The sequence below is a fragment of the Pseudoalteromonas sp. CST2 genome (genome assembly GCF_028599385.1).
Taxonomy (GTDB): Bacteria; Pseudomonadota; Gammaproteobacteria; order Enterobacterales; family Alteromonadaceae; genus Pseudoalteromonas; species Pseudoalteromonas atlantica.
In genome coordinates this window covers 1-115,343 of sequence record NZ_JAQREO010000005.1, presented here as the reverse complement: position 1 = coordinate 115,343, position 115,343 = coordinate 1, and the positions used below count along the sequence as shown (strand labels likewise).

Below are 115,343 nucleotides of genomic sequence, written 5' to 3'. Positions count from 1 at the left end.
GCCATTAGCTAAGGCAGTTGCAAGTTGGCGGCCAGCTGACCCCGCGCCATATATTATAACCCCTTCTTTACGGCGCATTGTTATTTGCCCAACAACTGCACGAACGGTAAGCCTAGCTCCGCCTACAAATAAAATACAAAAACTTGCGTATATAAAGGGCACTGTACGTGGTACAGGGGCACTTAAAAAGAAAGATAAAACGGTTAAGTAAACGGTAGAAAGTACAACCCCTGCTATAATGGCCCACATAGCTTGGGTGTTCATATAACGAAGTACTGCCCTGTATAAGCCAAGCTTTACAAAGCTAAGTAAGCTTAACGGTAGTACTGTTGCCAGCAGTATCCATGTGTGTGTATTTTTTAAAACTGCGGTGCTGTCAAGCCTAAGTAAAAAGGCAAGCCAAAAAGCAACGATAATAAAAATGCTATCTACAACAAGTGATACAACTCTTTTTTGGGGGCGAGGCAAGTTAACTAAGAATTTTAAAAACACAATACATTTCCCTGAAGCTAGCAGCGGTACTGCTATTATATTGGTTACAATTTTACTACAAGATGAACAACTATTGCACTTAATAGTTAAAGACTATATGCAAAAGATTATATAGTCTTTATGTATTTGGTTACTTTTTGTAAATTTGTGTATGTAATTTAGCTATTTTACTCTATCGCCACTGCCACTTCCTGTGACGGTTTGTAGTATATAAGTAAAGTAGTTTTTTAAATTAAGTGTGGTAATCATTCTTGCATCGGTTTCAGCTAGCAGCTGTGGAGTAGACATATCTATTTCGTTTACTTGCGCTAAGCCAGTAATCCCAGGGCGTACAGTGTATATATTTTTCGCTTCGCGTGCTTGGGTAAGCTCTTCTTGATTAAATAACCCGGGGCGTGGGCCAACTAAGCTCATTTCACCTTTTAGTACGTTCCAAAGTTGTGGCAACTCATCTAATTTTGTTTTCCGTAAAAAGCCACCAAATGGCGTAATAGATGCTGTACTTGCTAAGTGGCTAGCTACGGAGGCTGTATCTACTGTCATTGTTCTAAATTTAACTAAAGTAAACGGTTTTTTATTACGACCAACGCGCTCTTGCATAAATAAAGGTGAGCCGGTATCAAATAGGCCAATGATATATAAAATAATTAAGAATGGCATAGTAAGTATTAAACCTACTAGTGAAAATAAAATGTCGAGTGTACGAATCATTAATTAACCTATTTAATTTTTTGCAGATAATTTAAAGCTATCTTCAACTGAATATGGAGGTGTCCATTTTAAGGTATCTTTTGTATGCGTAATATCTACTTGCAAAGAGCCTATTAAACGGTCAACTACGTGTTTTTTGCCTAATATAGAGCCCGCAATTGAAAATAACGTTGTTGGTACTGGAAGTGCTACGTTTGACTTGCCCTGTACCTTAGCCATTAATTGTACCATTTCGGCAGTGGAAAGGTCATGATCATCACTTACTAAAAATACTTTATTAGCCGCATTTGGGTGCTCAACACATACTTTAATTAGATCAACTAAATTATATACAGATACTAAGCTTCTCTTATTTTTATTTATTGATCTAAAAGGTAGAGGAAAACCTTTGTTTACTAACCTCATTAAAGATGCAAAGTTAGCCTTTACGCCTTCGCCATATACTAACGGTGGCCTTATTATTACTATTTCCATACCTGTTTGTTGACCTAAAGCTTGCAGTTGTTGCTCGGCCTCCGCTTTAGAAACTCCATATGGGTCTTCTGGGGAGCATTCTTGTTCGTTAAAAGGCTTACGACCAGTTGTACTTTCGCCATTTACTTTAATAGTACTTATAAATATAAAGCGTTTAACACCAGCTTGGGCAGCTTGAGTCGCTAAGTTTAAAGTCCCTTTTGTATTTACAGCTCTAAACTCATCAATTGGGTTTTCAGAGTTATCGTTCATTATGTGGACGCGAGCGGCGCAGTGGATAAGCACTTTAGCTCCACTTAAATCTAATTTTTGAACTGCGTTACTAAGGTCAAAATACTGATGTTTGTAGTTGCCAGATATCGGTTTTCTCCCGAGCAATAAGTGCTGCTTTTCGCTATTTATTTTTTTTAGTAGCTCTGTACCGACAAAGCCACTATAACCAGTAACAGCGATCATAGTTTATTATCCACCAATGCTTTATATATTTTGATGTGATTATCCACGACAGCTTTAACATCAAACTCTTTTTCTGCAAATGCTCGGGCTTTAACGCCCATTTCTTTACGTTGCTCTGGGTTATTGATTAGTTGAATAAAAGCATCCGCAAGTGATTGTCCATCCATAGGAGGAACAGCTAGCCCTGTTACATTATTAATTATGGCATCACTACATCCAGGGTTTGTAGTTGTTACAATGGCCCTACCGCACGCTGCTGCTTCAATAAGTACTTTAGGGACGCCTTCACCATAAAAAGAAGGTAAACTTACAATGTTTACATCTGAGAAAATTGCAGGAATGTCATTACGATGTCCTAAGTAATCAATTACTCCGTCATTAACCCACTTGTCAATTTCAGCTTGTTTTATTGTATTTGGATTTTCTAAGTCGGGTGTTCCAATAAGCAAAAACTGTGTATTTGGGAGCTGTGCCTTAACTATTTTGGCAGCTTCAATATATTGATATACACCTTTTTCACGTAGTAAACGACATGCCATTGCTACTTTAATGTGTGGGCGGTTTATTTCAGGGATGTGATTATAAACAGATAAGTCGGCTCCAGAGCCTTTAATAAGTATTTTATCGTTAGCTGCAAGTTTAGCTACATCTGTTAGTATTTTTTCATCTGATCTATTTTGAAAGATAACCGTTTTATTTTTATGAGCTAGCGCAACTTTATACACCATTGATGCTATAAATTTAGTTAGCTTTGCCCTAAACGTACTAGCAGTAAATACATAGCCTAAGCCAGATATAGCAGCTACAAACGGTATTTTTTGTTTAATAGTTTTTAATACTAACCCTGTATATAAAACAGGCTTTATTGTTACAGCATGAATAACCGATGGCTGCTCTTGCTTAATTAAGTTACGAATGGCTTTGAGTGTTTTAAACTCATTACCTACGCTGCCACCACTTCTACTAAATGGTAGTTCTGCAACATTAAAACCCATATTTATAAGCTCTTGCTTATGCTCTGTAAAATGACAAGCTATGGTAACATCATACCCTTGCTTGAGAGCTTCTTGTGCAATTGGTAAACGGTGTGAAACAAAAAACCAATCAACATTAATTATAAAAAGTAATTTCAAATTTCGGACCCTTAGGAAACTGTATTTTTAGTATTTATATAAAAATTACAGCCTTTTAAATTAGGTTAAAATAATAAGTCTAAACTTTAGGAGAGTTATATAGGCGTTCGTAAGACTCAACATTTTTTATTAGCGAATAATTATTAATAATGTGCGACCGTGACAAGGAACCTATTTTCGCAGATTCATCTGAGCTTAAATTCATAGAACTATTCATGGCATTACTTAATGATACAGGATCCTTAGGTTTTACAAGTACCCCATAAGGTGATACAACTTGAGCAACTCCCCCACAATCTGTAGCAACAACGAGTCTTTCACATGCCATAGCTTCAGCCACAACTAAACCAAAGCCTTCCCAAGCGGAAGATAGTACGAATAGATCAGCAGCTGACATGAGGGTAGGTATATCATTGCGTATACCTAATAACTGCACATGATCTGCGAGGTTAAGTTCTTCTATCATATTTATCAAGTAGCTTTTTAAAGGCCCATCTCCAACTATAAATAATTTAAAATCCGTTCGTTGTTTTTTAAGTAATTTAATAGCATTTAATAGGTTTGGATAGTCTTTGGCTTCTGTGAGCCTACCGACAGCTAATAATATTTTTTTGTGATTTATATTAAGCTCATTCCTAATTTTGGAACGGCTTTCATCATTGAAACAAAACTTTTCAGTGTTAATTCCGTTTGGAATTGAAAGCATTCGACCTTTTTTAACTCCACCTCTTCGAATTGACTCGTTTACGGCATCTTCACTTACATTTGTTGATATGTTAGCTAATTTATCGGTTATTCGATAAGCAAACATTCGAACTTTTCCACCTTCATTATTGCTATGCGAAGTACTTATTATTTTTTTTACTTTAAGTGAAAGCCTTAGACATCTAGTTAAAATATTTGCGTGTACCATATGACTATGAATAACATCAGGTTTGAAACGCTTAACAATAGACCTTAATCTAAAATAAGAACTGACAAAGCTTTTAGCGCCCATCATATTTAACGGGATAACTTCTATGTTACTACTTTTCGGCAAAACTAGAGCTGAACCAGTTAAATAAACTATCTTGACCTCATAACCTTTTTTAAATAATTCATCGGCCATATTAACAACAACGTGCTCAGCACCGCCCATGCCTAAACCGGTTATAACCAGTAATATTTTCATACACACCTAATTTTTCTCAATATACTGTTATAAAAAAACACTAAAATAGCTAACACCTAACTTAGTTAAACTTTCACTATTTATTGCATTCCCCCATAAATAAACATTTATTAATAAAAATATAAATGATGAAAAATAGTCTTTAGCGTTCGTGCTTAAAACTATATAAACATAATAAAAAAGCAGGAAAACACTAATTAGACGACCAGATATTGGGATTGTAAAATAAAAAATTAAATATACCAAAACCCCTAACAATCCAATTTTTCCATAAGGTGTTCTACAAACGTTATTTAGCCCTCTAAGATAAAGAAAAAAAAGTAAAAAGCTAAAAAGAACAAACCCTCCCCCACCATTAGTATTATTAACTAAGTGAGAGGCCCCAGCTTGTCGAACACCCAGTGAGCTCGCTACAGCCAACATAAAAAAAGATAAAGCAAATAAAGTTAAGCTAAGAAATAACAGCCTTAATTTTACGTTTTTGATAAACGTTGTTAATACATGCTCGTAAAATAAAACAAAAAACACAATCGCAAAACTTATATGGAAAAAAAGTAGAAGGAAGCATAAAGGAAAGAAAGGCTTTTTCCCCCAGTATAGATGTACAATCCAAAGTAGTAGAACTGTTGCGACACCCTGCCTCAGTACAACAAGTTGCAGGTGAAATGTAAATGAGACAAAAAATAGTAGCGAAAAACCTAAAACTACTAGTAAGTAGTTACGTGCATTTTTCAATATAAAATAAGCAATCGAAAATGATATAAAAAAAACACTAACTCTGGGTACCGTTTCCGGGGAAAAAAATAAACTTAAAACTTTATTATATAATAAAAAAAGGGGCTCATTAAATAGAAGTGTAATAGCATTATATTGCTTAAAAATAATTGCAAAGTTACTTGCATAAACAACATAGTTCTCCCTATCTCTAAAAAGCTCATTTGGTAAAGAAGCTAAAAGCAAGCCATAAATTAACGCAGCTAAAAAATAAAAAGCTGTTTTAGGCATAACTACAGGCGGGTTATATTTATTTATACTTGTGCTCATCATTTTAAAGCTCTTCTAATAGCTTTTTCCAATGTTCTATAATTGTATCTGGCTGGTATTTTTGAGCTTTTTCTTTACTCATTATTGAAATACTTTCACGCTTTTGTTTATCATTCATTAACTCTAATAATGCTAAAGCAAGTGAATGCGTGTCGTAGGGTTTTACGAGTATTCCACCGGTATTCTCTAGCACTTCCTCTGGCCCAGTATCACAGTCAAAGCTAACTACTGGTAAACCGAAAGAAAGAGTTTCAAGAAGCACCATTGGGAAGCCTTCAAACCTAGAACTCAAACAATAAATACCGGCATCGTCATAGTATTTTTGAATATTATTTGTTTTACCAACAAGCTCTACACTAGTGGATATATTGTTAGCTGAAATAAAAGTAGCAAGCTGCTTTTTATCGTCTCCATCACCTACAATTTGCAATTTCCAATCAGGCGCTAGCTTGATTACCTCAACCCAAGCCGACAGCAGAAGATCGAATCCTTTTTGAGGGGCTAAGCGCCCTACACTTAAAACTGTTTTTGATTCACTTTTATATTCAGACTCTTGCACAACAAAGGGACATGGGTTTGCTATAGCTGTAACTTGAGATTTATGCTTTGTATTAGCTAGCCAATACCTTTTGTCTCTTTCTGTCAAGGTGACAATACTATCGCTATAGCGAGCAGCAAGCTGACGCGCAACTCTTCGACTCGCCCTACCTAAATCACTTTTAAAATTAAAATGCTCCCAACATACGTGCTTTACAGGTAAACCTAATACTGAAGGCAATGTAAACAGGGTAAGCATAGATTCAATAGCAATTACGACGTCTATATCATTATCTTTTAAAATTTTTCTTAGTCGATAAATGATTAATGGTGCACGGAGAAATGATCGCCCTGTAGATTTAAAGAGTGATAATGTTTTAATATTATCGCTTAGAGGAAAAAAGGGGTTTTCTCCCCCCATAAGGCTGGCAAAAAAAACGTCATAGCCTGACTCTGAAAGCTGATTAGCTATAATAGAACCAACTCTTTCTGTTCCACCCGTGTTATTTAAATTACTACATAAAAAAAGTACTTTCATGAAACTCTCTGAAAAATTGAAATTGGCTATTTTTTGCTAGAATATTACTATTAAAACCTGATCTTAGGACTAAACTCTAGTTCTTTAAAATTCTCAGTTCCAAAATTTACTACCTCTTCAGAAATAGTAGAAAACTCTTCAATACCACTTGAGTTTATAGATAAAACTTTATTGAACTTATTATTAGCCGATTTTCTAACTAAAAGTTCATATGGGAAATCTTTGGGGATAAACTCTGATCCCTGAAAGTATTTTTTGTAGTCTATTTTACTTTTGGGGTGGGGTTTTATATAAAGCTCACTTTCTAGCACTCCCTCAGACTTCAATATTTCCTTATACATATTAATTTCGTACTCAATACTTGAAACTAACTTATCCTCAAAAAATGGTTGCAGCATAAGTATACTTTTTCCTTTGAGCTTAGTTGGAGAGAATCCATATATCTCACAAATTTCTGAGTAATCGTCAGTAGATAACTCATTAATTTTTTTTCCTACATTTATACATTCACATGACAGCTTTTTATTATTATGGTATGAATCAGGAATAATAAACGTATAACGTTTAGCATCAAAATTATAATCTACATTTAAAAAAACTCTAAAAAAGAGGTTATTTCTAAATTTAAGGTTATTAATTTTTCTATTTAAGTTACCTTCAACCATTCTTTTAGTCATTAAACCATCGTCGAGTTGAAACAACTTTGCCTTGCATTCTTTTAACTTTAATTCAAAAACATTCCCATATATTTCGTCATAACTTTTAAGCGAATTTAAAAAGTGTAATCGGCTATAGATAGAACTAAATGGTGACTTTAATGAAATTATAGGGAAGTCATCACTTATAGATACTTTATTTACTTTACCTTTAAAGCGTGAAATAAAATCATTCGAGATCCGGCCTTTCACTATCACATAATCATGCTTCTTCCAAGAAGGCTCATAAAGCATATATATAAGTAAGCTTCTATACGTATTTTCAATTATCAATTTATTCATTTATTTGTCCGAGTTAAAAGCCATGGCATTTTTACTTTTTTATTTGCAAGTAACCAAGTCATTAAGAACCTAATTAGCATAGAAGCACAGAAAGAATAAGCTGCTCCTTTTAACCCAAACATTGGTACTAACACATATAGTAATAAGACGTTTAGCGCACCTGTGAAAATAGTTACAAGTGATAATAGCTTTGTTTCTTTTGAATAAAATATATAGTTAGTTACCATTAAATACATTCCACTGAATACTTGACCAAGTAACAACCACCCTATAATAGTTGCTGCCTTGCTAAAGTTATCACCTGCAACAAATGTAACTCCCCACGGGCCTATAATAAATCCTAATACGGCAACTACACTTAGCAATACAAAATATTTATAGGTGTTTTTTACGATACTAAACTTTATCGCTGTGTCATTCTTCGTTAAATTTTCGAACAACCAAGGTACATATGCTTTATTAATGGCATCAAATATTATAGATAGGGCACTGCTCAGCTGAACAGCAAGTAAATAAACACCAGCCGCACCTAACCCCAAGCTATCGTTAATAACATATCGGTCAGCACTAGATAATAAAAAAGCTCCAAATATATGTGGTACTAAAGGAGCACCGAAATTAAGCGCTTCATAGATACTTTTTTTATTAGGGAGAGAAAATGTGATTAACTCATGCGTTATCAGAAGATAAAATGAAATAATGGCTGTGATAATACCCGTTATAAACAAAGCATCAATTCTACCTTGCGCCCCCATTGAAAGCGTCACAACAAATATTAAAGAGCCACATAAATTAAACAAACTATTACTAACTTGTAATACACCATACTTTTTAGCTTCCCCTCTTATTTGCCATTGGCTCAATCTAAATTGAAGAATAAAAGAGCTAAAAGATATTGTTATAGCTAGATATAGCCAATGACTAGGTATTGATAATAATAAAGCAATCTCTTTATTGAATAGCAAAGTAAGTAGAACAATCACTACTGCAGTAAAGAGAAGTATCCATAGACAGTTTGTATTATAAATAGCTAATTCTGATTTACTTATATTTTTATCATAAAACTTACGCCCCGCAGCCCCAACGGTGTTCAAACCAACAAAACCTGCAAGCCCGCCAATTAATAGTTGAAACATAGCTATTTGACCATATTCTTCAACCGATAAATAACGAGTTAATATAGGTAAAAGTAAAAAGGGTATTACTGCATTTAGTATGTTAGCTAAAAAATATACTGACGTACTTTTAAAAAAGTTGCTCATTAAGATCACTATCTAACATTGACTGGCTTAAAGCAGTACCAGCGGCAATACTTGAGTTAGCTTTTTTGCCAATAATATCCTTTAAACGTTTCGGCGCCAAACCATAGCCAGGTCTAATACTTTTTACATTATCATGAGTAAACAGCTCGCCTTCTGCAACATCCTTCACCACGTAAAGTGAGCGTCTGAATATAGCATTCCCTTTTTCACTCTCTTTGCGCTCGTAATTTACTTTCCCCAGCGCTTGCCATGCAATTTTAGAGTCTCGGCACAGTTGTAATAACTCTGGCTTTTCTAATGAAAAGCTATCATCCGGTCCACCACCATTTCTATCAAGTGTTACATGCTTTTCAATTAAGCAAGCGCCTAATGCTACTGAAGTAATCGCTGTCGTATTGTCTATAGTATGGTCAGATAAACCCGTCAGTACATCGAAGCGTTTTGCCATGTCGCTCACAGTGGCTAGATTGTAATCCTCTGAAGGCGCAGGGTAGCCGCTTACACAATGCAGTACGACTAACTCTTTACAGCCGGCATTCTTGGCAGTTTCAACAGCTTCACGAATTTCTTCTTCGTTCGCCATGCCCGTTGAAATGATCATTGGTTTGCCTGTCTTTGCCACATATTCAATTAACGGTAAATCAATCGCTTCAAACGATGCTATTTTGTAAGCTGGCGCATCGAGCTCTTCAAGTAAATCAACGGCAGTAAAATCGAAAGGCGAACTAAAAATTGTTATACCTAGCTCTTTCGCTTTTTCAAATAAAGGTTTATGCCACTCCCACGGCATATGCGCTTCTTCATAGAGGTCATACAGTGTGCTTCCATTCCATAAACCACCTTTAATTAAAAACTCAGGGTTATCACTTTTCATGGTAATGGTATCAGGGCGATATGTTTGCAATTTTAACGCATCAGCACCGCACTCCTTTGCCATTTCCATGATTTTAAATGCGTTTTCAATGTCGCCATTATGATTTGCAGACATTTCAGCAATAATATAAGGCGCGTAATTTGGGCCTATTTTTCGGTTATTAATTGTAATAAATTTATTCATAAATCCTCACTCCACGGGTTGTCGAGTAAATTGTTCTTCATTAACTCGTGTGTAGCCTGCACGGCTAAACAACGTTTGCGATGCGATATTCTCTTTTAAAACTACAGCGTTTATAAATTCTTTTGGGTGCAATATATCTACCTGCATTAAGGCGTACCTGGCAATCCCTTTCCCAAAGTGTTCTGGCGTTATAAAAATGGAAATGGTATACGTCTCTTCGCCTGACTGATCTAATCGCACTACACCAACAGGAGTCTTTTTTTCACACTTACTAGCAGCTAGCTCTATGATGTAAAAGTAGTCATTTTCACTTGCTAACTTTTTTGTCATCCAAGTCGTATGCTCTGCTAAACTCGGCACATTTTTATTAAGTGCATAGCGCCTTGTTTCTGGCTCGCATTGCCAATTATAGACTTGCTCAATATCTTTCGATGTAGCAAACCTTAAACTTAAAGTATTATTAAATAACTTATTTATCTGCTTCATAATACGATCAAGCCCCCTTCCATCACATAATTTGAGGTTAATTGCTCGCATTTCTGAATAGTTTTTAATTAGCTGTTCATATGCGTTCATTAAATTTTTATTAATAGTATTTAACTCAACACTAATCGCAGCGCCAACAGCTTCTAAATTTTTACAAATTGTCTGCTGGTTATCAGCAAGTGCAATAACAATACTCGGTAATCCAACACAAGCTCGCTCCCATGATGTTGAGCCAGGTGCGCCTATGGCAATATCATGCTTACACATCAGATCGGCCATATCATCTACAAAATCCACATGAGTCACCCATGCGCTATTCTCTTCAGCAAACTCTTTAATTCTGTTGTAATGTGGAGCCCTTGGACTAAGTAAAACAGTTGTTTCTGGTGGGCTAATGCTTTGCCTTAAAACAGCGAGTACGTGCTCTGTTGCGTTGGGAGCATCAATGCCCCCCATTGATAAAAGTACACGAGGTTTATCTACTAATTTGGTATCAAGCATGAGCTGGGATTTATGATGCTTAGAAAAGAGTGGATTTACTATTGCGTACTCTGTTCCAGTTAAAGCCTTAGTCCTTGGATTTAAAACACTATACTCGCTAGGCTCTCTGAGCAATGTTTGATCTATAATTAGCTCAGCGTTGTGCGCTCTCACCAAATCGTCAATTGCAATAACTTTACAGTTATGTGACTTTTTCACGATCTCATGCCACTTTGCACCAATAGCATAGTGATCTGTAATAACTAAGTCAGGATTATAGAAAGCAGTAGCGCACTCTTTTGCATCTTCGGATTCGCTAACTTGTAACCAGGCCGCATAATCGGCAGTCGTGCTTGGCTCGACCCAATCTGTAGGTTGTTGCAATTCATGAAGTGCGAAGCCACGCTGCTTTATCAATGAAACTAAATCACCATTTTGCGGACGAGTTGCAAATGTTACTTCATGACCATCTAGCTTTAGTCTATCAGCTAGTACTAAACAGCGCATAATATGTCCACTTCCTATATAAGAAGAAGCATCAGCTCTAATAACAATCTTTAGCATTCAACTACTCGGTATAACGCTTCGGCTAAATCCCAGTCTTCAGGTGTGTCAATGTCTTGGACACGTTTTCGAGGCAGTAAAATAGCTTTAGAGTTACTTCCAAATATGGCCTTTTTTTCAATGAATGCTTCAGCTGTGCCCCAGTAAAACTGTCCAGCATCGTGATATGCTTCTTCTAGGTCTTGCGAGCGAGTATTAAAATGCTCAGGCTGAAACATTTCTACACATTGCTCATCATTAAGTCTTAGGGCTCTTTGAATTGGAAAAGGAAAGCTTGTTGCACTAAAAGCGTAATCTATATTCGCAGATGTAAGCTCACGAAACCCTTTTTTAATAAATTCAGGAAGTAAAAATGGTGCTGTTGCATAAATACAACATACGTTTTTAACGGCCCAGCCTTGTGATTCCGTAAATTCAACAGCATGCTTAATTACATCAAGCGTGGTCGCATAGTCATCTGAAATATTGTCAGGGCGTATAAAAGGCACTTCAGCCCCATGCTTTATTGCAATCTTAGCTATTTCAGCGTCATCAGTAGAGACAATTATTTTATCAAAGCACTGACTATTTACTGCAGCCTCTATTGAATAAGCAATCATAGGCTTACCATGAAACGCTTTAATGTTTTTTCGAGGTATACGCTTGCTACCGCCACGAGCTGGGATTATTGCTATATTCATGATTAGGCATCTAGTATTAATGTTAGCTTACTGATTACTTCGTCCTGTTGCTCATGGGTCATACCGTGGAACATTGGTAATGAAATAGCATTACTATAATAGTTTTCTGCGTTAGGAAAATCACCTTGCTTAAAACCCATTTTTTGATAATAAGGCTGCAGGTGCACTGGGATATAATGCAGATTTACACCAATACCACTCTCTCTTAGCGCGTCAAATACTTCTTTATGCGTTTTGCTAATTTCATTTAAGTTTAAACGAATAACGTATAAATGTAGGCCTGAATATGTATTAGGTAATTGATAAGGCAGAGTTATGGGTAGCTCAGCTAACTTTTCATAATATCGTGCCGCTAATTGGTGGCGTGCAGATACAAATTCACTTAAACGGCTCATTTGCGAAACACCAAGTGAAGCTTGCAGCTCAGTCATCCGGTAATTAAAGCCTAAATCAATTTGCTCGTAATACCAACCACCATGTGAAGCATTTTCCATCAGAGCTTCATCACGCGTTATACCATGGCTACGATAAAGCGCCATTTTATCAGCAAGCGCTTTACTATTTGTTAAAGCAGCTCCGCCTTCTGCCGTGGTAACAATCTTTACCGGATGGAAACTGAACACGGTGATGTCACTGTATTCACATGCGCCAATAGGTTGTTCTAAATAGCGTCCACCAATTGCATGTGACGCATCTTCAATTACTTTAAAACCATACTCTATAGATAGCGCATGAATAGCTTTCATATCACATGGCTGGCCACATAAATGTACAGCAACTAAAACTTTAGGTAATTTACCTTCTTTTTTAGCGTGTACTAATTTTTGTTCTAATGCTTTTGGGCAAAGGTTGTAAGTAGCAGGATCTATATCAACAAAGTCTACCGAGGCACCACAATATAAACCGCAATTAGCTGAAGCCACAAATGTAATAGGAGTCGTCCATAAAATATCACCTTTACCCAACTCAAGCGCCAAGCAAGCAATATGCAAGGCTGACGTTGCGCTATTAACGGCAAGTGCGTAATCCGCACCTGTCGCTTTCATAAGTGCATTTTCAAACGCTGGAACTTGTGGCCCCTGCGTCAAAAAGCTTGACTCTAAGACGCTTACAACAGAATCAATATCTGCTTGAGTTATATCTTGCTTTCCATACGGTATCATTCTGTTAGCCTTGCACTTCAAATGATGGATCTACATGGTCAATAATAAGTTTACGCAAACCCTCTACTGTTTCCCATTCTGTATTTGTGCCAGAGTTATATTTAAAACCAAACGGTACTTTTTCAGCTTTGTGGTGTGCAATGTACTCATCTTCAGTGTATGTGTATGAAACCGATGGTAAAATAGCGTAGTAAGGACCTAAATCAATCGTATTGAGTGAATCTGTATCTGTAATCATTTCTTCGTGCAGTTTTTCACCCGGGCGAATACCCACATCTCGTGTTTCACACTCAGGAGCCACCGCTTCTGCAATGTCTAAAATTTTATATGATGGAATTTTAGGAATAAAGATCTCGCCACCTAAATGATTCCCTAATGCAAACATAACTAAATCGACACCTGCTTGAAGTGAAATATTAAAGCGCGTCATTTCATTATGCGTTATTGGTAAAACTCCCTCTTTGCGTTTTTCTAAAAAGAAAGGAATAACAGAGCCACGAGAGCCCATTACATTGCCGTAGCGAACAACACTAAATTTAATATCTTTTGAGCCACGAATATTGTTAGCGGCAGCAAATAACTTATCAGAGGCAAGTTTTGTTGCACCGTATAAATTAATTGGTGCGCACGCTTTATCTGTTGATAAGGCAACAACATCTTTAACACCACATGCTAACGCTGCATGAATTACATTTTCAGCACCGTCAATATTAGTGCGAATACATTCTGTTGGGTTGTATTCAGCGGTATCTACTTGCTTTATTGCCGCAGCATGGATAATTACATCAACCCCTTCACACGCCTGTGTTAAACGTTCTTTATCGCGAACATCACCAATAAAAAAACGCAGCTGTGGGTAGTCATAGGTAGGGTATTTTTGCTTTATAATCGATTGCTTTAATTCATCACGTGAATAGATGATTATTTTTTTTACGTCAGGGTAGCGAGCTAAAATAGTTTCTATAAATTTTTTACCAAACGACCCTGTGCCACCTGTAATTAACACTGTTTTTTTGTTTAACATAATAAGTTCCTTAAAATATTTCTATATACTTCTGTATCTATAACAAAAGCTATTTTATTCAATCATTTTCAAATCTATTTTGGTCATTTAATAGTTACTGAATAGCAAAAACTAAAGCTCATTATTTTTCTTTAAAAAGTGTCTTGTTAATACAATTGCTGTACCAAATGCAACTCCAAAGAGAAATCCTAATATACAAATTAATGCGCGGCTTGGCTTAAACTTTTTTTCTGGCACTAAAGCTGGATCAATCGTTTTAAATACGTATTCATCTCGTACATTTGCAAACATTATTGTTTTTGTTTGCTCTTCTATTAATTTATATAAAACAGTTCGAATATCTGCAATTTTAGTCTGCTCTAATTGTTCAGTTAAAAATTCAGTACTTTTACTAGCCTCTTCAACATCTCTAGACTTCATTACACTATTAATATCTTGAATTAACCAATTAACCCACTGCTGCGCTATTACTGGGGAAACATGCTCAATAGAAATAGTGATCATTCCACTTTCTTTGTTCATATTTGCTGTAATTAGTTGGCTAAACTCTTCATAAGCTTCCTGCATTGATGGCTCTGGTTTAAAGGGAGCTTTTACTTCTCTAACCCATTTTTTATCTGTTTTGTTATATATTTCTTCATTGTATTCAATACTATTATCTAATGGATTCCATGACTTAACAGCCATTAAGTTAGGTAAAATATTGTGTTTTTTAATGAACTCAAATGTGAATTGGCGCGACTTTAAAACCTCGAGAGCCAATTGAGTTTTGCTAGCTGTAGCACTACCGCCCAAATTAACTCCAGCTAAACTAGCTAAACCACCAAACTGACCTGCTAATGCTCCTAAGCCACCACTTTGTTCTTGCTCCGCTGCAGCAAGTAATGCTTCTGATTTATAAACATTAGGTTGCTCTAAAGCATAAAATACTGAGGCGATTGTCAATAAAGCTGTAGTTAAAACTATTAGCCATTTTCCCTTCCATAGTATTTGAAATAGCTCCGTCAAATTAACTTCATCATCAGAAACAACATAAGTAGAATTACTCTCATCTAGACGTTTTATATTTTTTAAATCGTTAACCATGTGAATCTCATAATTTAAGATATTTAATTCCGGGTTATCCGGGTTAGTAATGCCTAACTTTATTAAATACCACTTATCGCAGCAACCGCTACACCTAATTGATAAATAATCTGCGTTGCAGTACTCCATAATGTTAGCTTATCCATATGGCTTGCATCCATTGGTATTACTATTGTATCGCCAGGTTCTAACTGCTCTGAGTTATTAGCAGCAAACCAGCCGCCTGTGTTTGGTATTTTTACTGAGCCATTTGCTTTAATTATGTAAATACTGTCTTCATCAGCGCGATCTTTAAGGCCACCACTTAAATCAATATATTCATCAACACTTATACCTGCTTTGTATAAATGAGAGGTAGAGTAATTAACTTCACCTATTACGCTAATCGAGTCACGTTTGCTGGGTACATATAAAACATCACCGTCTTGCAGAACTAGGTTTTGTTTGTTTTCAACAATAAGTGGTAAGTCGATAACTAAACGCCCTACCGCTTCAACACTCGCTAAGTCATTTAATAACTTATTCATTTCATCATAAGAAAGTGAATTACTACTTACTGAGTTTTGAAAGCTCTTTGATGCAATATCACGACGTAACTCGGTTGATAAGCGGGCTAGCTGTTCTTGCTCTTGCTCTTTGATTGAGGCACGGGTGAATACAGCTGCTTTTTGTTCAGCAAACTCAGAGAAGCCGCCTGCACGTTTTAACAGCTCTGTTAGTGTTTCTCCGCGGCGTATTGTGTATGTACCAGGGAACCTTAGTTCACCTTTAAGCTCTACTTTTACGTTTTCTTGCCAATTTGGGATAGCGAATACGTTAATGCTGTCTTTACTTTGCAATGTAATGTTGCTTTGTAAATCACCACGCATTGCACTTTCAAGATCTAAACGTAAGTGTTCTATTTTAGACGCGTCGCTTGCAACAATACGCGTAATTTCGGCTTGTTTTACGTAGGCAGATTCTAGCAAGCCACCTGCAGCGGTTACTAAATCACGAACATCACCACCTACCATTAACGGGTAAACACCAGGAAATGTAACGTTACCGCTAATTTCTACTAGCTGCATAGCCTGCTCAACAGAAGCTTGTTGCTTAAATTTGGCAATAATAGGCGCTAAAAGGTTATGGCGGCTAAATAGAGCGTAGTCTTCAGGCTTGAGCTCAAGCTCGGCTTCTTCTTTTGCTTTACGTTTTGAAATTTCGGCGATAGTAAGGGCTTTATTTTCTTCAAAAATAAAATCCTCTTCTTCTTGGTTTATACCGATGTATTTTTCAAACTCTTTTTGCTGATATGTGTGCCATTGCTCAGCCTTTAGCTGCTGCTCTTGCTGCTCTTGGCTTAGTGCCATATTAGCAAGTGCTGATTTTTCAGCTTCTTTCTCCTCAAAACGACTAAATACTATGATCTTGTCATTAGCTTTTAATGCTAAATTGTTTTCAGGGTTTTTAATAATGGCTTGTGCTACATCAAACTGGTGCGCTTCTATATCACCATTTATGTTAATTTCGCGAATAACTAAGCCGTAGCTTAAATCTGCTTGTGGCAACAAATCGCCACGTACTGATTTTAAAACATCAGAAATACGCTTACCTTGATACCATTGATAATTCCCTGGGCGCGCTACAGCACCAATTAAGCTAATAGAGTTTTGGTATTGTGAGCTTACAGAATTAAAGCGTACACGGTCGCCATCTTGCGGGATGTAGTTAATTTGTGGCTTAGTAAAGTCTACTGATAGCACTTCTTTGCGATCAAAATTGAAACGCTCTACCACTGCATTTTTAGCATAAGCACCCGGCTTTAAGCCCCCTGCCATAGTGAGTAACTGCTTAGCCGTTTCGCCTTTTTTAAGTTCAAATATTGCAGGGCGTTTAACTAAGCCGTCTACAGTAACTTGGGCACCTACTGGTGGTACAAAAACAACATCGCCAGGCTTTAGTACTATATCGTTGCTGCTATCGCCATTGATTAGTAAATCGTAAAGGTCGAAATTAGCTACTGTTTTACCTGCGCGTTTTACTTGTATGTTACGCAGTGAAGCAATTTCAGACACACCACCACTTACAAACAAAGCATGTGATACGGTTGTTAAAGACGATACGCTGTAACTGCCTGGTTTGTAGGCCTCACCTAATACAAGTATGCGCATACTACGCAGTTGGCCCAGTGATACAAAGGCTTTCACGCCTATCACTTCTTGCTCAACTTTTACTTTTATTAGCTCTTTAATTTCGGCAAATGTTAAGCCTGCTACTTCTACAGGGCTTAAATCGGGAATGCTAATACGCCCTTCACGGTCAACAGTTACATCAAAACTATCGCTTTCTTTACCGTAAAAGTTAATTTTTAGTTGATCCCCTGGACCTACTATATAAGTGTCAGGTACGGCTGCATTTTCACTAGGCATAAATGTGGTGGGTTCACCGGCAAAAAGCTCGTAGCCGTAAGGCTTTAATTCTTCTGTTTTTGGCTTAAAACGCTCTTCGTCAGTTAAGTCTTCTTGTTCTTTTTCTGGGCGTTCGCCGATAGTTGACTGCTGCTCATTTGAGTTTTCGCCATTTGATTGATTAGCGCCAGTGATCGTAGAAATATCTACACCGTATTGTTTCGCTAGGGCTTCTTGCTGGGCTTTTGGCAACTTTTTAAATTGCTCAATTTGTGAGGCCGTTGGCGTAAAAGCCATGGCACTAAAACTACAAAGTAGAATAAAAGCACTAAAAAATTGTGTAAAAACTTTCACGAGTAGGTATATCCCTAGGTCTACAACCAAAATTGGTGGCTATAATACATTAAATCTAAACAAATAAAAAAGGGACTTTCGTCCCTTTTGTCACTTAAATGTCATTAAATACGGTTTTTGGTTAAAAACTGTAAACTAACGTTAATGACGTCTCTGTATCTGTGCTTTCTTCGTCATCAGCAACATCTGAGTTGTTGGTAACATTAAAAGCGACTTTCATTTGCAGCGAGCCATTTATTTTTGCTAGCAATGCAGTTTCTGAACGCGTTTTGGTGTTTGAATCACCGTACTCAACTGATACAAGTTGAGTAAAACGTGCACTGTCTGAAATCTGCCAGTTGTAATCAAGTTTACCTAAAGCAATTACTTCACTGTCGCTTTCGCCTGCAAGTAGGTTACCGTCATCATCAACTTGCGTGCTGTCGTCTGAGTATTCAAAAAATTTGTAACCCGGACCAAACTCTGCATTTAACCACATATCTGGTTGGTCAATTAAACGTAAGCCGTAACCAGCAGAAATTACAGATTCAGTTCTATACGCGCCAAAGTAGTCTGAAACGTGTGAACCATAAATGAATAAATGAGAATTCTTTTCATTTAATTTGTAATTACCTTGCGCAGATGCAGAGTACTTTTCGTTCGTACGCTGTTTGTCTTTATCGCCGTTGTCATCCTCTACTTCATCTTCTTTATAGATGCCGTCGATTTTGTACTCGTTATTCCAGTTTTCTAGGTGATGTAATACCTTTAAACCGCCTTTTAACGTTGTAGTTTCAGTGTTACCACTAGTGACAATAGCACCTAGCTCGCTTGTTACTTCCCACGTTTTTTTCTCTGCGTCTTCAGCGAATGCGTTAGTTGCAGCAGATGCTGCAACTAACAGTGTTAAAAGCTTTAATTTCATTAAAAATAACCTATTTAATCCTAAAAATTATACTAATTCGCTTAATTAAGTAATCTATTTTGAGGCTGGAAAAACGTGTTGATAGCCAGGCAAAAAATTCGCTATTCAGTTGTTCTAAATGAGAATTTTTTAACGCAGATAGCGACACGTTTAACCCCGCAAAATGATTAAGTATTATTGCGGATTTGTATTAGTCTTGCTTGTGTAAATGTACATCCATTTGTGGAAATGGGATTGTAATGTCTGCATCATCTAATGCAATTTTAATGTTCTCTAATAATGCCCAGTACGTTGGCCAGTAATCACCAGAGTTTACCCAAGGACGCACAATAAAGTTTACGCTTGAGTCTGCAAGTTCAGAAACTGCAACAGTGTATGCTGGATCTTTAAGTAAACGAGTCTCTGCGTCAAGTACTGACTGTAATACTTCTTTTGTTTTACGTAAATCAGCATCGTAACCTACACCAATTACTAAATCGATACGGCGAGTAGACTCACGCGAGAAGTTAGTAATAGCACCAGACATAATTTGTGAATTTGGTACGATAATTACTTTATTATCTGGAGTGCGAAGCTCTGTAGAGAATATTTCAATTTTTTTAACTGTGCCCATTTTACCGCCTGCTTCAACAAACTCACCAGATTTAAATGGACGAAGTAATATAATAAGTACGCCAGATGCAAAGTTAGACAGCGAACCTTGCAGCGCTAAACCAACAGCTAGGCCAGCCGCACCTAAAATAGCAATAAACGAGGTTGTTTCTATACCGATTTGCGAAAGTGCCATTAAAATAGTGGCAGCAAATACGATGGCATAAACTATACTCGATACAAATGAGCCAACAGCTTTATCAACTTTCTTTTTATCGAATGTTTTTTCTGTTAAACCTGCACAAAACTTGGCAATACGGCTACCAAGTAAAAAGATAACAAGCGCAATAACTGCTTGAATACCGTAGTGTAAAATTAGGCCTGAGTTTTCGTTTAGCCAAGTAAGTATTGAATCCATAGTAACTCCAAATAGTTTTTATTAAGCAATTTCTCGCAAGTGAGTATACATTAATTTACATTTTATTCTCATTAAATAGTAAATTATCACTACAAAATAGTTTTTATTGTCAGCGCTATTACGCTACACACTCTTTATGAACCTTTACTGATAGTAGGCAATTTTATGAAATATTTATTTTTTTTGATTTTTTTTAATTTTAGGCTTCACAACATTTATAATATTATGTATTATGCGCGCCACACCAAACGAGGTGTGTAGTGGCGGTTGTAGCTCAGTTGGTAGAGCCCCGGATTGTGATTCCGGTTGTCGCGGGTTCAAGCCCCGTCAATCGCCCCATTCTTTTCCTTTTGTTCCTGTTTTATCCCCCGTTCGTTTTTCAATTTAAATTTACTCATCTATCCTACTTTACCTAATACCTTACTTGATCAGATACTAAATTAGTTTGCTGTTTACAATCGCACAATAATGCACCAATATACTTTACATATAAACAGAAAGTGCTACCTTATTAACGTCTAATAGCATTTAGTATTAGCAAACCACCACTTCTTCTTGGGATATTCTAACGAGCATGATCAAACACGCTATTTTTATTTTATTACTTGGTTACCTTTCTTTTGCTAGTTTGAATGCAAAAGCTCAAAATAATATTTCCTATGTAAAGCTACTTGGTGAACTGCAATATTTAATTTCGCAAAAGCAATTTGATGAAGCATACAAAAGCAGTCAAAAACACTATATATATTTGGGCGAACCTGATTTTGACTACTTGCTTGGGGTTTCAGCACTAAATTCTGGTCTTTCTGCTCCGGCGGTATTTGCTTTTGAGCGAGTAATAGAAGCAAAACCACAGTGGTATGAAGCACGTTTATATTTGGTAAAATCTTATATTGCTGCCAATAATTTACCTGCAGCTAACGCTCAAGCGACTTTATTAATTAATACTGATACTTCACCAGAGGGTGTAAAAAAATCGGCTCGTTCTTTATTAGCAACATCACAGCACAAGCAGCGCTTAACAGAGCGTACATATGATCAGATCATTGAGCTTGCATATGGTGTAGATGGTAACGTTAATGCAGGCACCTCTGAGGATACAATTTTAATCCCTAATTTGGGTGAGTTTTTACTATCACCAGAAAGTAAAAGCACTGACGATAATTATATAAAGCTAAATTATAAAGGGCGGTACTTTCACCCCATTGATCAGCGAAGCTCTTTTGCTTTAGGTGTAAATACCGATTGGTACAAATTTAATGAGCTATCTGAATATGACCGTATTAATACCAATATATCAGGTCGATACCAACAAAAGTTAAATGATAACACCCTGTGGTATTTGCAAGCTGGTATTACGCCTTTACTGTTAGATGGCGAGCTATACAGAACCGAGACATCATTAACAAGTGGAGCTAGTTACCAATTTAATAAACAATTAAGTGTATTTGGAGCGCTATCAATTGGCCTTTTGAATAATACATTTGATGAGAAACTAGATAACTCCTTTTACACTCTTAATATAGGTGCAAGTTACCTGTCTCAAAAATGGTACCAAAGCGTTAGCGCAAACTTTAAAAATGAAAGCGCTAACATTGACGAAGGTGAGTTTAATGCAAGAAGTATTAGCGGAATTTATTACCAAATAAATGCATTATTTAGCCAACAATGGCAAGTCTCTGCACAAACGGGGTATCAATGGATTGAATATCAGGATGAGCACCCGCTATTTCTTCAAGAGCGAAGCGATAACCTATTGATACTTTCTAGCTCGTTACGCTATTTAGTTAATAAAAGTTTAGCGTTGCAATTAGCATTGAACTACCAAGACAAAACCAGTGATATTTCTTTGTTCGAATACGATCGCTTTGATACCAATATAAGCGCAAGTTACTCATTCTAATTAAGGTACTTATGAAACATTTAATTCCGGTATTAACCACCTTACTTTGTGTGAGTTTTTATTCTCAAGCGAGCACAACTGTTGCAGGAAAAACTATTTTAGCCCGAGGCGCTGTACTTGCTACAGATGCCGAATCCGCCCAACAACGAACACTTAAGCGACGCGACACGGTATATGGCGTTGATAAAATAACGACTGGCGAAAAAAGCAAAGCGCAATTTTCAATGTCTGATGGCGGCTTAATAGCATTAAAAGAAAACTCTGAGCTAAATATTGCTAACTATGAGTTTAATACAACGACACAGCAAGGCTCTGCCTCTATTGAGCTAATAAAAGGCGGGCTGCGCTCTATTTCGGGTGTTATTAAAAAAAATGGGGGCGCGTACAGTGTTAAAACACCGGTTGGATCAATTGGTATTCGCGGTACCCATTTTGAACTACAGCTTATAGATGGTGATATGTATGTAGCTGTTTGGGATGGCGCAATAGATTTAACACTAGAAGATCAAAGCGTTGTATCCCTTGGTAGTAATGAGCCTTTTTCTTTTGCGCAGGTTACTTCATTAGGGCGCGTGATTAAAACAACTCAGGCACCTGCTGTTTTTACCCAAACCATAGCGACTATTAGTGATGACACAAGTGCTGAGCAACCAACAGAGCAGCAATCAATAGTACAAAACAATACTTCAGAGAAAACGACAGATGCCGATATATCAATAACTGATGTTTATGCTCAGCAGCAATTTCAGGCGGTAAATGATGCAACCTTAATAGACCAAATCGCGCAGCGCCAAGGTGTTTTTAATTACCAAGCAACCAGCTTTGATGTGTCGTCGAGCCTAGGAGAAGTCAGTGATTTTTCTATGTCTATGTCGGTAGATTTTGATAACGGCACAGTTCCCGATGGAGAAATTAGCTTTAATGATGCTGGCGGCAACTGGTACGCAGCTTACAGCGGCTTAATTGATTTAACCAAACTAGATTTAGCCGTTACATTTGCTTCTCATAACAACAATAAAGCAACTGGCCAAATTGATGCTGTGTTTTTAAATGACATAGATACCATCACGGGTGATTTTAGCCTTAGTGAAATTAATAACCCTGCTGTAAATGCCAGTGGCGACTTTAGATTAGAACCTTAAGTAACCTGCACTGTGGGTAATAATTTTCTTAACTAGTATTCAGGTTAAGTAATTTGAATATAAAGCTTTTTATTGGAGTATGTAGAATGACAGCAAAGAACCTCTTTTTGCTCGGTTCAATGGTTTTTTTGCTTAGTGCGTGTGGAGGCTCCGATGAGACAGCTCAAGAAGACTTAGAACAGCTACCTGTAGAACAAGTTACACCCACCCCTTCTGCTACACCGATAAACCTTACAGGTATAACGGGTGAGTCTGTTGTTACTAAAACACAGGTGTCGGGTGCTGTGGCCTCTAGCAGAGGGGTTGTAGGCACAACAGTTGCAAACTCTCAAGCTACAATAACTCTTTCGCAAACTAATGAAGTTATACAAGGCAATATCACTTTTTTACTTAGCGTATCAGATCCCGATGGCATTAGCGCAGTAAATTTAGTACTGCCGAGTGTAAATAAAAGCCTAGCACTTTGCACACAAGCATGTGGAACAGATTTTGAGCAGTCGGTTATAGGGTTGAGCCCTTACTTTTATGGCGTTGATCCTGGTGATCTGCGTTTAGAGATATGGATCACCGATAGCCTTAACAACCAGGTACTTGCAGACGCAGTGACGGCTAATTGGCAACCCTACCAAATAGAAGGCACAACTGCACAGCGAGACGGTCAAACGATTAATTTAGCGTGGCAAGAAAACGAAAACTTAAACCGCTACAATATTTACTTAGCAACCGAAGCTGGCATTACCACCAGCAATATAAATACGCTAGAAAATGGCCAGCAGTTTTTAAGCGTATCAGGCTCTAGTTTTAGTGTAGACAACCTATTAGCTGATAAAAGCTATCAAGTTTTAATAACTGGTGTAGATGGCAGTGGTGAAAGTGGCTTTGCTGAGTTAATTAACGTAGCACCGCAAGGAGGAGAGCTAAACTTTGCGCCAAAAGCGGTTAACGATCAATTTTTAGTTAATGAAGATCAAGCCTTACAAGGCAACGTTTTAACTAACGACACTGATGAGTACCAAGGGGAGCTATATATAAACACAACCCCTTTAGTTACCCCTCAGCATGGCAGTATTTCACTCAGCGAAAGCGGTGATTTTACTTATACGCCACGAGCTAACTTTAACGGCATTGATGCATTTAGTTACCAAGTAATTAATGAACTTGGGATGACAGATACCGGTATTGTAGAAATAACGATTAATGCTGTAAACGATGCCCCCATAGCCCTTAATAACACGTACAATATAAGTGCTGACGGAACGTTATTAGTTGGCGCGCCCGGCTTATTAAATAACGACAGCGATATAGACCAAGATCTGCTCACTCTAGATACAACGCCTGTTAGCCTACCAAGTAAAGGTACTCTCACACTTGTTGCTGATGGCAGCTTTGAATATGTAGGTAGTGCAAATATGCAAGGCACTGATAGTTTTCAGTACCGTATTTTTGATGCTCAAGGTGCTGAGGCTATTGCAAGTGTTACAATTAATGCACTGGATCAAAATAGCCCGCCTACTGCTGCAAACGATAGCTATAGTGTAGATGAAGATACCACACTTGTAGTTGATGCAAGCCAGGGTTTACTTGCTAACGACACAGACCCTAATAATGATACTTTCATCATTGATGATACTTATATTGTTTCACCTGCCCATGGGCAATTGCAATTAGCTACCGATGGTAGTTTTTCATATATTCCTGATGCTAACTACTACGGTATCGATGAATTTCAATACCAAGTGATCGACACTTTCGGTGCCACTGCCACTGCAACGGCAACACTCACAATAAATAGCATGCCTGATACCCCTAATGCTCAAAATGATGAATACCAATTTCAATATAATCAAACACTGGTTATTTCAGCTGAAAATGGCTTACTTAAAAACGATGTAAACATAGAGCCAGGTAATCTCACCGTTAACACCACTCCCGTAGTTAACGTACAAAGCGGTACTTTGGCACTTAACGTTGATGGGTCATTTTCCTATCAACCCGATTCAGATGCATTAGATGTTGATAGTTTTACTTATTCAGTTTCAAATGAACAAGGGCTAACATCCACAGCACAAGTTATATTAAGTAAAACAGGGTCTAACTCCCCTGCTGAAGCTAATGATGATGAATATACGTTATTAGAAGACAGCCCTGCTACTTTGTTAAACGTATTAGAAAACGATACCGATGCCAACGGCGATACACTTACCCTTACTAATGTTACAAATACAATCGGCAGTGCACGCATTGTAAACAATAGAATTGAGTATACACCTGAGCCCAATTACTTTGGTGAAGTAACTCTAAACTATACGATTTCTGATGGCATTGCAGATGGCACGCCAGCTCAAAGTAGCGCAATAGCCACCCTCATTATTATACCTGTTAACGATGCCCCCATTGCGGTGGCTGATAGCGCCGCAATGCAAGAAGATGGATCGCCAATTTTAGTTGATGTGCTTGCCAACGACACTGATATAGACAGTGATAATTTAACTATAACAAGTGTTGGCACCGAATTTGGCTCAGCCAGCATTGTTGATAATAAAATTCAGTATAGCTCTGCACCTAACACTCATGGCGTGGCAATTGTATCGTACAGTGTATCCGATAATAACGGCGCAGAAGCAACGGCTAATTTACAAGTAACCATTTCGCCAGTTAATGATGCACCCATAGCAAATGCCGATAGCATTACCATTACAGAAGACGCTACTGCTACCTTAATAAATGTATTAAGTAACGACACAGACATAGATGGTGATACCTTAACTCTTAGCTCTGCTAGCAGTGATATTGGCAGTGTCTCAATTGTAAATTCTCAAATTCAATACACTCCCGCAGAAAACGATAATGGCACTGCAACAGTCAGCTATACAATAACCGATGGTACGCAAAGTGCTTCGGGGATACTTACAGTAACAATCACCTCTGTTAATGATACGCCGGTAGCAAACCCTGATACCGCAACTATTTTAGAAGATGCTGCGCCAACGAGTATTAACGTAATAGCTAACGACACAGATGTAGACAACGACCCCCTTGCTATTAGCACAGCAAGTGCAAGCACCGGCTCAGTATCGGTGTCTGGCAGTAACCTAGTTTACACACCTGAGGCAAACTTTAACGGCCAAGCCGTTGTAAATTACACACTTACTGACGGCACGACTACCGCCGCAGGTGTGCTTACGGTAGCGGTAACAGCAGTTAACGATGCACCTGTTGCTAATCCCGACTCAGCGACTATTCTAGAAGATGCTGCAGCAACAAATATTAACGTACTTGGCAACGATACCGATGAAGAAAACGATGCTCTTTCTATTAGTGCGCTAACGACCACATCTGGTGCAGTTACAAGTAAAGGTAATGATGTAATCTTCACGTCTGAGGCCAACTTTAATGGCCAAGTAACGGTAAATTATACCCTAAGTGATGGTACTGATACGGCTATGGGCGTACTAACAATAACAGTAACGCCCGTTAACGATGCCCCAATTGCAAACCCTGATTCTGCCACCATTTTAGAAGATGCCGTAACAACAAACATTAATGTATTAAGTAACGACACAGACCCTGAAAATGACTCGCTCACGATAAGCGATGCAAGTACCAATACTGGTAGCGTTTCGGTAGCCGGTAGCAACCTTGCTTATACTCCAGAAGCCGATTTTAATGGCCAAGCAGTTATAAATTACACCCTAAGTGATGGCTCCGATACAGCCTCTGGGGTACTTAATATTACGGTTACACCTGTGAACGATGCGCCAGTTGCCAACCCTGATATAGCCGCAATAAATGAAGACAGCTCGACTACTGTAAATGTAGTGGCTAATGATACTGACACTGAGGGCGACTCACTCACTATTACCACGGTTTCTGCTGACTCAGGAAGCGCAACCATTGTGGCTAATCAAATACAATATACACCGCAAGCTGATTATAACGGCACTGCAGTTGTTACCTATACAGTTAGTGATGGCGAGGCGGCTACATCAGCAACACTTAATATAACAATTAATTCAGTAAACGATGCGCCGGTAGCAAACCCAGATACTGCCACTATTTTAGAAGATGCCGCAGCAACAAATATTAATGTGTTGGGCAACGACACTGATGTAGAAAACGATACACTTTCTATTAGTGCTGTAACTGCCACATCGGGCACAGTGACAAGCTCTGCAAGTGATGTAATTTATACTCCAGATGCAAACTTTAATGGTCAAGCCACTATAAATTACACCCTAACTGATGGCACTGATACAGCCAATGGCGTGTTAACTATTACGGTTACCCCAGTGAACGATGCGCCAATTGCAAACCCTGATACAGCTACTATTTTAGAAGATGCCGCAGCAACAAATATTAATGTGTTGGGCAACGACACTGATGTAGAAAACGATACACTTTCTATTAGTGCTGTAACTGCCACATCGGGCACAGTAACAAGCTCTGCAGGTGATGTAATTTATACTCCAGAGGCAAACTTTAGCGGTCAAGCTACTATAAATTACACCCTAAGTGATGGCACTGATACAGCCAATGGCGTGTTAACTATTATGGTTACCCCAGTGAACGATGCGCCAGTTGCCAACCCAGATACTGCCACTATTTTAGAAGATGCCGCAGCAACTAGTATAAATGTATTGAGCAACGATACGGATGAAGAAAACGATACACTTTCTATTAGTGCTGTAACTGCCACATCGGGCACGGTGACAAGCTCTGCAGGTGATGTAATTTATACCCCAGATGCAAACTTTAGCGGTCAAGCTACTATAAATTACACCCTAACTGATGGCACTGATACAGCCAATGGCGTGTTAACTATTACGGTAACCCCAGTGAACGATGCACCTGTTGCAAACCCTGATACTGCCACTATTTTAGAAGATGCCGCAGCAACAAATATAAATGTGCTGAGCAACGATACAGATATAGAAAACGATACTCTTTCTATTACTTCGGTAAATGCTGATGTTGGCGCCATTTCTAGCTCTGGTGCTAACGTTGTTTACACGCCAGAAGCTAACTTTAATGGCCAAGTAATCGTAAATTATATCCTAAGCGATGGTACAGACACTGCTGCGGGAACATTAACCATTAATGTAACCCCTGTAAATGATGCGCCTGTAGCGCAACCTGATACAGCAACTATCAATGAAGATGCTCCCGAAACAACCATTGACGTTATAAGCAACGACACCGATGCAGATGCAACCGATACCTTAGCTATAACAGCCGTTACAGCAGATATTGGTACAGCGAGCGTTGAAAATAATGAAATTAAATATACCCCCGCCTTAAACAACGAAAGTACAGCAACACTCACCTACACGTTAAGTGATGGTACTGATGAGGTGCAAGGTAATTTAACTATTACAATTGTAGCAATTAACGATGCTCCAACGGCAGTAAACCAAACTTTTGCTATTGGTGAAAATGCCACTGATGGAGAAACAATTGGTACTATAACAGCGTCTGATATTGAAAATGACACCCTTACATTTAGCCTAAGCGGTGGCGAAACCTCATTATTTAATATTGATAGCAATAGCGGGTTGTTAACCGTAAATGGCAACAGTGCCTTTAATTTTGAAACAGCTACACAGCACACAGTTAATATTGATATTACCGATAATGGCTCTCCAAATGAAACCACTACAATAACCATTAATGTGAATATTACGGATGAAGAAGACCCATTAATTCCTGTAGAAGATGATACATTTGGACGAGCGATTAGCGAACAGTTAGATCTTTCGAGCGTTTTTTCAAACGGTGAATTTAACGATAGCATTGAGCTAAACACTAACCTTTATTTTGTAGGTTACAATAACAACACAGATACAGATATCGTTGTTGTTTCTTATACCAATACGGGCGATTTAAACACTGCATTTAATAGCAGCGGCTTTAAAACGATAGATTTTGGTGAAGATGAAACAGGCACGGCTATTATCTCTGGTAATGGCGAGTTATTTATAGGTTATTCAAGCTTTAATGGCTCAGAAACTGAAGCATGTTTATTAAAAATGAGTGCTGCAGGCGTTATAAGTACTAACTCTGGCGACGCTAACAGCGGTACTAAATGTACAACACTGGCTAGTGAATCTGTAATAAACGACCTTGAGTTCACCGACAATAAAATACAAGGCGTTGGCTACTCGGTAAATGGTTCAGACAAAGACAGTTTATTCCTTAAATTTGATGTATCGACCCTCGCTTATGAATCAGGCAGCCCAGGTATAGTAGATGTAAGTGGCCAAAACCTGGATGATGAATCGCACGCTATTAAAAACTTTGGTAACTCTAATTTACTTGTAGTGGGAAGCAGCATAGGTGAAGAAGGTGATTTAGATGCAACCATCAGATACCTTATTCCTGATGGCAACAATAACGGAAGTTTTAACTCTGGCGATGCGCTTATATTAGATTTATCGGACGAAGAAGGTGACGATGAGCTACTTGCTGTTGGCGGAGTAGACGCAGCTAACTTTAATGCCTTTGTAAGTGGGTATATTACTCGCTCTTCAGGTGAGAAAGAGGCTGTAATGATCTCAATTGATAACAATGGCAATATTGATGAGAATATAGGGGATGAAGGAATCGCCGTATACAATATTGATGGAGATTCTGGTTCTGCTAATGGCGGCGCACAAATAACGGGTGTGCAATACGCCCCTATGAGTAATCAAATAATCCTCTCAGGTACTACTGGTGTGGAAGCCTCTGATGATACTCAAAACGAGCAACTATTTTCGGCGCGAGTATCTATATCTGATGGCGCGCTTGACACTAGCTACGGCAATGCAGGCATAAACATCGTCTCTAACGTTATCAGTCATCAATCTGCTAATGCATCAACTATTGATGAAAATGACACTCTGTGGCTATCAGGCAGATTTAACGATTCATCTAATGAGCCTTTTGTAACGTCAATAACGAGTGATGCAAATTTAAACACCGACTTTGCAATAAATGGCTATACAAGTATAAATGACTTAAGTGTTAGCTCAGACGACTTATCGATGAATGTATTGCAGCTACAAAACGGCGTGCAAGCCAATAAGTTTTTAAGTGCCTCTATTGCACAACTTAATACTAATAATAAGCTAGTGCTCACTCGCTATAGCAGTGCAGGCATTATTGATACCAGCTTTAGCCTTGATGGTAGTAAAGCCTTAAATATCAATGTTGCGTTTAAAACCATTACTTTAAAAGAGCTTAGCGATGGCAGCATCATTATTGCGGGTACACTCATAAACGGTTTAAACGAAGAAGGCTTTATAGCAAAAGTAGACCAGGACGGTTACCTAGATGAAAGCTTTGCCAGCGAAGGTATTTATACCACTGTAGATATATTAAATATCAATATTAACTTTGCAGATGTTGCAGTAGATAGCAGCGGCTATATTGTTGCTGTAGGCTCTTCGACTAATGCTTTAAGCGTAACAAGATCGTTTGCAACGATGTTAAAAAGCGATGGTAATTTAGAAAATAGCTTTGCTACAAGCGGTGCTTACTACGGCAGCGTAGATGAGTTTTTTGAAACACTCTATATAGATGCAAATAAAGATATATATATTGCAGGCAAGCAAGTATCTGGCAGTGACTCGCAATTAATAATGTTGAAAATAGACGATGATGCTAACGCGCTATTTAGCTATACAGATAGCCGCTCTTCGACAGATATTAGTAATAGAGCAGCAAAAATACTCGCCGATAGCGCGGCAAATCTCTATTTAGTTGCTAATGAAGGCACTACGCCAAACCAAGCGGTGATCATCAAGTTACAACCAGATGGTAGCGAAGATACAAGCTTTGCCACTAGTGGTGTGGGGCAATATCAATTAGCATTAAGTTCTGATACTAAAGTTACCGATGCGGCGATTGATACTACAGGTAATATAATTTTATCAGGCATGAGTGATTCTAAAGGGGTGATTGCCCGCATATCAGCTAATGGTACTATCGACACCTTATTTGGAGAAAATACGCTTGGTTATTATCAGGCTAATCAATGCGATGGCACACATCAGTTTACATCAATGCTTTTACAAACAGATACCCAAGTGGTACTTAGCAGTACATGCTTTGATAATGCCTCTAATAATGTCAGTTTATCTAAGTTTAACTTTTACCCTGATGGAGTTAAGCCCTAAATTATGAAAGTTAAATTTTATGGCGTAAGAGGCTCAATGCCATCTCCGGGTGAACATACGCACCAATTTGGTGGTAACACCTCATGTGTGTATGTTGAGCAAACGAATGGCAAAAGCCTGATACTCGACTCAGGAACGGGCATTGCACAGTTAGGTGAAAAGCTCATAGAGCACACGACCCCCATTGCAATTTTATTAACGCATAATCATTGGGATCATATTCAAGGCTTTCCTTTTTTTAAGCCTATTTACCAAGCCGATCGTGATATAACCATTGTTGTAGGTGATGTTGAAGACGAGCAAACTAAAAATGCGATTTTAATGCAAATGTCTGGCTCTTTTTTTCCGGTTAGCTACCAACACTTACCTGCAAACATTACATTAAACACTCAGCTTGCTTCTCAAAAAAACTTTACTCTAAATAGTTTTAACGTATTTACCGCGCCGTTAAATCACCCAGGCGGCGGCACAGCGTATTGTGTGCATGCTGAAGGCAAAAAAATTGCTTATATAACAGATAACGAATTGGCCCCACCCGGTGTTGTTAAAACCACAGTTACCCAGTGGGCTGAGTTTATTAAAGGTGCAGACTTATTAATTCATGATGCACAGTTTACTACCGAAGAGCTCACGCTTAAGCACGGTTGGGGGCATAGTACATTTAAGCAAGTAGCTGAATTAGCAATGCAATCGTGTATTAAAAATTTAGCGATTATAAGCCACGACCCAGCACGAACCGATGACGAGCTACTCGCAATAGAAACACATTTACAAGCAAATTATGGCGAGCATATTAATATTGAATGTGCCAGAGAAGGCCGAACGTTTGAGTTTACGCCAAGTAAGGATTAATAGTTATTTCTCGCGTTTATATTCCTAAAATTTACCGCCACCTATTTGTAGGCTTAGCCATTACGCTGCTTATAGCTGCTGTAGAATTATTCTCAAGTGGCGCATTAGCCAAGCTGCTCAATAGGGTCGAAGGTATTATTTACGACTCTAGGCTATTGCTAACTTTACCCGATACTCCCCGTCAGCTCGACGAAACCGTTGTTATTATCGACATAGATGAGAAAACGATGCAAGAGCAAGGGCGTTTCCCGTGGAGCCGGGCAAAAATGGCAGACCTGGTAAATAAACTCACAAAGGCCGGTGTTGTAGTTATTGCATTTGATATATTTTTTTCTGAACCGGAAACAAACCCTGTTAACCAAATTCAATCTAGAGCCCCTGATTTATTAAGTGCATACAAAGTAGCGTTAAATGATATTAAACATCAGGTAGATGCTGATACCACCTTTGCTAAAGCACTCAATAGTAACGATACCGTATTGGGTTTTTTATTAAACAACGATACCTACAAACAGCGTAACCCGTTGCCAGAAACAAGCATACTATGGCCAAAGAGCGAGCAAAGTAACTCCCAAGTAACCCAGTTTTTAGGCGCTACTGTTAATATACCTATGCTGCAAAATAGTGCTACGGGCAACGGATTTATCAATGCTCACAGCGAAAACGACGGATTTATCCGTAAAGCGGCACTGGTTAATAGAGTCGGTGATAAGCTCTACCCTTCTTTGGCACTTGAGGCAGCACGTTTATATACCTTAGCGAACAGTATTGAAACACGCGCGAGTGCCCAAGGCGACCTGACCTTCTTTGAAGGGGTTAAATTTCATGAGCATTGGATTCAAACAGATGAGTACGGCCAAATTTTTATCCCGTATAAAGGCCGTGCTAAAAGTTTTCAATATTACTCTGCCACAGATGTATTAACCAAAAAAGTTACCGAGCAGCAATTAGAAGGCAGCGTAGCATTTATTGGTACATCCGCAATTGGTTTAGCTGATTTGAGAGCAACACCAGTGGGTTTACAATACCCTGGGGTAGAAGTGCATGCCAATATTTTTGAAGGGCTACTCCATCCAGAAATTTTACCTTCTCAACCCACATGGGCTTTAGGGGCAACATTATTAATAATTACCTTTGTGGGCTGTTGCTTATCGTTTTTAAGCTTTCGTAAAAGCGCCCGCTTTATTGTCACACTTTCAGTGAGTGTGGCTGGGCTGGTTATATTGCTTAATTTTTATTTATGGTTAGTACAAAAAATTAGTCTGCCGCTATTTATGCCTCTGTTACTTATTTCCCTATTAGCAGCCTACTTTGTTTTTATTGGCTCTATAGCAGAAATGAAGCACAGCCGAAAAATTAAATCGATGTTTAATCAGTATGTACCGCCTGATCATATTGAGCAGTTAATTCGCCAACGTAAACAGCTTACTCAGCAAAGTATAAAACGAAATATGACCGTATTATTTGCTGATATAAGAAGTTTTACTGCGCTGTCGGAAGGAATGAGCGCAAATCAATTAAGTGATTATTTAAATCAGTACTTATCGGCGACTACAAAAGTTATTTTTGATCACAGCGGCACTATAGACAAATACGTAGGCGATATGATTATGGCCTTTTGGAATGCCCCACTTGAAGATAGCGACCACGCAAAACACGGTGTTGAAGCAGCAATGGCCATGGTAGCAGGCCTTACAAGCCTTAATAAAGCATTTGCTGAGCAACAGCTTCCTCCCATTAGCATTGGTGTGGGTATAAGCACTGGCGAAATGAATGTTGGCGATATGGGCTCGGTGTACAGAAAAGCCTATACAGTACTTGGAGATGCAGTTAATTTAGGCTCAAGAGTAGAAAGCTTGACCAAATTTTACGGGGTAGCTATTCTGGTTACAGAAGAGACAATGCTTGCTTGTCCACATATTGCATTTCGCTTAATTGATAAAGTACAGGTAGTGGGTAAAGTAAATGCAACTGAGCTATATGAACCTGTCAACTTTATAGCTGATATAAGCGAAAGCCAGCTATTTGAAATTAAAAAGTCGTTCACTGCTATGCAGCATTACAATAATAAAAATTGGCAACTGGCTCTATCGTTATTTGAAGAGCTAAGTGAAACTGCCTTATTGAGTGATCACGTTTACCACATTTTTATTAACCGAATTAAAAATACCGATTTGCAAACTTTAGCACAGGATTGGAATGGCGCCTTTATTCACAAAACAAAGTAGTAATAATATGTCTGAGTACATTAAAGATAGAACAAATCTACATCACTTTATTGATATTAGTATTAGGCTAACAACAGAAAAGGATGCGAGTAAACTTCTTGAAGAAATTCTACAAGTTGTTCTGTCTATTTCTAACTCTGACGCAGGGACTATTTACTCTATTACAGATGACAAGCAGCTAAAGTTTGAAACGGTTATTAATAAATCTTTAGACCTCTATTTAGGGGGAGCTTCAGGGAAGCCCGTTGACTTTCCTAATATAGATTTGTTTATAGATGGAAAAGAGAACGAAACAGCTATTGTCGCTCATGCGGTTAACTCTGGTGAGATTATTAACATACCGGATGTATACGCGGCCCTGCCCTTTGATATGAGCGCTGCGCGCAATATGGATGCGCGTACGGGGTATCGTACTCAGTCTATGTTAACGATTCCGCTAAAAGATCATACTGATGATATTATTGGTGTGATCCAACTGATCAACGTAAAAGATCAACACGACAATATAATCACTTATAGTGACGAACTTGTCACATTGATACGATCATTTGCATCGTTAGGCGCTATATCACTGACAAACTCTACCCTTATTAAGGGAATGGAAGAGCTATTTTCTAAATTTGTAGAAACCATTGCTATGGCCATCGACGAAAAGTCCCCTCATACCGGCGGACACTGTAAGCGAGTTCCTGCGCTTACTTTAATGCTTGCTGATGCTGTGCATAAAATTGACCGTGGTCCCTTGGCTAACTTTTTAATGAGTGATGCAGACCGCCATGAGCTAGATATAGCAGGCTGGCTTCATGATTGCGGCAAAATAGCGACCCCCGATCACATCATGGAAAAGTCGACCAAGTTAGAAACTATTTTTGATCGTATTGAACACATTGAAGCTAAATTTGAAGTTATTAAACGTGATTTAGAAATAAGCTATCAAAAACAAATTATCTCTGCAATGAAGCTCAATAGGCCAATTGAGGTTTTACAATTTGAGCGCTTACTCGATACCGAATTAAAACAACTTTCTTTAGATCGCGCGTTTTTGCAAAGAGTTAATGTGGGTGGCGAGTTTTTATCAGATGAAGATGTTGCGAATATTGACCGCATAGCATCTCACTATCATTTAACTATAAACGGCAAAGATACCCCGTTACTAAACGCAGATGAAGTAGAGAATTTACAAATACGTAGGGGCACACTAACGCTCGGCGAGCGCGACGTTATGAAGCGCCATATGGATGTGACTAAAAATATTTTAGACACACTGCCATTCCCTAAACATTTAAGTAATGTGTCTGAATATGCATTGGGCCACCACGAAAAACTAGATGGTACAGGCTACCCGCAAGGATTAACTAAAGAGCAAATGTCGATTCCGGCAAGGCTAATGGCCATTGCAGACATTTTTGAAGCCTTATCAGCAGTAGATAGGCCTTATAAAAAAGCAAAGCCTGTGAGTGAGTGTTTAGCTATTTTAGGAAAAATGGTAGAGAACAACCATTTAGACGCCGATATATTCGCGGTATTTGTAGAGAGTGAAGTGTATAAGCACTACATAAATGAGTACGCAATTGCAGAGCAATTAGACTTTGTTGATTTAACCACCCTACAGGGCTATTCACCTATAAAATAAGCCGGCTTCACTTAGTCAAGCTATAAAAAATGCCACCTTGCGGTGGCATTTACACACGGGTTATTTCTACAAGTAGAAATTCTTTTTATTTTTGATTACTTTTAAACAAAAATTATGCCGTAAATGTAGCACTAAGGCCTATATCTAGCAATAAAAAGGTAACCTGTAGTTATAGATCACTTAATTAAGCAAATTGGTATTAGTAACCTAAACCGTGCTGGGTAACCAATTTTTCATGGTTTCTGGTGTCATCGTTTTTAAACTTTGATACACACGTACTTTTCTTCAAGGTATTCATCAAGCCCTTGATGGCCGCCTTCTCGGCCTAAGCCTGATTGCTTAACTCCACCAAACGGTGCCACAGGGTTAGATATAACCCCTTCGTTAACACCAACCATGCCAAACTCAAGCCCTTCGCTAATACGATAAATCTGCTTGATATTTTGACTGTAAAAATAAGCCGCTAAGCCATATGGAACATCGTTAGCAAGGGCAAGTACTTCGCTTTCTTCATCAAAAGGAATAACCGTTAATACCGGGCCAAATACTTCTTCGTGGTATATATCCATTTCGGTCGTTACGTTAGTAACAATAAGCGGGTTTTGAAAGCTGCCGCCTAAGTCATTGTTATCCCCTATTAGGTCTGCGCCTTTATCAAGTGCATCTTGCACAAGCTGCTGCACTTTTTCTTTCGCTTTTGGGTAAATAAGAGGGCCAATGTCTACGTCCTCTTCAAACCCGTTGGCTACTTTTAATGCGGCTACTTTAGGCGTAATTTTACTAAGCACTTCATCTAAAATACTGCGCTGAATAAAAATGCGGTTTGCGGCTACACATGCTTGGCCACTGTTTCTAAACTTAGCCGCCATGAGGCCGTCGATTGCTTCGTCTATATCGGCGTTATCAAAAATAATAAAGGGGGCGTTTCCGCCAAGTTCCATGGAGGTACGTTTAATCGTACCCGCACACTGAGAAAGTAACTGCTTGCCTACGCCTGTTGAACCTGTAAAAGTAAATTTGCGTATCACTTCTGAGTCTGTAAGTATTTGTCCGACTGTTTTTGCGTCTTGCGAAATCAGTACGTTAAAAGCCCCTTTTACAAACCCAGCTTGATCGGCAAGGTATGCCAATGCCAAAGCACATAAAGGTGTATATTCAGAAGGTTTTAGCACAAAGCTACAGCCTGCAGCGTATGCTGGTGCCACTTTACGTGTCACCATAGCAACCGGAAAGTTCCAAGGAGTAATGCCAGCCACAACGCCTACAGGTTGTTTAAAGCTCGTTAATCTATGTGTATCGTCGGTTGGGGGGATCACATCGCCGTAACTGCGTTTAGCTTCTTCTGCAAACCATCTTATAAACCCAGCGCCATAGTCTATTTCACCTAACGACTCTTTAAGCGGTTTACCTTGCTCTTTGGTCATTAGCTCAGCAAGCGTTTGCTTGTGTTTTATTACCAGCTCATACCAACGCATTAGCGTATTACTTCGCTCAGTGGCATTGGTTGATTTTAACTTAACAAACGCACCTTGCGCTGCCTTTATTGCGCTATTAACGCCCTGCTCGTCTATATCACTTACTTCAACAATACTTTTTTCGGTCGCGGGGTCGTCAACGCTAAAACGTTTATTGGTTTTATAAAATTCACCATTAATAAACGAGTCACAAAAAATTAGATTACTCAAAATAGACCTCCGAAATAGTTTTATGGGTTAGGTAAAACGCATAGCAGCGGGTTTAGCCAAAAGCGATAATTCCTTGACTGTAATTCGACCTGTAAAACGTGATCATTTTAGATCTAGGCCTATTTTAAAAACGCGACATAAAGTCGCTGCTACGTGCTTATACAATCTCTTAAACAAAAAAGCCGCTGTAAAAAACAGCGGCTTTTAAAAAATTCTCGTTAATTAAAAACTAGTGCTCTTCATTAACGATATTGAGATTGTACTTAGGTATTTCAACTACTAAGTCTTCATCTCTAATAACTGCTTGGCATCCTAAGCGAGATTCTGACTCTAAGCCCCATGCTTTATCCAGCATGTCGTCTTCTAGCTCATCGCTTTCATCTAGTGAGTCAAAGCCTTCGCGGATCACTAAATGGCATGTAGTACATGCACACGATTTTTCACATGCGTGTGGAATGCTAATGCCGTTTTTAAGGGCCACATCAAGGACTGTTTCGCCCGCAGGCGCTTCAAGTGCTGCACCGTCAGGACATAATTCCGGATGGGGAAGAAAAATAATTTGTGGCATTCTAACCTCTTTAAACGTTGTCTACTGACTGCCCTGTAAGGGCCTTTTTAATTGATGCATCCATTCTGCGCGAGGCAAAATCGCTGCTAGCGTTATCTACTTTTTCAATTGCGGCTTTAATTTCACCTGGCTGCTGCGCGGTTTCGCGCACTTTAGCAAGCTCGCTTATTTCAGCTTTTAAATTAGCAAGTTGAATATCGTCGAGCAAGTCACCGTCGCTAGCAAGTGACGCCTCTAGTGCTTCTATAACACGTAGCGCCTCTACTTGTTGCTCTTTAAGCATACGTGCTTGCATGTCATCTTTAGCGTTGCTCATTGACTCTTTGAGCATGTTAGCTACTTGGTCATCAGATAAGCCAAACGATGGTTTAACTTGGATTTCAGCTTGCACACCCGTTGATTTTTCCATTGCTGATACACTTAACAAGCCATCGGCATCCACTTTAAAGGTAACTCGAATATGTGCAGCGCCTGCTGCCATAGCCGGTATGCCTTTTAAGCTAAATTTAGCCAGCGAGCGGCAATCATCAACCAGTTCGCGCTCACCTTGTAGCACATGTAAAGACATTGCCGTTTGGCCGTCTTTAAAGGTAGTAAATTCTTGTGCACGAGCAACAGGAATAGTGGTATTACGAGGAATTATTTTTTCAACTAACCCACCCATCGTTTCAAGGCCAAGTGACAGTGGCAATACATCAAGTAATAGCATGTCAGAATCGGGCTTGTTACCTACTAATACATCAGCTTGTAATGCAGCACCTAGTGCAACAACACGATCCGGGTCGATTGAAGTTAGCGGCTCTTTTTCAAAAAAGCCTTCAACTTGGCTGCGAACCAGTGGCATGCGAGTTGAACCACCTACCATTACAACTTGCAGCACTTCTTCGTTTTCGATGCCAGCATCTTTAACTGCACGACGACACGAACGAAGTGTTTTTTTAACAAGTGGCATAGCCAGCTCGTCAAAGGTTTCGCGTGTCACTTCTACGGTGTGTTTTTGCTCGTCAAATTCAAGCACTACATTTACTTTTGCATACTGGCTTAGCGCTTCTTTACAGGCTTTTGCTTTATTAATAAATAAGCGAAGCACAGAAGGCGATAATGCCGAAATACCGGTTTGCTGCTTAAAGTAATCAACTAATAGCGAATCGAAATCATCGCCACCTAAGCTTGAATCACCGCCAGTTGCCATTACTTCAAACACACCTTGGTGTAAGCGAAGTATAGAAATATCAAAAGTGCCGCCGCCTAAATCGTAAACAGCAATGATACCTTCTTGGCCCGAGTCTAACCCGTAAGCGACTGCCGCAGCGGTTGGCTCGTTTAATAAACGTAATACGTTAATGCCAGCAAGTTCGGCAGCATCTTTAGTGCTTTGGCGCTGTGCGTCATCAAAGTACGCAGGCACAGTAATTACTGCTCCTAAAATGTCTTGATTACCAAAGCTTTGCTCTGCACGCGCTTTTAGAGCCGCTAAAATATGGCTAGAGGCTTTAACAGGGCTGATTTTTCCGGCATCGGTTTGAATGGCAAGCGAGCCGTTATCTTCACAAAACTGGTACGGTAATTGGCCGTAGCTTTGCTCTATTTCAGCTTGGGTTTTACCTAAAAAACGCTTAACTGAAATAAGGGTATTGGCTGGGTCTTGTGTTGCAGCTTGTGCAGCATCGGCGCCTACCGTGATGCCCCCAGCTTGGTAACGCACAACCGATGGCAACATGGCTGCACCAAGGTCATCTGTTAATGTGCGGGCTTCGCCACTTTGTACCGTTGCAACCAATGAATTAGTGGTACCTAGGTCAATACCTATTGCTAATTTGTGTTCATGTGGTGCCGCGCTCTGCCCCGGCTCAGCAATTTGCAATAATGCCATAATGCTCTTTAAACTCGTGTTGCTCGCTTTACAGCAAGTAATTAATCGTCAAATAAACTGTCTTCAATGCGCTCAAGTTCGTCTTCTAATTTATATACAAACTTTAATTTGCGAATGTTGTCAGCAGCTTGTTGATATTGCGCCTCGTCGTTACTTGCAAGTTGCTCGGCAAGTTCATTACTGTATTGGATTTTTAATTGCTTTATTTGTGATTCAAAATTGGCGATAGCGGCCTCAGGGTTACTTGCTGAAGCGAGCTCTTCAAGCTCCTCACGCAGTTCCATTTGCTGCATTAAGAACATTGGATCTTGCAGTGTTTGTTGCTCAGCTCGAATATCGACACCTAGTTCGCTGAGCATATATTCTGCTCGTTTTACTGGGTGTTTTAGCGTTTGTAGCGCATCGTTAATTTCAGCGGTACTTTGTACGGCCATTAACTTATCACGGCTGCTCGCATTAGCGTGGCGATCGGGATGCACTGCGCGCTGCAGCTCTAGGTAATGCTTATTTATTGTTGCCAAGTCAATGTTGTAATCAACTGGTATTGCAAATAACTCAAAGTAACGCATAGCTTCAACCAATAAAATTTAGAAATACAAATTTCACAAATAACAAAGCCCTACAATTACTGGCAGGGCTTAAAAATACTACAAAGGTAGCTGAGCTTAAACAGTAAAGCTTTCGCCACAACCACACTCGTCGGCTTGGTTAGGGTTATTAAATTTAAACCCTTCATTTAAGCCTTCTTTGGTGTAGTCAAGCTCAGTGCCGTCGATGTAAACCAAGCTTTTAGCGTCAACAATTAAGGTAACGCCTTTAGCTTTAAAGGTTTCATCGTCTTCGTTAAGCTCATCAACAAACTCGAGTACATAAGCAAGACCTGAACAGCCCGTCGTTTTAATGCCAACGCGCAGGCCTAAACCTTTACCGCGGTTTGCTAAAAATGATTGTACGCGGTTTGCTGCCGCATCTGTCAATGTCACTGCCATGAATTTCTCTTACTTCGCTTGTTTGCTTTTGTAATCAGCAATTGCTGCTTGAATTGCATCTTCAGCTAAAATTGAACAGTGAATTTTCACTGGTGGTAATTCAAGCTCTGCACTGATATCAGTGTTTTTAATAGTTGATGCTTCGTCTAGTGTTTTGCCTTTCACCCACTCTGTTACAAGCGATGATGAAGCAATTGCACTGCCACAACCGTATGTTTTAAATTTTGCATCTTCAATAACGCCTTCAGACGATACTTTAATTTGCAATTTCATTACGTCACCACATGCTGGTGCGCCAACCATACCCGTTGCCACTGACGGATCATTTTTGTCTAAAACACCAACGTTACGTGGGTTTTCTACGTGGTCGATTACTTTATCACTATAAGCCATAATTCTATCCTCATTACCTGCTACGGTAGGTGCTCACTCGTATTAGTGGTGAGCCCATTCAACTGAATCTAAATCAACACCTTCTTGATGCATTTCCCATAAAGGAGACATCTCGCGTAGGCGACCGATAGAGTTTTTCATTAATTCAACGGTGTAATCAATTTCTTCTTCGGTAGTAAAACGGCCAATACTAAAACGAATTGAGCTGTGTGCTAGTTCGTCATTACGGCCAAGTGCGCGTAGTACATATGAAGGCTCTAAGCTTGCTGATGTACACGCAGACCCTGATGATACCGCTATGTCTTTTACTGCCATAAGTAACGACTCACCTTCAACAAAGTTAAAGCTGATGTTTACAATACCTGGTACTGATTGGTCTTGTGCGCCGTTAAAGTATACTTCGTCCATATCAGCCATAATGCCGTCAATTAGGCGTTTACGTAATGCGCTGATGTGTGCGTGATCTTTTTCAAAATCTTGCTTAGCAATTCTAAATGCTGCACCCATACCTACTAGCTGATGAGTTGCAAGTGTACCTGAACGCATACCACGTTCATGGCCGCCACCGTGCATTTGCGCTTCTAGGCGAGCGCGTGGTTTACGACGAACGTAAAGTGCGCCAACACCTTTAGGGCCATATACTTTGTGGCCTGAGAACGACATAAAATCAACTTTAAGCTGTTGTACGTCGATTAATACTTTACCTGCGCTTTGTGCTGCGTCTACGTGGAACATAATTTTACGTTCGCGACACATTTCGCCAATAGTATTGATATCTTGAATTACACCTAGCTCGTTATTAACGTGCATAATGCTGACAAGAATGGTGTCGTCACGCATAGTTTCTTCAAGCTTTTTAAGATCTAACAGGCCGTTTTCTTCAACGTCCATGTAGGTTACTTCAAAGCCTTGGCGCTCAAGTTCACGACACGTATCGATTACTGCTTTGTGCTCAGTTTTAGCGGTAATAACGTGCTTACCTTTCTTTTTGTAAAACTGCGCTGCACCTTTAATTGCAAGGTTATTTGATTCTGTTGCGCCCGATGTGAAAACAATTTCACGCGGGTCAGCATTAATTAAATCGGCAATGTCTGTACGCGCTTGGTCAACTACTTCTTCAGCTTGCCAACCAAAACGGTGCGAACGTGACGCAGGATTACCAAAATTACCGTCCATTGTCAGGCATTGCATCATTTCTTTTGCAACACGCTCGTCAACAGGCGTGGTCGCTGCGTAATCTAAATAAATCGGTAACTTCATTTCTCTCTCCGCTGCAGGTCAACTTTTATAGTTGACAGCTTACTTGAATGTTTTCCAACTGCTTAATTGCATTATTGATGCTGTTATCTTGGCGAGATGCGATTTCTTTCACATCTGATTTTTCCACCAATTCAGCTAAGGTAATATTATTTAAAAACTCTTCGATACGTGCGCTTAAATCAGACCATAGGTTGTGAGTTAAACAACGCATACCGCTTTGACACCCGGTATCGGCACCTTGGCAACGTGTTGCATCTACCGATTCGTCTACGGCGCTAATTACATCGCCAACAGAGATAACCGCGGCTTCTCGGCCTAGCAAATAACCGCCACCAGGACCACGAACCGAGCTCACTAAGCCATTTTTACGTAAACGGGCAAATAATTGCTCAAGGTAAGACAAAGAAATTTCTTGTCTTTGTGAAATATCAGCAAGGGCAACAGGACCTACACTCGCATGTAGTGCAACATCCAGCATAGCTGTTACGGCATATCTGCCTTTTGATGTTAACTTCATAACGCCCCCCGCACAAAAGAGTGCAAATTTTAATTACCAGAGTAAAATAGTCAAGTATTATCACTTGATAAAAATTTGATTAAAGAACACTGTTCTATTAACAAATTTTTAATACCTGACCTTTTTGGTCAAGTATTAGGTGTATTGTAATTACTTGAGTGTTTTAGTCAAGTATTAGCTCGTTATTTACCCGCAGGTTTTTATAACCAATCGCTATACCTTACTTAGGAATAGATTTATTAATTGAGGTAAGAATACCGCGCAATATGTTTAGCTCTGCCTCTTCTGGGCGTGCACGGTTAAACAAACGGCGTAGCTTGGTCATTACTAAACCTGGATGCTGCTTAATAATAAAACCGGTGTTATCGAGCGTCTCTTCTAAATGCTCGTAAAATAACTCTGTTTGTTTTGAGCTTGGGTAAGCAGTCTCATCGTCTGCTTGCTCAGCCTTTGGCTGCTGATTTAAAAACGCCATACGCGTTTCGTAGCTTAGCGTTTGTACCGCCATAGCTAAATTAAGCGAGCTGTACTGTGGATTTGCAGGAATACATACATGGTAATTACACAGCTGTAGTTCTTCGTTAGTTAAACCGCTGTTTTCACGGCCAAATACAAGCGCTACAGGGCCGTTTACAGCCTCAGCAACTAGCTTTTCACCGCACTCACGTGGCTCAACCATAGGCCAAGACAGCGTGCGCGAACGAGCACTCGTACCAATAGTTAATGCACAATCGGCAATGGCATCAGCCACGGTATCAACAATAACCGCATTACCTAAAACATCAGTTGCACCGGCTGCTAAGGCGCTTGCATGGCTGTCTACTTCACAAGCAGGGTCCACTAAATACAGTTTTGATAAACCCATGGTTTTCATAGCGCGAGCCGCCGAACCAATGTTGCCAGAGTGTGAGGTATTAACTAAAACGATGCGAATATCATCTAAGATCATTGCTGTGCTACTTTACTATGCCAAAAAATTGTGCGAATTCTAACATAAAAGCGCGCTAAGATCCTAGATCCTTAAAACCGATCAACACGCTAAATACCGTTAAACCATGGCCGCTTTTACATACACATCAAAACGGTTCTTTTTTGTTTTAATTTGCATGCTGGGGGTTTGATTGTTTAAAAATGGAGCGTAATCGGGGCGTTTAACTACCACACGCTTACTGGCAAGTGGGTAGGCGAATTCAAGTAAGTCATCGGCGTCGGTATCTGCGCCTACTAATGCCTGAAATACACGCATTTCTTTTTTAACTAACGCTGATTTTTCTCGGTGTGGAAACATAGGATCTAAATACACTACATCGGGCATGCTCTCGCACTGCTCTAACAACGTGTGGCTTGAGCCAAACACTAAACTCATATTTTGCTGCATCCAAGAACCAATCTCTGCATCTTCGTAAGCGCGTTTTAAGCCATCAAACAATAAAGCCGCTACCACAGGGTGGCGCTCATGCAGTATAACCTTACAGCCAAGTGACGCTAGCACAAAGCCATCTCGGCCAAGCCCGGCAGTAGCATCAAGTACAACAGGGGTTGCGCCTTTATTTAACCCTACCGCTTTTGCGATTGATTGGCCTTTGCCGCCGCCAAACTTACGCCTGTGAGCAACTGCACCTGTTACAAAGTCTACGTTTATTGCGCCAAGTTTAGGCTCATCGCTTTTTAAAAGGCTAAGGCCTTTATCGTCGTAATGCAGAGTAAAACCGCTGCAACTTTGCGCCCATTGGGCTAAGTTAAAACGCGTTTCTAGCTCATTTAAATATGGGCGACACTCTTTAAAAGCACACTGAATAACCACTACACACTCCGACGAAAAATTTCAGCTGCAGTATAACAAGCGTTAAAGCACTAAAATAGCTCTATATCGCTTTGATGCGCAAGACTATGTGAGCTGGCCTCCTCTACTTTAGAGCGTAAGTTGCACAATAATTCGTTGCGGCTCTCGGTCACTTGTTTAAGCTGGTACTTTATAAACGCTAAATCACTGTTTGCGGTTACTAGCAGTTGCATAGTTTCGTCTAATTGCGACATGTATAAAGTTAAATCGGCAGGATTGGCGTGTGCTTGTGTTTGCTTAATTGCACAGTTAAGTTCATGAAGTTGCTCTATAAACTGCCTTGTGTAGTCGTTTTGTACAACATTTTGGCTGGTAAGCTGCTTTACTATATCTTGCAAAGCAGTGCTAATTTGGGTGGCTTGTTCAAAGCTATTTTCGTTTCTTTCCATAGCAACGACCTTTTCGTTTGTCACTTCGAGTATGTGCGGGAATAAGTCTTTATAACGGCCGTATAAAGCATGATTATCAGCCGGCATATTTTTAATTAATAAAGATATTTTGGGGTAGTTAATAATGGTGCTGCTACCAATATCAACAAACCGCTTGGCATTACGGTGCTGCTCTAAAAGCTCCTGCTCGAGCGGGCATACGCCACTTTCTAAACTATAAAAATAGCTCCCCCCTTGATACCAAAATACAATAACAACGTCTAAATTAAACGGGCTAAAAAAGGTAAGTAAGTGCTCGCTTAACGAGTGAAAGTTATGAGAGTGATAGCTTTGCCCCACAAACCTAACAATACGCCCCATATCCCCCGACTCCGCCAAAGCCATTGCGGCGGTATCTTGCGCTTTAGCTACATCAAATTTTAGCTTTTCACACTGCTGCCGGTACTCATAAAGCACTTTAATGCGTGCCATTAGCTCTTCGGTGTTGAAGGGTTTTATTATGTAGTCAGACGCGCCTACGCTGTAGCCTTTTACTCTATCGTTAAGCTCCACCTTAGAGGACAAAAACATAACGGGTATATCGTGTGTTGACTCATCTTCTTTTAGTGCTTGGCAAACTTGGTAGCCGGATTTACCGGGCATTTCTATATCAAGTAAAATTATGTCGGGCGTGTGCTTTTTGGCTAGCTTAAGTCCTTGTTCGCCATCTTTAGCGTGAATAAGCTTACAAAAGCCCGCTAAAGCCTCTTCAATAATTCGATGAACATACAAATCGTCATCAATCGTTAGTACCAACTTTGCCATGCCCTAGTCCATTTTGCTGCGTATACACAAAGCATAGTACGGGAGGTTAAAATTACTAAAAACAATTGGCCAATATATTAAAAAACATAAAAAAAGCGCCATATAGGCGCTTTATAAGGTTAAGTAGTTGTTTATGCAGCTATACCACTGTGACGCAGTAGCGCATCAACATTTGGCTCGCGACCTCGGAACTTTTTAAATAACTCCATAGGTTCTTCACTGCCGCCTTTTTCTAAAATATTTTCTAAGAAGGCTTTACCTGTTTCGGCGTTAAAAATACCGTCTTCTTCAAATTTAGAAAATGCATCGGCAGAGAGTACCTCAGCCCATTTGTACGAGTAGTAACCGGCGCTGTAGCCACCTGCAAAAATATGACTAAAGCCATGTTGAAAACGATTAAACTCAGGCGGGTTAACCACCGACGTGCGGCTACGTACGTCGTTTAAAATCGCTTGAATTTGGCACTCTTGGTTTGCCTGGTAGTCGTGGTGGATTCTAAAATCGAACAACGAAAATTCAATCTGACGCAGCATTTGCATGCCAGAATTATAGTTTTTGGCAGCCAGTAGCTTATCAAGTAGCTCTTTTGGTAATGGCTCACCACTTTCAAAATGGCCTGAAATAAAGCTCAGCGCTTCTTCATCGTAACACCAGTTTTCTAAAAATTGGCTTGGTAGTTCTACGGCATCCCATGCAACGCCGTTAATACCAGCAACAGGAGCAGCATCAACTTGGGTAAGCATGTGGTGAATACCATGGCCAAATTCGTGGAAAAGCGTGGTTACTTCGTCATGTGTAAATAGCGCCGGTTTGTCGCCTACCGCTTTATTAAAGTTACACACTAAGTATGCCACGGGTGTTTGCAATTCGCCGCTGGCGCGTACTTTACGCCCCATACAGTCATCCATCCACGCACCGCCACGTTTGCGCTCGCGTGCATATAGATCAAGATAAAAACGACCGCGCAATGTGTTACTGCTATCAAAAATTTCAAAAAAGCGAACATCGCTGTGGTAGCTATCAAAGTCGCTTACTTCTTTTACCTTAATACCAAAAAGGCGGCTAACGGTTTCAAATAAACCGCTAAGTACTTTATCTGCAGGGAAGTAAGGGCGCAGTACTTCATCTGAAATTGCGTATTTTTCTTGCTTGAGCTTTTCGCTGTAGTAACCAAAATCCCATGCTTGAAGCTCAGTAATACCATGGTGTTGCTCAGCATAGGCTTTTAGTTCTGCCACTTCTTGCTCTGCTTGAGGCTTAGACTTAGCGGCTAAGTCTTCTAAAAATGAGAACACTTGCGCTGGCGACTCAGCCATTTTAGTTGCTAATGATTTTTCAGCGTAGTTATTAAACCCTAACAGCTGCGATAGCTCATGGCGTAGTGCAAGCTCTTCTTTCATAATGGCTGAGTTATCAAACTCACCCGCATTAGGGCCTTGATCTGAAGCGCGCGTACAAAATGCCGTGTAGGTTTCTTTGCGCAGTTCGCGGTCATCTGCATAGGTCATTACCGGTAAGTAAGACGGAAAATCAAGCGTAAATACCCAGCCGTCTAAACCTTTGCTTTTAGCTGTTTCGCTAGCAAGCGCTAATGCCGACTCTGGCAAGCCTGCCAATTGGCTTTCATCGGTAATGTGTTTATGCCATGCAAGCGTTGCATCCATTACGTTGTTGCCAAATTTAGAGGCTAGTTCAGATAAACGTGTGCTAATTTCTCCGTAGCGCTTTTGATCTTCTGCTGATAATGCAATGCCTGAAAGTTTAAAATCACGTAGGGCGTTGGTGATGGTTTTTTGTTGCGCAGTGCTGAGTGTTTTAAATTCATCGCTGTTATAAAGCGCATTATACGCTTCGTACAAGCCTTGATGCTGCCCGACAAATGTTGAGTACTCAGATATAAGTGGTAAACATTGCTCGTAGGCTTCACGCAGCTCGTCGTTATTCATGACTGAGTTAAGGTGCGATACCGGTGAAAACATACGCGAGAGTTTATCGTCGGCTTCTTCAAGGGGTAATACTAAATCGTTCCATGTAAACGAGCCTTTTTCTAACACGTCATCTATGGCTTTACGACATTGCTCTATACCGTGCTTTAGTGCCGGTACTACGTACTCTGGCTTTATTTTTGAAAACGGGGGTAAGCCTTCTAGGCCAATGAGTGGATTTGTTTGTGCTTCGCTCATGAATTTTCTCAATTTAATTGACTATGAATTTGAAGTTGGGGCAAAACGGTGAAATACAAGCCTCCATTAGTGGGTCTAATATAGCTTAGGATGAAACTGATCGGCATAATAAACAATTTCGTTTGTTGTATTTATCAGCTTTTTAGCGCGCCGCGCTGGGTGACTTGCACTTAGCATATGCTATCATCGGCACATTATAGTTAAATATATTTTTTGAGGATAAAACATGGCTCAGCATTTTGATTACATTGCGATTGGTGGTGGTAGTGGCGGTATTGCCTCTGCTAACCGTGCGGCAATGCGTGGCGCTAAAGTAGCGCTTATCGAAGCAAAACACATGGGCGGCACCTGTGTTAATGTAGGCTGTGTGCCTAAAAAAGTAATGTGGCATGGCGCACAAGTTGCTGAAGCAATTAACTTATATGCACCTGATTACGGCTTTAACGTAGAAGTAAAAGACTTTAACTGGAGCAAACTCGTTGAGAGCCGCGAAGCGTACATTGGTCGCATTCATAAAGGATACGACAACGGTTTAGCGAACAATGGCGTAACCGTAATTAATGGTTTTGCTAAATTTGTTGATAGCAAAACCGTAGAAGTAAACGGCGAGCATTACACGGCCGATCATATTTTGATTGCAGTAGGTGGACGTCCGCATACTCCTAATATTCCAGGTGCTGAGTACGGTATAGACTCAAATGGCTTTTTTGAATTAACAGAGCAGCCAAAGCGAGTAGCGGTAATTGGCGCAGGTTACATTGCTGTAGAACTTGCCGGTGTACTGCATGGTTTAGGCACAGAAACTCATTTATTTGTACGCAGACACGCGCCGCTTCGTAATTTTGATACGCTACTGGTTGAAACCCTAGTAGAGATCATGAAAAAAGAAGGCCCAACACTGCATACCGAATGCTCGCCTAAAGAAATTGTTAAAGAAAGCGATGGTAGCTTAACCATTCATTTTGAAAATGGTTACAGCCAAAACGTTGACCAAGTAATTTGGGCTATTGGCCGCGAGCCAAGCACCGACGTAATTAACATTGCAGCAGCAGGGGTTGAACTAAATAGCTCTGGTTATGTAAAAGTAGATGAATATCAAAATACAAACGTACCTGGTATTTATGCTGTGGGCGATATTATTGAGCACGGTATAGAACTTACGCCTGTCGCTGTTAAAGCCGGCCGTACCCTATCAGAGCGTTTATTTAATAAAGACCTACCTGATGATTTAAAAATGGATTACAGCCTTGTACCTACCGTGGTATTTAGCCACCCACCTATTGGTACTATTGGTGAAACCGAGCAAGAAGCCATTGCTCGCCACGGCGAAGAAAACGTAAAAGTGTACAAGTCGGGCTTTGCCGCTATGTACACAGCCGTTACACAACACCGCCAACCGTGTGCAATGAAGCTTGTATGCGTAGGCCCTGAAGAAAAAGTAGTTGGCTTACACGGCATTGGTTTTGCCGTTGATGAAATGATTCAAGGCTTTGCGGTTGCTATGAAAATGGGCGCAACTAAAGCTGATTTTGATGCCGTTGTTGCTCTGCACCCTACAGGCTCAGAAGAGTTTGTTACCATGACAGGCTAGTGTAGAAAACATACTAATACACTTTCATAATCTGGAATAATCTAAAAGCCAACTATACTTACTTTAAAGTTAGTTGGTTTTTTTGTTTCAGAAAGGAGGAAAGTGTGGCTAAGCTTATTCACTCAGCCCTGATAAAAATAAAAGATTCAGAGACTGAGTTTGAAGATTTAGAATCTCTACCGACTCTGTATACTTCTGACGCGAGGTTCGTTCACTCTGTTAATGCTTGGTTCTATGATTTAATAGCCTGCAAAAGACTGAAAGATCTTAACTCTTATTCTAGAGCACTTCTTTGTTACTGGTCATATTTAGAAATTAACTCTCTGAATTGGGATGAATTCCCACCAATAAAAAGGCTCAAGCCCACTTATAAGTTTAAATATCACTTATTGTCAGAAGTAAGCTGTAGAAAAATTTCTCCTTCAACCGCTAACCTTTATTTAAAGCATGTTGTGCAATTCTATATATGGGCTATTGAAGAATCAGAGATCGATATAAATGACGAAAAAACAGCTCCTTTTGCAATTGAGTTTATTAGCATTAAAAGAACAGATAAATTAGCTCATTTAAAACCTAAGTTCATAGTTCAAACAACTGATCTGAAAATACGAGTCCCCAAAAAGTCCGAGAGTGGTCTAACTCCTTTAACGAGTGAATCGCTATTAGCATTTTCTATTAAGCTCAAGACTGAACCAGTTGAATTTAAACTAATGTGTGCCCTTGCTCTTTTAAGCGGGCTTAGAAAGTCTGAGGCCTGCTCATTCACGCAAGAAGCCTTAAACAGCGCAATTCCAACTAGCAACTCCCATACTAGATACACTTTAACTTTGGGGCCATCGACAGGTGTAAATACCAAATATAACAAGCAAAGAGAAATTGAAGTTTCTGCAACTCTAATCTCCAAACTGCGAGATTATTCAATTAGCGAGAGAAGGCTTAAAAAGGTCAATAAATTAAAAGTTCGTGGTGAATATGAGCCACTTTTTATTAGCCAATACGGAAATCAAACTAACGTAGGAACATTGAGTGCACGTTGGTCTGACTTCAGAAAAATTATCAATTTCACATATAACAGCTTTCACTATTCGTTCCACGATTTGAGGAGTACTTACGCAACCTATCGACTTAACGATCTTCTTAATGCAGGGCTTGGTGTTGGTGAAGCCCTTGATTGTCTTATGCATTGGATGGGCCATGATCAAGAAAGCACTACAATGAAATATATAAGGTATTTACAGAAAAAGACTGCCCTTAAAAATAAGTTCGGCCTGCTTGATCAGATAATGCATAACGCAATAGAGAGTGAAGGTTTCATCAATGAGCCCTTATAAATGGCAAGCAGAGATGTGCATAAAGCTTAGAAGTGGGGCTAACACTACACATTATTTAGATTTTAATAGAATTCGTTTCAGGGGCATTCCACCAACCAAAAGAATAAAGGAGTTAAAAGGCATTGAGTTTGCCCATCGTGATGATTTAGCAAATGAGTTCCAAAATGTACTATCAATGCTTCGCTTAGAAAAGTCGGATGCAACCATATCAAACTACTACTACAAATTTACTTATTACCTTAAGTGGTGTGACTCACTAAACATGCTTCCAATTGAGCAAAGCACTATACAAAAATTCTGTATTTATTGTTACGAGCGATATCGAACAGGTGAGCTTAAAAGTAGTGCATATATAACCTTTACTAGCACCCTAAAAGTGATTTTTTCAAACTTAGAAATCAATAACGCCTCAGAACAATGGCTGAATAACATTGTTATCCTTTCGAACAATGACACTCAACCACATGAAGCCTACACAAACTCTGATTTGAAACAGATGCTTCCTTTTCTCCGTTCACTCTTTAAGCAAACAGCTAAACAATTTATAACTTCCCCAGAGCAATATATGGCCGCTTCGAAGAGAAATTCCCCAATGTTATTCGAATGGAAAGGTGAGGCTCACAAAATCTATCTTGCTGTAAATAAAATGATGATTGCCGCTACATTTTTACTCTCTTATTACACTTTTTCCAATACAACCCAAATTCTAAAACTTCGACGACCAAAATCTGCAGGTTTAAAAAAAGAAAATTGGTATGTAATGAGTGCTTTTAAAAGAAGAGCCTTCAAAGTAATAAACATTGAGATAGGTGAGCACCACATTGACATACCTAAATACTGCATAGATTTTTTTAATACTTTGCTAGAGGTATCAAAAGTAATTGATAACTCTGATGATGCTCCCCTAATTCAGGCTTGTTGGGAAAACAAGAAAACGCCTTTGAACAATGCGTTTTTGCGTGACTTCAATAGTATTTTTATAAAAAACAGCTTCCCGATGTATGACTCAACAGGTAAAGAGCTTAGATTTAGCGTTTCAAGATTCAGAGCAACAGGAAGCTATATTTCTCAACTTAACAGCAATGAAATAGAAACAGCTATACTGCTAAATAACACCCCCAGAACAGTCAAAAGGCACTACTCCGAGGGAAACAAGCTAGAAAATAACATCATGATGCAACAAGCAGCTCTAATAAGAGCTGAACAAGCCAAAAATCTTACTACAATAGATAAAGCTAAAGAAAACCTTGATATCAAAATTCTCAAGTATGAAGAACTACAAGAGCAAATGACACCACAAATCAAACAGTCTGCTCATGGTTCATATTGCGACAACCCTTTTGGTGAAAAATCAAAAAAGTTTAGTAAAAAAGTAAGTTCCTATGGTTTACACGAGTTAAAGTTAGCATGTGCTGATCTTCTTGGTTGCTTTGGATGCGATCATCAAGTAATTGTCCAATCGGTTGAAGATATATGGTGCCTATTGTCATTCAAAGAGTGTATTGAAGAATCATTGTACTTCCACCTAAATGCGAAACACTTTGATCAAAACTTTAGTAAGGTTTTAAATTATATCGATCAAAATATTCTCCCTAAAATTGCAAAAAAGATCATTGCTGACGCTGAAGTTAAATTAACTGAAGAAGGGCGACACCCTCTTTGGCTTACCCCTGACTCGCTACCAACGGTTAAATAATATGACCCCACTAATTGCTCTCCCAAAAGACATTCCTCAAAAGCTACTGACACAGTTTGTAGATGTAATCGAACTACGTAACAAACATGACTGGAGGACACTTAATCAGGTTGTAATTAGTAAAGACTTTATGGGCAAGGATAAAAGCTACTTCGGAGACCAAGTTTGGGATATGAGTGCCTACGCAGCGAGGATTCAAATAAATAAAAAAAGTAAATTTGACTTTGGCTTTATAGAAAATTCTGAAGAGTTAACTCTAGAATTAAAACTTATTGTTTATGGCTGGATTTATCAAAAGAACAGCACCAGAAGTAGTCATGTAAAAATACAAACTTTAGTAAATAGACTTGCCGCACTTAAAAAGGTTTACACTTTTCTTCGTCAAAATAACCATGAATCAATTTCGGCTCTAAATGATAAAAAAACCTCACAAGCACTAGACTCATACCTTATCAATAAGAAGTTTGCACAACGCACTTTAGAGCATGTTTATGCCGGTATTAACAGCATCTTCAGATTACAAAATTGGTTACAGCTTGATTTAACCCTATCATCACTAAAGCCATACGAACACGCTTTAAAATTAAGCACGAAGACGCCCCAACAAACGCTTTCGGTCCCAGAAAGAATAGCTGATGAGCTCTATGCTAAAGCGATAGAGTTAGTCGAGGTTTATTATCCGTATAGGCATACGCTCGCAGATATTGAGAATGATCTACAAGATAATTACCTCAGAGGGAAAGCCATTGTTGATTTTAAAATCAAAAATGGTAGTTGGAAGTTTTTAAACGTACCCAAGTCAGGATACTCTACAGCTCACCGAAAAGCCCAGGAGGTTAATAAGGCTTCCCCTCAAAAATGCTCAGATATATTATCAAAATACTCTTCAAAGACTCCTTTTAATAGCCTAAAAGCAGCCACTGACTGGAAAAAGTTATATGGCCGAATAACTACCGCTTGTTATATATGCTGTGGTGCATTTTCAGGAATGAGAGACTCAGAGCTTAGTGTACTGAAACCAAACAGTTATTTCTGTGATGAAATAGGAGGCCATACATTTCATCTGTTGCAATCTCGAACCTTTAAACTAGGTGAACAAAATACAACATGGGTTACAGCTCCAATAACCGAAAAGGCTGTCGAACTTATGAAAGACTTCACAAAAAACTGGAGGAAGGAGCTAGTTGAGGCTAACTATGAAAAAGAAAGTAATTATCTATGGTTAAATAGAACCGCTCGCTCAAAACTGCCTGTAGTCATAGCAAAATGGCCTGACAGGCTACAGCTTTTTTCTGACACTTATGGCACAACAATAACAAAAGAAGTTCTAGCTGAGGCATTTCGATCTAATCCCAATGCACATGACAAGATTAAAGAAATATGCACTTTAGGTAAAAGCTGGCCACTCAAAACACATCAATTTAGGCGTTCATTAGCACTGTACACAACAAGGCACCGAATAGGTAATAGCGGCGCTCTTAAACAACAATATAAGCAAACTTATCTACAGATGGCTGATTGGTATAGTGTTGGTGGCGTTAGTAACAGGCTACATGATTTACAGATAGATAGTGACTTTCAACACCTTCTAGAAAAGACACAATTGGAAGAAACCGCTAATAAATTTTTTGAAATGATTAACAGTGACGCCCCTTTATCAGGAACTCATGGCAAAGCAATCATGCAAATGCGAGAAGATATTCCATACATTTACAGCTCCTGGGATGTAATTTACGATGCTGTAAAAAAAGGAACTCTAACATTACATGGTACTATGCATAGCTACTGTAAGAATGGTTATGATTGCGATATGGATGGAGTCATAAACCCTGCCTTCTGTGTTGACTGCAAAAGCGGCGGCAGCATTATTGACGTAGCCCAAGCCAAAAACTGGCAAGAAAAACATACTCGGCTCAGCTCGTACCTCAAAACCCAAAAAGATTTATCTCCCTCTGTTTACTCCCATTGCATAACTCAAATCCGTGCGGCTGAGTCCGTAATGTCAGATTTCAACATTTCTTATGAACAATATAAGCACCCCATTGAGGTAACTCAATATGACTAAGAGTGAAAACACCCTCACTAGATTAGAGGCTGCACTTGAGCGCATTTTAGCGGGAGAACCTAAGCGTATCCCCAAAAATAGGAAACTAAGCATAAGAGCAGTTGAGGAAGAAGCTAACCTAGGTAACGGAAGTTGTCACTACTACTCTGAATTCTCTTCCAAGGTAAGGATACTAAAGAGTAAACAAAGAAGCTTAAGCACCCAGCAAGAAGCAGATACAGAGTATACTGATTCTTTAAGGTCTAAGGCCGCGAATGAAAAGAGAATAAAAGAAAAATATCGTTCAGAAAATGTGGAGCTAAAAAAGACAATTCAGCAACTAGCAGCGGAACACCATCAATTTAATGAGTTAATTCGCCGGCATAAGGCACAGTCAAAACAACTCGAGATGGAAAATAAAGAGCTTAGTGCTGCTCTCGAAAATATTAAAGAAGAGTTGACGCAGTTAAAGAGAGAACGCATTTTTAAACTCAATAAGAAATGAATAAACATCTCACAGAATCGAAGCTATCAATGCTCATAATTGCTCGATATAACAATTGCCAAAGAAGACAAAGTTCTTGGTTCTCTTTTGTACCAACAGTTTTTAAAAGTACACATTAGGCTTATAACTGCAACTTTAAGCTTAGTGATTTCCTAATAGCGCCATGGGTTGCCATTAAAATATGACTCAATTTTACCTAAAATAATTTAAAGCTAATGTACATCGAACCGTGGCAAAGCCCTACTTGCCTCTATTGTTTTAATGAATCATTATGTACTTAGTTAACTACTCACCGGGTTGCCCTGAGTCTAAGGATATGATGCCTATTGCTTTTATCCGATAGAACTTTGGCGATCTAGCAGTCAAGATGCTAAGGATACGCAAAGTGTATATTTCAAAAGTTAGAATAGAAAACTTCCGCAATTTCCGTGAATTGGAAATCAAAACAGATAGAAATATGGTGATTGTGGGAGAAAATAAAGTTGGTAAGAGTAATTTTCTCTTCTCACTCAGACTTGTTTTAGACCCCTCCTTATCTGACCTAGACCGATTCCTAAGTCTAGATGACTTTTGGGATGGATTAGGAGGAGACAAGTTAGGAAGTACAATCAAGATATCCTTAGAAATTAGCGGTATTGACCAATCACCAACGACCTTAGCTGCTTTGGCTGATGGCTTAATTGACATAACAACCCACACTGCGAAAATTACCTATGTTTATCAACCTAAAAACGGGGTGACGATAAGCTCTCTTAATGATTACGAGTACAATATATACCTCGGGAATACTGAAGGTATTCCTATAAATCGCTCTCTTCGTCGCTGCATACAAATGGAACTATTTCATGCACTGCGAGATTGTGAAAGGGAGCTGAATAACAGTAAGAGAACGCCTTTAAGAACATTTTTGGAACACGTTGGTGATAACCTTACTGACGAACAAGAGGCCTCAATCCTAGCTGGATTTGAACAAACGCAGATGGCACTTTCTGGTGTTCCAGATTTAGGGCAAATAGAACAGAGTATCAACTCTATGCTCCAAATAATGGTTGGAACCAGACACGTATCTCCTGTTCAGTTGAAACTAGCTCCTCAAGACATCAACAAGCTAATCAAGTCTCTTCAATTACTAGTTGATGAAGGAACTAGGGCAATCAATCAATCTAGTACTGGTAGCTCCAACATACTATTTTTGACGTTAAAGTTACTCGAGCTTCAGCACTCAATGAGGATTGGTGAACAAGAGTTTACTTTCTTAGCAATTGAAGAACCTGAAGCCCATCTTCACCCTCATGTTCAAAGATTGTTGTTTGAGTATTTCTACAACTCAGAGGCAAACGTAAGTACCCTCCTTACAACACACTCACCACATATAGCAAGCTCAGCTCCAATTAATTCTCTGATCGTACTCAAAGAGTCATTGGACGGGGGCATGCCCTCGACAAAAGGACATTCTTTGGTTAACTCTGCACTATCCACTGAAGACATAGAGGACATGAGTAGGTACTTAACTGTTACACGGGGAGAGGTTTTATTCGCTCGTGGTGTAATTTTGGTGGAAGGAGATGCAGAGGAGTTTTTATTCCCAGAGCTAGCAAGAAAGTTAGGGTATGAGTTGGACAAGAAAGGAATATCTATCTGCTCAGTGGCAGGAACAAACTTTGAACCGTATGTAAAATTCCTATTGAGTATCGGTACACCCTTCGTAGTTATAACCGATCGCGATCCACTAGAACTAGAAGTACCATTAGGTGTCACTAGGATTGATAAGTTACTGAGTATTATCATACAAAATCATACGCTTAATTGTGATGAAGCAACAATCTTGGCTCAGGGGCGAGTTAACGGAATCTTTACCAACACTCAAACGTTGGAAACTGAATTGGTAAGCTCACTAGACGTGAAAAATACCGTTTGTGATATCTTACTGGAAGAGCATGGTTTCCGGCCGCGAGTAGGCCCAATAATCTCTTCGTGGAGACAAAACACTTCACCTGTAGATACGAACGCTATGCTTCGGTACATCAGTGAAATAGGTAAAGGAAGGTTCGCTAAGCGTTTGAGTAGCCGACTACCTGAAGAGCAATGTCCAGAATACATAACTGCTGCTTTCGAGTACATTTATGAACGCACATAATATCCCCAGTAAATACAAAAAAGAAGCAGAAGAACTGAACAGATACGGTCAAAGAGATGTATTTAATTCTACTGCGAATTGCGCAGTCATGGCTGGCCCTGGTAGTGGAAAGACGAAAACACTTGTCTTAAAGGTTGCCAAAATCATAGATGAAGATATCTCAGATTATGAGAGAGTTGCTTGCATTACTTATAGTCGACAGTGCTGCAAAGAGCTTCACAGCCGTTTTAAAAAAATCGGATTATCTTCTAATGAGAATTTGTATATTGGCACCGTACACAGTTTTTGCCTGAGTCAAATTGTTACTCCATTAGCTCACTTGACTGACTCAACATTACCTACATCTTATAGTGTTGCTACCGAAGATCAGAGAAATGAAGCCTTTAACTTAGCTAAAGAACAAGTTGGGGAAAGTGTTCGATATTACAGCCAAACTTTCATGACAAGCTATCGTATGACGCACCTAGAAAGAGGGCCAATATTTAGCACGACTGATCCCAATTGCGCAAATTTGATAGAGGTCTATGAGGGGCTTTTAAGAGAAAGGTTTCTAGTAGATTTTGATGGCCTAATACTCATTAGTAGACGCCTTATCCTTGAACACAGCTGGACCCGAGATATTTTAAAAGCCAAATTCCCTGTTATCGTTATTGATGAGTATCAGGATTTAGGCAAGCCTTTACATGACATGGTTATCGCTCTTGCCGAGCATGGTATACGAATTATTGCTGTTGGAGATGTAGACCAATCTATTTTTGGATTTACAGGAGCTCACCCAGAGCTCCTTGAGCATTTAAGTGAACGTGATGACTTCGAAAAAGTTGAGATGAAACTTAACTACAGATCAGCTCAAAATATTGTTAGCTTATCGGATGGGTTTGTCAGTCAGGCAAAAGGAATAATAGCTCACCACCAAGATAGAATTGCAAGCATTACTTACCATTTATGCCCGGATGGTCTTGAGCAACAAATCGAACAAGCTATCACGCAAGCTTTGACTATAGCTTCTGAAACGCCAGGTAGAGCACTTAGTGACATAGCTATTTTGTATCCAGATGCAAAAACTGGAGATATTGTTGCATCTAAAGCTTCACAACTAGGCATCGTATATAACCGTACAGACAACAATGCTCCTTACAGAAAGAACCCACTTACAAATTTTATTGAAGACTGTGCTTCATGGGTTAGTTACGACTGGCAAGCAACATCAAACAAGACCTTGTTATCAGAGTTAATCTCGACATTAATCAGTTTCGTGAAAATTGACATTGAAGAGATAGATGCTTTAGTTCATGGTTTTGTATCCTACCTATGGACAGTAAGAGGTAATCTGGAAGAAAGCACAGCTTATAGCTTTGTTAACAATCTAATTAGTATTTGCTTTCCTTTTTCAGTTCTTCCTTCCCATATGTCAGATGACTTTAAAGAAGTAGGAAAGATGACTCGGGCACTATCAAGTGGAGGTGTATTACAGAATATAAGCATTGAAGTGCTGGGTAACAATAGAGAGAAGTCTAACAAGTTAAATTTGATCACTTATCATTCATGCAAAGGTAGTGAATACGATATTGTTATTGCTATAGGCCTAGATAATGGTGTCTTTCCTAAATTGAAATGGGATCGAAATAATTACCAATGGTGTTACCCAGATGATAGAGAGATGCAAGAAAGAAGGCGACTTTTTTTCGTAGCATTAACGCGAGCAAAATATGACGTTCACTTTTACAAATCTGAATTTTTTTTGACTAGTAGAGGTGATAGAAAATATTTCGGACAAAGCAAATTTCTAGATGAACTTGCTAGACGGATGAACTCGGGGAAATAAGTAAAGAGCTACTACATAATATATGCTGGTAGCTAGCATATTTCTTTAGCAAAAATAGTAACAGCTTTAATTAATATATCTCTCTCATCCGAGACTTCCTTAAGCCGCTGCTCCAATTTCTTCTGAATAAACCTATCTTTTGAGTTTAATTTTATCTCATTGTCCGCTTTTAACCACCTATAAATTGTACTTTGGCCAATACCGCATTCATTAGAGACATCAGATATACGGCGACCTTTGATAGTGACTTTTTGTAATACTGATTCTTTGAATTCGGAAGAATAAGGTTTACTCACAATACTCTCTCACAACAAGCTTAGGATTCCTAAGTATACATGATAAACTATAACTTAGAGAATCTAAGTATGGCTTTCTTTTCTCATGATTAACTTTTGGAATTTATTAACCCTCTCCCTATTCGGCTTAAGGAAGCTAGGACAAGTTCAAACATTTCTCAGAAAGAATTGGGGATTAGGATTGGACTGGACCCTAGCTCAGCAAGTGGTCGCATGAACCATTACGAAAAAGGAAGGCATACACCCGATCTTCAAACTTTAAAAAGAATTGCTGAAGAACTCAATGTACCATTGAATTACTTTTTTTGTGAGAGTGATGAGATGGCTGAGTGCGTCAAGTTGTTCTCCCAAATATCACAAGACGATAAAAATACAACCTTAGAAGAATTAAGAAAAAAACTTTGACTTGATGTCTTTAGAGTAATTACAACAAATAATTTTTCTTGAGCTGTATAAAAATATTACACACCATATTGGCAACTCCCTAAGGTACTTAAAGTTTAAATAATTTTAGACTATTATTCACATTAGATATTTTTTGCTATAGCATCAGACACTGATTAGGGATATAACCAGCATATAAATGAAAATAAATGAGCACACCATTTTATCACCCAGGTCCTGAACAGCCAACTCCGGAACAAAGACTACTTTTTTTCGATGACGAGAAGTGGGAAATGTTTATCGAGCAGTGTGCAAGACAACTGCAAATCGAGGGCAATTATATTCATGTTCATCGTCTCGGTGGCGCAGGTGATAAAGGCAGAGATGTATGCGGCTATACACGAGAATTGCCTGAAGAATCTTCTTGGGATCTGTATCAGGGGAAGTTCTATGGAAGTACACTATCACCAAGCGCATTTGCTTCTGATCTGGCAAAATTTTTATGGTTCGTGTTCTCTAAAGCGTACTCACGTCCCTCAAATTACTATATATGTGCACTAAAAGTTGGCCCCTCATTGCTCGATTTCACGCTAAACCCTAATAAATTTAAGGCTTGGATACTTGATGAGTGGGAAGAGAAGTCTGGCAATTTCGCAACTTTTAAAAAAGAGCTAACCCCTGAACTTAAAAGTTTTATTCAAAACTTTCCTTTTGAGATTTTCAAGATCAAGCCCCCTGCGGAGCTGTTAGAAATTCATTCTCGGTCCAACAAGCATTGGCAGATGTTTGGCGTTTTACCAGCCAGACAATCTAATCCAGTTATGCCAGAAACCCCTGATACAAATGAGGAGCAATTCGTCAAAGCCCTTATGGAAATTTACCTAGAATCTGCTCAACTAGGATTACCACAGATATCAGATATTCCTAAAAAATTTCAAAAGCATTTTAAAGCACAACGAATGCTTTTCTACAGTGCTGAAGGACTCAACCGCTTTAGTAGGGATAAACTTCCTGGAGCATTTGATGAACTGAAAGACCAAGTAGAGATTGGAATAGGCAGCACTTTAAGCTATCCCCATGCGGATGGGTTAATACGACTTAAAGAAGTTATAGACATTGCAAATGTATTGCAGGTATCCGCAAATCCTTTAAGTAACCGACTACAAGCTGGAGACCTTGGAGGTACCTGTCATCATCTTGCGAATGAGAATCGAGTAAAATGGGTGGATGAAGATGAGTGAAGTGTTTAATACTCCATTTGAGCTTGGGGTGAGAATGGTGCATTTACTTATGGCTCTATATCCTCGAAAAGTTGATTTACAACGCCTAATATATTTCGATTATGCCGCTATCTATTCTGCAGACCTTAACGGCCCAGACAGCCTGCATACACCTGTACCTCTGCGAGGTGGTGAATTTACCAGCAGAAGACAAGTTATTGAAGAAGGATTATATTTGATGGCGCAGCGTTCATTCATAGACGTAAAAGCTAGTAGCGATGGGATTAGTTATCAGCTTGGCGAGAATGGGCCAGCTTTAGTTGGCTTGATTGGCGGGGAGTATTCTCGAGAATTATATAAGCGTTGTGAATGGGTAGCTTCGACTCTTGGTGATAAGGATGAAAAGTACCTTGAAGCAATATTCGGAAAGAGCTGTGTCTCATGGGGGGCTGAGTTTCTACCCACTTCACGCAATGGAGCGCTTCTGTGATAATTAAGATACATAAACTGGTAGTGGCAGGACCCAATAAACCGCCTGCGAAACTTATATTAAATGGAAAGTCTCATCTAGTTTTCGGTCCTACCGATACAGGTAAATCATACATAGTCGAATGTATACGATACTGCTTTGGTGGAGGTCAAGAACCTAAAGGAGTTGGTTACTCTGATGGATATACTAGGGCATCAGTTCAAATATCACTCTCTAATAACGACTCTTTCACATTATTTCGAGATCAATCAAGTAGTGAGGAGGCCGTTTATGAGGGCTTTCACGAGACCCCTCCCCAAGATGCTACCCGCCTTGAAAAAAGTATCAGTGAATTACTTCAATCATGGTGTGGAGCTACGGCCAAAAAAATTCTGATAAAGTCTGGAAAACTCGGTAACTTGACAGCTGGCGACCTTCGTCGCCTTAGCATATTTGATGAAATTGAAACATTAGACAATGTTTCATTTGAAGGTAAAGACACTAATCTTAAGACTCGAAATAAGTCTGCACTAGCAATGGTCCTCAGCGGTACAGATGATGCCGATATGATTCTTCCACCATCGACAAACGATAGGAATATTGCAAAAGGGCATGTCGAAGCTATTAATGAGCAAATCAATAGCTTACTCGCGGATGTACCTAAAGAGCTTTCGCTGCAAGATGCAGAAGATAGTTTGGAAAAAGTAACCTCTCAAATTAAAACAATCAACTGTTACATGCGGAGCCATGCCGCGGAAATTGCTGAGCTTAGAAAAATTCGCTTGCAGCTTACGAGAGAAGGAAAGGAGCTATCACTGGAACATACCGCTTTAAAAGAGGCTGAAAATCGATTTCTGCTGCTAAATAAAAAATATGTAAGCGATCAACAACGACTACAGGCTATGTCTACAGCAGCTTCAATCACCGAAAGCTTTGAAGTCCGCTCTTGCCCTCTTTGTTATACAGACATTCAACATCAATTTCGCCACCTAGATCAAGCGACTCAGGTACCTATGCTTCGTTTAGCTGCTCGTGTTGAGTATGAAAAAATCGCTAGATTACGTAAAGGGTTGGAGGGAGCTCTAAATGACATACTCCTAAACCTAGATGAGGCATCTGAAGCTCTTACAGAAAATGAAAAACAAGTTGAAGAGAACGAACGAAAACAGAATGAACTTCTATCGCCGAAGAAACCCAGTGAAAAGTATGAATTAGAGACTCTATCAGATCGAAAAGTAATGCTCTCCATAGCGATAGCCAATTTAACAAGAGTGGAAAAGCTTAGAATTCAACTCACTGAAATGCAGAATAAAAGTAAAAGGCGAAAACAGTTACTTAACAGGGATTTGTCAGAAAGCTCGAGCGCATTATGTAAAAGAGTTAAGGAACTATTGGATGCTTGGGGAGTACCTGGCGTAGATTCTATATATTTTAACGAGGCAGTGTCTGACCTAGAGATTAATCAGCGTAAGCGAATATCTTATGGAAAAGGAAAGAGAGGTATATTTCTAACTGCTTACATGGTTGCATTGATGGAAAAAGCTGCTGAAAAAGGATACCCACATCTAGGTTTTGTAATTATCGACTCTCCGGTGGTGACTTACAAGGATCCTAAACATGGTCCTGACAGTGCAAACGAAGAACTCCTCGATGAAAGTGTTAAAGATCGCTTCTATTCATGGTTAGCGAACAGAACTGAGCCTGGGCAAATTCTGATTTTAGAAAATGAGGACCCTAAAGAAGACATTTTACCTTCGTTAAATGTTACTGAGTTTGTGGGTCCGGAAGGTGTTGTTGGTCGCAAAGGCTTTTTCCCCATATAGTACGGCCGCTGCAAAACTAACAAATGTAACAGTTACCCGTGAAAGAAACCTAGAATTTGCTACACTTAGCTTATTCAGGAAAAGGTTTATATACCTTCCTGTTGTATCTTTCCGGATTTATTTAAGACTTCATGTGTAGTCGCTCGTCCAAATCATAGGATAGAAAGCTTAGGCTATCCCTTTGATAGTGCTACCGGCTCGACATCCATTGTCGAAAGTACGAGACTAAAATTAAAAAGAAAATGCATTTTCGAACTAAATAAAAATAATGTGAGAGAGTCATAAAGACCCATACCAAGTAATAAAGATTCATACTGGGTGTTAAGCGTTCGCAATCGATACGCAGCTATCCCTAAATCGAAAATGCCCCAAAATGAATTAACGTATTTGCTTTAAAAATCTGTTTTTAGCGACACGCAGACATTGATACGCACAATTAAAGGATTTCCCAATGAGTATTGAGATATGGATTACATTAGTTTCATTAAAAAAGACATCAAGCTTTTCTTTGAGTGCTCACATTGATGAAATGGAGGAGCATATGCTAGAAGTGCTTCTTGTGTTTGGTGCGGAAATTGACGGGGATAACAGAGAACTAACAATAACTTCTCTTTTGAAAAATACTGAAACATTAAGAAGTCGCGTTAGTGAATACGTTTCTAAGTATCGAGACCACTCTCCAGTCATAAATAAGCTAAATGACTTTTTTCGATCACTAGATGATAATGAAGAATTCTACTTATTACCTGGAATAAAAGAACTTACCCAAAAACAAGAAATGGAGATTCATATTGAGCTTTTATCTCATTTAAACAGTGCCTTAGATCTGCCTTTCGTCCAAGAAAAGTTCTCCGAAACATTTGATGACTTTCTTGATAAGTACTCAATAGAAGGGAGAATTTCCGATAAAAAGATAAAAGTAGGAGAAAGGCTGAAAAGCAATCGAGTTTGTCGCTTTTGCAATAACACAAGAGATAACGTAACCAGCTTTTCTCAGGAAGCACATGCCATATCTGAATCATTAGGAAATAAAACCGTTATACTTAATGAAGAATGTGATGGTTGTAACAAATACTTCTCTGAAACAATTGAGCGGGATATAGATACATATTTGAAAATCTTGACAGCCTTTTTCAAAGTGCGGAATAAGGATAACAAAGTACCTAAAATAAAAGGAAAAAATTTCGAATTCTTTCATAATACGACAAGTGAAGGCCCTGACCATATATTAATGTACAAGCCTTCTGGCGACGATGAGGGGCTCGAAAAATCTACTAGTTCTAAAAGAATCCCTCTAAAGTTTAACGGCAAAGTGAAAATGCAAAACATATATAAAGCACTTGTTAAGTTTTCACTTAGTGTTATAGATAATGATGATCTTAATAAGTTCGGAAAAACGATAAGATGGATATCAGGCGATTTTTTCTACAAAAAACTTCCTAAAATTGCGGTGCTGACATCCTATCATGGGTTCTCAAAAGGAGCCGAGCTTAAAGTCTATTTAAGAAAAGATAATGACGCTCGACTCCCTTTTGCTGTAGGCGAATTTCAATTTACGTTTTTAAAATATGTTTTCATCATTCCGACGTTCGACGATGATGAATATGATTTTACTGAAAAAGATAACTATGAGTATTTCTGGAGCTTTTTCAAGTTTTACCATCATGAAAAGAACTGGGATTATCAGTGTTTTTCAAATTCAGAAGCGAAGGACTTTGTCTTTAATATGCTTTTAGATGTGAAACCAAATGATCATCAAAAGTTGTCGGACGCATAAATACCCGCTGTTTGGGCGTTGTAGAGCAGCTATTGATACAAAGCCATCTTTCGGCTCTAGATTGTTTCTGTTCAGAGTAGTGTCTAAGGTGAGCACATTCAACACACCATTTCCCAAAATTATACTAAGTAAATACTCCAAAAGTTAACTTTGAGCGAACTCCAGAAGTTACTTGAAACAGAACGGGTAAGTTTCTAGGTAACTATTTAAAATCAACTTTATTACCCAGTTGTAGCGTTATTCAGACTTTGTACTATGAATTAGTATGAAACTTTATTCCTCTCCTGCAGTTCATCCATTTTAGCCCCCTCTCCTCTGGAATATTTCCACCCAAAGTTTTAGGTTGTCACTCTAATCTTCGCAATCCTAAAAAAGCCTGCCATATATTGTTGAAACTAATTCAACAGATTTATGTAAGACTCTAGATAAATTATCGATCGCTATAAATCTGGAAAATATTACATTTGAGAGCAATTTTTTAGGAAAAATAATAATAAATAGCCATATTTCTGGAAAGGTTTACAAGCCTTTCCTCATTTAACTTTCCAGAACCTTTCCATAATCTAGCTGTAATAGTACGCTCAGACGATGCGCTAGGCATATTCTGCTTATAACGTTAAAAGCCCTTACTATGTTTTAGTAAGGGCTTTTTTATGCTTAACGCATTTAACCCTAGACAGCACAACTAATTAACTCAACTTATTACAAAAAACACATCATAAATACATAAAATAAAAACATAACCCATTAATTTAACAGTAAAAAAATTAGACAGATAAATATATAAAAAGTTTCTATAATGTTTTGGCTTTTAGCTATTTTTATAATTAAACTGCCGCGCATTGTTTTCTATTTGAGCTTTTATATGTTTTTACTGCGATCTTTTATTTACTTATTATGCTTAGCAGGTGTGGCTTTTTTAATTCAGCTTGAAGGTTTTGATTTACAGCAAAATGCACTTTACAGTGAAGAAACACTAACCGAACACATGCAAGATATTTTAACGTTTTTAAGTTGTATGCTGTTTTTTTACGCCTCACGTATTCACTCTGATCTTAAAATAGCCGCACTGTTACTGGCTGCTTTGACGGCTGCTATGTTTGTTAGAGAATTTGACACCTATCTAGATATGTATGTATTTGATGGCGCATGGCAAGCAATTGTATATACGCTGTTAGGGAGCGTACTACTTTACTTAAAAGCCCAACGAGGCTTTATTTACAGCTCGTTAAAAGCCTATGCGCAAACACCGGGCTATGGTATTTGCCTATCTGGCTTAGTGACCTTACTCGCTTTCTCGAGAATGATGGGCAAGGGCGAGTTTTGGCACTCAGTTATGGGAGAACAATACGTTCGGGTCGTTAAAAATATTATTGAGGAAGGCATAGAAACCCTAGGTTACACGCTTATTTTTATCGCTGCCATTGAGCTTGTATTGTTTTGCCAAAAACACGCTAAACACACGCAGGTCTCTATTACAGAGCAAACAGCCTAGCTGCTAAGTAATACCGGTTTAATTAAGTAGTAGCCATTCTAGCGTACAAGATAAAGCGCTAACAGGGTTATAACGCTATTCAGCTATTGCTATATATGGCTCATAACTTAATACAATTGGTATAAGTGATTTTATGTAGCTTAAATTTGCTAATTGGTTTGATTACTCAATATACTTAGCGTGCCTATTGCTACTCGTATTTGGAAGTTATGATTAAAGACATACTCATGCACCCTTTTTTAGTTTCTGTGCTCGTGCTTGCCATTGCATTTGTGCTTAAAGTACTGGTTGATAAACTAGCAAGAAACCGCGCAGAAAAAAAAGAAAAAGACATTCGTTACATCACTCATAACATTAAGCACTTTATTAATTTTGTTATGGTGCTGTCGCTGCTATTTGTATGGTCGACCGAAATACAAAATTTTGCGCTGTCTATTGCTGCGTTTGCAGTGGCTATAGTGCTTGCAACACGCGAGTTTATACAATGCGTTATAGGCTTTTTTTACCTGGTTACCACCCGCCCGTTTAGAGTAGGTGATTGGATACAAGTGGGTGACTATTTTGGCGAAGTAGCCGAAACAGACTGGGTAAAAACCACCATGCATGAAATAGACATGCACACTTATCAGTTTTCGCGCAAAACAATTTATATACCAAATAATAAGCTGATCACCAGCTCAATTAAAAACCTTAATTATGTAAAGCGCTTTGTTACTCATCATTTTACTATTGTACGCAGAGAGAGCTTTAACCCTTATGTTATTCATGACGAATTAGTCAATCAGGCAAAACTATACTGCGAAGAGTTTCACGATGTAGCAACACGTTATAATTCGATGATAGAGCGTAAACTCGATGCCAAAATTTCGGGTCCGGCACCGGTTATTCACTTTGGTACTACAGAGCTTGGGGAGTTTAAAGCAAGCTTTACGCTATTTTGCCCAACCAACAAAGCACTTGAAATAGAGCATAAATTAACTGAGTGTTTTATGGCTTTGTGGTACGAACAGGCAAAGAAGAACAAAGAGGAGCAAAGCGAGGCGTAAACCTCGCATTGGTAATCTATAAAGCGCGAATTGCTTCGCGCTTTATTGTTTTATGCGGTGCCACCTACTGTAAGTTGGTCTATTTTAAGGCTTGGTTGACCTACCCCTACAGGAACGCTTTGGCCATCTTTACCGCAGACACCTACGCCTTTATCAAGGGCTAAATCGTTGCCTACCATAGAGATATGCTGCATCACCTCTGGACCATTGCCAATCAGTGTTGCACCTTTAATTGGCTGGGTAATTTTACCGTTTTCAATTAAATACGCCTCTGATGCGCTAAATACAAACTTACCTGAAGTAATATCTACTTGGCCGCCACCAAAGTTTGGTGCAAATACCCCTTTTTTAACTGAGCTTATAATATCGGCTTGGCTATGCTCGCCCCCTAACATGTAGGTGTTGGTCATACGCGGCATAGGTAAATGCGCATACGACTCACGACGTGCATTACCTGTTGGGTTTACACCCATTAAACGCGCATTGAGCTTATCTTGCATGTAACCTTTTAAAATACCGTTTTCGATAAGTACGTTATAAGCTGCAGGCGTGCCTTCATCGTCAACGTTAAGTGAACCGCGGCGATCGGCCATGGTGCCATCATCAACTACTGTACACAGCTCAGACGCTACTTTTTGCCCCACTTTACCGCTAAATGCCGAAGCCCCTTTACGGTTAAAGTCGCCTTCAAGGCCATGGCCTACCGCTTCGTGTAAAAGCACGCCAGGCCAGCCATTGCCTAACACAACTTCCATTGTGCCAGCTGGTGCATCAATTGCCTCTAAGTTTACTTTAGCTTGGCGTACAGCTTCTTCGGCAAAGCCCATCCAACGTGGCTTGCCTTCAACTAGTTCTTTAAAGTAACCATAATCTAAGCGTGCGCCGCCCCCTGCACCACCGCGCTCACGGCGGCCATTTTTTTCAAGTAAAACGGAGCAGTTTAAACGAATAAGCGGGCGTATATCGGTAGCAAACGTGCCATCGCTGGCAGCAATTAATACTTCTTCGTATACAGCCGACATTGAACTAATTACTTGCTCAGCATCAGGGGCGAGTTCGCGTATGTAGTTTTCAAGCTCACGCAATAAACTCACTTTATCGTTGTCACTCATGCTTGATATTGGCTGATGCGGGGCAAATTGCTCTTTTGCTTTCACATCGCTAAATACTTTAATGGTTTTATCTTCGCCTGCATCGGCAATGCTACGAGCTGCCGTTGCGGCTTTGTTTAACGCTTCAAGGTTAATGGCATCAGAGTAAGAAAACCCTGTTTTTTCACCACTAACGGCACGAACACCCACTCCGCGCTCAACATTGTAAGAGCCTTCTTTTACTAAGCCGTCTTCAAGCACCCATGACTCATGATGGCTTGATTGAAAGTATAAATCGGCGTAATCCACTTTATGCTGATGAATATACCCAAGCGTTTTTTCGAGTTCTTCTCGATTTAGCTGGCTGTCGTGTAATAAATGCTGTTCAACCGAATTCATAATAAATGCTCTCTAAATCGTTGATGAGATTGCACGGGCATATCTCTTCTAATTTTATTTAACTGGTTTAGGTCGGCGTAACCGCTTATAAACCCTACCCCACTTTCAAGCGTTGCTATTTGCTCGCCCCACGGTGAAATAATAATACTGTGGCCGTATGTTTGGCGGCCATTTTGATGTGTTCCATACTGCGCCGCTGCAATAACGTAACATTGCGTTTCTATTGCGCGTGCTTTTAATAAGGGTTGCCAATGTGCTTGCCCAGTAGGGAGTGTAAAAGCACTGGGCACTAAAATTATTTCAGCCCCTTGGCGCGTAAGTGCGCTAAATAATCCACTAAAGCGCAAATCATAACATACTGTTAAGCCAATTTTACCAAACGGTGTAGCAACAACCACCACATCATCGCCTGCCTGAGTAAAGTCTGACTCTCGATAGCTGGCGGTTTTATCGGCCACATCAACATCAAATAAATGCATTTTATTATACGTGGCTACGCATTCACCTTGGCTATTAAATAAGTACGAAGCCGCAAAGTATTTATTATTTTTGTGTGGCTCAGGGATAGTGCCCGCATTTAGCCAAATATTATGCTTTTTACACAATGCACTTAATTGCAGCTTGTAGTGAGTAATACGTTTAGCAACCGCTAGCGTATCATGGCCACTTTTACTAAATACTAAAAACGCCTCGGGTAAACATACAAGCAATGGCCTGGCTGCGGGGAGTTTATTTAACGCCTCGCCAAGGGTTGCCATGTTTTCGTCGGGATTGGTGCCTGAGCACATTTGCAAAGCAATTATATTGGCGTTTAGCGTACTCATTGTGTTGCTGTTACCGCGGCATCTTTAAGTGTGAGTGTACTGGCCGCTTGCGGCTGATTTTGCGCAGCTTGCGGTAAGGTAACTTCTTTACTTTTACGCTCAAGCTCTTGTACCACAGGGTCATTCATTTTGCCGGTTACTTTAAAGTTAATTTCGGAGATCACCCTTGCTGAGTGAATAACCTTATCAAGCGCTAAAGCGGCAAGCCCTGTGACGGGATTAACCATCCAAGCCACAATAACCGGAATACTAGATGTTACTTGCGGTGCCACAGCTAAATCGTAATCTATTTCAAGGGTGTTTAAATTAGCATAGCCGTTAATCGTTAAATCGGCTGGCACGCCATCCATTTTGGTATCTTTTGTGTAGGCTATACCTTTATCTAGCAGCATAGAGCCTTTTAAGCTGTTATAAAAAAAGCCTTTTGAAAATACATCTCTAAAATCGAGTTTTAATTTACGCACTAGCGAGTCAAGGCTAAGTAGCGAAAATACACGTGCCCCACCATCACTTATTTCAGCAATGTGGCCTTCGCCTAAATCCCACTTAACTTCACCGCCCAAACTAGGTATATCAAAGTCATACGGGGCGCCTTGCCAAGCAAGGTTGTAGTTAATATCGGCTTTTGAGTCTTTTATAGCGGTGGTGATATCAAATTCATCAAATAGCGCGCCTATATCGTCACTTTTAAGTTCACCATTAAATTGCGTAAAGCCACCTTGCCACTGCCCTTCGGTACGTAAAATATGGTCGCCCTTATCAACCACAAGCTCAGAAATAGTAAGCTTGTCGCCTTCACCGACCAGCGAAGCGCTCACTTTATCAAGCTGATAACTTGCCACTTTACAATCTGCACATTCAAATTCAATGGCAGGTACTGTGTTAAGCCACGCTAGGTTTTGCTCTGGCAGTACATCGGTGATCTCAAGATCTTCTTCTACTTTAGGTGCAAAGTTAAGTCTTAAGTAATCGCTATTTATACGTATCGGCTGGCTTGGCTGAGAGCTGGGAATAAACACGTCAGCACGCAGCTCTTTGGCATTAAGCTTTAAATATAAGTCGTTTTGCTGGGGCGCTAAGCGCATTTCAAAATCGTTAAAAATAATGTCGCTAGCATTAACCTTGTCAATATGCGCAACCACTTCATTTAATGGCGGCATAATACCCTCAGACTGCTGGTTTGGCTTAGCTTGAGCGGCTTTAATTATTTGGTCTATTAATTCAAACCATGCTTCTAGTTGCGTTTGTTCAAGGTTAATATTAACGCTTAAATCTTTTTGATTTAGCCCTAAATCTTGCTCACCAAGTACAATATGCATATTACTAAATTGCGGCAGACCGTTTTCTAAAATCGCATTAAAATATAGCTGCTGATTAGCATTAGCCGTAATAAGATTTGAAATATCATCGCCTTGCACTATGCCCGTTAACGGCCAAACCTGTTCACTTGTTTTGCCATAGGGCGCTGGTAGCGTGCTCGACAAGCCACGTAGCTCTGAGCTTACCTGAGCGCGGTAATTAAATCCTTGCTCAGTAAAATTAAGTGTAAGGCCTACATCAACTTCACTTTGCCCACTCAGGTACCCTTTCAGTACACCTTGCGCCTGGGTTGTTAGTGTATCTGCATTTAGTAACGCCGTTATATCAATATTAGCGGTGTACTGCTGTGCTTCGCTTGCACTATTATAGTTAATGCTAAGCGGCATACCCAACCATGTAGCGCTGGCGTTTTGCATGCTAATTGTATCGTTTTCAAAGCTGAGCTCGCCGCTTAGTTTTTCAAGCGCAATGCCTGGGGCCGCAATATAAACAGGCAAATCGTTTAGTTTTACTTTGCCGCTTACACTGGCTCCACCTTTAAATTTAGAGCCAATTAAAAGAGTTACGCTTGCATCGGCTTGACCTTTACCTTGCACCACTTCAAAAATATTGGCCAGTGGGTTTGCAATCGGGGTGGCTGCAAAAAAGTCATGCAGTTTTTCCATTTGCGCGCGTTTATCTATTTGTACAATGAGTTCATCAGCGTGCATTAAATCGGCAATACTCACTTGCACGCTATCGCCTACTTCTAAATTAACTAACTGGCCTTGCTGGCTATAAATATCCATTCGCTCGTTGGCAAAATGCAGCTGCACATTGGCGTTAGTTACTGCCGGCCAATTGGGGTCAAACGCGTATGTTGCATTATCTATTTGCGCGAGTACATCAAATTGGCCGCTGCCATCGGTGAAAGGAAAACCTGAGAGCGGACCTGCAAATAATACTTGCGCCTTAGCTACTTCGCCCCCTTTTATTGCGCCATTTAAGTAGCTTACAAGTTGAGGGCTCATTGCCTTTAACGGAAAGTAGTGCCCTGCTACTGTGGCATCTTCTGCATAGGCTTCCGCGTAAAGATCTAAACGAGGATCGTTGCTAAGGCTTACATTTAGCTCAGCCGCTAAGGTAACTTCGTTATTATCAAACCAAATATTATTACTGCTTACATTCCAGTAATTATCTGTTTTTGCTAAATCCAGATCGATATTAATTTGGTTGTAATCAATATTTTTACTGAAGCTGTCGCCGGTTATTAAAGTCCCATTTTCGCCAAATAGCTGCACTCGCCCGCGCTGCTGATTTATAAGCCCCGAGACTCTAAGTGCCTGCGCTGCAGGAATACCAGACACTTCTTGCCAGCCAATATTATTAGCTGAAAACCATAACTGCCATTGCTCATCTGGATTAAGTTCTAGGTAGGCTTGATCGATAAAACCACTTGGTTTGCGGTTTAAAAGTGGCTGTAATGCTTCAAAGTTAGTTAACGACGCCAAGTTACTCAGTAAAGAAAGATCAACCTGCTGCAGCCACACTTTATTTTGCTTACCTAAGTTTGCCTCAAATTCTAGACTTGGCCAGGTTGTGTCGTTATTACTAAATGTCAGGCCCGTGCTTTTTAAGTGCCAAGCGTTTGCCTCAGGAAATAAATGAAATCCCCCTTCGCTTAAGCTTACTTGTTTAGCTTGTTGGTTGTTTTGCCAGTGTACAAAGCTAGGTAACCACTGCATTTTTACATCGCTGATAAAGCCGTTTTCGAGCTTAAGCCAAGACTTTAAGTTTATGTCTGTGTAAAGCTGTTGTTTTTCAGTATTAATATATTGCGCCAGCCAATTAGACACATCTACGCTATTTGCTTGTACGTAAATGTCTCCCGCAATTTGCTCTATAGTTTTGCCACTAAGCGCGATACGTGCGTCAAAGCTACCCACACTAATGCCGGGCAAGGCGAGGCTGCCGCTTCCTAAATGTTGTTCATCTTGGTTTTGCCATACTATGTTTTCGAGTAATAGTTTGCGCTCTCTACCGTCTTCTAAAATAAAATTAATACTCGAATTTTCAATAGCAAAATGCCCTGTATCTCCTAAAAAAAGCTCTTCAATTAGCTCTTTTTGTTCAAACGAGACATCATCGTTATTGGTGTTGTTAAATAAATTTTGAATATTTACACTGGTATGAAAGCCATTAATAACAAAGTAATTAGACTTTAACTGAAAGGCTTTAATGCTCTCCCATAGGTTAAGCTCTAGGCTTGTTTTGGCAATAGTAAGCGATATAGGCGCAGTTTCGTTATCCTTAAAGGAGAGATCTTCTAATACCAAGGCAGGGCCGGCGCCATGCCAACTGGCAGAGATTGCGCCTATAGAAAGACTAATGGCAAATTTATCGTGCAGGTAGGTTTCTATATCGCCTTTGTAGTCGTTTGCATAAGGTAAGGTGTACTTTAAAATAGAAACAATCACGGCCAGTAATACTAAAATTATGGCGCAGGTTTGCCATAACTTTCTAAAACAAAAAAAACAGACCGCTTTCGTTTTCATTACATCATTACCACATCAAACTGCTCTTGGCTGTATAGGCTCTCTGTTTGAATATTGACCTGCTTACCAATAAATAGTTCAAGTTCGGCAAGGTTATGATACTCATCATTGAGTAAGGCTTCACTTACTGCGGGCGCCGCATACACCATGAATTTATCGGCATCGTAGGCACGATTAACGCGCACTATTTCGCGCAGTATTTCATAGCATACGGTTTCGACTGTTTTTTGTGAACCACGTCCAGAGCAAGCCGGACATACATCACACAAAATATGCTCAAGGCTTTCGCGGGTGCGCTTACGGGTCATTTCTACTAAGCCTAATGCGCTTAAGCCGTTTATGTTGGCTTTTGCACGGTCTTTAGATAGTGCTGACTCTAGAGAATGTAATACTCTGCGCTTATGATCTTCGCTGATCATATCGATAAAATCGATAATAATAATACCGCCTAGGTTACGCAGGCGTAGCTGCCTAGCAATGGCTGATGTGGCTTCCACATTGGTATTAAAAATGGTTTCTTCTAAATTACGATGCCCTACAAACGCACCTGTATTCACATCAACTGTGGTCATCGCTTCGGTTTGGTCGATAATTAAATAACCGCCTGACTTAAGCGTGACTTTACGATGCAGTGCTTTTTGAATTTCGGTTTCAACGTCAAATAAGTCAAAAATTGGGCGCTCACCTGGGTAGTACTCAAGTGCCTGCGAAAGCAAAGGTACAAACTCTTCAGTAAACAGCTTTAGCTCTTGATAGGTTAGCTTAGAGTCAACTCTAATGCGCTCCATATCTTCACCTACGTAGTCGCGCAGGGTCCTAAATGCAAGCGTTAAGTCTTCGTGTAATATACTGGCTTTATTGGTTTTTTTACGACGTGATACAATTTTTTGCCATAGTTTTCGTAAAAATTCAGCATCGTGTCTTAGCTCCGCTTCACTGGCGCCCTCTGCCGCTGTACGAACAATAAAACTGCCATTATCGTCGCCGTATTCTGCCACTATTTTTTTAAGTCGCGCACGCTCTTCTTCGGTTTCTATACGCTGACTAACACCTACATGCGTAGCGTCTGGCATAAACACTAAATAGCGCGAAGGAATAGTGATATCAGTAGTAAGCCTTGCTCCTTTAGTGCCTAGTGGGTCTTTAACCACTTGCACCATAATGTACTGACCTTGGCGTACTAGCTCACGTATGTCTTGTACTTTTTTAATCGGCTCGTCGTCTACACCCTCAACTATTGAGGCGCTATTGACTATGTCTGATGCATGTAAAAAAGCGGCTTTTTCTAGTCCTATATCTACAAAGGCTGCTTGCATGCCTGGCAGTACGCGGCTTATTTTTCCTAAATAAATATTGCCTACAATACCTAGGTTGCCTATACGCTCTAGTTGAATTTCTTGTAATACACCGTTTTCGATTAGGGCAACACGGCTTTCACTTGGCGTGACATTTATTAGTAATTCTGTACTCATGTTACCTTCTTAAGAATGCTTGTAATAATTGTTCGGTCTCGTATAAAGGTAAGCCTACAACAGCAAAATAGCTACCCGCAATGTGTGTAACAAAGCGACCACCTAAGCCTTGAATGCCATAACCACCGGCTTTATCCTGTGGCTCGTTTGACTCCCAATAACTATTTATTTCTTCATCGCTGAGGGTTTTAAAGGTCACATCGGTACTCACCACACAACTTAGTACATCTGTTTGTGTAGCAAAAGCAACGGCAGTAAGTACTTGATGTGTATTACCAGATAAACGTTTAAGTGTTGTTATGAAATCGTTTTTATCGCGTGGTTTACCCAACGATTCGTTATCAATAACAACCACAGTATCGCTACCAAGCACTGGGCGGTCTGTGTAACCAAGCGCTACGCCTGTTTGCGCTTTTAAGCAGGCTAAGCGCTCAACCAATGCATGAGGCTGCTCGTTTGCAAGTGGGGTTTCATCTGCATCTACACTGAACTGTTCAAACTCAATGCCTAACTGACTCAACAACTCTTTACGTCGCGGGGAGGCTGATGCCAAATATACTGCGGTTGTCATTACCTGATCCTAAAATGTCTACGGTATTTGCGAAGAAGTAAAAAGACCCAAAACCAGCTGACCATACCGGTCGCCACTGGCCACAGGTATTGTGGATTAAAATAAACACCTAATAAAAAGTGATTTAACCAAAATTGCATTAAGTGATACAAGGTTAAAAATAAGCCCACTAATAAGCTTTGCTGCCAAAGCGAAAAGTTACGTATTTTTTGAAAGTTACTTGCGGTCACAAATATACAAATAGAATACGTGAGTGAGTTAACCCCTAATGGCGAGCCTAAGGCTAAGTCCATGAGTAGGCCAACAACCCACGCGGTACCAATATTTAATCTATGCGGCACTGCCAGCGACCAGTACATTAATACCAGTAATACCCAATCAGGTCTGAAGGGCTCAAACGAAAAAGGCAGTGGCATTAATGCCATAATTAAAGCAAAAAAGATGCTTAGGGCAATTAACAATGAATAACGATTAATCATCGCTGATTTGCTCCTGTTGATTGCGCCATAAAATAACCAACAAACGAATACGGTCTAGCTGTGCAATAGGCTCTGCAAATACTTGAGCAAATGGGCGTCCTTCATCGCGGTTTATTTCGGTGACAACGGCCACCGGGTAACCTTCAGGAAACGTACCGCCAAGCCCCGAGGTCACGAGTACATCACCAATGCGCACATCAAGGCTATGAGGTACATGCGAAAGCTTAACAACGTTAATTTTACCTATGCCTTCGACTACCGTGCGTACGTCGTTTCGTAGTATACGTACCGGCGTAGCATGAGTTGTGTCGGTCATTAGTAGCACGCGCGATGTGGTAGAGCCTACTTTTGTTAATTGGCCAACAACCCCCATTTCATCAATTACCGCTTGGCCTTCGCTTAGGCCGTCGGTGGTACCGCGGTTAATAACCACTTGATGACTATAAGGGTTTGAATGTACAGAAAGTACTTGGGCTATTTTTTTACGATTAGATTGCTTAGCCGATGAGCCAAGTAAAGCGCGTAGCTTTTGGTTTTCGCGGGCTAAAAATTGGTATTGCTGCAATTGCTCGCTTTGTAGCATTTGCTTTTTTTTCAGCGCTTCGTTTTCACTCAGTAACTGATCGCGGGTATGCAGGCTTTTAGCACCTAAGCTAAATATTTCGTAAGGTAGGTTGGCAACGTAAATTAATGGGCTGACAAGTGTATTAAGGCTTGTACGTACAACCGTGCCGCCTTGTGTAAACTTATCGCCCGCAATGAGCACTATGCTCAAAAGCACTGCGACAAAAAGTCGCAGTTGCAAAGAGATGGTTTGTCCAAACAGTAATTTCATTAATCGTAACTAAAAACGTCACCACCATGAACATCAATCATTTCAAGTGCTTTACCGCCGCCACGTGCTACACACGTAAGTGGATCATCGGCAACAACCACAGGAATGCCTGTTTCTTCCATTAATAAACGATCTAAATCTTTCAATAGTGCACCACCGCCAGTCAGTACCATACCGTGAGCTGAAATGTCTGATGCAAGCTCAGGTGGAGACTGCTCAAGCGCAACCATTACGGCACTTACAATGCCCATTAGCGGCTCTTGGAGTGCTTCTAAAATTTCGTGCGAGTTAAGTGTAAATGAGCGAGGAACACCTTCGGCTAAGTTACGACCGCGTACTTCAATTTCAATTGGTTCGTCAGTTTTAAAAGCAGAGCCAATTTGATGTTTAATATTTTCAGCCGTTGCTTCACCAATTAGACTACCAAAGTTACGGCGTACATAATTAATAATGGCTTCATCAAATTTATCGCCACCAATACGCACAGACGATGAGTAAACAACACCGTTTAGTGAAATAATAGCAACTTCGGTAGTACCACCACCAATATCAACAACCATAGAACCGGTTGCTTCTGATACTGGTAGCCCAGCACCAATTGCTGCGGCCATTGGCTCTTCAATTAGGTACACTTCGCGCGCGCCGGCACCCATTGCTGATTCGCGGATTGCACGCTTTTCCACTTGGGTTGCACCACACGGTACACAAATAAGTACACGCGGGCTTGGGCGCATAAAGTTATTATTGTGCACTTGTTTTATAAAGTGTTGTAACATTTTTTCGGTTACATAAAAGTCGGCTATTACGCCATCTTTCATTGGGCGAATCGCTTTAATATTACCCGGTGTACGCCCTAGCATTTGTTTTGCTTCTGTACCCACAGAAGCAACACTTTTAGGTCCACCAGCGCGTTCTTGACGAATAGCTACAACTGAAGGTTCGTTAAGTACAATACCTTCTTCTTTTACATAGATAAGGGTATTGGCTGTACCCAAGTCGATCGATAGATCGTTTGAAAAAATACCACGGAGTTTTTTAAACATGAGGCTGGATGACCTTTGAAATACGTTCTTATGTTAGCTGCACTCACTTTAACATGCCTAATTAGATGAGCAATATAAAGCGCAACTACCTTTGTTAATTTGTGAAAAAAGGAAGCTAGGCTTCCTTGGTTAAATGCTATCGTTCGCGGACTAAGCGAAAGCCAATGTAGTTAGATCTAAAATCTGGCGCTAAAATTAATCGTGTTGAAGCACGTGCAAGGCTTGGTGCAAAGTTCCACGCCCCGCCTCTTACTGCAACATCAGATTCGCCCGACTCTTTAGCTGTCCATTCCCACACATTGCCTACGGTATCGTATAATCCAAATGCGTTAGGAGAAAAAGAACCCACCGGTGCTGCACGTTTGTTTGACCATTCGCTACCACACCAACCACAGTTAGCTAAATTTTTACCTATTTCGTTACCCCAAGGGTATTCTGTTTCTGTACCTGCGCGAGCGGCGTATTCCCATTCAACTTCATTAGGTAAACGGTACTGCTGGCCGGTTTCGCCAGAGAGCCATTCGGCGTACGCTTTCGCGTCGTTAAATGTTAAACACACAGCAGGAAAATCGCTGCTTTGCTCAAAACCTGGGTTACGCCAGTTTAAATTAGCTTCCCATACGGGTTCGCCATTTAAATAATAAGCACACCCTTTGCTTTGCTCTGCTTGTGTTTTATACCCAGTACTTGCTACAAACGCTTCGTAGGCACCTACGGTAACCTCTTTGGTTTGCATAGCAAATGAGCTGGCTATCACTTTTTCAATAACCGGGCGTTCATTTGCTAAACCATTGCCGTTAATATCGCCCATCTTAAATTTACCGGCGGGCACAACTACAACATTATTTTGTACATCAGCAGAGCGATTAGCGCTTGCTGTACGACTTACAGGTTTTGGTTGCTCGCGAGTGTAAGCCGGTGCAGCAATCGACTCAGACTTTTTTACTAAGTTAGCATGAATAGTCTGTGCTTTAGTTAAATCAACTCTTACTTTGTAAGGCTTATAACCTAATTTACGTATTTCTACGTTATGCACACCACGCGGTAAACGCGTAACTAAACGCGTAGAGCCAAAGCTCACCCCATCAATAAACACTTCATCATCGTAAACATTTGAACGTAAAGTCAGCTCAACTTGCTGATTTTTCTCTTTATTTATAATTGATGGATAGTTTTTTTTTGTAGGTGCAGCTTTCACTGAATAATCGCGCACTGGCTGATTGTTCATTCGCGATACAGACACAGTGTCGGTATTATCCGCGGCGTTGCTGAATGTTAACTGACTATCAGAGTAGGTTGTACCGTAACCAGGCTGATACGCTGTCGCGAGTGGCGAGCCATATTCAGAACAATAACGGTTATCTACGTTTAATAAGTTACATAGGCGGCTGCTGTTTACTTCGCCGCGCATGGTTACGCTTAAGTTAACGTTGTAATTGCCTTGTCCGCTAAATGCACTGTTAACTACATGGCTACTTAAAATTTGTACTTGTGCGCCTGCCATGTTGCGTTTTGGTTCAACAATTCGCTCTTCTGTTAAATTAGCAAATATTTGATCAACAAAGCGCTTAGTGGCTTTTTGTAAACCCATTTGCTGGCCGCGTTGCTCACAGGCTGCGAGCGTTTCGGTACGCTTACAGTTAATTGTGTGGTTTACTTCCAGTGTACCTTCGCGGGTAAACTCATTACGTAAACGCTCTACTCGGGCTGTAGTTAATTGCTCTTTTAAGCTTTCTAAGGTGTTTAAAAGCGTATGTTTTGCAACACGAATTTGCTCTATATCTTTACGATGAGATGCAATTGCCGCCAACTGCATTGAGATGTCGTCTTTATTTTGCTTATGATCAACCACGGCTTTTTGATAGCGCGATTGGGCAGCACTAATATCAAGCGTAGGATCGTCAATTAAGCGGCGATACATTTCGTTCATCGCATCAAGTGCTTGGTTTTTCTCTTTATCAAGCTCTGTAGAGCGAGAACGAAGTAGTTCAAGTTGGTTTTGTAACTGACTTTCTTCTTTTAAGTGTTTTTCAAGTATTTGTGTCGAGTTATCGTATTCTGTTTGTTTAATACTAATCTCTGATTCAATTCCGGTTACTGTTGCTGTGTCTTGTGCAAATGCACTACTAGCTAACAAACTAGCGGAAATTAACAGAGATAAAGGAGCAATTCGCATATATTCCAGTCCCAAAAAGCGGCAATTATTTGGTCGTTATTATTGTTTATTAGAGTGTACTCACTTTTGAAAGCTGAACATTTTTCAACCATCAAAAATCAATACACCCAATGCCTTATGCTATGTACTTGAAGCACAAAACACAAGCTTTGTTCAATTATTATCTTAGTTTACAACTATTCTCTTGTTTCACGCCAGTAAATAACCCGATCATTTCCTCTAAAGCGACCAAATTGCAAAATAGCATGGGGATCTTGCTGTGAATTATCACCAAGCCAATCCCACTTTAACCAATTTTCTGTTTCGTATTCTAATGTAAATGTACCATTGCCATTTGGTGTTGCATAAATAGCATTGTTTGTAGGGTAGCTGCCTGCCTCTAATGAACCCGCTGCGCCTGCACCATACTCATAGCTTAATATTGGCGTTGAAGGCGATATTTGGGATAACTGCGGATGCTCAAATACACTGCAGTTATCTTCGGTATTTAGTACAAAGCCTGTTCCATCAAAGTACTGAGCCTGCATAGGCACACGTAATGAGTCTAAATCTGAGCCGGCATTGTTGCCTAGCACTAACCGTCCAAAGCGAAAGTCTATTGGCACATCATTTAAACGCACGCTATTGCAATCAGTGCTGCAGCTTACTTGCGTACTCGGCTCATCGTTAGCATCAATTAACGTAGCGCCTTCTGTGTTAGTGACGGTGGCCATAAGATTAACCATAGTAAATGGGCCGTCGGGGCTATTTATAGCCAAGCGCGTTAACATGGCTGTGCTGTCGCTCATTTGCCACTGTCCATCGGCTAGAGTGTTCCAACTGTTGCTGCTTATATTTGCTAACCTGCTGGTTAACGTTGTTGCTGGTACATAATTACCAGCTTGATTGTTTTCGGCATTTATTTGTACTTGGGCTTTTTCAAAGCCTTGTTTGTAATTAGCCATTAGCTGGTTGTTATGATTAAGCGCCTGTACCGTAAAACCAAGCTCAAAGGGCTGATCTAAATAGGTTAAATTACTACCTAACTGTGTACATTGCGCAGCAGCTTGAACACCTAATACTTGATAGTGCGATGGAGCAAATCGCCCTACGTTGTTTAGCTGCCCTTTTACATCGCCCACACCAAAATAATCGCCATCTTGTAAACCCGCAAACACGTTTATAATACCCACTTGGTCATAAGCGTACTGCGATATGGATTCACTCAAGCTTCCCGTATCTGTAAAGGCAAGGGTACTTAGCGCTTCAATTTGCCCCTCATTCCCAGAGCCGGGTAATACTAAGCTATGTGTTACTAAAGGAGACTCGCTAATGAAGTGTTTGGCAATGGGATTGCTATGAATAGCGCTATAGTTATCAGGTATCCCATCGTTGTTATTGTCTTGCCCTGCGCGCCACTGTACTGCATTCATTTTTAAATCAAATGACTCACCCGTTAATCTAAATAAACTATCGTTTGCTGTTTGGGCATAGCCGTCACTTGCAACTTGCATCGCTAATCCAAAGGGCTTAACTACATATTCGTTAGAGCTGCCGGTTAAGCTTACTGATAAATTAGTTACTGGGTCTAATACAATTGTTGCCCGTGCATTTAAACTTAATTTAGCGGCATCGGGGTAGTTAATAGCAATAGGGGCTTTTGAGTCTTGATCAAAGGTGAGCGAAAAAGTTTGATATGCTTGCTGCACGCTATACGTATTCGCATTATTACTAAGTTGTATTGGATCTGAACACGTAGCGCCGGTACTGCAGGTATAAGCTAAATCTAAATCAACTTGACCACCTGCAGGGAATGCGGCTTCGCATACGCCTGTTGTGGTATTTGTTTTAACCGCTTGAATGGATAGCTCGGCGGCATTAAAACCCTCGCTAGAGGGTTTACCAGATAATTGAGTGGGGATACTCGCTGTATTGGCGGTGTCGTTATTAAAAATAAACCCTGCATCAGAAAAAACCACTTTGCACCCGCCCAGCCCTACGTTATTACCATTAATATAACAACGCAGCGGTGCAGATGGGTCGGCGGTATTATAGCCAAGTGTGACGGTCCCTGTGGTACGCTTTGCAAGCGCTACTGTGGCAGAGCCTGTAAAGGTAATATTTTCACCGCTTACCCAGCTTTGCTGGCCACTATTATCTGGAGACAGGTCAAGTGCGGAAGGCTCATCGTACAGTAAATCACATGCATCGTTTGCACAGGCGGTTAATGTCATTTCTTTTGCTTGGCAGGTTAAGCCTGGGTCATCACTTAATGATATGCGGTAGTGATCAAGCAAAACCGGCGTAAAAATACCGCAAAACCCAGGAATACTCTCTGGCACTGTTAACGCATCAAACGTAGAGCTGCCCTCGGTTATTACTTGTGTTGCAGCGGTTATAGAGCCCTGGTACGTGACATTTTGGGCAATTCTTACCTCCCCCGTTGCGACAATGTATGCAGCAATATTTGCATCGGCCGCAATGGCAACATCCCCATCGACATATATAGCTAAATACGCCCCTTCCTCAACCGCAATATTCGTTTTGCCTATGTTCAAAAATGCGCTAGAAATTAGCGACGATGTATCTTTTAAAAAGATACGGGTGGGGGCTGTTACTTTGTACTCATCTTCCAATAAGTTAAGTGCTAGTTCGTCATAAAAATAATCGCCCGCTAACGATACAGGCACATCACCGGTAGAGCTTCCATCGTTTGTGACCGTGGGTACTTGCGCAGCTTGATTTGGCTCAAGAGAGTTATACCCAGTTGCCACACAGCCTTGGCCATTACACAAAGGCGGGTTGGTGAGTGCAGTTGATATTAAATTAGTAGTGGTGATAAATTGTGCATTGCTATCGGTTATTTCCACACCTTGAACAAGCTGCACTTGTCCATCATTGTAGGTAGAAATAGCGCCAGGAAATAAAGTATCGCAATCTAAAATATCACCATTAAATACAAACGTACTGGTCATGGCCAATATAGAGGCTTCTTCTTTTACGTGGTTACGCTCTCTGTCGCCATCACGGTCTTCATCAACCACCAGCCCTAACCGATCCGCTCTTAAATTACAGCTGCGCAGCCACCCACCGTCTTCTTCCAGTCGAGAATTTTTACTTGCCACCACCAGCGGTGCTTCACTAAAGTTATTGTTAAAATTAAAGTAGTTACATCCATCATTCCAACCATCAACTTCGAACCCTGTAAAAAAGGTCTCCCAGGACACTTCTACCCCATTGTCATCGGTAAAGGTGCGATTACTGCCAGGCTCTACGGCCATGTAGGCCACCGTTTCAGTTTGAATAACACCTAATGCGGTTTCTGAGGCCTCTAACGCTATATTTACCCCGCCTGTAGATAAAGAACCACTTTGCACTGCAATGGTTAAAAAAGGCACAAGCGCTTGAGACGGCGGGTTACTATCTAAACTATTTAGTGTTTGTAACGAATGAAAAAAGTTAGGCCTTACGGCAAACGGTTTATTAAAAGTCAGTGATTTGTAACCTTTAGGCGTGATGGGGGCAAACCCCGACTTATCACCGTATTGCAGCTCAAGGCGTAAGTCGGTGTTCCCCACTTCCATAATGGTCCCATCAGGAAATTCATGCACTCCATATTCTACCGCTAAATAGTGCGCGCCCATGGTTATATGCTCGCCATCTTCTCCTGATGGCTCAAGTGGCAATGCTTCAAACCCTGTGGTTGTTACATTGCGTATTCTCACTATAGCGGGGTTACCGCCTTGATTAGTGGACAACATAAATACCGCAGGAGGGGTTATGTATTGCTGCTGAAAATTTATTTTTGTCCATATGGGTGAAGTGTACGTGTCTTGTAGCTCTATAAATCGCCCTTCAATTTTAGGCGGTACAGCCATAGCGTATCGGCTTAGTAGCAAACTTATTAAACATAAAATACAGAGGGTATATTTGCTCATGGTAATGTTTTAGCCTCCACACTTAGAGTACGTTGGGTTTGCCAATATTCCTTTTGACATGCTGCACCGGCAGCACAATCATTGGCGGCGCACGTTGCAGAGCTTTGTAAGTAGTAAATATTAACAGTGCCAGAGCGGGTGCTACTGTCGGGTAAGGCTATGTATTCACTACAGCTTAGTTCAACCTCACAATTGGCTAGATAGAGGCTGCTAAAATTCCTACTGGTGGTTACTGCACTGCATGTTTGCGCAGTGCTATTTAGTGCAAAAATTTCGCTTAAGCCGGTTTCTAATCCGCTTTGGGCTGCCATGTAAGCGCGCGCGCCGTAATACTCAATGGTATTTTGCTGCGCCGCACCCGATAACACTTTAGAAAGCGCCAGCCCTAGTGCCAGCAAAGTGACAATGATCACCAACGTAATTATGAGCAAATTACCCTGCTGCTTTTTAGCAAAACTGATTTTTTTTATATTAGGGGACATTAGGCACATGCACCTCATGGCTAATACTTATTTGTTCGGTGTCGTTAAACCCCATTTGCGCAAACACATTAACAACCGCGCTGCGCTGTAGCGAAATCTCACTTAACGTAAAAAAGGCTCTGCTCGTTAAGTCGTTGGCAATATAATTACTCATTAAATCGCGTTTAATGCCCGAGCTAACCTGTAAGCTGGCGGCGTTTAATTGATTTGTAGTAAAGCCGTAGTTGCTATAGCGATACATTGAATTACCTTCTACACAAAAGCTAACGGGCTGATCTAATAAATAAAGGCGCTTACTCGGTGACTCTTGAGCAAATGCTTTGCTAAATTGCCATGTATCTAGCTCACTTGTAACGGCGCTGTAGCCACTAACTTGTAGGCGCTTGTTTTGACTTTCATCGTATATATCGCTGCTATTTAATGGATAAATACTTGCCCAATCGTTTATTTGTGGCTCAGTTAAATTATTAAGCGCAAAATTAACGGCGGTAATCTCAAAAGGGGCACTAGTGGGTAAGTAATCGGTATAATGAGTGGCAGATAAAAACGGCGTAAATTCTAAACATTGCTGCGTGCTACACGCTCCATTGCTGGCGTTATCACAATTTAAGCGCAGTGAGTTAGGGGTTGCGTGGCGAAGCTCTTTACTTAATCGGGTTAAAACAAAGCGACTTTGCGCCACCGCTTCTTGACGTTTCACGCCTTGGCTGTAAATATTAAATCCAGCGCTAATAAACGAAAATGACGCTACGGCTAAAATACCAATAATTACCATCACAAGTAATAGCTCAACTAAGGTAAAGCCACGCTTTTGCTTTGCTCTATTCATTAGTAATTACCTTTATATGCACTAAAGCCGTACACTTGCCCCAAGGGTGAGGTTACTTCAATGGTAATTCGTTTAAAGGCAACGCCATCGTTATTGGTTGCCTCGTTTAGGTCGCTGTCGTATTGCACGTTCACAACCAGTGAAAAGTCGCTGTATTGCGCTAATGTATTCCCTAAACTATCACTAATAGGCTGCCCTGTGAGCGCAATGTAATCATCAACATCGTTAAAATCAGCCCGTGCTTCACCGCTATCAGCACCAAGCTCAGAATGAGTACTACAAGGCTGGGCGCCTAAGCTTGTTTCGGAACAGCGCCTAAATGGTGGCGTGCGCTCGCTATGTTCATCAAATGATTTAGCTAATATTTCGTTCATTAATGCTTGCCCAAGCTCTGAGGCCCTGAGTGCGACAATAGGCTCGGCACTTTGCTTTGCTTGAGGTGCTATAAGCGCTGTAATGATACTTAGCGCAATAGCAAGCATTACAATGCCAATAATCAGCTCAATCAAGGTAAAACCTGATTGTATTTTAGGGGCAGGCATAAATAAGCCCTTCACCGCTAATGCACACCGCGGCTAGACCCAGGTCAATTTTACAATGTAGTGTGCAATTTTGATCTGCTCGCCCAAGTGGGTCAAAGTTAATTTGCGTAAACACATTAGCATTGCTATCTAAGGCATTAAATCGTACGTCGCTGCGCTCGGTATTGATAGCAACAACTAAATACTCGCTATTATTGGTACTTGGGCCGCCAGTACAGGTTTCTGGCTCTGGCCCCGCAACCAAGGTAGGTGAAATATACAGTTTATGGCAGCTGCTTGTTGCAGTATTTTGCATCGCGCGTAATTGTACTGTGCGTAGGGCGTTTAATACCCTATCTCTGTATGAGTATGCTTGCTCTGTTGAACTTCCTAGCAACTTGGGCACTGCCGTTACCGACAGTATGCCCAAAATAACTAAAGTAATAATTAATTCAACCAGTGTGAAGCCACGCAATCGTTGATTACTACTGCTATTCATTTATGTAAATTAACACCCACTCGTAATAAGCGTAACAGTAGGAGGCGTCACAGACACAGGCGGTGTGCCGTCGTTTTCATCTGCTGCTTGTGTATACTCAATACGGCAATCATCAGTTTGCACGTAGCTATTAGGGAAAATAATTGCTTTTTCATCAGCAGCAACTGCTACAAGGTTAAAATCTGCAGAATCATCAGATGCAAATTCTACATCTAAAAAAGCTTCAAAAGCTGCTTCTGTCGCTGCAGGGTAGCCATACACTGTAGCTACTGCATCGCCGGTATCAACAGTAACCGTTGCACTCGCTTTTTTGTGGTCACTTGCGATAATAGATTTACCATTAACGATGTTCATACCACTGCGAATTGAGCCTTGTAAACCTTCGAGTGTAGAAGCGTTAGCATCACCTTGAAGGTTTAAAAAACGAGGGGCAGCGGTCACCGCTAAAATACCTAAAATTACAATTACAATTATTAGTTCAACAAGCGTAAAACCTGCTTGCTTATTCATTGGTTGTTTTAATGACTGCGTTTTCATAAGTAAGCCTCTTTATAATTACTTAGTTTTTAAAAATTTGCACTTTGCCTGTTGTTGGAAAGTACGAAAACCCTACTTTTTTAGCCATAAGGGCGCCATCGGTAGGTAGGTTATTGGTGTTTAAATTATGAGTTAAATAATAAATACACTGGTTGTTTTTAGTGTTATGACGCACTAAATAACTCACCTTGGTTATTATAGAAACCTCGGTACTTAATGTGCTTGTTGGCGCATTTTGTAAAATTACACTTAATACTTTTTGGCATTGCAGTGCAGTCATTGCGCTGGCCCGCGTATCAGTATTAGTCGTTTTATCACCCGTTGGTGTACCTCTGTGTCCATCGACACCAACAATGACACCTCCGTAATTAATATGTGTTGTATTATTAACGCCCTTTGGACGCCCCGATAATTCCCACTGACCTTTGACCATCAACACCGCAGAGGCAAATTCACCAGCCACCACATCCACACTCGCATTGTGTGCCTGATTTTTAATGCCTATGTATTGAGGTATAGCAAAAGCCATAATAACTGCCAGTAAAACAACTACTAAAACGAGCTCAAATAACGAAAAACCTGTTGCACGAACACGACAGTTAGTCACAATGGCTACCCTTTAATAGCCGACATCATGTTCCACATTGGCATAAAAATACCGAGTGCTAAAATAAGCACCATAATGGCAACAAACACCGTCAAAATGGGCTCTATTTTTGCGGTTAAACTGCGTAAATCGTAATCGACTTCACGTTCATAAAAATCAGCCGCTTCTTGTAATAACTCATCTACGCGACCGGTTTCTTCACCCACGGCCACCATTTGCAGTACCAACTGTGAAAATAGCTCGCTACTTCGTGAAGCCCGCAACAAACTGTCGCCTTTTTCGATATCTTGACGCATGGTGATAATGGCTTTTTCCATGTAGCTGTTATCAACTGCATGGGCCGTTAACGACAGCCCTGTCGTCATAGGGACGCCCGAGCGCAGCACCATGGCTAAGCTTTGGCTATAACGGCCAAGTAAGGTGCGTTTTAAAATATCGCCTACAAATGGAATTTTGAGTTTGTGGTGATCCCACTTAAAGCGCCCAGCCGACGTATTTAAATACCGACGCCATGCAACGACTCCCCCCACTAACATTAGCGCTAGCAGCCACCAATAATTGACAAAAAAGTTACTGGTGCCAATGAGGATCTGGGTCATTAAAGGCAGCTCTGCATCAAACTTTTCGAACATGCTGGCAAAGGTTGGGATCACAAAAATATTTAATATGATCATCGCAACTAAAAGCGCCAAAATAACAAAAGTGGGGTAACGCATAGCGGCTTTTATGCGCTTACGAGTCTCTTGCTCTTTTTCAAAGTAAATAGCCAGCTGATAAAACGCATCTTCTAATCGTCCCGAGCCTTCTCCGACTTTAACCATAGAGATAGTTAAACGGCTAAACACCTTGTTGTGTATAGCTAACGCACTAGATAGTTCACGGCCTTGTTCGAGCTGGCGTGTTACTTCAAGCAACACACTTTTAAACTCTTTATTTTGCGTGGTATCAGCAAGCCCTATCATTGCCCTAATAATGGGGATCCCGGCTTTAAGTAAAGAATACATTTGCCGTGAAAACATGATCATGTCATCAAGGGTTATTTTTTCGCTAAATAAGTTATCGAATAACTTTATATTGTTTTTTGTTTCAACTAACGAAATTGAAATAGGTATGTACTGGCGCTTTAATAAGCTATCGGCAACACCGGCCTCATTATTTGCCTCAACACGCCCTTTAACCAACGCACCTTTTGCGTCTTTGGCTTTGTAACTATAAAGCTGCATCGTCATCACCTACCACTTCAGGTACATATTCAGCCACTTTAAATACCTCATCTAACGAGGTAATGCCTTGCTTTGCATACGTTAAAGCCATATAAGAAAGCGGTGCAAAATTAGCGCTATTTTTAGCCGCTTCACCAAAACGCTGCGTGTCGTTAATACGCAGGGCATCCATCATAGCGTCGTTCATTTCTAACAGCTCAAAAATCCCCACCCTGCCTTTGTAGCCGCTATGGCTACATGCTGTGCAGCCTTGGCCTCGCCAAAACTGTGTGCTGCTAACATCTTCGCCTAAATACGTAAGCCAGCTTTGTTCTTGTTTATCTGGGTGATACGGTGTTTTACATTCATTGCAAATACGCCTAACTAAGCGCTGAGCAATAATAGCGCGTAGTGAGCTTGCAACTAGATAAGCGGGTGCTCCCATATCAATTAAGCGCATTGCGCTTGATATGGCATCGTTGGTATGTAACGTAGAAAGTACTAAATGGCCTGTTAATGCAGCCCTTAGGCCTATATCAACGGTTTCTTGGTCACGCATTTCGCCAACCATAATAATATCGGGATCTTGGCGTAACGTGGTTCTTAATACACTGGCAAAATTTAAGCCTATTTTGTTGTTTATTTGCACCTGATTTACCCGCCCAATGCGGTATTCAACCGGATCTTCTACGGTAATAATTTTACTTTCTTGTTGGTTAAGTTCACTTAAAGCGCCGTACAAGGTGGTCGTTTTTCCTGAGCCGGTAGGCCCTGTCACTAACACCATGCCATGAGGGCGTTTTATAATGCTGCGCAGGCGTTTTAAAATATGCACCGGCATGCCCGTTTCATCTAACGATAAAAGCCCTGCAGATTGGTCGAGCAACCGCATCACAACTGACTCGCCATATTGCACTGGCATTGTCGATAAACGTACATCAATGCTGTGCGCGTGCACTTTTATATTAAAACGGCCGTCTTGCGGTAACCGCTTCTCCGATATATCTAACCCCGACATAAGTTTTAGCCTAAGTACTAAAGCAGAGGCTATTTTTACTTGGTTTAATGTGTGCTCTTGCAATACACCATCAACTCGTTGGCGAATGCGTAATAGCCTTTCATCAGGCTCTATGTGGATATCTGAGGCACGTACTTGTACTGCATCTTCAAATATAGATTGCAGTAGTTTTACTACGGTGGCGTCAGAGGTTTCATCTGCTAAGGAATTAAGGTCAAACTCTTCTACGTCTTCGTATTCTTCGTGTAGCTTTTCAGCAAAGTTAGTAATCTCTTCTGTTCGGCGGTACACATTATCAAACGCTGCCATAAGCTGGCTTTCTTGCACAACAGCAAGCTCAATTCGCTTAGGGGCTAGCATTGGCGCTAACTGATCCAACGCTCTCAAATCAGCGGGGTCACTCATTCCGACTAACACAGAATCACCGTTATCTTCTATTACTAATGCTCGGTAGCGCCTGGCATAAACTTCTGAAAGTAATTTAGATACATCTGAAGATATTTTGCGCTGCGAAATATCTAAAAACGGTATTTGTAATTGTTGGGCTAAAAAGCGCAATAATTGCGGCTCACTTATAAACTCAAGCGCAATTAATGTAGCCCCTAACTTTCGCCCTGACGCAGCTTGCACATTAAGTGCTTCACTTAGCTGTGCTTCGGTGATCATTTGCTCATGAACGAGTAAGTCCCCTAAACGCATTTTTAAACTGGGTCTCATACAGCCTCCTTCAATGCGACTAAGCGCTGTAGTGCATGTTGCGTCATTGCGGCATTTAAACCGCCTAAATCTAGGGCAACTTTATAAAGGTGCTTTGCATCAGCAAACTCCCCTAACGCATCTTTTGAAGTAGCTAACGCCAGCCACCACTTAGCCTGCTGAGGCTGAAGCTGTGTAAGCTGTGTAAAACTCGCAAGCGCTATTTGATGTTGCTGCGCATTTTGTGCTGCAGTACCTTTTAATACCCAAAACTCCAAGTTTGCTTGCGGCTCAAGTTCGGCTATAAGCAGTTTAAGCACGCCTTCGTACTCTTGTTGCATAATTAAAATTTTACTGAGCATTACACGCCACTGCACAACCTCAGGGTTTATTTTTATGCCAGCAACTAATAACTGCTGAGCCATAAGTACATCTTGCTGCTGAAAATACGTTGCCGCGAGTAAATTACGCGCTTCTATATGCTCAGGTTGTGTTTGTAAAATAGCGGTTAAATCGTTAATCGCATCATCATATAAAGCAAATTCCAACGCTTGTTTAGCACGCTTTAATTGCAGTGCTATACGCTGGGCTTTGCTTTGCTTAACACTGGCAGTTTTTACTAATTTATTTTCAGCGGGCGGCTGCTCAGCCTGTGTAATGCTTTTTACTGGTGCACTGCTTTTTGCTTCAACTGGGGCATTTATTTCTGTGCTAGTGGCTACTTTAGCGTTTGCTTCTGTGGGGCTTGCTTTTTTGCTCAGTAGCGCAGCTTTGTCTGCAGCGTGTAGCTGTATTACTTCGTCTTTTGGCTGATCAGGTAATGCGTTATTGCTTTGTACCTGCGCCAGCTCTTTTTGCGTATCTGCATTAATATGAGCTGCTTTAGCGCCAGTGTTTTCTTCGCTTAATTGTTTTAAGGGCTTAATTACGGGGGTAATTTTAGCTTGGGCAATTTCAATCGGCTGACTGTTATTATTAACCGCATATGCTTTTTCAGCCGTGTCCTTACTCGCTTGTGGTGCCTGTGCAAAAGGTAAATAAAGGTAGGCTGTAAAAATTAGTACAATCGCTAATAAAACACTCAGCACTTTAAATAATACATCGTGGTAGTCGCGTACAGGGGGAATAGCGACCCCGCCACTTTGCTGATTACGCTGTGCAGTTTGGCGCTGGTCGATATTTTTTAGCATGTTATTAATAACACTCATAACCATTGCCTCCATACCCACATAACTGCAATAACAAAAACACTAATAGCTAATAAGCTGTAAGCCCAGTAATGGTTAGCGTGGTGCTTTTTGCAATCTTCGGTGTCTGCAATGGCAAGATGTATATGGCGCGGTGTTACTTTATTAAGGCCTTCACCGTATGCCTGCAGTAAAACTTTATGGCATAAAATATTGACCAAACGGGGAATTCCTCGACTCGCACGCGCTATTTTTAATCCTAAACGATTCGTAAATAGTGGTGGCTGATTAAAGCCTGCCACCTGTAAACGGTGATTAATATAATAAATAACTTCACTGGCGGTCATTGCACGCAATGAGTAGGAAAAACTGATCCGCTGGCGTAGTTGCCTCACTTTACTATTGGCAAGTTTTTCATCTAATTCAGGTTGGCCAAATAGCACCACCTGAATAAGCTTATCGGTTTCGGTTTCTAGGTTTGTAAATAATCGAAGCGCTTCAAGTGTATCCCAACTCAGGCACTGCGCTTCATCTATTAGTAGTACAACCCGTTCGTTATCTTCTTGTAGCTCTAGTAAGTAATGGTTGATTTGCTGGCTTAACGATTGTTGATCTAGGCTTTTATCTACCTCCATGCCAAGTTCTACAGCAATAGCCCAACGTAATTCTTCAGGGCTTAAATAAGAATTAGGTAAATAAGCCACAAAGTAGTCTTCTTCAATTTGATTTAAAAGTTTTCTGCATAGTAAGGTTTTGCCTGTCCCTACTTCTCCTGTTACTTTTATAAATCCCTCCCCCATTTCTAGCGCTGTGGTAAGTACTTGCATCGCTTCGTGGTGCGGCTCAAGTGCACAAAAAAACTCGGTGTTTGGGGTTAAGGTGAAAGGCATTTCACTTAAATTAAAAAAGCTCAAATACATAGTTAGTTCTCATACCATGTATTTAACAGCGCGCGGCTGTGAGCTTGTTGCTTTTTCCACGTGTCGGGCATCACCACCGTTGGCTTGATTAAAATAACGAGCTCTTTTTTCTCTTGGCGCTTACTAATACTTTTAAACAAGTTACCTAATATTGGCACATCGCCCAAAATGGGTGTTTTCGATTCTTCATCTTCTGTGGTGGTTTGCATTAACCCACCAATTACGACTATTTCACCACTTTGAGCGCGGATCACCGTGTCAGATTCGCGAATATTACTTTGTGCAAGCGGCAACTCAAAACGCTGATCATCTAATGTAATCACCTTGAGCTGCTCTTCTGTTTCGGTTACCGATGGGTGAACGTGCAAAATAACTGAGCCATATTTATCAATTTGTGGTGTGACATCTAAGGCAATTCCCGAAAAAAACGGAGTTAAATCTATTTCTGGTGACGTAGTCGTTGAGGTGCCCGTTACTGTTGTGCTCGAAACGTTAGTAACAAAGTACTCATCTTGCCCCACTTTAATCACGGCTTTTTGATTGTTTGTTGCAGTTACACGCGGGTTAGAAAGCATTTGCAGGTCGCCCTGCGTTTCAAGCAAACTAATTACGCCGCTAAAGTCGCCTTTTTCAATCGTTAACGAGGAGACCCCTCCTAAAGTAGCTGAAATAGAATTACCTATGCTGCCTGCTGTAGTTGCAAACGACACCCCACCTTCTAACCCTCTAGAAATTCGCTCCCAGTTAACCCCTTGTTGGTATTCATCTTTTAAGGTTATTTCGACAATTTTAGCCTCAAGAATAACTTGTCGCTGAAGGTTTTCTTGGCTTTGACGTAAAAAGTCTTTTAACTGGTTTATTTCACTTGGTAATGCATTAACCGTAACCAAGCTTGCCTGTGGGCTGGCAACCACATAACGACCATCGTTTGAACCAATAAGTGATTTAAGAGCAAGCTCAAGTTCCTTCCAAAAGTCGTTTTGGTTAATTGTTTGGATGCGAGAGCCATTTAGCTCGGTATTTTGATTATCGCTGCCAAACTGATTATTTTGGCTCGAATTATTACTACTGTTTGAGCTTGAATTTGAACTTGAGTTGTTTTGTGAAAACTGGCTCACTCCACCAGCAACAACACTTACCGTTGATTGCCCATGGCGCTGCATCATTAAATAATTAACCGGTATAGTTTCTGTGCGCATGACCGCTGGTAACACCTGCACAATACGACCTTCTTGGACAATATCTAACGGGTACATGCGTTTAATAACAGCTATAACTTCTTCAAACGTTACGTTTTTTAAATTTAAAGAAATAACTCCGCTCACCTTTGGGTGTACTGCCACGCTGTATGGAGTATCAGCAGTTAATCCATTAAAAAATGAGCTTATTTCTACCTCTTTTGCGGCTACATCAAAACGCTTTACAGCTAACTCATTTGTTAAACTTTGCTCGCTATTAAGTGACGAAAGTAAGCTTTGTGTAAGCGCGCTACTTACCTCTACTGGGGCAACACTTTTAGCATTGTTGCTTATAGGATCAAGCTCTTGTGCTATGTGTGGCTGAATCTCTTTTCCGGGCTTAAAACTATGGCACGCCGTTAAAAAAGGCGGTATTAAAATAAGCGCAAGCCATGGCTTTGTTATATTATTTTTTAATTTCATAGTCGTATAATTCTAATTTTATTTGCTTATCATCATTTGCTAACAACACTGAATTGGCGTTTATTGTTAGCACCCGAAATTCACCTATTACATCTCCTGGCTTATACACCTGCTTAGAAATAATCGCTTTGTATTGCTTTTCGGTTTTAATAATTGACTGTAACGACAGCGCTGTATTGCTAACTGCAGCGCCTTTTAGTATTGGTGCATTGCTTGGCTGAGTAGGATCGCGCAGTATTTCAGCTGAACTAACAGAGAAAAAACACACGCAACATACACACAAACTATAAAGCGATAAATTTTTCATTGGCACTCACCGTTGCTATTTGTAATGTTAACTCTGCATTAGGGTATGTTTGCACCTGATAGTTAAACTGCTGTATTAACAACTTTTGTTGGCTAGCTTTAAGGCCTTCTAAATACTGCTGTAAGCTAAAATAACGCCCCTGCAAAGTAACCACCATTTGGTGTTCGAAAAACAAGGTTTGCGTATCGTGCTCACCGAGTTTTTCTACATCAATTGCTTTTGCTGGGTTTACCCTAAAGCCAACCACTTGCACATCGGGGGTATTTACTAATAAATCTTTTAATACGGCAGGTACTTTGTTTGCTGAAATAAAGCCTTGGCTAAACGTGCTTAACTTATTATTTATATCTTCTAGCTCGCGCTGGGTTTGCCCTACCTGATTTCTGAGTACTTTAGTGTAGTCATGCTCTAATGCCTGAGTAAGCATAGAGAGCTGTGCTTCATTTTGGTTGAGTTTTTGCCACAATGTATTTTGTTCAACGCGTAAACTATTTACTGCATCTTGCTGTGGAAACACCACAAACCATAAACCTAAATAAACAATAAGAAATAAGCCAACAAACAGTACAGAATACTTTTCTCGCTGCTGTAATGCCGCAAATTGTGCTTGGTATTTAACAAATAATGGCCAGCCTTTATTTTCATTTTGCTCATTCATTGTGTTACCTCACTTGAACTAAGTTCTGTAGCCACATTAAACTCGCTCACGCCATCACTGCTCGACAGCTCCAGCACTGAAAACTCCTTCCCTTTAAAAAAGCTCGAATGCTTGAGATTAGCAAGCCAAATAGGTAAAAATTTAGCTTGCTGAGTACGCCCTTTGAGCATTACTTTTTGGCCTTCAAATTTTATCTGATCAAGCCAAATTTGCGGTTCGTGATACGCTGCCAAATCGCGCATTACATCGGCATAATCCGTTTTCGTGTGCATGGATGTGTTTTCTAAATAATCAAACACCTGCTGTTTATGCAAAATTTCTTGTTGCAGTACTTTTAGCTCATCTATCAAATGCGATTTATTTTGTTTATCAGCTAATCGCTGCTTTACCACGTTTAATTGCTGCTGCGTTTGCTTTAGATAAGCTTGGCTTTGTGTAAGTAATTGCTGGCTATTGTGCTCTTCGTATAAATAAAACAACCAGGTTAATGCAACCACTAGCAATGTACCTAGCCACAGCAACAGCATTCCTTTAAAGGGCACGGGGTCGCGCCTAACCCTAATGGCTTTTTGGTAAAAATTAATCCGTGTTTTCATAGCACTGAATCCGGATCGGTTAATTGGTACGCTGCGCCTAATGCGTAATAAAAGCTTGGCTCAAGCTCCTGCGCTAAATCTATATTAGGTTTAAAATCAACAACCTTTACTTGCAAAAATTCTGCAAGACCTGCCCTTAACGTTAAAGACGATAAATCATCGCAATGCAGCTGAATGCTTCTAATAGGAGGCTGTTTTAGTTGGCTTTCAAAAAAATCCATTGATCGTTGGATCTCAAGCCCTAAGGCTTCAACTAAACCGTGTGTGCGCTCTTTATCTGAAATGCCTAAAAACCCGTTTAAACGCCTAGCTAATAAAAGCTGACCATCACGAATAATTAAAATACGCGGCTCATGCCCTGCATGTTGCACTATAAGCATGTGCGCGCTTTTATCTTCGCCAAACAAGGTCACTAAAATCATTTCTTCCGAGGTCATTGCTCTGAGCACAGGCTTTATTTTTGAAAAGCTATCAATAAAAGGCAGTAACTGTAGTTTATTAGTAATAAACACATTCATTTTACTGCTTTGCATAGGCTGAATAATGGGGTAATCGATAAAGTCGGCAACAATGTTCTCTGGTGGAATATCAACTAAGTCTTTTGTTGTCCAAGGTAAGGATTGAATGATCTCTTCGTCACTCAGCATGGGTTTATCCATTTGCACTATTTGATAAAAATAATGAGGAACCACTAAATTTACAGGGCACACCTCAGCGCAAACTTCATTTGTGCAAGTTGCAATAGCGACTGTATAATCCGTTTGGTCCTCTACATTCACACTGTGTGAGTTATGTACGTACCACTGCCCTTGATTTTTTTTTAAACACACCGCTTTTACTGTATCTGCATAAGTAGCAATACCAATCGCTGTGCTTGAGTCTAAACTGCGATTTAACCAAGATAACAACGAAAACAGCTTTTTTTTCATATAGCTACTATTGTTAATAAGAGATTAATTAAGTGTCGTACAAGATTGTTAGTTTGCAAGTTTAAACGCGAGAAATAATGCTTAACTTATTTAATATTGAAAAAGAAAGTCCAATACAACAAATAGATAGCGACTGTCTAAAAAAGAGAAACATACGGTTAAGTATAAAAAGAGATGACTTACTTCACCCGCTAATAAGTGGTAATAAATGGCGTAAGCTAAAATATAATTTACAGCAAATGCAAGCCCTTAATAAAACACAACTACTCACCTTTGGGGGGGCTTTTTCTAATCATGTTCACGCCTGTGCTGGGGTGGGTAAACTATTTAATATAAAAACCCACGCCATAATTAGAGGGCCACACTTAGATACTCAAAACCCCACCCTGCAATTTGCTAAACAGTGTGCAATGGATTTACATGCGGTTACTCGTATTGAATATAAGCAGCGCAATAACCCAGATTATTTAGCCCAGTTGCAAGCACGCTTTACGCAAGCCTATATAATCCCAGAAGGTGGAAGTAATACATACGCCCTGCCTGGGTGTGCTGAGCTTGCTAAAAGCTTACCAAAGCATGATTACTTAGTATGCCCCACAGGAAGTGGAGGAACACTTGCAGGCTTAATTGAAGGTAGCTATGAGGCCACACAGCTGTTAGGAATTGCGGTATTAAAACAAGCCGAGTACTTGAACAAAGAAATTACAGCACTCAGTAAAAAAGCAGCTCAGCAATCCAATTGGCAGCTACTTACTGAGTTTCATGATGGCGGTTATGGCAAATTTAGTAATGACTTATGGCAGTTTTGCCAACGCATGCAGCAGCAACATAACTTACCTCTTGAGCCTATATACAGCGGTAAAATGATGTATGCACTATGGCAACTTATCGAGCAAGATTACTTTGCTGCTGGTAGTCATATAATGGCGATTCATACAGGCGGTTTACAGGGGCTCAATGGGCTAAAATATCGTGGCCTGATTTAAGGCTATTAACCTCTGGGCATTAAAACATGCTTACTTAAGGCCAGTTTAACCACGGTGCAGTGTGTAACCTAGTGAGCTCTACAACCGCTGCTAGAGTGGCCCTTTTGGCTGTACTTAGCTTAAAAGGATTAACTGCCCTTAGTAAAACGTGGCATGCGTGTATTCCTGCAAGGGCTCAGAAAAGTAAAAACCTTGTGCGGCAACTACGCCTAGTTTAGCCAACATAAGTAGCTCTTTTTGGGTTTCTACACCCACCGCGTACACAGGTATATTGAGCAACTTGCTTTGCGCCACAATGTTTTTAACTTGTTTTTGCTGTTGTGTTTTTTCATCCACATTATGAACAAGCGGATACCCTAGTTTAATACCGCTAACTAATTTTTGAGAAGCAATTTGGTTAATGTGCTCCACATTCTGTACATTATCAATCACCAGCAAACTTTGTAGGGCCGTCAGTTTTTCAAAGGCGCCTGCTAATTGCGCTTGGTACTTAATAAAGTCTGCTTCGCTAATTTCAAACTGTAATTTTCGCTTTGTCGTAAAATCTTTCATATTGGTGATAAACCAGCTCCAAAACTGCTCGTTAAACCAATTACTTATATGCAAATTAACGCTCACCGTTAGAGCGCTGGGCTCAGCTAAAATAAGCTTTTTAACTTGAAGTAGCACCGCTTTATCTAACTCAAATGCTTGGTGATTGTTAAAGTCTTGATTAATAAAGTAACGCGCAGCTAATAAACCGTGCGGTTGCTGCCTAATTCTTATTAGCACTTCATGTTGTACAATATCGCCGCTGGTGATCATAAATAACGGTTGAAAGAATAAGATAAATTTATTCTTTTTAATATTTTCAATAACCTGCTTACTTGAAATTAAGTTCCCTTGCTCGTGCTGTAACGCGAGCCTATGCCAGTGCTGAATTAAGCTTTTTTCTGAAAATACTAAGGCCGACTTAGCGAGTTTAAAAATAACGGGTTGCTCAGTCGCATAACGATAATCGCACAGTCCAACCTTTATGTTTTTACGCGTTACTGTGCTTCGATAACGCTTACAAATTTGATAAACGCATTCGTGTAGGCTTTCACTGTATGTATCTAGCTTTGCTACGGGGATATTATTTAAAGTAATAGCAAGGTTGTTAGCATCAAATACATTAACTGATACTGCAGGAAGCTCTTTAAAATATTTTGCTATCAATACCTTAAAGCTTGCTTGGGTATCGGTATTTTCATCAAACACACAATCACATTTCACTATGGCAAATAAGCTATGCCGTGCTGCACTAACACCGTACATAGACTTTACTTCGCAGTTTAATGTGGTGATTTGCGTAGAAAGTTTTTTTGCAGCTTTAGTTTTGCTGTAAGGCAATGGCATGTTCGCTGCCGGTTTTGTTACTAATACTTTCCACCATCTAACCCACCAGCTAGTGGCACCTAATATAATGATATTTAATAATAAAAATAAGTAGGCTTGCTCCACCCAGGCAGGCCAGTGGTATAAACTTATGCTGAGCGTTTTATAGCTAAATACATCGTGCTGTATATCAACTAAGTATTTGAAGTGTTCAGCATTTGAGTGTGCAGCCAGCATAAAGCCCTTACTTTGCACCAATGCCTGCACTATTTCTTTATCGGCATTGGCATTAATTTGCAGCTCAAAAATTTGCTGTGTTAACTGCTGACCATTTTTATGAATTTTTTTATGGAGCGTATCATTTAAAAGCACATTAAAAATAATTACCACCAGCGTGAAACTGGTTAAGTAAATTATTTTTTTTTGCTCAGCAATTTTTATTAAGGCTTTATGCATAGTGCTCTCTGTGGCAACGCGACTATTTAAAGTGTTGTTCAAAATAGTCATTAGCACAAGCAGGCAAAGCAAGTTTAAATGTTTATAATTTTGCTAAACAAAAAAACCCCGTGTAAACGGGGTTTTGGCAAATAGTTTATTACTTTTAGGGTTGTTCGCCCTGCGCGTTTAATATCATTTCGCCGTCTTCTTTGTATAGCTCACCTTTAGGCCATTGTGCTAATAGCGTTAAAACTTGCTCACTAGGGCGGCACAGTTTAACCCCTTTTTCGGTGCACACTATAGGTCTATTAACCAATATAGGGTGCTCAAGCATGGCCTCTAAAATAGCTTCGTCTGTTACATTTTCATTTAACAAGCCTAGTTCTTCAGCAGGCGATTTACTCACTCTCAACGCTGTTTTTGGTGTTAAGTTTGCTGCGGCAAATAACGCTAACAATTGAGGTTTTGTCCAGCCCTCTTTAAGGTATTCAATAACCGTGGGGTTATAGCCAGCGGCTTTAATAATCTGCAATACATTGCGAGATGTACCACAATCAGGGTTATGATGAATAACGACCATGACACTCTCCTAGTTAAACCAATGACGCGTTTTATTAGCAAAATAAACTAAGCTAAGCATAACAGGTACTTCAACAAGAACGCCAACAACGGTGGCAAGCGCAGCACCAGAGTGTAAACCAAATAATGAGATGGCTACGGCAACAGCAAGTTCAAAAAAGTTAGAAGTTGCAATCATGCAAGCTGGAGCTGCAATATTATGAGCTAGGCCCATTTTTTTTGCGGCTATATAGGCTATTGCAAAAATACCGTACGTTTGAATAAGCAGCGGAATAGCAATCAATACAATGGCTTCTGGGTTATCTATTAATGTTTGAGACTGAAAACCAAATAAAAGTGCCACCGTTGCCAGTAAGCCAATTATAGAATACGGTTTCATTACCTTTAAAAAGTGATTTAACCGTGTGTGATCTTCACCTTTATCTAACTTTTTGCGGGTAATAGCGCCTGCTATTAATGGAATAAGTACATACAAAACCACCGAGAGTAATAACGTGTCCCACGGTACCGTTATGTCTGTTACCCCTAGTAATAAACCTGCGATGGGCGCAAAGGCAAAAATCATAATAATATCGTTTATAGATACCTGCACTAACGTGTAATTAGCATCGCCTTTTGTTAATTGACTCCACACAAACACCATTGCAGTACATGGTGCTACTCCTAATAAAATCATACCGGCTATGTATTCTGTTGCCGTTTGTGGGTCAACAAAGTCTGCAAAAATGCCTTTAAAAAATAACCACCCTAGTAAGGCCATGGTAAAGGGTTTTATGAGCCAGTTGATAACAACTGTCAGTACTAAGCCTTTAGGCTTTTTGCCTACATCTTTAATAGAGGAGAAGTCAATTTGCACCATCATTGGGTAAATCATAAACCAAATGAGTACAGCGATAACAATATTTACATGTGCATATTCTAAGCTTGCAACAACACTAAATACATCGGGTACGGTGTAACCGGCGACAATCCCTACCGCGATTGCCAGCGCAACCCACACCGATAAAAAGCGTTCAAATAACCCCACAGTAACCTCCTAAATGTCTTTTTGATTTACGCGTTTACTGAGCTGCTCTGCTGTTTCTACTCGCTCAGAGTATCTATCAACAAAGTAATCTTTTTGGTCGCGCATTAATAAGGTAAATTTTACGAGCTCTTCCATTACATCCACAATTCGATTGTAAAAAGCGGAAGGCTTCATTCGGCCATTTTCTTCAAATTCTAAAAACGCTTTAGGCACCGATGACTGATTAGGTATTGTTACCATGCGCATCCAGCGCCCTAATACGCGTAACTGATTAACCACATTAAATGACTGCGAACCACCACAAACCTGCAGCACAGCCAGCGTTTTACCTTGTGTAGGCCTTACCCCACCCAGGTTTAATGGAACCCAATCAATCTGGTTTTTAAACACACTCGTCATAGCACCGTGTCGCTCCGGCGAGCACCATACTTGCCCTTCAGACCAGAGCATTAAATCACGCAACTCTTGCACCTTAGGGTGCGTCTCATCTTCACTATCTGTTATGGGTAAACCTTCAGGGTTAAATATTTTAACCTCAGCGCCAAAGTGGGTTAGCAAGCGTGCACTTTCTTCTATAACTAACTTGCTATATGAGCGGGCTCTTAGCGAGCCGTATAACAATAAGATTTTAGGTTTATGAGATGAAAACGTTAGCGTGAAATCCTTAACGGTAGGCGGAGTGCTTTGTGAAAGTTCTAAATTAGGTAGCTCGTGTTCAATTGATTTACTCATAATCCTTAACCTTGTAGTTCTATAGCGAACTAAACATATATGAAAAAACGAATATATGAAATTTCACATATTAAAAGGTGTGAGTCAAACCCTATTTATATAAATTTTACGTTTTGTTTTTTAACGTTGCGGGCGTTAAAGCCTGCTATTAAAGGTAGGTAATTGATAAGTTTATTTATTTAAGCAATTAAGTATTGTATCGCGTAATGTTTTAGCTTTTATTGGTTTAGCAACATGTGCATTCATACCGATAGATAGGTAGTGAGTAATATCATCTTTCATTACGTTTGCAGTTAACGCAATGATAGGCATAGAGGCAAGCGCAGTATTGCTGTCACTGCGTATTACTTTAGTCGCTTCTACACCGTCCATAATGGGCATATGAATATCCATTAAAATAATATCAAACGTTTCTAATTTTACGGTTTGTATGCATTCTAAACCATTTTCTACTACGTGCACCTGCGCCCCACTGGCGGCTAATATATCGGATACAATTAACCTGTTTATGGCGTTATCTTCCACAACGAGTATTTTTACCCCTTGCAGTGGCTTTTCGGTGGCAGGTTTATGGGTATTGCTTGTAGAAGGGCTAACCACTTTGCTTTTCATCGCTTCAAATAACACGCTGGTAAGCACAGGCTTATGCAAAATAGTTTTAATGTTTATTTTTTTAGCTATGTCGTAAATTGCGTCGTTTTTGCTTGCTGTAAGTACAATAATATTGTTGCAAAGTTGTGGGTTTACTTTGTAAATGCGGGTAAAAAACGTTTCACTGCTCATGGTCGGCATTTCACAATCAACAATAATAATTTTATAAGTGTTTATATTTTCTTTAATTATCTCTATTGCATCACTTGCCTGCGTGCAAGGCGTACAACGCAGTCCCATTGCACTAAGCTGACTTTTAATTAAGCTTAAATCATCTTCGTTATCATCTATTAGTAATACATCAAATGGTTCAGCAAATGATAACTGCGGGCTGTCTTCTATTAATGCTTGGGTGTTTACCTCAACGTTTATGGTAGCAATAAACTCACTGCCTTCACCTTGCGTACTGCTTACAGAAATATCGCCACCCATTGCTTGGCATAAACGTTTACTAATGGCTAAGCCTAACCCAGTTCCCCCGTATTTTCGGGTTGTAGAGCTGTCGGCCTGAGTAAATGACTCAAACAAGTTAGGTAAGTTTTTTTCATCAATACCTATGCCGGTGTCTTTAACACTAAAGCGTAAAACAACACTTTTGGTGTCATTGGGGGCTTCTTTTGCGTCTATTTGCACCGAAACAGCCCCTTTAGAGGTAAACTTAATCGCGTTAGAGCACAAGTTAATTAATACTTGGTTTATACGCACCACATCGCCAACTAAGTTATGTTTCACGTTATCGCTAATATTAACCTCAAACGCAATTCCTTTACTCCGCGCCCTATTTTCAAATGTGGTCGTTATATAATCGACAACCGCGTTTAGCGAAAATGCAAAGGCCTCAAGTTTAATATTTCCTGACTCGATTTTTGAAAAATCTAAAATGTCATTAATAACCACAAGCAATTGATCTGACGAGTATTTTATTTTTTCTAAATATTGTTTGTCTTCTTCAGGTAAGTTTTTGCCCAATAAAATATTTGTCAGCCCTATAATGCCACTCATTGGGGTTCTGATCTCGTGACTCATATTGGCTAAAAATTCAGATTTTGACGAGGTAAGTTGCTCTGCTTCTTCTTTAGCTTGTAATAGCTCTTTAGTGCGTTGCTCTACACGCGATTCAAGTCGTAGCTTTTCTTCGTCAAGCGCGTTTACAAGCTGAATGCGGCGGCGGTTTAATCGTAATACAAACACTAAAAAAGCGCTCAATACAAAAATAGTAATCGCGGCGCTGTAAATTAACACTTTATTTTGTTCAAAGTAACTCGGCTTGTAATAAGCAATAATCGATTTTTCTGGCAGGCTTTGCGGGGCAACATTATATTTTTTTAGCTGTCGCCAATCGTATTTATGAACACTTAAATTTTCATCGCTTATAGTAGGTAACACGTTATTTTCACTGTAAGAAATAATAGCTTCACCCACGCGTTTACCTATTTTCTCACCGGATAAAACATAACCACCTACTACACCTGAGCCCAATAAAACTTCCCAGTAGCTAAAAATGGGGGCGTTACTGTGCTGAGCGAGTAAGCTGACGAGCTGATACGGGCTAATCGACTTATTTTCGTAATTTCTAAATATAGGGGTAAATAAAATAATGGCGTCTGAAGGCGCATTCTTTACTTTTGTCATCAGTTCAGCAGCCGGAAGATCAAACCATTGCTCAACTTCTAAATACGAAAAATCTTGGCTGATAAAATTAAACAGCCCTGTATAAAAGTTTCTACCTATTTCATTTTTAGTATCTAAGATGACTATGAGCTTTTTAGGTTTCATTAAATTAACCGCGCTGGCGGTTGCTTGCTTGTAGTCTAACTTAGCCTGCATTGAGGCACTATTAGTGTTTGCCGGCAGCCTAAACTGTTCGCCAGGTTCTAAATAAATTTTTGGTGTGCTAGTAAAAAAATCATTCAATTGCGATATTAACGTGGCAGCTGAGGGGGATTGCGTGACAATTATATCAATGTGCTTATTTTTATATTTTTGCTTGAGGTAGTCGCTCATTAATTGCGTTTGAGTGGCTTCATCAAAGCGCCCTACATCAATGTTTTCAACAAAAAGCTCATAGTCAAAAGTCCGTGTTGATAGCTCGCTATTTAAGCCCTCTTCAACACTTTTATGCCAAGGCATATGTTGGTTGGTAGAATTTATAAATAAGACATTGGTAATTTTAGAATCCGGTTGAGCGCTTACCGGCAAACTGGCAAATTGAAAAACAAGAAATAAAAATAAAATAATGGCTTTCATGTTTCTCATAGTTGCTTGAAGTAATTAGTACCACTAGAGTAGATGTTAATTAGTTACAAATCAATTAAATGAGATGTAAATTACAAAGGTGTTTTTGCGTTTTTGCGCATTTACGCCTCGCTAATTATTGCAGTGCATAAGTTAGCTAAAAGCGCTTTTATAAAGCCAACTCAATTACGCATGCTAAGCTGAATCTCTGCTTGGGCATTAAGTGCCATTTCAACAAACGCTTGCGTGGTAGCGCTGTTGTTAATTTGCTTGTATTGCAGCTGCAAATAAATTTGTGTGTCGACCTTTTCTAACTCTATAAAATGGCAACCCTCGCTATATAATTTACTTACACAATAAGGTGCTATAGCTAACCCTAAACCGGCGGCAACCTCTGTTACTAAGGTTTGCATATGCCTTGGTTGACTAATAATGTTAGGTGAAAAGCCAGCGCGCTTGCAACGAGTAATAATTTCATCAAACAACCCTAAGGCTTCGTCGCGATTAAAAAGAATAAACGGCTCATTTTTAAGGGTTTTCAAATCAATAGTTTGCGTCGATGCAAAGGGATGATTTTTGTTGACCACCGCTACGAGGCGGTCAACGTACATAGTTTCACTTATAAACTCATCGGCTATGGTGCTTGGTAACGGCCGAGAAAACGCAACATCTACCCGTTCGTTTTTAAGGGCCTCTATTTGCTCGGTTGCGGTCATTTCTAGCAAAGTAACGTGAACATTAGGAAACTGCGACTTATACGTTCGGATTAATTTGGCCAAAAATGTTAAACACGCAGAGCTTAAATACGCAATACTCAGCGAACCTAACTGCCCGCTATCGACCAGTTTAACCTTATTTTTAGCCCGCTCTGTAAGCGCTAAAATTGCCGTGGCATCTTTAACTAACTGCTCTCCGGCTTGCGTGATCGACACCTCCCGAGAGTTACGGGTAAACAAGCTAACACCTAGCTGCTCTTCTAACGAAGAAATATGGCGACTTATAGCGGGTTGAACTGTATGTAGCTCTTGAGCCGCTTCTGAAAAGCTCAGGTGCTTAGCCACTGCAATAAAACTTTTTAATATTTTTATATCCATGTGCGACTCAAATTTGCTCTGTATGAGAGGTATAGCAACAACTATACGTTATTTGTATAGATTCCATCAAATTTAAACATTTCTAACATCAAGCTTCTCCCTCTATCATTCGCCTACCTTTTAATGTTGGAGAGCAAAATGACCCAAGTAACGCAAAGTGCCTCGTTAAGTCGCTTTATTTTATTGTTGATGACAACCGCCATTGCAGCAACCGCTGCAAACCTATATTACAGCCAGCCAATTTTACCCCTGATTGGTAACGAGTTTAATTTAACGGATTCACAACTTGGTAGCATTCCCGCATTTACTCAATTTGGTTACGCTTTTGCCCTATTGTTTATTTCGCCGCTGGGGGATTCTATTGCGCGTCGTCGCTTAATAAGCATTTTATCGGGCTTACTGGTTATTGCATGTAGTTTTGCCGTATTTACACCTAACTTACCGCTGTTATTAATGTCGGTATTTTTAATAGGGGTAAGTGCCAACATTACCCAGCAATTAATCCCTTTTGCGGCATCACTTGTATCTGCTGAAAATAAAGGGGCGACATTAGGCACCTTAATGATGGGTCTAACCATTGGTATTTTACTTTCACGCACGTTAAGCGGTTTTGTAGGAGAGCACTTTGGTTGGCGTGGCGTATTTGTTATGTCTGCAATATTAGCTGCGCTATTTGGTGTACTACTTAGGCTCTTTTTACCCCTAAATAAACCACACACTAGCTTACGTTACTGGCCGCTACTTAAAAGTACAGTGGCGTTATTTAAACAGCACAAACCACTACAAGTGTTTACTTTAACTGGCGCGCTTTGGTTTGCTGCTTTTAATGTACTTTGGGCTACTTTAGCTATTTATGTCAGTGATGCACCTTTTAACTACAGTGCCCAAGAGGCCGGATTATTTGGCATCATCGCATTAGCTGGCGTAATAGGGGCTAAGTCTTCGGGTAAGTGGGTCAATGCGTTGGGCTCTAAAAAATTAGTCATGATAGTACTCACACTTGCCGCTATTGGTTTTGCTATTACAGGCGTTTTTTTAGGAAACCTAATAGCCCTAATTATCGGTATTATTTTAATCGACTTCGCTATTTTTAGCGCACAAGTAGCCAATCAAGTCCGCGTATTTAGCATAGACCCAAGCGCACAAAGCCGTATTAATGGTGTTTACATGCTTGGCTACTACTTAGGCGGCGCCTTTGGCTCAATTATTGGTGTGAAAGCCTTTGCTTTGTACCAGTGGCCTGGCGTAGTCGTCCTTAGTGTAGTGTTAATTACCATCAGCGCTGCTTTTAACTCTCTCGCAAAAAAATAACCGCCATTAACTCCTTGCAACTAAGCGTAAGTCCCCCTTAGTTGCCCCATTTAAAAACAGAGAATACTTATGAATAAACTCAATAACGCAGGAAGCTACACTTTGCTGTGTATAGCTTGCTTAACAATCATGGTGGGTGCATTGGTTGCACCTGGTTTAATCAGTATATCTACAGCCCTAAATGTTGCTGACAGTGCGGTATTTTTAGTGACCTTACCGGCTTTAGGGGCTGTTATATTTGCGCCTATTGCAGGTAAATTAATTGATAAATATGGCGCTTACCGTTCATTAATTATTGGCTTATTTTTATACGGCTTTTTAGGTGCAAGCGTGTATTGGTTACAAGGGCCGTTGTTGGTTTTTGCTAACCGTATTTTGCTTGGCGGTGTTACCTCAATTGTTATGGCCGGTTGTACCGTTTTAATATCACAGTGGTACTTTGGTAAAGCGCGCCTAGGCATGCTTGCTAAGCAAGGTATGGCAATAGAGCTCGGTGGCGTTATATTTCTATTTATAGGTGGCCTACTTGCTGTGCAGCATTGGGCTTTACCATTATCGTTGTACCTTATTTCTTGGGTATTTTTAGCCATGTTGCTACTTTTTGTGCCGCGTAATCACCCTCGAGCACAAGAGGCACAAGCAACACAAGAGCACGTAATATCAAATAAAGGCTTATCTCTTAAGCATGTGTATTCGCTGGCTGTGCTTGCAATGATCACGTTTTTTAGCGCAATTGTTTTACTACCCAGCACAATGCATGCGCAAAATTATAATGAAGAACAAGTAGGTTTTTTACTCTCTTTCATCTCGTTAGTGGCTGTTGTTGGGGCACATTTTATGCCTCAGTTAACTAAAAAAATGGGCGAGCAAAAAGTACTTGCGCTGGCATTTATAGGCTATGGGGCATCATTTGCTTTCTTTTTACAAACGGGTACAGCGTTATTGGTAATAGGCGCTGTGTTTAGCGGTATTGGCTTTGGTTTTAGCATCCCACTATTAAACCATATGACCGTAGAGCGTAGTGCAGCCTCTGTTCGCGGTCGTAACCTCTCTTATTTCACAATGGCTGTTTTTTCTGGGCAATTTTTAACATCGTTTGTTGAATATATCCCCGGAGGCACTCGCAATATTTTTATTAGCTGTATCAGCTTATGTGCACTCACTGCGCTGTACTTATTTGTTAAAAAAAATCATTCACAATCAGTATAAAAGAGGTTTTTATGTCAGAGTCATTTAAATTAATAGCCGGTAATTCATTTCCAACAGTTACTGCACACTTGCTCGATGGTACAACCGCAGATCTAAGTAAGCCGCACGGTGGCGCCGAGTGGCAAATGCTCGTGGTATACAGAGGCAAGCACTGCCCGCTTTGTATGCGTTACTTAAATTTACTAGAAGCGCAATTACCCGCATTAAAGGCACTTGGGGTGAGCGTTTGTGCCGTTTCTGCAGATACCCGCGCACAGCTAACACAAAGCATGGACACGCTCGCGATTAGCTTTCCTATTGCGTATGGATTAACACTGCAGCAAATGAAACAACTTGGGCTGTATATTTCCTCACCTCACTCTGAGCAAGAAACCGATCACAACTTTGCAGAGCCCGCTATGTTTGTCGTAAATAAGCATGGGATATTGCAAGCTGTAAATATTTCTAATGCCCCGTATTTACGCCCTGAATTAGACGTGGTTGTAAGAGGCTTAAAGTTTATTAAAGAGCAAAATAACTACCCTATTCGCGGCACTGTTGTGTAACCATTTAAATTGCAGCCGTGGCGTTTATTACCTTACGGCTGCTTTATTAAGGCATAAGCTTTCATGAAGAATTTATTTAGTAACCTTTTAAATTTAGCCAGCGCGCTTTTTATGTTTAAGTTTGCCCTGCCAAAATTATTAGCAGCGCAGGTAAGCGTTAAAACCTTTAGCTACTTTGCGCAGGTACTGCCCGTTAACGCTAAAATTTATATGTATAGCGTTGGTTTACTGGAGTTGGTAGTGGGTTTAATGATGCTTGCTCTTTTGTTTATTAAAAATGAAAAGCAAAAAGCACTGTTTACCTATGTTGCGTATGTTTTATTGGCGGGTACGTTAATTGGGGCGCTGTTACATGAATATTTTGTTCGCCCCGAGCCAGTTGCTCAGTTAGTGACTTACTCAGGCTGCTTTTTAGTTATATGTGCCATACAATTTTTAGCCTATAAAAAGGCGCTAATAGCGCGTTTTGAGTGACTTTAAAGTATTAAACGGCAGGTAGAAACAGCACCTTTTGTGCTAAAACGTGTAGTTACAAAAAAGCCGCTTATTAGCGGCTTTCAAGGTTATTTATCAACATTTATATTTTTGTCTTTGTCTAAAACGGAATGTCGTCATCAAAATCTATTGTTGGTTCCATAGGATTTGATGCACCGCCCTGAGGGGCGTTTTGCGGCTTAGGTGCAAAACCACCTTGCTGCTGTGGCGCATTACTTTGCCCAGGAGCAAAGCCACTGTTGTTTGATTGTTGGTATTGGTTATTTTGCTGTGGAGCAGGTGCTGCAGCTGGGCGTTGTGCTGGTGCAGCTTGTTGCTGTGGCGCATAACCACTTTGCTGGCTGTTTTGAGCTTGGTTGTTTTGACCATAGCCACCGCCTTGTTGATTATTTTGGTAACCGCCACCTTGTTGGCCGCCTTGATTACCTTGATAACCACCACCTTGCTGATCGCCACCGCGAGCGCCTAGCATTTGCATTTGACCCGTAAAGCCATCAACAACGATTTCTGTTGTGTATTTTTCTTGGCCTTGTTGGTCGGTCCATTTACGTGTTTGAAGTTTACCTTCAACGTAAATTTGCGAGCCTTTACGGCAGTACTCACCAACAATTTCAGCTAGCTTGCCAAAAAATACTACACGGTGCCATTCAGTTTTATCAACCATTTGGCCAGTGTTTTTGTCTTTATAGCTGTCTGACGTTGCTAAGGTAATATTTGCTACACCATTGCCATTAGGCATGTAACGAACTTCAGGATCTTGTCCTAAATTACCAACCAAAATTACTTTGTTCACACCGCGTGCCATGGAACCTTCTCCTATAAACGTTAGATTAAACCAGCTACTTTACGTGCTTGGTCTAGGTCAAATTCTTTATCATTAATCTTTAAATAGCTGCGGCTTTCGTCGCGTACTACTGTTGCTTCTATTACGCCAGGTAAAGCAACTAGCTGAGAAGCAAGTGCTTGAGCTTGCTCTTCAGAACTTAAATTGGTCATTAAACTAATAACTTTACTTTTCGGTGGGACTTGCATTTTCCACGCAATAATAAGCCATATTAACCCAACAAGTGCCGCTGCCGCAAACACAGCTTGCGTACTTGTAGTTTGGGCAACATAACCCCCTAAAATACCACCTAAAAAAGCCCCCAAAAACTGGCTAGACGAATACCCACCCATTGCCGAACCTTTTTGGCTAGCGGGCGCAATACGCGATACAAGCGCAGGCATAGTGGCTTCTAAAAAATTAAATGCTACAAAATAAAGCAGCATACAAATGGCAATGCCAACCACGCTATTCACCCAAATAGACATAGCAAACATACTAATAGAAAGCAGTGCTACTGAGCCAATAAACGCCTGTTTTTCTTTTTCTTTTTTAATGGCAATAATCATAATAGGGACCATTAAAATAAACGCTAACAGCAATACTGGAATATATAAATACCAATGATGGTTTGCCACTAAGCCATCTTTTATTAGTTGGCTTGGCAGTACCACAAAAATAGTGGTTAGCGTTAAATGTAGCAGTAATACACCTGCATTTAAGCGCGATAATTGCGGATGCTTAATAAGCTTTTTAATATCACTAAAGCTTGCCAAGGTATCGCCTTTGGGCGCTTTGTTTACTGCGTTTGGCACTAGAAATAAAATAATACCAATACCAAACACGGCAAGGATTGCTGTTAACCAAAACACCCCTGCTACACCCCACGACGCGGCAACAATAGGCCCAAGTAACATAGCAAAAGCAAAGCTCATGCCTATGCTCATACCAATCACCGCCATTACTTTAGGGCGCTGTTCGTCGCGGCTTAGGTCGCTGGCAAAAGCAAGCAGCGCACTGGCTATAGCGCCCATACCTTGTAGTGCACGGCCCACTGTAACCATTTGAATAGATTCAGCAAGGGCTGCAATAACAGAGCCCAACGCAAACACAACTAAGCCACCAACAATGACTTTTTTACGGCCTATTTTATCTGACAAACGCCCCATAGGAATTTGCAGTACCGCTTGCGTTAAGCCATACGCGCCAATAGCAAATCCTATCCACATAGGCGAAAAACCATCAAGCGATTGGCCATAAATAGCCAATACAGGCATCAGCATAAACAAGCCAAGCATTCTAAATGCAAACACACTCGCCAGCGATACAGCGGCGCGCTTTTCTCGTGAATTAAGTGAAGATGCGGTCATTATCTGCGTATTCTTACGATATGAAAAATTTAGGCTGGGATTCTACCACAAGCTTGGCAATAATTAATCGCCTATAAGTAAGGATTTTTTCGTTGATCATTGATTAATAATGTTTCGTATTATGCGATACTGGACAAATAATTTTGGTAATAAACGAGATAGCATGGAAAACATTGAAGTCCGAGGCGCCCGTACGCACAATTTAAAAGACATCAGCCTAACCATCCCACGTGATAAATTAATTGTTATCACAGGCCTATCTGGTTCGGGAAAGTCATCACTGGCATTTGATACTTTATATGCAGAAGGACAGCGTCGTTATGTTGAGTCACTTTCTGCCTACGCAAGGCAATTTTTATCGTTAATGGAAAAGCCTGACGTTGATCATATTGAAGGCCTTTCTCCCGCCATTTCTATTGAGCAAAAATCTACATCGCACAATCCTCGCTCAACAGTGGGTACCATTACCGAAATATACGATTACTTGCGTTTAATGTTTGCCCGCGTGGGCGAACCACGCTGCCCAACCCACGACTTACCGCTTGCAGCTCAAACAATTAGCCAAATGGTTGATACCGTTTTAGCACTGCCAGAGGGCACTAAGCTGATGCTTTTAGCGCCAGTGGTTAAAGATCGTAAAGGTGAGCACGTTAAATTACTTGAGCAACTTGCAAGCCAAGGCTACATTCGCGCTCGTATAGACGGCGAAGTATGCGACTTATCAGATCCACCAACGCTTGAGCTTCATAAAAAACACACTATTGAAGTCGTAGTTGACCGCTTTAAAGTAAAAGATGGCCAACAGCAGCGTTTAGCAGAGTCGTTCGAAACCGCACTAGAGATGTCTGGCGGTGTGGCAAATGTAGCCTACATGGACGACAGTACGATAGAAGAAATGCTGTTCTCAGCAAATTTTGCCTGCCCTACCTGTGGCTACGCAATGACCGAATTAGAACCGCGCTTATTTTCGTTTAATAACCCTGCCGGTGCGTGTCAAAGCTGTGATGGTTTAGGCGTACGCCAATATTTTGATCCTAACCGTGTGGTACATAACCCAGAGCTCAGCCTTGCCGGTGGTGCTATTAAAGGATGGGATAAACGCAGCTTTTATTATTTTCAAATGCTACAGGCGGTCGCCGAGCACTATAACTTTGATTTAGATGTGCCATTTGAAAAGCTGGCTAAAGAATCGCAAAAAATTATTTTAGAAGGCTCAGGGCAAACAAAAATAGCCTTTAACTACCGTAACGACAGAGGCGATTTAATAACACGCAACCACGAGTTTGAAGGCGTGTTAAACAACATGAACCGTCGCTATCGCGAAACTGAGTCAAACTCGGTGCGTGAAGAGCTCGCTAAATATCAAACTAGCCAAGCGTGCCCTAGTTGTCATGGCTCGCGTTTGCGCCAAGAAGCACGCCACGTATTTATAGGTCAAACAAACCTACCTGCTATTACAAATATGAGTATTGGCGAAGCGATGGACTTTTTTGAAGGGTTATCGCTAACAGGTCAAAAAGCTCAAATAGCTGAAAAAATCCTGAAAGAAATTCGCGACCGCTTATCGTTTTTAATTAATGTAGGCCTTAATTACTTATCGCTTGAGCGCAGTGCCGATACCCTCTCCGGTGGTGAAGCCCAGCGTATTCGTTTAGCCAGTCAAATAGGTGCAGGCCTTGTAGGCGTAATGTACGTACTGGATGAGCCATCAATTGGTTTACACCAGCGCGATAACGACCGTTTATTACAAACATTGGTGCATTTACGCGACTTAGGTAATACCGTTATTGTTGTTGAGCACGATGAAGACGCGATTCGCGCAGCCGATCATATTATTGATATTGGCCCAGGCGCGGGAGTGCACGGCGGACACATTATTGCACAAGGTACACGTGATGATATTTTAGCCACTAAAGACTCGGTAACTGGCCAGTTTTTATCAGGCGTGCGCAAAATAGAAGTGCCACAAGAGCGTAACCCAACCAGCGACAAATGGCTTGAGCTATTTGGTGCCACAGGTAATAACCTAAAAAATGTAGACTTAAAAATTCCATTTGGCTTATTAACCTGTATTACAGGGGTATCAGGCTCAGGTAAATCAACGCTCATTAACGATACACTCTTTAAGCTTGCGCATACCGAGCTTAACGGCGCGACCACGGCAGAAGCCGCGCCTTACAAATCAATTAGTGGCCTTGATCACTTTGACAAAGTGATTGATATTGACCAAAGCCCAATTGGTCGCACACCGCGCTCAAACCCTGCAACCTACACAGGTATTTTTACCGGTATTCGTGAGTTATTTGCAGGTACACAAGAAGCCCGCTCTCGCGGCTATAAAGTAGGTCGCTTTAGCTTTAACGTGAAAGGCGGGCGCTGTGAAGCCTGCCAAGGGGATGGTGTAATTAAAGTAGAAATGCACTTTTTACCTGATGTATATGTACCGTGCGATGTATGTAAGGGCGCGCGCTATAACCGCGAAACCTTAGAAGTACAATACAAAGGTAAAAACATTCACCAAGTGCTCGAAATGACCGTTGAAGACGCGCACGACTACTTTGATAAAATACCTGCAATAGCGCGTAAACTTAAAACGCTAATGGACGTTGGTTTATCGTATATTCGCCTAGGGCAAGCTGCTACCACGCTCTCTGGTGGTGAAGCACAACGTGTAAAACTGGCTCGTGAGCTTTCTAAACGCGATACAGGTAAAACTCTGTATATACTTGATGAGCCAACAACCGGCCTTCACTTTGCCGATATTGAACAGCTACTTGTGGTATTACATCGCCTGCGCGATCATGGTAATACCATTGTGGTAATTGAGCATAACTTAGATGTGGTTAAAACCGCAGACTGGGTGGTTGATTTAGGCCCTGAAGGGGGCGCTGGCGGCGGTGAAATACTCATTGCAGGCACGCCTGAAGAAGTAGCCGAATGTGAGCGCTCGCATACTGGGCATTACCTAAAACCATTGCTTTAAGATAGATAACCTGAGCTGCGCATAAGAAATGGAACTAAATGCCCTTGCGGTGATCAGATCTTTCGACCAAGAAACATAAGATTACCAAGGCAAGGGCATGAATAACTTAGATGCAATTTACGTAGATGTCGA

General features: G+C 40.3%; 90 protein-coding genes and 1 tRNA gene (1 of these 91 running past the window's edge). 27 read left to right on the top strand and 64 right to left on the bottom strand.

The genetic code is table 11. The features are described from left to right. The 18 genes from PSH41_RS08950 to PSH41_RS08865 form a co-directional block, all read right to left on the bottom strand. Positions 1-492, bottom strand: partial view of a polysaccharide biosynthesis protein gene (locus tag PSH41_RS08950; protein ID WP_273588850.1) — the start only. Its footprint begins 1,443 nt before the window's first position; 492 of the gene's 1,935 nt are visible here — the first part of the coding sequence; the start codon lies at positions 490-492; its stop codon lies beyond the left edge, outside the window. Between the two features lie 162 nt (positions 493-654). Further along, a complete protein-coding gene (locus tag PSH41_RS08945; RefSeq protein WP_064386164.1) occupies positions 655-1,203 on the bottom strand; it encodes a sugar transferase in 549 nt (182 codons plus the stop codon). A gap of 12 nt (positions 1,204-1,215) precedes the next feature. Next, positions 1,216-2,133 (bottom strand): UDP-glucose 4-epimerase family protein, encoded by a 918-nt coding sequence (locus tag PSH41_RS08940; protein WP_273588849.1) that lies wholly within the window; start codon positions 2,131-2,133, stop codon positions 1,216-1,218. Further along, positions 2,130-3,266 (bottom strand): glycosyltransferase family 4 protein, encoded by a 1,137-nt coding sequence (locus tag PSH41_RS08935; protein WP_273588848.1) that lies wholly within the window; start codon positions 3,264-3,266, stop codon positions 2,130-2,132. Before PSH41_RS08935 ends, PSH41_RS08940 begins: the two co-directional genes overlap by 4 nt. A 79-nt stretch (positions 3,267-3,345) precedes the next feature. Then, positions 3,346-4,437 (bottom strand): glycosyltransferase, encoded by a 1,092-nt coding sequence (locus PSH41_RS08930; RefSeq protein WP_273588847.1) that lies wholly within the window; start codon positions 4,435-4,437, stop codon positions 3,346-3,348. A 27-nt stretch (positions 4,438-4,464) separates the two neighbouring features. Then, on the bottom strand, positions 4,465-5,484 hold the full coding sequence (locus PSH41_RS08925) for an EpsG family protein (RefSeq protein ID WP_064386171.1): 1,020 nt from the start codon (positions 5,482-5,484) through the stop codon (positions 4,465-4,467). Between the two features lies 1 nt (position 5,485). Beyond that, positions 5,486-6,556 (bottom strand): glycosyltransferase family 4 protein, encoded by a 1,071-nt coding sequence (locus tag PSH41_RS08920; protein ID WP_273588846.1) that lies wholly within the window; start codon positions 6,554-6,556, stop codon positions 5,486-5,488. Positions 6,557-6,606: 50 nt separating this feature from the next. Continuing rightward, positions 6,607-7,554, bottom strand: a complete 948-nt coding sequence (locus PSH41_RS08915; protein ID WP_064386174.1) for a polysialyltransferase family glycosyltransferase — start codon at positions 7,552-7,554, stop codon at positions 6,607-6,609. Continuing rightward, positions 7,551-8,816 (bottom strand): lipopolysaccharide biosynthesis protein, encoded by a 1,266-nt coding sequence (locus PSH41_RS08910; RefSeq protein WP_273588845.1) that lies wholly within the window; start codon positions 8,814-8,816, stop codon positions 7,551-7,553. Before PSH41_RS08910 ends, PSH41_RS08915 begins: the two co-directional genes overlap by 4 nt. Then, a complete protein-coding gene (pseI, locus tag PSH41_RS08905) occupies positions 8,800-9,873 on the bottom strand; it encodes a pseudaminic acid synthase (protein WP_273588844.1) in 1,074 nt (357 codons plus the stop codon). Before pseI ends, PSH41_RS08910 begins: the two co-directional genes overlap by 17 nt. A 6-nt stretch (positions 9,874-9,879) precedes the next feature. After that, positions 9,880-11,403 (bottom strand): UDP-2,4-diacetamido-2,4,6-trideoxy-beta-L-altropyranose hydrolase, encoded by a 1,524-nt coding sequence (pseG, locus tag PSH41_RS08900; protein WP_064386180.1) that lies wholly within the window; start codon positions 11,401-11,403, stop codon positions 9,880-9,882. Then, the gene (gene pseF, locus PSH41_RS08895; protein WP_064386182.1) at positions 11,397-12,083 is read right to left on the bottom strand and encodes a pseudaminic acid cytidylyltransferase; all 687 of its coding nucleotides are present in this window, start codon (positions 12,081-12,083) and stop codon (positions 11,397-11,399) included. The genes pseG and pseF overlap by 7 nt, the downstream gene beginning before the upstream one ends. 2 nt (positions 12,084-12,085) lie before the next feature. Next, positions 12,086-13,246 (bottom strand): UDP-4-amino-4,6-dideoxy-N-acetyl-beta-L-altrosamine transaminase, encoded by a 1,161-nt coding sequence (pseC, locus tag PSH41_RS08890; protein WP_273588843.1) that lies wholly within the window; start codon positions 13,244-13,246, stop codon positions 12,086-12,088. Positions 13,247-13,250: 4 nt separating this feature from the next. Then, entirely contained in the window at positions 13,251-14,270 is a 1,020-nt protein-coding gene (gene pseB / locus PSH41_RS08885; protein WP_273588842.1) for a UDP-N-acetylglucosamine 4,6-dehydratase (inverting), read from the bottom strand. 111 nt (positions 14,271-14,381) lie between these two features. Further along, on the bottom strand, positions 14,382-15,356 hold the full coding sequence (locus tag PSH41_RS08880; protein ID WP_273588841.1) for a Wzz/FepE/Etk N-terminal domain-containing protein: 975 nt from the start codon (positions 15,354-15,356) through the stop codon (positions 14,382-14,384). A gap of 62 nt (positions 15,357-15,418) precedes the next feature. Further along, complete coding sequence (locus tag PSH41_RS08875) at positions 15,419-18,097, bottom strand: SLBB domain-containing protein (protein WP_273588840.1); 2,679 nt, start codon at positions 18,095-18,097, stop codon at positions 15,419-15,421. A 121-nt stretch (positions 18,098-18,218) separates the two neighbouring features. Then, the gene (locus PSH41_RS08870) at positions 18,219-19,001 is read right to left on the bottom strand and encodes a DUF481 domain-containing protein (protein WP_029773724.1); all 783 of its coding nucleotides are present in this window, start codon (positions 18,999-19,001) and stop codon (positions 18,219-18,221) included. A 190-nt stretch (positions 19,002-19,191) separates the two neighbouring features. Further along, the gene (locus PSH41_RS08865; RefSeq protein ID WP_024032471.1) at positions 19,192-20,010 is read right to left on the bottom strand and encodes a mechanosensitive ion channel family protein; all 819 of its coding nucleotides are present in this window, start codon (positions 20,008-20,010) and stop codon (positions 19,192-19,194) included. A gap of 263 nt (positions 20,011-20,273) precedes the next feature. Between PSH41_RS08865 and PSH41_RS08860 the strand changes: the two genes are divergently transcribed. The 7 genes from PSH41_RS08860 to PSH41_RS08830 all read left to right on the top strand — a co-directional run bounded on the left by PSH41_RS08860 (position 20,274) and on the right by PSH41_RS08830 (position 35,924). Then, positions 20,274-20,349: transfer RNA gene (locus PSH41_RS08860), tRNA-His, on the top strand. A 235-nt stretch (positions 20,350-20,584) separates the two neighbouring features. Further along, positions 20,585-21,913 (top strand): hypothetical protein, encoded by a 1,329-nt coding sequence (locus PSH41_RS08855; protein WP_273588839.1) that lies wholly within the window; start codon positions 20,585-20,587, stop codon positions 21,911-21,913. Positions 21,914-21,924: 11 nt separating this feature from the next. Further along, positions 21,925-23,055: a FecR family protein gene (locus tag PSH41_RS08850; protein WP_064386190.1), complete on the top strand. Its 1,131-nt coding sequence runs from the start codon at positions 21,925-21,927 to the stop codon at positions 23,053-23,055. An 86-nt stretch (positions 23,056-23,141) separates the two neighbouring features. Then, the gene (locus PSH41_RS08845; protein ID WP_273588838.1) at positions 23,142-31,211 is read left to right on the top strand and encodes an Ig-like domain-containing protein; all 8,070 of its coding nucleotides are present in this window, start codon (positions 23,142-23,144) and stop codon (positions 31,209-31,211) included. A gap of 3 nt (positions 31,212-31,214) precedes the next feature. After that, a complete protein-coding gene (locus PSH41_RS08840) occupies positions 31,215-32,063 on the top strand; it encodes an MBL fold metallo-hydrolase (protein ID WP_128581582.1) in 849 nt (282 codons plus the stop codon). A 5-nt stretch (positions 32,064-32,068) separates the two neighbouring features. Next, positions 32,069-34,291, top strand: coding sequence for a CHASE2 domain-containing protein (locus PSH41_RS08835; protein WP_443197747.1), 2,223 nt, complete (start codon positions 32,069-32,071; stop codon positions 34,289-34,291). Next, positions 34,263-35,924: an HD family phosphohydrolase gene (locus PSH41_RS08830; RefSeq protein WP_273588837.1), complete on the top strand. Its 1,662-nt coding sequence runs from the start codon at positions 34,263-34,265 to the stop codon at positions 35,922-35,924. Before PSH41_RS08835 ends, PSH41_RS08830 begins: the two co-directional genes overlap by 29 nt. Before the next feature lie 257 nt (positions 35,925-36,181). On the opposite strand, the gene PSH41_RS08825 is transcribed toward PSH41_RS08830, so the two are convergent. From PSH41_RS08825 to prlC, 12 genes are all read right to left on the bottom strand, one after another. Beyond that, positions 36,182-37,609, bottom strand: coding sequence for an NAD-dependent succinate-semialdehyde dehydrogenase (locus tag PSH41_RS08825; protein WP_273588836.1), 1,428 nt, complete (start codon positions 37,607-37,609; stop codon positions 36,182-36,184). Between the two features lie 229 nt (positions 37,610-37,838). Continuing rightward, positions 37,839-38,177: an ISC system 2Fe-2S type ferredoxin gene (gene fdx, locus PSH41_RS08820; RefSeq protein ID WP_004585776.1), complete on the bottom strand. Its 339-nt coding sequence runs from the start codon at positions 38,175-38,177 to the stop codon at positions 37,839-37,841. A 10-nt stretch (positions 38,178-38,187) separates the two neighbouring features. Then, positions 38,188-40,050: a Fe-S protein assembly chaperone HscA gene (gene hscA, locus PSH41_RS08815; protein WP_273588835.1), complete on the bottom strand. Its 1,863-nt coding sequence runs from the start codon at positions 40,048-40,050 to the stop codon at positions 38,188-38,190. 41 nt (positions 40,051-40,091) lie between these two features. After that, complete coding sequence (hscB, locus tag PSH41_RS08810; RefSeq protein ID WP_004585774.1) at positions 40,092-40,619, bottom strand: co-chaperone HscB; 528 nt, start codon at positions 40,617-40,619, stop codon at positions 40,092-40,094. Between the two features lie 96 nt (positions 40,620-40,715). Further along, positions 40,716-41,039 (bottom strand): iron-sulfur cluster assembly protein IscA, encoded by a 324-nt coding sequence (gene iscA / locus PSH41_RS08805; RefSeq protein WP_004585773.1) that lies wholly within the window; start codon positions 41,037-41,039, stop codon positions 40,716-40,718. 9 nt (positions 41,040-41,048) lie between these two features. Continuing rightward, entirely contained in the window at positions 41,049-41,432 is a 384-nt protein-coding gene (gene iscU, locus PSH41_RS08800) for a Fe-S cluster assembly scaffold IscU (RefSeq protein ID WP_004585772.1), read from the bottom strand. A gap of 42 nt (positions 41,433-41,474) precedes the next feature. Further along, positions 41,475-42,692, bottom strand: a complete 1,218-nt coding sequence (locus tag PSH41_RS08795; protein WP_004585771.1) for an IscS subfamily cysteine desulfurase — start codon at positions 42,690-42,692, stop codon at positions 41,475-41,477. Positions 42,693-42,717: 25 nt separating this feature from the next. Next, complete coding sequence (iscR, locus tag PSH41_RS08790) at positions 42,718-43,209, bottom strand: Fe-S cluster assembly transcriptional regulator IscR (RefSeq protein WP_004585770.1); 492 nt, start codon at positions 43,207-43,209, stop codon at positions 42,718-42,720. A 220-nt stretch (positions 43,210-43,429) separates the two neighbouring features. Next, positions 43,430-44,158 (bottom strand): tRNA (cytosine(32)/uridine(32)-2'-O)-methyltransferase TrmJ, encoded by a 729-nt coding sequence (gene trmJ / locus PSH41_RS08785; RefSeq protein WP_054982876.1) that lies wholly within the window; start codon positions 44,156-44,158, stop codon positions 43,430-43,432. A 99-nt stretch (positions 44,159-44,257) separates the two neighbouring features. After that, positions 44,258-45,013 carry a class I SAM-dependent methyltransferase gene (locus tag PSH41_RS08780; protein WP_004585768.1) on the bottom strand — a complete coding sequence of 252 codons (756 nt, stop codon included), beginning with the start codon at positions 45,011-45,013 and terminating at the stop codon, positions 44,258-44,260. A gap of 50 nt (positions 45,014-45,063) precedes the next feature. Next, positions 45,064-46,245: a response regulator gene (locus PSH41_RS08775; RefSeq protein WP_273588834.1), complete on the bottom strand. Its 1,182-nt coding sequence runs from the start codon at positions 46,243-46,245 to the stop codon at positions 45,064-45,066. Between the two features lie 131 nt (positions 46,246-46,376). Beyond that, positions 46,377-48,428, bottom strand: coding sequence for an oligopeptidase A (gene prlC, locus PSH41_RS08770; protein WP_264390150.1), 2,052 nt, complete (start codon positions 48,426-48,428; stop codon positions 46,377-46,379). 226 nt (positions 48,429-48,654) lie between these two features. Here prlC and gorA point away from each other — a divergent pair, with 226 nt between their 5' ends. The 7 genes from gorA (at position 48,655) to PSH41_RS08735 (ending at position 59,557) form a co-directional block, all read left to right on the top strand. Beyond that, positions 48,655-50,019: a glutathione-disulfide reductase gene (gene gorA, locus PSH41_RS08765; protein ID WP_054982879.1), complete on the top strand. Its 1,365-nt coding sequence runs from the start codon at positions 48,655-48,657 to the stop codon at positions 50,017-50,019. A gap of 104 nt (positions 50,020-50,123) precedes the next feature. Then, complete coding sequence (locus PSH41_RS08760; RefSeq protein ID WP_273588833.1) at positions 50,124-51,350, top strand: tyrosine-type recombinase/integrase; 1,227 nt, start codon at positions 50,124-50,126, stop codon at positions 51,348-51,350. Continuing rightward, positions 51,337-53,046 carry a hypothetical protein gene (locus PSH41_RS08755; RefSeq protein ID WP_273588832.1) on the top strand — a complete coding sequence of 570 codons (1,710 nt, stop codon included), beginning with the start codon at positions 51,337-51,339 and terminating at the stop codon, positions 53,044-53,046. Before PSH41_RS08760 ends, PSH41_RS08755 begins: the two co-directional genes overlap by 14 nt. Before the next feature lies 1 nt (position 53,047). After that, positions 53,048-55,111: a hypothetical protein gene (locus tag PSH41_RS08750; protein ID WP_273588831.1), complete on the top strand. Its 2,064-nt coding sequence runs from the start codon at positions 53,048-53,050 to the stop codon at positions 55,109-55,111. Continuing rightward, positions 55,104-55,595: a hypothetical protein gene (locus tag PSH41_RS08745; RefSeq protein WP_273588830.1), complete on the top strand. Its 492-nt coding sequence runs from the start codon at positions 55,104-55,106 to the stop codon at positions 55,593-55,595. Before PSH41_RS08750 ends, PSH41_RS08745 begins: the two co-directional genes overlap by 8 nt. Positions 55,596-55,980: 385 nt before the next feature. Then, the gene (locus PSH41_RS08740; protein ID WP_273588829.1) at positions 55,981-57,732 is read left to right on the top strand and encodes an ATP-dependent nuclease; all 1,752 of its coding nucleotides are present in this window, start codon (positions 55,981-55,983) and stop codon (positions 57,730-57,732) included. Further along, positions 57,719-59,557 (top strand): UvrD-helicase domain-containing protein, encoded by a 1,839-nt coding sequence (locus tag PSH41_RS08735; protein ID WP_273588828.1) that lies wholly within the window; start codon positions 57,719-57,721, stop codon positions 59,555-59,557. The genes PSH41_RS08740 and PSH41_RS08735 overlap by 14 nt, the downstream gene beginning before the upstream one ends. A 32-nt stretch (positions 59,558-59,589) precedes the next feature. Here the strand turns inward: PSH41_RS08735 and PSH41_RS08730 are convergent, their stop codons facing one another. Further along, the gene (locus PSH41_RS08730) at positions 59,590-59,853 is read right to left on the bottom strand and encodes a transposase (RefSeq protein WP_273588827.1); all 264 of its coding nucleotides are present in this window, start codon (positions 59,851-59,853) and stop codon (positions 59,590-59,592) included. A 96-nt stretch (positions 59,854-59,949) separates the two neighbouring features. Here PSH41_RS08730 and PSH41_RS08725 point away from each other — a divergent pair, with 96 nt between their 5' ends. The 7 genes from PSH41_RS08725 (at position 59,950) to PSH41_RS08695 (ending at position 68,067) form a co-directional block, all read left to right on the top strand. Then, a complete protein-coding gene (locus PSH41_RS08725) occupies positions 59,950-60,258 on the top strand; it encodes a helix-turn-helix domain-containing protein (RefSeq protein WP_273588826.1) in 309 nt (102 codons plus the stop codon). A 188-nt stretch (positions 60,259-60,446) separates the two neighbouring features. Then, on the top strand, positions 60,447-61,478 hold the full coding sequence (locus tag PSH41_RS08720; protein WP_273588825.1) for an ABC-three component system protein: 1,032 nt from the start codon (positions 60,447-60,449) through the stop codon (positions 61,476-61,478). Next, a complete protein-coding gene (locus tag PSH41_RS08715) occupies positions 61,471-61,947 on the top strand; it encodes an ABC-three component system middle component 2 (protein WP_273588824.1) in 477 nt (158 codons plus the stop codon). Before PSH41_RS08720 ends, PSH41_RS08715 begins: the two co-directional genes overlap by 8 nt. Further along, on the top strand, positions 61,944-63,749 hold the full coding sequence (locus PSH41_RS08710; protein ID WP_273588823.1) for a hypothetical protein: 1,806 nt from the start codon (positions 61,944-61,946) through the stop codon (positions 63,747-63,749). The genes PSH41_RS08715 and PSH41_RS08710 overlap by 4 nt, the downstream gene beginning before the upstream one ends. Before the next feature lie 451 nt (positions 63,750-64,200). Then, positions 64,201-65,526, top strand: a complete 1,326-nt coding sequence (locus tag PSH41_RS08705; protein ID WP_273588822.1) for an HNH endonuclease — start codon at positions 64,201-64,203, stop codon at positions 65,524-65,526. A gap of 910 nt (positions 65,527-66,436) precedes the next feature. Continuing rightward, positions 66,437-67,021, top strand: a complete 585-nt coding sequence (locus PSH41_RS08700; RefSeq protein ID WP_273588821.1) for a hypothetical protein — start codon at positions 66,437-66,439, stop codon at positions 67,019-67,021. A gap of 209 nt (positions 67,022-67,230) precedes the next feature. Continuing rightward, entirely contained in the window at positions 67,231-68,067 is an 837-nt protein-coding gene (locus PSH41_RS08695; protein ID WP_055254579.1) for a mechanosensitive ion channel family protein, read from the top strand. Positions 68,068-68,117: 50 nt separating this feature from the next. Here the strand turns inward: PSH41_RS08695 and tldD are convergent, their stop codons facing one another. The 25 genes from tldD to PSH41_RS08570 all read right to left on the bottom strand — a co-directional run bounded on the left by tldD (position 68,118) and on the right by PSH41_RS08570 (position 97,377). Then, positions 68,118-69,557, bottom strand: a complete 1,440-nt coding sequence (gene tldD / locus PSH41_RS08690; RefSeq protein ID WP_273588820.1) for a metalloprotease TldD — start codon at positions 69,555-69,557, stop codon at positions 68,118-68,120. Continuing rightward, positions 69,554-70,381 (bottom strand): carbon-nitrogen hydrolase family protein, encoded by an 828-nt coding sequence (locus tag PSH41_RS08685; RefSeq protein WP_273588819.1) that lies wholly within the window; start codon positions 70,379-70,381, stop codon positions 69,554-69,556. The genes tldD and PSH41_RS08685 overlap by 4 nt, the downstream gene beginning before the upstream one ends. After that, entirely contained in the window at positions 70,378-74,235 is a 3,858-nt protein-coding gene (locus tag PSH41_RS08680) for a YhdP family protein (RefSeq protein WP_273588818.1), read from the bottom strand. Before PSH41_RS08680 ends, PSH41_RS08685 begins: the two co-directional genes overlap by 4 nt. Then, positions 74,235-75,707, bottom strand: a complete 1,473-nt coding sequence (gene rng, locus PSH41_RS08675; protein ID WP_004585759.1) for a ribonuclease G — start codon at positions 75,705-75,707, stop codon at positions 74,235-74,237. Before rng ends, PSH41_RS08680 begins: the two co-directional genes overlap by 1 nt. A gap of 1 nt (position 75,708) precedes the next feature. Next, the gene (locus tag PSH41_RS08670; protein ID WP_273588817.1) at positions 75,709-76,278 is read right to left on the bottom strand and encodes a Maf family protein; all 570 of its coding nucleotides are present in this window, start codon (positions 76,276-76,278) and stop codon (positions 75,709-75,711) included. Further along, positions 76,278-76,757, bottom strand: coding sequence for a rod shape-determining protein MreD (gene mreD / locus PSH41_RS08665; RefSeq protein WP_004585757.1), 480 nt, complete (start codon positions 76,755-76,757; stop codon positions 76,278-76,280). The genes PSH41_RS08670 and mreD overlap by 1 nt, the downstream gene beginning before the upstream one ends. Next, the gene (gene mreC, locus PSH41_RS08660; protein ID WP_024032490.1) at positions 76,750-77,592 is read right to left on the bottom strand and encodes a rod shape-determining protein MreC; all 843 of its coding nucleotides are present in this window, start codon (positions 77,590-77,592) and stop codon (positions 76,750-76,752) included. The genes mreD and mreC overlap by 8 nt, the downstream gene beginning before the upstream one ends. After that, a complete protein-coding gene (locus tag PSH41_RS08655; RefSeq protein ID WP_002958401.1) occupies positions 77,592-78,635 on the bottom strand; it encodes a rod shape-determining protein in 1,044 nt (347 codons plus the stop codon). Before PSH41_RS08655 ends, mreC begins: the two co-directional genes overlap by 1 nt. A gap of 136 nt (positions 78,636-78,771) precedes the next feature. Beyond that, positions 78,772-80,811 (bottom strand): SUMF1/EgtB/PvdO family nonheme iron enzyme, encoded by a 2,040-nt coding sequence (locus PSH41_RS08650; protein WP_273588816.1) that lies wholly within the window; start codon positions 80,809-80,811, stop codon positions 78,772-78,774. A 176-nt stretch (positions 80,812-80,987) separates the two neighbouring features. Continuing rightward, positions 80,988-84,668: an H-type lectin domain-containing protein gene (locus PSH41_RS08645; RefSeq protein ID WP_273588815.1), complete on the bottom strand. Its 3,681-nt coding sequence runs from the start codon at positions 84,666-84,668 to the stop codon at positions 80,988-80,990. Positions 84,669-84,724: 56 nt separating this feature from the next. Continuing rightward, positions 84,725-85,210 carry an agglutinin biogenesis protein MshP gene (locus PSH41_RS08640; protein ID WP_273588814.1) on the bottom strand — a complete coding sequence of 162 codons (486 nt, stop codon included), beginning with the start codon at positions 85,208-85,210 and terminating at the stop codon, positions 84,725-84,727. Beyond that, complete coding sequence (locus PSH41_RS08635) at positions 85,200-86,039, bottom strand: PulJ/GspJ family protein (protein WP_273588813.1); 840 nt, start codon at positions 86,037-86,039, stop codon at positions 85,200-85,202. The genes PSH41_RS08640 and PSH41_RS08635 overlap by 11 nt, the downstream gene beginning before the upstream one ends. Next, on the bottom strand, positions 86,039-86,581 hold the full coding sequence (locus PSH41_RS08630; protein WP_064386211.1) for a type IV pilus modification PilV family protein: 543 nt from the start codon (positions 86,579-86,581) through the stop codon (positions 86,039-86,041). The genes PSH41_RS08635 and PSH41_RS08630 overlap by 1 nt, the downstream gene beginning before the upstream one ends. Further along, positions 86,568-87,059, bottom strand: a complete 492-nt coding sequence (locus PSH41_RS08625; protein WP_273588812.1) for a type IV pilin protein — start codon at positions 87,057-87,059, stop codon at positions 86,568-86,570. Before PSH41_RS08625 ends, PSH41_RS08630 begins: the two co-directional genes overlap by 14 nt. A gap of 9 nt (positions 87,060-87,068) precedes the next feature. Then, positions 87,069-87,596 (bottom strand): prepilin-type N-terminal cleavage/methylation domain-containing protein, encoded by a 528-nt coding sequence (locus PSH41_RS08620; RefSeq protein ID WP_064386213.1) that lies wholly within the window; start codon positions 87,594-87,596, stop codon positions 87,069-87,071. 22 nt (positions 87,597-87,618) lie between these two features. Further along, the gene (locus PSH41_RS08615; protein WP_273588811.1) at positions 87,619-88,203 is read right to left on the bottom strand and encodes an agglutinin biogenesis protein MshB; all 585 of its coding nucleotides are present in this window, start codon (positions 88,201-88,203) and stop codon (positions 87,619-87,621) included. A gap of 5 nt (positions 88,204-88,208) precedes the next feature. Next, positions 88,209-89,426 (bottom strand): type II secretion system F family protein, encoded by a 1,218-nt coding sequence (locus tag PSH41_RS08610; RefSeq protein WP_096041080.1) that lies wholly within the window; start codon positions 89,424-89,426, stop codon positions 88,209-88,211. Continuing rightward, complete coding sequence (locus PSH41_RS08605; protein WP_248451646.1) at positions 89,413-91,140, bottom strand: GspE/PulE family protein; 1,728 nt, start codon at positions 91,138-91,140, stop codon at positions 89,413-89,415. The genes PSH41_RS08610 and PSH41_RS08605 overlap by 14 nt, the downstream gene beginning before the upstream one ends. Then, positions 91,137-92,327: a tetratricopeptide repeat protein gene (locus PSH41_RS08600; protein WP_273588810.1), complete on the bottom strand. Its 1,191-nt coding sequence runs from the start codon at positions 92,325-92,327 to the stop codon at positions 91,137-91,139. Before PSH41_RS08600 ends, PSH41_RS08605 begins: the two co-directional genes overlap by 4 nt. Further along, the gene (locus PSH41_RS08595) at positions 92,324-93,226 is read right to left on the bottom strand and encodes an ExeA family protein (RefSeq protein WP_054982908.1); all 903 of its coding nucleotides are present in this window, start codon (positions 93,224-93,226) and stop codon (positions 92,324-92,326) included. The genes PSH41_RS08600 and PSH41_RS08595 overlap by 4 nt, the downstream gene beginning before the upstream one ends. 2 nt (positions 93,227-93,228) lie before the next feature. Then, positions 93,229-94,887: a pilus (MSHA type) biogenesis protein MshL gene (mshL, locus tag PSH41_RS08590; RefSeq protein ID WP_273588809.1), complete on the bottom strand. Its 1,659-nt coding sequence runs from the start codon at positions 94,885-94,887 to the stop codon at positions 93,229-93,231. Next, on the bottom strand, positions 94,871-95,194 hold the full coding sequence (locus tag PSH41_RS08585) for a hypothetical protein (protein WP_064386227.1): 324 nt from the start codon (positions 95,192-95,194) through the stop codon (positions 94,871-94,873). The genes mshL and PSH41_RS08585 overlap by 17 nt, the downstream gene beginning before the upstream one ends. Next, on the bottom strand, positions 95,172-95,852 hold the full coding sequence (locus PSH41_RS08580) for a hypothetical protein (RefSeq protein ID WP_024032505.1): 681 nt from the start codon (positions 95,850-95,852) through the stop codon (positions 95,172-95,174). The genes PSH41_RS08585 and PSH41_RS08580 overlap by 23 nt, the downstream gene beginning before the upstream one ends. Beyond that, a complete protein-coding gene (locus PSH41_RS08575; RefSeq protein ID WP_064386229.1) occupies positions 95,849-96,448 on the bottom strand; it encodes a PilN domain-containing protein in 600 nt (199 codons plus the stop codon). The genes PSH41_RS08580 and PSH41_RS08575 overlap by 4 nt, the downstream gene beginning before the upstream one ends. Then, positions 96,445-97,377 (bottom strand): MSHA biogenesis protein MshI, encoded by a 933-nt coding sequence (locus PSH41_RS08570; RefSeq protein ID WP_273588808.1) that lies wholly within the window; start codon positions 97,375-97,377, stop codon positions 96,445-96,447. The genes PSH41_RS08575 and PSH41_RS08570 overlap by 4 nt, the downstream gene beginning before the upstream one ends. A gap of 77 nt (positions 97,378-97,454) precedes the next feature. Here PSH41_RS08570 and PSH41_RS08565 point away from each other — a divergent pair, with 77 nt between their 5' ends. After that, the gene (locus tag PSH41_RS08565; RefSeq protein WP_273588807.1) at positions 97,455-98,363 is read left to right on the top strand and encodes a 1-aminocyclopropane-1-carboxylate deaminase/D-cysteine desulfhydrase; all 909 of its coding nucleotides are present in this window, start codon (positions 97,455-97,457) and stop codon (positions 98,361-98,363) included. A 138-nt stretch (positions 98,364-98,501) separates the two neighbouring features. On the opposite strand, the gene PSH41_RS08560 is transcribed toward PSH41_RS08565, so the two are convergent. The 6 genes from PSH41_RS08560 to PSH41_RS08535 form a co-directional block, all read right to left on the bottom strand. Then, positions 98,502-100,175, bottom strand: a complete 1,674-nt coding sequence (locus tag PSH41_RS08560) for an EAL domain-containing protein (RefSeq protein WP_273588806.1) — start codon at positions 100,173-100,175, stop codon at positions 98,502-98,504. A gap of 145 nt (positions 100,176-100,320) precedes the next feature. After that, positions 100,321-100,737: an arsenate reductase (glutaredoxin) gene (gene arsC / locus PSH41_RS08555; RefSeq protein WP_054982914.1), complete on the bottom strand. Its 417-nt coding sequence runs from the start codon at positions 100,735-100,737 to the stop codon at positions 100,321-100,323. A gap of 9 nt (positions 100,738-100,746) precedes the next feature. Then, positions 100,747-101,763 (bottom strand): ACR3 family arsenite efflux transporter, encoded by a 1,017-nt coding sequence (gene arsB / locus PSH41_RS08550; protein WP_029773089.1) that lies wholly within the window; start codon positions 101,761-101,763, stop codon positions 100,747-100,749. Between the two features lie 9 nt (positions 101,764-101,772). Further along, positions 101,773-102,495: an arsenical resistance protein ArsH gene (arsH, locus tag PSH41_RS08545; protein ID WP_024032512.1), complete on the bottom strand. Its 723-nt coding sequence runs from the start codon at positions 102,493-102,495 to the stop codon at positions 101,773-101,775. A gap of 171 nt (positions 102,496-102,666) precedes the next feature. After that, positions 102,667-105,393, bottom strand: coding sequence for a response regulator (locus PSH41_RS08540; RefSeq protein WP_273588805.1), 2,727 nt, complete (start codon positions 105,391-105,393; stop codon positions 102,667-102,669). A 170-nt stretch (positions 105,394-105,563) separates the two neighbouring features. Beyond that, positions 105,564-106,475, bottom strand: coding sequence for a LysR family transcriptional regulator (locus tag PSH41_RS08535; protein ID WP_248462164.1), 912 nt, complete (start codon positions 106,473-106,475; stop codon positions 105,564-105,566). Between the two features lie 138 nt (positions 106,476-106,613). On the opposite strand from PSH41_RS08535, the gene PSH41_RS08530 reads away from it, so the two are divergent. From PSH41_RS08530 to PSH41_RS08515, 4 genes are all read left to right on the top strand, one after another. After that, positions 106,614-107,786: an MFS transporter gene (locus PSH41_RS08530; protein WP_273588804.1), complete on the top strand. Its 1,173-nt coding sequence runs from the start codon at positions 106,614-106,616 to the stop codon at positions 107,784-107,786. A gap of 69 nt (positions 107,787-107,855) precedes the next feature. Then, a complete protein-coding gene (locus PSH41_RS08525; protein WP_273588803.1) occupies positions 107,856-108,995 on the top strand; it encodes an MFS transporter in 1,140 nt (379 codons plus the stop codon). A gap of 11 nt (positions 108,996-109,006) precedes the next feature. After that, positions 109,007-109,540, top strand: coding sequence for a redoxin domain-containing protein (locus PSH41_RS08520; protein ID WP_273588802.1), 534 nt, complete (start codon positions 109,007-109,009; stop codon positions 109,538-109,540). Between the two features lie 63 nt (positions 109,541-109,603). Next, on the top strand, positions 109,604-110,014 hold the full coding sequence (locus PSH41_RS08515) for a hypothetical protein (RefSeq protein ID WP_055254627.1): 411 nt from the start codon (positions 109,604-109,606) through the stop codon (positions 110,012-110,014). A 121-nt stretch (positions 110,015-110,135) separates the two neighbouring features. Here the strand turns inward: PSH41_RS08515 and ssb are convergent, their stop codons facing one another. Both ssb and PSH41_RS08505 read right to left on the bottom strand, forming a co-directional pair. Next, positions 110,136-110,840 carry a single-stranded DNA-binding protein gene (gene ssb / locus PSH41_RS08510; RefSeq protein ID WP_248451657.1) on the bottom strand — a complete coding sequence of 235 codons (705 nt, stop codon included), beginning with the start codon at positions 110,838-110,840 and terminating at the stop codon, positions 110,136-110,138. A 20-nt stretch (positions 110,841-110,860) separates the two neighbouring features. Next, complete coding sequence (locus tag PSH41_RS08505) at positions 110,861-112,228, bottom strand: MFS transporter (RefSeq protein ID WP_024032520.1); 1,368 nt, start codon at positions 112,226-112,228, stop codon at positions 110,861-110,863. Positions 112,229-112,391: 163 nt separating this feature from the next. Here PSH41_RS08505 and uvrA point away from each other — a divergent pair, with 163 nt between their 5' ends. Continuing rightward, positions 112,392-115,211, top strand: coding sequence for an excinuclease ABC subunit UvrA (gene uvrA / locus PSH41_RS08500; RefSeq protein WP_273588923.1), 2,820 nt, complete (start codon positions 112,392-112,394; stop codon positions 115,209-115,211). Positions 115,212-115,343: the final 132 nt, after the last annotated feature.

Coding starts and splice junctions, on each gene's coding strand:
- PSH41_RS08685 (WP_273588819.1), bottom strand. CDS start 70,381: ATGAGTACGCTAAACGCCAATATAATTGCTTTGCAAATGTGCTCAGGC.
- mshL (WP_273588809.1), bottom strand. CDS start 94,887: ATGAAATTAAAAAATAATATAACAAAGCCATGGCTTGCGCTTATTTTA.
- PSH41_RS08505 (WP_024032520.1), bottom strand. CDS start 112,228: ATGACCGCATCTTCACTTAATTCACGAGAAAAGCGCGCCGCTGTATCG.
- PSH41_RS08655 (WP_002958401.1), bottom strand. CDS start 78,635: ATGTTTAAAAAACTCCGTGGTATTTTTTCAAACGATCTATCGATCGAC.
- PSH41_RS08720 (WP_273588825.1), top strand. CDS start 60,447: ATGAGCACACCATTTTATCACCCAGGTCCTGAACAGCCAACTCCGGAA.
- mreD (WP_004585757.1), bottom strand. CDS start 76,757: ATGATTAATCGTTATTCATTGTTAATTGCCCTAAGCATCTTTTTTGCT.
- PSH41_RS08855 (WP_273588839.1), top strand. CDS start 20,585: ATGATCAAACACGCTATTTTTATTTTATTACTTGGTTACCTTTCTTTT.
- PSH41_RS08645 (WP_273588815.1), bottom strand. CDS start 84,668: ATGGCTGTACCGCCTAAAATTGAAGGGCGATTTATAGAGCTACAAGAC.
- PSH41_RS08670 (WP_273588817.1), bottom strand. CDS start 76,278: ATGACAACCGCAGTATATTTGGCATCAGCCTCCCCGCGACGTAAAGAG.
- pseF (WP_064386182.1), bottom strand. CDS start 12,083: ATGAATATAGCAATAATCCCAGCTCGTGGCGGTAGCAAGCGTATACCT.
- PSH41_RS08595 (WP_054982908.1), bottom strand. CDS start 93,226: ATGTATTTGAGCTTTTTTAATTTAAGTGAAATGCCTTTCACCTTAACC.
- ssb (WP_248451657.1), bottom strand. CDS start 110,840: ATGGCACGCGGTGTGAACAAAGTAATTTTGGTTGGTAATTTAGGACAA.
- PSH41_RS08925 (WP_064386171.1), bottom strand. CDS start 5,484: ATGATGAGCACAAGTATAAATAAATATAACCCGCCTGTAGTTATGCCT.
- PSH41_RS08525 (WP_273588803.1), top strand. CDS start 107,856: ATGAATAAACTCAATAACGCAGGAAGCTACACTTTGCTGTGTATAGCT.
- fdx (WP_004585776.1), bottom strand. CDS start 38,177: ATGCCACAAATTATTTTTCTTCCCCATCCGGAATTATGTCCTGACGGT.
- uvrA (WP_273588923.1), top strand. CDS start 112,392: ATGGAAAACATTGAAGTCCGAGGCGCCCGTACGCACAATTTAAAAGAC.
- PSH41_RS08940 (WP_273588849.1), bottom strand. CDS start 2,133: ATGATCGCTGTTACTGGTTATAGTGGCTTTGTCGGTACAGAGCTACTA.
- PSH41_RS08745 (WP_273588830.1), top strand. CDS start 55,104: ATGACTAAGAGTGAAAACACCCTCACTAGATTAGAGGCTGCACTTGAG.
- PSH41_RS08640 (WP_273588814.1), bottom strand. CDS start 85,210: ATGTCCCCTAATATAAAAAAAATCAGTTTTGCTAAAAAGCAGCAGGGT.
- pseG (WP_064386180.1), bottom strand. CDS start 11,403: ATGCTAAAGATTGTTATTAGAGCTGATGCTTCTTCTTATATAGGAAGT.
- hscB (WP_004585774.1), bottom strand. CDS start 40,619: ATGCGTTACTTTGAGTTATTTGCAATACCAGTTGATTACAACATTGAC.
- hscA (WP_273588835.1), bottom strand. CDS start 40,050: ATGGCATTATTGCAAATTGCTGAGCCGGGGCAGAGCGCGGCACCACAT.
- arsH (WP_024032512.1), bottom strand. CDS start 102,495: ATGAGTAAATCAATTGAACACGAGCTACCTAATTTAGAACTTTCACAA.
- PSH41_RS08515 (WP_055254627.1), top strand. CDS start 109,604: ATGAAGAATTTATTTAGTAACCTTTTAAATTTAGCCAGCGCGCTTTTT.
- PSH41_RS08910 (WP_273588845.1), bottom strand. CDS start 8,816: ATGAGCAACTTTTTTAAAAGTACGTCAGTATATTTTTTAGCTAACATA.
- PSH41_RS08870 (WP_029773724.1), bottom strand. CDS start 19,001: ATGAAATTAAAGCTTTTAACACTGTTAGTTGCAGCATCTGCTGCAACT.
- PSH41_RS08680 (WP_273588818.1), bottom strand. CDS start 74,235: ATGAAAACGAAAGCGGTCTGTTTTTTTTGTTTTAGAAAGTTATGGCAA.
- PSH41_RS08605 (WP_248451646.1), bottom strand. CDS start 91,140: ATGAGACCCAGTTTAAAAATGCGTTTAGGGGACTTACTCGTTCATGAG.
- PSH41_RS08535 (WP_248462164.1), bottom strand. CDS start 106,475: ATGGATATAAAAATATTAAAAAGTTTTATTGCAGTGGCTAAGCACCTG.
- PSH41_RS08585 (WP_064386227.1), bottom strand. CDS start 95,194: ATGAAAAATTTATCGCTTTATAGTTTGTGTGTATGTTGCGTGTGTTTT.
- PSH41_RS08625 (WP_273588812.1), bottom strand. CDS start 87,059: ATGAATAGCAGTAGTAATCAACGATTGCGTGGCTTCACACTGGTTGAA.
- PSH41_RS08840 (WP_128581582.1), top strand. CDS start 31,215: ATGAAAGTTAAATTTTATGGCGTAAGAGGCTCAATGCCATCTCCGGGT.
- PSH41_RS08565 (WP_273588807.1), top strand. CDS start 97,455: ATGCTTAACTTATTTAATATTGAAAAAGAAAGTCCAATACAACAAATA.
- trmJ (WP_054982876.1), bottom strand. CDS start 44,158: ATGATCTTAGATGATATTCGCATCGTTTTAGTTAATACCTCACACTCT.
- PSH41_RS08915 (WP_064386174.1), bottom strand. CDS start 7,554: ATGAATAAATTGATAATTGAAAATACGTATAGAAGCTTACTTATATAT.
- pseC (WP_273588843.1), bottom strand. CDS start 13,246: ATGATACCGTATGGAAAGCAAGATATAACTCAAGCAGATATTGATTCT.
- PSH41_RS08850 (WP_064386190.1), top strand. CDS start 21,925: ATGAAACATTTAATTCCGGTATTAACCACCTTACTTTGTGTGAGTTTT.
- pseB (WP_273588842.1), bottom strand. CDS start 14,270: ATGTTAAACAAAAAAACAGTGTTAATTACAGGTGGCACAGGGTCGTTT.
- PSH41_RS08795 (WP_004585771.1), bottom strand. CDS start 42,692: ATGAAGTTACCGATTTATTTAGATTACGCAGCGACCACGCCTGTTGAC.
- iscA (WP_004585773.1), bottom strand. CDS start 41,039: ATGGCAGTGACATTGACAGATGCGGCAGCAAACCGCGTACAATCATTT.
- mreC (WP_024032490.1), bottom strand. CDS start 77,592: ATGAAATTACTGTTTGGACAAACCATCTCTTTGCAACTGCGACTTTTT.
- PSH41_RS08920 (WP_273588846.1), bottom strand. CDS start 6,556: ATGAAAGTACTTTTTTTATGTAGTAATTTAAATAACACGGGTGGAACA.
- PSH41_RS08610 (WP_096041080.1), bottom strand. CDS start 89,426: ATGCAGCTTTATAGTTACAAAGCCAAAGACGCAAAAGGTGCGTTGGTT.
- PSH41_RS08575 (WP_064386229.1), bottom strand. CDS start 96,448: ATGAAAACACGGATTAATTTTTACCAAAAAGCCATTAGGGTTAGGCGC.
- iscR (WP_004585770.1), bottom strand. CDS start 43,209: ATGAAGTTAACATCAAAAGGCAGATATGCCGTAACAGCTATGCTGGAT.
- PSH41_RS08775 (WP_273588834.1), bottom strand. CDS start 46,245: ATGGCAAAGTTGGTACTAACGATTGATGACGATTTGTATGTTCATCGA.
- PSH41_RS08715 (WP_273588824.1), top strand. CDS start 61,471: ATGAGTGAAGTGTTTAATACTCCATTTGAGCTTGGGGTGAGAATGGTG.
- PSH41_RS08620 (WP_064386213.1), bottom strand. CDS start 87,596: ATGAAAACGCAGTCATTAAAACAACCAATGAATAAGCAAGCAGGTTTT.
- PSH41_RS08735 (WP_273588828.1), top strand. CDS start 57,719: ATGAACGCACATAATATCCCCAGTAAATACAAAAAAGAAGCAGAAGAA.
- gorA (WP_054982879.1), top strand. CDS start 48,655: ATGGCTCAGCATTTTGATTACATTGCGATTGGTGGTGGTAGTGGCGGT.
- PSH41_RS08530 (WP_273588804.1), top strand. CDS start 106,614: ATGACCCAAGTAACGCAAAGTGCCTCGTTAAGTCGCTTTATTTTATTG.
- PSH41_RS08520 (WP_273588802.1), top strand. CDS start 109,007: ATGTCAGAGTCATTTAAATTAATAGCCGGTAATTCATTTCCAACAGTT.
- PSH41_RS08845 (WP_273588838.1), top strand. CDS start 23,142: ATGACAGCAAAGAACCTCTTTTTGCTCGGTTCAATGGTTTTTTTGCTT.
- PSH41_RS08560 (WP_273588806.1), bottom strand. CDS start 100,175: ATGCATAAAGCCTTAATAAAAATTGCTGAGCAAAAAAAAATAATTTAC.
- PSH41_RS08945 (WP_064386164.1), bottom strand. CDS start 1,203: ATGATTCGTACACTCGACATTTTATTTTCACTAGTAGGTTTAATACTT.
- PSH41_RS08630 (WP_064386211.1), bottom strand. CDS start 86,581: ATGCCTGCCCCTAAAATACAATCAGGTTTTACCTTGATTGAGCTGATT.
- PSH41_RS08755 (WP_273588832.1), top strand. CDS start 51,337: ATGAGCCCTTATAAATGGCAAGCAGAGATGTGCATAAAGCTTAGAAGT.
- PSH41_RS08600 (WP_273588810.1), bottom strand. CDS start 92,327: ATGAGTGTTATTAATAACATGCTAAAAAATATCGACCAGCGCCAAACT.
- PSH41_RS08695 (WP_055254579.1), top strand. CDS start 67,231: ATGATTAAAGACATACTCATGCACCCTTTTTTAGTTTCTGTGCTCGTG.
- PSH41_RS08570 (WP_273588808.1), bottom strand. CDS start 97,377: ATGAAAAAAAAGCTGTTTTCGTTGTTATCTTGGTTAAATCGCAGTTTA.
- PSH41_RS08705 (WP_273588822.1), top strand. CDS start 64,201: ATGAGTATTGAGATATGGATTACATTAGTTTCATTAAAAAAGACATCA.
- arsC (WP_054982914.1), bottom strand. CDS start 100,737: ATGGTCGTTATTCATCATAACCCTGATTGTGGTACATCTCGCAATGTA.
- PSH41_RS08635 (WP_273588813.1), bottom strand. CDS start 86,039: ATGAATAGAGCAAAGCAAAAGCGTGGCTTTACCTTAGTTGAGCTATTA.
- prlC (WP_264390150.1), bottom strand. CDS start 48,428: ATGAGCGAAGCACAAACAAATCCACTCATTGGCCTAGAAGGCTTACCC.
- rng (WP_004585759.1), bottom strand. CDS start 75,707: ATGAGTACAGAATTACTAATAAATGTCACGCCAAGTGAAAGCCGTGTT.
- PSH41_RS08540 (WP_273588805.1), bottom strand. CDS start 105,393: ATGAAAGCCATTATTTTATTTTTATTTCTTGTTTTTCAATTTGCCAGT.
- PSH41_RS08580 (WP_024032505.1), bottom strand. CDS start 95,852: ATGAATGAGCAAAATGAAAATAAAGGCTGGCCATTATTTGTTAAATAC.
- PSH41_RS08865 (WP_024032471.1), bottom strand. CDS start 20,010: ATGGATTCAATACTTACTTGGCTAAACGAAAACTCAGGCCTAATTTTA.
- PSH41_RS08650 (WP_273588816.1), bottom strand. CDS start 80,811: ATGCGAATTGCTCCTTTATCTCTGTTAATTTCCGCTAGTTTGTTAGCT.
- PSH41_RS08750 (WP_273588831.1), top strand. CDS start 53,048: ATGACCCCACTAATTGCTCTCCCAAAAGACATTCCTCAAAAGCTACTG.
- iscU (WP_004585772.1), bottom strand. CDS start 41,432: ATGGCTTATAGTGATAAAGTAATCGACCACGTAGAAAACCCACGTAAC.
- PSH41_RS08830 (WP_273588837.1), top strand. CDS start 34,263: ATGGCGCCTTTATTCACAAAACAAAGTAGTAATAATATGTCTGAGTAC.
- pseI (WP_273588844.1), bottom strand. CDS start 9,873: ATGAATAAATTTATTACAATTAATAACCGAAAAATAGGCCCAAATTAC.
- tldD (WP_273588820.1), bottom strand. CDS start 69,557: ATGAATTCGGTTGAACAGCATTTATTACACGACAGCCAGCTAAATCGA.
- PSH41_RS08880 (WP_273588841.1), bottom strand. CDS start 15,356: ATGGTTAACGATTTAAAAAATATAAAACGTCTAGATGAGAGTAATTCT.
- PSH41_RS08930 (WP_273588847.1), bottom strand. CDS start 4,437: ATGAAAATATTACTGGTTATAACCGGTTTAGGCATGGGCGGTGCTGAG.